The 115,343-nt window shown below is 48.8% G+C and carries 93 protein-coding genes, 5 tRNA genes and 2 pseudogenes; 27 read left to right on the top strand and 73 right to left on the bottom strand.

The features are described from left to right. Window positions 1-147: 147 nt before the first annotated feature. The 5 genes from ACTTHR_RS01480 to ACTTHR_RS01460 all read left to right on the top strand — a co-directional run bounded on the left by ACTTHR_RS01480 (window position 148) and on the right by ACTTHR_RS01460 (window position 4,026). Window positions 148-669, top strand: a complete 522-nt coding sequence (locus tag ACTTHR_RS01480) for a hypothetical protein (RefSeq protein ID WP_442604923.1) — start codon at window positions 148-150, stop codon at window positions 667-669. Between the two features lie 161 nt (window positions 670-830). Beyond that, window positions 831-1,541: a hypothetical protein gene (locus ACTTHR_RS01475; protein ID WP_442604922.1), complete on the top strand. Its 711-nt coding sequence runs from the start codon at window positions 831-833 to the stop codon at window positions 1,539-1,541. A gap of 229 nt (window positions 1,542-1,770) precedes the next feature. After that, window positions 1,771-2,133 carry a single-stranded DNA-binding protein gene (locus ACTTHR_RS01470; RefSeq protein WP_004332039.1) on the top strand — a complete coding sequence of 121 codons (363 nt, stop codon included), beginning with the start codon at window positions 1,771-1,773 and terminating at the stop codon, window positions 2,131-2,133. A 22-nt stretch (window positions 2,134-2,155) separates the two neighbouring features. Further along, window positions 2,156-3,463 carry a gliding motility-associated protein GldE gene (gene gldE / locus ACTTHR_RS01465; RefSeq protein WP_442604921.1) on the top strand — a complete coding sequence of 436 codons (1,308 nt, stop codon included), beginning with the start codon at window positions 2,156-2,158 and terminating at the stop codon, window positions 3,461-3,463. Then, a complete protein-coding gene (locus ACTTHR_RS01460) occupies window positions 3,460-4,026 on the top strand; it encodes a 4'-phosphopantetheinyl transferase family protein (protein WP_442604920.1) in 567 nt (188 codons plus the stop codon). The genes gldE and ACTTHR_RS01460 overlap by 4 nt, the downstream gene beginning before the upstream one ends. 8 nt (window positions 4,027-4,034) lie before the next feature. Here the strand turns inward: ACTTHR_RS01460 and ribD are convergent, their stop codons facing one another. The 42 genes from ribD to ACTTHR_RS01250 form a co-directional block, all read right to left on the bottom strand. Next, window positions 4,035-5,063 (bottom strand): bifunctional diaminohydroxyphosphoribosylaminopyrimidine deaminase/5-amino-6-(5-phosphoribosylamino)uracil reductase RibD, encoded by a 1,029-nt coding sequence (gene ribD / locus ACTTHR_RS01455; RefSeq protein WP_442604919.1) that lies wholly within the window; start codon window positions 5,061-5,063, stop codon window positions 4,035-4,037. Next, window positions 5,060-6,388: a DUF2851 family protein gene (locus ACTTHR_RS01450; protein ID WP_442604918.1), complete on the bottom strand. Its 1,329-nt coding sequence runs from the start codon at window positions 6,386-6,388 to the stop codon at window positions 5,060-5,062. Before ACTTHR_RS01450 ends, ribD begins: the two co-directional genes overlap by 4 nt. 26 nt (window positions 6,389-6,414) lie before the next feature. Next, the gene (locus ACTTHR_RS01445) at window positions 6,415-7,509 is read right to left on the bottom strand and encodes a mannose-1-phosphate guanylyltransferase (protein ID WP_304285610.1); all 1,095 of its coding nucleotides are present in this window, start codon (window positions 7,507-7,509) and stop codon (window positions 6,415-6,417) included. Window positions 7,510-7,648: 139 nt separating this feature from the next. After that, on the bottom strand, window positions 7,649-8,347 hold the full coding sequence (locus tag ACTTHR_RS01440) for a TatD family hydrolase (RefSeq protein ID WP_442604917.1): 699 nt from the start codon (window positions 8,345-8,347) through the stop codon (window positions 7,649-7,651). 18 nt (window positions 8,348-8,365) lie between these two features. Beyond that, the gene (yidD, locus tag ACTTHR_RS01435; RefSeq protein WP_281676441.1) at window positions 8,366-8,617 is read right to left on the bottom strand and encodes a membrane protein insertion efficiency factor YidD; all 252 of its coding nucleotides are present in this window, start codon (window positions 8,615-8,617) and stop codon (window positions 8,366-8,368) included. Continuing rightward, window positions 8,607-9,017 (bottom strand): ribonuclease P protein component, encoded by a 411-nt coding sequence (locus ACTTHR_RS01430; protein ID WP_424777817.1) that lies wholly within the window; start codon window positions 9,015-9,017, stop codon window positions 8,607-8,609. Before ACTTHR_RS01430 ends, yidD begins: the two co-directional genes overlap by 11 nt. After that, complete coding sequence (locus ACTTHR_RS01425; RefSeq protein ID WP_424777816.1) at window positions 9,007-9,762, bottom strand: uroporphyrinogen-III synthase; 756 nt, start codon at window positions 9,760-9,762, stop codon at window positions 9,007-9,009. Before ACTTHR_RS01425 ends, ACTTHR_RS01430 begins: the two co-directional genes overlap by 11 nt. Before the next feature lie 29 nt (window positions 9,763-9,791). Beyond that, complete coding sequence (locus tag ACTTHR_RS01420; protein ID WP_424777815.1) at window positions 9,792-10,457, bottom strand: DUF4271 domain-containing protein; 666 nt, start codon at window positions 10,455-10,457, stop codon at window positions 9,792-9,794. 215 nt (window positions 10,458-10,672) lie between these two features. Beyond that, window positions 10,673-10,745: transfer RNA gene (locus tag ACTTHR_RS01415), tRNA-Phe, on the bottom strand. 187 nt (window positions 10,746-10,932) lie between these two features. After that, window positions 10,933-12,174 carry a GTPase HflX gene (gene hflX, locus ACTTHR_RS01410; protein WP_442604916.1) on the bottom strand — a complete coding sequence of 414 codons (1,242 nt, stop codon included), beginning with the start codon at window positions 12,172-12,174 and terminating at the stop codon, window positions 10,933-10,935. An 11-nt stretch (window positions 12,175-12,185) separates the two neighbouring features. Next, complete coding sequence (locus ACTTHR_RS01405) at window positions 12,186-14,633, bottom strand: TonB-dependent receptor (protein ID WP_442604915.1); 2,448 nt, start codon at window positions 14,631-14,633, stop codon at window positions 12,186-12,188. Window positions 14,634-14,749: 116 nt separating this feature from the next. After that, on the bottom strand, window positions 14,750-16,243 hold the full coding sequence (locus tag ACTTHR_RS01400; protein WP_442604914.1) for a hypothetical protein: 1,494 nt from the start codon (window positions 16,241-16,243) through the stop codon (window positions 14,750-14,752). 530 nt (window positions 16,244-16,773) lie between these two features. After that, on the bottom strand, window positions 16,774-17,493 hold the full coding sequence (locus tag ACTTHR_RS01395; RefSeq protein ID WP_442604913.1) for a tyrosine-protein phosphatase: 720 nt from the start codon (window positions 17,491-17,493) through the stop codon (window positions 16,774-16,776). A 54-nt stretch (window positions 17,494-17,547) separates the two neighbouring features. Then, window positions 17,548-20,052 carry a GumC family protein gene (locus tag ACTTHR_RS01390; protein WP_442604912.1) on the bottom strand — a complete coding sequence of 835 codons (2,505 nt, stop codon included), beginning with the start codon at window positions 20,050-20,052 and terminating at the stop codon, window positions 17,548-17,550. Between the two features lie 32 nt (window positions 20,053-20,084). Further along, window positions 20,085-20,891 carry a polysaccharide biosynthesis/export family protein gene (locus tag ACTTHR_RS01385; RefSeq protein WP_442604911.1) on the bottom strand — a complete coding sequence of 269 codons (807 nt, stop codon included), beginning with the start codon at window positions 20,889-20,891 and terminating at the stop codon, window positions 20,085-20,087. A gap of 294 nt (window positions 20,892-21,185) precedes the next feature. After that, window positions 21,186-22,322: an AI-2E family transporter gene (locus ACTTHR_RS01380; RefSeq protein ID WP_442604910.1), complete on the bottom strand. Its 1,137-nt coding sequence runs from the start codon at window positions 22,320-22,322 to the stop codon at window positions 21,186-21,188. A 15-nt stretch (window positions 22,323-22,337) separates the two neighbouring features. Continuing rightward, window positions 22,338-23,396: a YeiH family protein gene (locus tag ACTTHR_RS01375; protein ID WP_442604909.1), complete on the bottom strand. Its 1,059-nt coding sequence runs from the start codon at window positions 23,394-23,396 to the stop codon at window positions 22,338-22,340. 13 nt (window positions 23,397-23,409) lie between these two features. Further along, on the bottom strand, window positions 23,410-24,045 hold the full coding sequence (locus tag ACTTHR_RS01370) for a LysE family translocator (protein WP_315333567.1): 636 nt from the start codon (window positions 24,043-24,045) through the stop codon (window positions 23,410-23,412). A 130-nt stretch (window positions 24,046-24,175) separates the two neighbouring features. After that, entirely contained in the window at window positions 24,176-25,696 is a 1,521-nt protein-coding gene (locus tag ACTTHR_RS01365) for an AMP-binding protein (RefSeq protein ID WP_442604908.1), read from the bottom strand. 18 nt (window positions 25,697-25,714) lie between these two features. Next, window positions 25,715-26,569: an SDR family NAD(P)-dependent oxidoreductase gene (locus ACTTHR_RS01360; RefSeq protein WP_442604907.1), complete on the bottom strand. Its 855-nt coding sequence runs from the start codon at window positions 26,567-26,569 to the stop codon at window positions 25,715-25,717. Between the two features lie 63 nt (window positions 26,570-26,632). Further along, window positions 26,633-27,880, bottom strand: a complete 1,248-nt coding sequence (locus ACTTHR_RS01355) for a leucine-rich repeat domain-containing protein (protein WP_442604906.1) — start codon at window positions 27,878-27,880, stop codon at window positions 26,633-26,635. Between the two features lie 33 nt (window positions 27,881-27,913). After that, window positions 27,914-29,590: a leucine-rich repeat domain-containing protein gene (locus ACTTHR_RS01350; protein ID WP_442604905.1), complete on the bottom strand. Its 1,677-nt coding sequence runs from the start codon at window positions 29,588-29,590 to the stop codon at window positions 27,914-27,916. Between the two features lie 229 nt (window positions 29,591-29,819). Continuing rightward, window positions 29,820-29,891 (bottom strand) — tRNA-Glu (locus tag ACTTHR_RS01345). Between the two features lie 140 nt (window positions 29,892-30,031). Beyond that, a complete protein-coding gene (gene rpsT, locus ACTTHR_RS01340) occupies window positions 30,032-30,292 on the bottom strand; it encodes a 30S ribosomal protein S20 (protein WP_040579855.1) in 261 nt (86 codons plus the stop codon). Window positions 30,293-30,328: 36 nt separating this feature from the next. Beyond that, a tRNA-Glu gene (locus tag ACTTHR_RS01335) sits at window positions 30,329-30,403 on the bottom strand. A gap of 342 nt (window positions 30,404-30,745) precedes the next feature. Further along, window positions 30,746-31,438 carry a hypothetical protein gene (locus ACTTHR_RS01330; RefSeq protein WP_442604904.1) on the bottom strand — a complete coding sequence of 231 codons (693 nt, stop codon included), beginning with the start codon at window positions 31,436-31,438 and terminating at the stop codon, window positions 30,746-30,748. Window positions 31,439-31,449: 11 nt separating this feature from the next. Continuing rightward, window positions 31,450-32,817 carry a C10 family peptidase gene (locus ACTTHR_RS01325; RefSeq protein ID WP_442604903.1) on the bottom strand — a complete coding sequence of 456 codons (1,368 nt, stop codon included), beginning with the start codon at window positions 32,815-32,817 and terminating at the stop codon, window positions 31,450-31,452. A 342-nt stretch (window positions 32,818-33,159) separates the two neighbouring features. Beyond that, the gene (locus tag ACTTHR_RS01320) at window positions 33,160-34,092 is read right to left on the bottom strand and encodes a DMT family transporter (RefSeq protein WP_442604902.1); all 933 of its coding nucleotides are present in this window, start codon (window positions 34,090-34,092) and stop codon (window positions 33,160-33,162) included. Between the two features lie 24 nt (window positions 34,093-34,116). Next, on the bottom strand, window positions 34,117-35,325 hold the full coding sequence (locus tag ACTTHR_RS01315; RefSeq protein WP_304285648.1) for an endonuclease/exonuclease/phosphatase family protein: 1,209 nt from the start codon (window positions 35,323-35,325) through the stop codon (window positions 34,117-34,119). A 76-nt stretch (window positions 35,326-35,401) separates the two neighbouring features. Then, window positions 35,402-36,370: a rhomboid family intramembrane serine protease gene (locus tag ACTTHR_RS01310; RefSeq protein ID WP_442604901.1), complete on the bottom strand. Its 969-nt coding sequence runs from the start codon at window positions 36,368-36,370 to the stop codon at window positions 35,402-35,404. Beyond that, window positions 36,367-37,065 (bottom strand): rhomboid family intramembrane serine protease, encoded by a 699-nt coding sequence (locus tag ACTTHR_RS01305; protein ID WP_315075683.1) that lies wholly within the window; start codon window positions 37,063-37,065, stop codon window positions 36,367-36,369. The genes ACTTHR_RS01310 and ACTTHR_RS01305 overlap by 4 nt, the downstream gene beginning before the upstream one ends. Before the next feature lie 27 nt (window positions 37,066-37,092). After that, window positions 37,093-40,098 carry a putative LPS assembly protein LptD gene (locus ACTTHR_RS01300; RefSeq protein WP_442604900.1) on the bottom strand — a complete coding sequence of 1,002 codons (3,006 nt, stop codon included), beginning with the start codon at window positions 40,096-40,098 and terminating at the stop codon, window positions 37,093-37,095. Window positions 40,099-40,237: 139 nt separating this feature from the next. Beyond that, entirely contained in the window at window positions 40,238-41,173 is a 936-nt protein-coding gene (locus ACTTHR_RS01295) for a hypothetical protein (protein WP_442604899.1), read from the bottom strand. A gap of 39 nt (window positions 41,174-41,212) precedes the next feature. Next, window positions 41,213-41,857 carry a DUF3256 family protein gene (locus ACTTHR_RS01290; RefSeq protein ID WP_442604898.1) on the bottom strand — a complete coding sequence of 215 codons (645 nt, stop codon included), beginning with the start codon at window positions 41,855-41,857 and terminating at the stop codon, window positions 41,213-41,215. A gap of 259 nt (window positions 41,858-42,116) precedes the next feature. Next, window positions 42,117-43,733, bottom strand: coding sequence for a RagB/SusD family nutrient uptake outer membrane protein (locus tag ACTTHR_RS01285; protein ID WP_442604897.1), 1,617 nt, complete (start codon window positions 43,731-43,733; stop codon window positions 42,117-42,119). A gap of 29 nt (window positions 43,734-43,762) precedes the next feature. Then, window positions 43,763-46,861 carry a SusC/RagA family TonB-linked outer membrane protein gene (locus ACTTHR_RS01280; RefSeq protein WP_442604896.1) on the bottom strand — a complete coding sequence of 1,033 codons (3,099 nt, stop codon included), beginning with the start codon at window positions 46,859-46,861 and terminating at the stop codon, window positions 43,763-43,765. Between the two features lie 526 nt (window positions 46,862-47,387). Further along, the gene (locus ACTTHR_RS01275) at window positions 47,388-48,173 is read right to left on the bottom strand and encodes a UDP-2,3-diacylglucosamine diphosphatase (protein ID WP_442604895.1); all 786 of its coding nucleotides are present in this window, start codon (window positions 48,171-48,173) and stop codon (window positions 47,388-47,390) included. A gap of 152 nt (window positions 48,174-48,325) precedes the next feature. After that, window positions 48,326-48,643, bottom strand: a complete 318-nt coding sequence (locus ACTTHR_RS01270; protein WP_004332156.1) for a metal-sulfur cluster assembly factor — start codon at window positions 48,641-48,643, stop codon at window positions 48,326-48,328. 83 nt (window positions 48,644-48,726) lie between these two features. Continuing rightward, on the bottom strand, window positions 48,727-50,877 hold the full coding sequence (locus ACTTHR_RS01265; RefSeq protein ID WP_442604894.1) for a S46 family peptidase: 2,151 nt from the start codon (window positions 50,875-50,877) through the stop codon (window positions 48,727-48,729). A 13-nt stretch (window positions 50,878-50,890) separates the two neighbouring features. Further along, entirely contained in the window at window positions 50,891-51,400 is a 510-nt protein-coding gene (locus ACTTHR_RS01260) for a CYTH domain-containing protein (protein ID WP_442604893.1), read from the bottom strand. Window positions 51,401-51,421: 21 nt separating this feature from the next. Further along, window positions 51,422-52,567 carry a DUF2027 domain-containing protein gene (locus tag ACTTHR_RS01255; protein WP_442604892.1) on the bottom strand — a complete coding sequence of 382 codons (1,146 nt, stop codon included), beginning with the start codon at window positions 52,565-52,567 and terminating at the stop codon, window positions 51,422-51,424. A 217-nt stretch (window positions 52,568-52,784) separates the two neighbouring features. Further along, window positions 52,785-54,167: a tyrosine phenol-lyase gene (locus tag ACTTHR_RS01250; RefSeq protein WP_442604891.1), complete on the bottom strand. Its 1,383-nt coding sequence runs from the start codon at window positions 54,165-54,167 to the stop codon at window positions 52,785-52,787. 528 nt (window positions 54,168-54,695) lie between these two features. Between ACTTHR_RS01250 and dnaX the strand changes: the two genes are divergently transcribed. The 15 genes from dnaX to cbiB all read left to right on the top strand — a co-directional run bounded on the left by dnaX (window position 54,696) and on the right by cbiB (window position 73,064). Next, the gene (gene dnaX / locus ACTTHR_RS01245; protein WP_442604890.1) at window positions 54,696-56,480 is read left to right on the top strand and encodes a DNA polymerase III subunit gamma/tau; all 1,785 of its coding nucleotides are present in this window, start codon (window positions 54,696-54,698) and stop codon (window positions 56,478-56,480) included. 52 nt (window positions 56,481-56,532) lie between these two features. Then, the gene (locus ACTTHR_RS01240) at window positions 56,533-57,729 is read left to right on the top strand and encodes an aminopeptidase C (protein WP_442604889.1); all 1,197 of its coding nucleotides are present in this window, start codon (window positions 56,533-56,535) and stop codon (window positions 57,727-57,729) included. 97 nt (window positions 57,730-57,826) lie between these two features. Continuing rightward, entirely contained in the window at window positions 57,827-58,648 is an 822-nt protein-coding gene (locus ACTTHR_RS01235; RefSeq protein WP_304285642.1) for a VanW family protein, read from the top strand. A gap of 539 nt (window positions 58,649-59,187) precedes the next feature. Further along, on the top strand, window positions 59,188-60,756 hold the full coding sequence (locus ACTTHR_RS01230) for a DUF4301 family protein (protein WP_442604888.1): 1,569 nt from the start codon (window positions 59,188-59,190) through the stop codon (window positions 60,754-60,756). 30 nt (window positions 60,757-60,786) lie between these two features. Next, window positions 60,787-62,580 (top strand): aminopeptidase P family protein, encoded by a 1,794-nt coding sequence (locus ACTTHR_RS01225; RefSeq protein ID WP_442604887.1) that lies wholly within the window; start codon window positions 60,787-60,789, stop codon window positions 62,578-62,580. A gap of 6 nt (window positions 62,581-62,586) precedes the next feature. Next, window positions 62,587-63,141, top strand: coding sequence for a gamma carbonic anhydrase family protein (locus tag ACTTHR_RS01220; RefSeq protein ID WP_442604886.1), 555 nt, complete (start codon window positions 62,587-62,589; stop codon window positions 63,139-63,141). A gap of 33 nt (window positions 63,142-63,174) precedes the next feature. Next, window positions 63,175-63,840 (top strand): fructose-6-phosphate aldolase, encoded by a 666-nt coding sequence (fsa, locus tag ACTTHR_RS01215; RefSeq protein ID WP_004335239.1) that lies wholly within the window; start codon window positions 63,175-63,177, stop codon window positions 63,838-63,840. After that, window positions 63,837-65,063 (top strand): exo-beta-N-acetylmuramidase NamZ family protein, encoded by a 1,227-nt coding sequence (locus tag ACTTHR_RS01210; protein WP_442604885.1) that lies wholly within the window; start codon window positions 63,837-63,839, stop codon window positions 65,061-65,063. Before fsa ends, ACTTHR_RS01210 begins: the two co-directional genes overlap by 4 nt. Before the next feature lie 15 nt (window positions 65,064-65,078). After that, window positions 65,079-66,485 carry a precorrin-3B C(17)-methyltransferase gene (gene cobJ / locus ACTTHR_RS01205; RefSeq protein ID WP_442604884.1) on the top strand — a complete coding sequence of 469 codons (1,407 nt, stop codon included), beginning with the start codon at window positions 65,079-65,081 and terminating at the stop codon, window positions 66,483-66,485. A gap of 12 nt (window positions 66,486-66,497) precedes the next feature. Next, on the top strand, window positions 66,498-67,685 hold the full coding sequence (cbiE, locus tag ACTTHR_RS01200; protein WP_442604883.1) for a precorrin-6y C5,15-methyltransferase (decarboxylating) subunit CbiE: 1,188 nt from the start codon (window positions 66,498-66,500) through the stop codon (window positions 67,683-67,685). Further along, window positions 67,682-68,986 (top strand): cobyrinate a,c-diamide synthase, encoded by a 1,305-nt coding sequence (locus ACTTHR_RS01195; RefSeq protein WP_442604882.1) that lies wholly within the window; start codon window positions 67,682-67,684, stop codon window positions 68,984-68,986. The genes cbiE and ACTTHR_RS01195 overlap by 4 nt, the downstream gene beginning before the upstream one ends. Continuing rightward, complete coding sequence (locus ACTTHR_RS01190; protein WP_442604881.1) at window positions 68,983-69,570, top strand: cob(I)yrinic acid a,c-diamide adenosyltransferase; 588 nt, start codon at window positions 68,983-68,985, stop codon at window positions 69,568-69,570. The genes ACTTHR_RS01195 and ACTTHR_RS01190 overlap by 4 nt, the downstream gene beginning before the upstream one ends. Continuing rightward, window positions 69,567-71,066: a cobyric acid synthase gene (locus ACTTHR_RS01185; protein ID WP_442604880.1), complete on the top strand. Its 1,500-nt coding sequence runs from the start codon at window positions 69,567-69,569 to the stop codon at window positions 71,064-71,066. The genes ACTTHR_RS01190 and ACTTHR_RS01185 overlap by 4 nt, the downstream gene beginning before the upstream one ends. Continuing rightward, complete coding sequence (locus tag ACTTHR_RS01180; protein WP_442604879.1) at window positions 71,059-72,093, top strand: aminotransferase class I/II-fold pyridoxal phosphate-dependent enzyme; 1,035 nt, start codon at window positions 71,059-71,061, stop codon at window positions 72,091-72,093. Before ACTTHR_RS01185 ends, ACTTHR_RS01180 begins: the two co-directional genes overlap by 8 nt. Window positions 72,094-72,119: 26 nt before the next feature. Next, on the top strand, window positions 72,120-73,064 hold the full coding sequence (gene cbiB / locus ACTTHR_RS01175) for an adenosylcobinamide-phosphate synthase CbiB (RefSeq protein WP_442604878.1): 945 nt from the start codon (window positions 72,120-72,122) through the stop codon (window positions 73,062-73,064). Between the two features lie 202 nt (window positions 73,065-73,266). Here the strand turns inward: cbiB and ACTTHR_RS01170 are convergent, their stop codons facing one another. The 14 genes from ACTTHR_RS01170 to ACTTHR_RS01105 form a co-directional block, all read right to left on the bottom strand. Beyond that, window positions 73,267-73,620, bottom strand: coding sequence for a TM2 domain-containing protein (locus tag ACTTHR_RS01170; protein ID WP_314813031.1), 354 nt, complete (start codon window positions 73,618-73,620; stop codon window positions 73,267-73,269). 231 nt (window positions 73,621-73,851) lie between these two features. After that, window positions 73,852-74,196: a TM2 domain-containing protein gene (locus ACTTHR_RS01165; RefSeq protein ID WP_311140859.1), complete on the bottom strand. Its 345-nt coding sequence runs from the start codon at window positions 74,194-74,196 to the stop codon at window positions 73,852-73,854. Between the two features lie 199 nt (window positions 74,197-74,395). After that, window positions 74,396-74,469: transfer RNA gene (locus ACTTHR_RS01160), tRNA-Asn, on the bottom strand. A 159-nt stretch (window positions 74,470-74,628) separates the two neighbouring features. After that, complete coding sequence (locus ACTTHR_RS01155) at window positions 74,629-76,170, bottom strand: YifB family Mg chelatase-like AAA ATPase (protein ID WP_442604877.1); 1,542 nt, start codon at window positions 76,168-76,170, stop codon at window positions 74,629-74,631. A 14-nt stretch (window positions 76,171-76,184) separates the two neighbouring features. Next, window positions 76,185-77,270: a hypothetical protein gene (locus tag ACTTHR_RS01150; protein ID WP_442604876.1), complete on the bottom strand. Its 1,086-nt coding sequence runs from the start codon at window positions 77,268-77,270 to the stop codon at window positions 76,185-76,187. 106 nt (window positions 77,271-77,376) lie between these two features. Then, window positions 77,377-77,970, bottom strand: coding sequence for a dephospho-CoA kinase (gene coaE, locus ACTTHR_RS01145; RefSeq protein WP_442604875.1), 594 nt, complete (start codon window positions 77,968-77,970; stop codon window positions 77,377-77,379). Next, a complete protein-coding gene (locus ACTTHR_RS01140) occupies window positions 77,967-79,025 on the bottom strand; it encodes a CdaR family protein (RefSeq protein ID WP_442604874.1) in 1,059 nt (352 codons plus the stop codon). The genes coaE and ACTTHR_RS01140 overlap by 4 nt, the downstream gene beginning before the upstream one ends. A gap of 142 nt (window positions 79,026-79,167) precedes the next feature. Then, entirely contained in the window at window positions 79,168-79,500 is a 333-nt protein-coding gene (gene yajC / locus ACTTHR_RS01135) for a preprotein translocase subunit YajC (protein WP_004335329.1), read from the bottom strand. Between the two features lie 150 nt (window positions 79,501-79,650). Further along, complete coding sequence (gene bioB / locus ACTTHR_RS01130; RefSeq protein WP_442604873.1) at window positions 79,651-80,616, bottom strand: biotin synthase BioB; 966 nt, start codon at window positions 80,614-80,616, stop codon at window positions 79,651-79,653. 62 nt (window positions 80,617-80,678) lie between these two features. Next, window positions 80,679-81,233: a DJ-1 family glyoxalase III gene (locus ACTTHR_RS01125; protein WP_311551937.1), complete on the bottom strand. Its 555-nt coding sequence runs from the start codon at window positions 81,231-81,233 to the stop codon at window positions 80,679-80,681. Between the two features lie 28 nt (window positions 81,234-81,261). Beyond that, a complete protein-coding gene (locus ACTTHR_RS01120; RefSeq protein ID WP_276774683.1) occupies window positions 81,262-82,074 on the bottom strand; it encodes an energy transducer TonB family protein in 813 nt (270 codons plus the stop codon). 11 nt (window positions 82,075-82,085) lie between these two features. Beyond that, window positions 82,086-82,523, bottom strand: coding sequence for an ExbD/TolR family protein (locus ACTTHR_RS01115; protein ID WP_442604872.1), 438 nt, complete (start codon window positions 82,521-82,523; stop codon window positions 82,086-82,088). Between the two features lie 18 nt (window positions 82,524-82,541). Further along, a complete protein-coding gene (locus tag ACTTHR_RS01110; protein WP_276774690.1) occupies window positions 82,542-83,270 on the bottom strand; it encodes a MotA/TolQ/ExbB proton channel family protein in 729 nt (242 codons plus the stop codon). 37 nt (window positions 83,271-83,307) lie between these two features. Further along, window positions 83,308-84,027 (bottom strand): pyridoxine 5'-phosphate synthase, encoded by a 720-nt coding sequence (locus ACTTHR_RS01105; protein WP_442604871.1) that lies wholly within the window; start codon window positions 84,025-84,027, stop codon window positions 83,308-83,310. Between the two features lie 308 nt (window positions 84,028-84,335). Between ACTTHR_RS01105 and ACTTHR_RS01100 the strand changes: the two genes are divergently transcribed. Next, the gene (locus ACTTHR_RS01100) at window positions 84,336-85,205 is read left to right on the top strand and encodes an NAD kinase (protein WP_442604870.1); all 870 of its coding nucleotides are present in this window, start codon (window positions 84,336-84,338) and stop codon (window positions 85,203-85,205) included. A 29-nt stretch (window positions 85,206-85,234) separates the two neighbouring features. Beyond that, a complete protein-coding gene (locus ACTTHR_RS01095) occupies window positions 85,235-87,913 on the top strand; it encodes a transglutaminase domain-containing protein (RefSeq protein WP_442604869.1) in 2,679 nt (892 codons plus the stop codon). Between the two features lie 69 nt (window positions 87,914-87,982). Here ACTTHR_RS01095 and ACTTHR_RS01090 read toward each other — a convergent pair whose 3' ends face one another. The 5 genes from ACTTHR_RS01090 to ACTTHR_RS01070 form a co-directional block, all read right to left on the bottom strand. After that, window positions 87,983-89,056 (bottom strand): glycosyltransferase family 2 protein, encoded by a 1,074-nt coding sequence (locus ACTTHR_RS01090; RefSeq protein ID WP_442604868.1) that lies wholly within the window; start codon window positions 89,054-89,056, stop codon window positions 87,983-87,985. Between the two features lie 23 nt (window positions 89,057-89,079). Beyond that, window positions 89,080-90,375, bottom strand: coding sequence for a tyrosine--tRNA ligase (tyrS, locus tag ACTTHR_RS01085; RefSeq protein WP_442604867.1), 1,296 nt, complete (start codon window positions 90,373-90,375; stop codon window positions 89,080-89,082). A 43-nt stretch (window positions 90,376-90,418) separates the two neighbouring features. Then, window positions 90,419-91,240 (bottom strand): class I SAM-dependent methyltransferase, encoded by an 822-nt coding sequence (locus tag ACTTHR_RS01080; RefSeq protein ID WP_442604866.1) that lies wholly within the window; start codon window positions 91,238-91,240, stop codon window positions 90,419-90,421. A 94-nt stretch (window positions 91,241-91,334) separates the two neighbouring features. Continuing rightward, window positions 91,335-93,062 (bottom strand): ABC transporter ATP-binding protein, encoded by a 1,728-nt coding sequence (locus tag ACTTHR_RS01075; protein WP_442604865.1) that lies wholly within the window; start codon window positions 93,060-93,062, stop codon window positions 91,335-91,337. A gap of 22 nt (window positions 93,063-93,084) precedes the next feature. After that, window positions 93,085-94,836 (bottom strand): ABC transporter ATP-binding protein, encoded by a 1,752-nt coding sequence (locus ACTTHR_RS01070; RefSeq protein ID WP_442604864.1) that lies wholly within the window; start codon window positions 94,834-94,836, stop codon window positions 93,085-93,087. A 476-nt stretch (window positions 94,837-95,312) separates the two neighbouring features. On the opposite strand from ACTTHR_RS01070, the gene ACTTHR_RS01065 reads away from it, so the two are divergent. The 5 genes and pseudogenes from ACTTHR_RS01065 to ACTTHR_RS01045 all read left to right on the top strand — a co-directional run. Beyond that, a complete protein-coding gene (locus ACTTHR_RS01065) occupies window positions 95,313-96,113 on the top strand; it encodes an Ig-like domain-containing protein (protein WP_442604863.1) in 801 nt (266 codons plus the stop codon). Between the two features lie 31 nt (window positions 96,114-96,144). After that, window positions 96,145-97,953: an Ig-like domain-containing protein gene (locus ACTTHR_RS01060; RefSeq protein WP_442604862.1), complete on the top strand. Its 1,809-nt coding sequence runs from the start codon at window positions 96,145-96,147 to the stop codon at window positions 97,951-97,953. Between the two features lie 5 nt (window positions 97,954-97,958). Continuing rightward, on the top strand, window positions 97,959-98,534 hold the full coding sequence (locus tag ACTTHR_RS01055; protein WP_442604861.1) for a hypothetical protein: 576 nt from the start codon (window positions 97,959-97,961) through the stop codon (window positions 98,532-98,534). A 277-nt stretch (window positions 98,535-98,811) separates the two neighbouring features. After that, window positions 98,812-99,090, top strand: a pseudogene (locus tag ACTTHR_RS01050) (NADP-dependent malic enzyme); the annotation flags it as partial. Continuing rightward, window positions 99,079-99,363: pseudogene (locus ACTTHR_RS01045) on the top strand (IS4 family transposase); the annotation flags it as partial. The pseudogenes ACTTHR_RS01050 and ACTTHR_RS01045, both read left to right, overlap by 12 nt. A gap of 266 nt (window positions 99,364-99,629) precedes the next feature. Here the strand turns inward: ACTTHR_RS01045 and ACTTHR_RS01040 are convergent. The 12 genes from ACTTHR_RS01040 to tuf form a co-directional block, all read right to left on the bottom strand. Beyond that, window positions 99,630-101,534: an InlB B-repeat-containing protein gene (locus ACTTHR_RS01040; protein ID WP_442604860.1), complete on the bottom strand. Its 1,905-nt coding sequence runs from the start codon at window positions 101,532-101,534 to the stop codon at window positions 99,630-99,632. Window positions 101,535-101,663: 129 nt separating this feature from the next. After that, window positions 101,664-101,948, bottom strand: coding sequence for a hypothetical protein (locus ACTTHR_RS01035; protein ID WP_442604859.1), 285 nt, complete (start codon window positions 101,946-101,948; stop codon window positions 101,664-101,666). An 813-nt stretch (window positions 101,949-102,761) separates the two neighbouring features. Then, on the bottom strand, window positions 102,762-107,213 hold the full coding sequence (gene rpoC / locus ACTTHR_RS01030) for a DNA-directed RNA polymerase subunit beta' (RefSeq protein ID WP_442604858.1): 4,452 nt from the start codon (window positions 107,211-107,213) through the stop codon (window positions 102,762-102,764). A gap of 26 nt (window positions 107,214-107,239) precedes the next feature. After that, window positions 107,240-111,061 carry a DNA-directed RNA polymerase subunit beta gene (gene rpoB / locus ACTTHR_RS01025; protein ID WP_442604857.1) on the bottom strand — a complete coding sequence of 1,274 codons (3,822 nt, stop codon included), beginning with the start codon at window positions 111,059-111,061 and terminating at the stop codon, window positions 107,240-107,242. Between the two features lie 117 nt (window positions 111,062-111,178). Continuing rightward, window positions 111,179-111,556, bottom strand: a complete 378-nt coding sequence (rplL, locus tag ACTTHR_RS01020) for a 50S ribosomal protein L7/L12 (RefSeq protein ID WP_442604856.1) — start codon at window positions 111,554-111,556, stop codon at window positions 111,179-111,181. Window positions 111,557-111,597: 41 nt separating this feature from the next. Next, window positions 111,598-112,122 carry a 50S ribosomal protein L10 gene (rplJ, locus tag ACTTHR_RS01015; protein ID WP_004335325.1) on the bottom strand — a complete coding sequence of 175 codons (525 nt, stop codon included), beginning with the start codon at window positions 112,120-112,122 and terminating at the stop codon, window positions 111,598-111,600. Window positions 112,123-112,137: 15 nt separating this feature from the next. Continuing rightward, window positions 112,138-112,833: a 50S ribosomal protein L1 gene (gene rplA / locus ACTTHR_RS01010; RefSeq protein WP_304284828.1), complete on the bottom strand. Its 696-nt coding sequence runs from the start codon at window positions 112,831-112,833 to the stop codon at window positions 112,138-112,140. A 16-nt stretch (window positions 112,834-112,849) separates the two neighbouring features. Then, entirely contained in the window at window positions 112,850-113,293 is a 444-nt protein-coding gene (gene rplK, locus ACTTHR_RS01005) for a 50S ribosomal protein L11 (protein ID WP_004335256.1), read from the bottom strand. A 115-nt stretch (window positions 113,294-113,408) separates the two neighbouring features. Continuing rightward, window positions 113,409-113,963 carry a transcription termination/antitermination protein NusG gene (gene nusG / locus ACTTHR_RS01000; RefSeq protein WP_442604855.1) on the bottom strand — a complete coding sequence of 185 codons (555 nt, stop codon included), beginning with the start codon at window positions 113,961-113,963 and terminating at the stop codon, window positions 113,409-113,411. Window positions 113,964-114,019: 56 nt separating this feature from the next. Continuing rightward, a complete protein-coding gene (secE, locus tag ACTTHR_RS00995) occupies window positions 114,020-114,223 on the bottom strand; it encodes a preprotein translocase subunit SecE (protein ID WP_004335266.1) in 204 nt (67 codons plus the stop codon). A 15-nt stretch (window positions 114,224-114,238) separates the two neighbouring features. Continuing rightward, a tRNA-Trp gene (locus tag ACTTHR_RS00990) sits at window positions 114,239-114,311 on the bottom strand. A gap of 123 nt (window positions 114,312-114,434) precedes the next feature. After that, a partial coding sequence (gene tuf, locus ACTTHR_RS00985) for an elongation factor Tu (protein ID WP_442604854.1) occupies window positions 114,435-115,343 on the bottom strand: 909 nt, incomplete at its 5' end.

The raw sequence follows: 115,343 nt of genomic DNA, 5'->3' as shown, positions 1-115,343 counted from the left end.
CTAGGGTGCATAGTTACTTTTAGCAGCTGTGACTATCGGCTTAAGTACAATCATTACATCTCCGACTTCGTAGATGCAGATACATGCATATTGACTACAACTCACTCTGATTTGCAGTCTCAGGAGGCTTCTTCGCTTGGATTGAAGATGGAAAGTCCCGGAATTTTTGCTCTCATCTTGCGAGATAGCACAACGCGCTTTACGGACTTCGACGATGGAATAGAGAAAAACCGCATCTTCTTAGCAAAAATAGGAGACGTGAAGTGTCCCATATCGCGAGGAGATACAACCCCTAGAAATGTAGTGGGGCAAATCAATACTCCGGAGGAGATCTCGATTACATGTGATCACGATTTTAATGAGCATTTTAAGGCAGGAGACGAGTTGAATAGGATCTTTATTTTCCAATTCCTCGATAATCTCTCGTTTATCAAAAGTGGCTACAACTGGGATTTTTACCAGAAACGCTCCCTCGCTCGTGCCCATATCCCCGAAGAGATAGCGAGGGCTTTAGCCTCCTATCCCGATTGGGATTTTTATACCACGGATATGCCTTTTCAATCATTGATAGGGCAAGAGGTTACCTTCTCGGTAAGGGTCAAATTCAAAGAAGGGAAGAGCCTCTCCACCTCAAACGCGATCAAAATCCCTCCCTTTCCGGCATCCTAACCGCCCCAAAAGACACTATTCTTCACGACAACAGCAGAAAATCACAAGAAATTGCAACTAAAAAAAATACCATACATTTGCAATTGAATATTCAATGCGAGTTTCTAGTTACCGCAGAACTATCTCGTAAAGAACAATAGGTAAACAAAGATATTATAGTGATGAAGAAGAAAATTATTTCTATTGTAGGGTTGCTTTTGCTTGCAGTGGCACCAACAAAAATGCTTGCTCAAATTGAAGTAGCCCCCATTGTAGACTTTGGAGGGGTTTCGGGTCCCGGGTTCTCTAAAATGGGGCGAACCTTTGGCATCGGAGCCTCTGTGCGGTACACTTTTTTCCAAGATTCTCCTAGTGTAAGTCTACAAGTCCGTCTTGATGCTCAGTACAGCAACTACTATGCCTCTTCAATTGAACGAAATCTTTTTCAAAACCCGGATTTGGCTGGCAAAAGCCCATTCCGATTCAGATGGCAAGACCATGTACTTAATGTTCCTCTTACCCTAGGGGTTCGCTTCAACTCGTTCCTTGATGGCAATCTTTCGGTGCGTGCCGGAGCTTATTGGACACGTGGATTAAAAGGGAGCATACACTACACAGCAACTCCCGATGAAAACATGACGTTTGAGCCTTTTGATGCTTATAATACAGTAGTTATACCGGTTCCCGGAAAAAGCAATAGACTCACAATTGCAGAAAATGAGTCTCGTGTTGGGATTATTGCTGCTGTAGATTATAGAGTTTGGAAGCAATTAGAGCTATCGGCCTCCTACATGAGAGATCTAAATCCTACGTGGGTTCATGGTATTGTTAATGACTCTCAACCTCCCATCAAGCTCAATTTCTTTAAGATTGGAGCTGCTTACTGGTTCTAACTTCGAGACTGAAATAGAAGATTTCATAAACGTAAGCCCTTTGAGAGTTCGGCAGACGGACTCTCAAGGGGCTTGCTATTTTGTGGGGGGCGATTCCCTCTATTTTTGTCTTCTCCCCCACCCTCTAGAAAGGGCAAATGCAATACAAAAGGGAGAGAAAAGCCACCAAAAGAGGGCAGAGGTCAGGATAAACTGCTACCTTTGCCACCTAGAAACACCGATATAGACAATGTCGATAAACAAAGTAATACTCGTTGGTTATGTAGGCAAAGACCCCGAGATTCGCTACCTCAAAGAGCGGTTCTCCGTAGCCAACTTCTCCTTAGCTACTACACACACCGTAGGAAAAACAGCCACCGGAGGCGCACGCGAGGAGCAAACCGAGTGGCATCGCATTGTAGCCTTTGGGGAGCAAGCCGCCTTTGCAGAGCAATGGGTGCGCAAGGGCTCTCTTCTTGCCGTGGAGGGTAGGATCAGTTACCGCAACTATACCGATAAGCAAGGTACCATGCACTCCATCACAGAGATTGTAGCAGAGCGTCTCCACTTTGTGGGGAATCCTCCTCGTGAATATTCCCAAGCCCCCAAGTAGCCCTTTTATTCTCTAGCTCAAGATGGATAGCCTTTTCTCCGGTATTATCGTTTATCCCTTTGGCTGGCAAGCCGCTATCACGTTGGGGATTATCCTACTCCTCATCGTCCTATCGGGGTATATGTCTTCTTCCGAAGTTTCGTTTTTCTCGCTATCGCCGCAAGATATTCACCTCATCCGCGAGTCGAAAGCGCCCCACGACCAAAAACTTCTCGCTCTCCTCGAGAATTCAGAAAAACTACTTGCCACAATCCTAATTGGCAATAATATTATCAACATCGGCATTGTGCTTTCGTCGAACTATCTCGTACACCTTCTCTTCGATTTTGGCATCAACAGCGTACTTAGCTTTGTACTTCAGACCATCGTACTCACCTTTGTACTCCTACTCTTCTGCGAGATTATTCCCAAGGTATATGCCCAGCAGCATCCGCTCACGTTCAGCCGTTTTTCGGCGCACATCATGCAACCCCTGGTGAAGGTGCTCTCCCCATTTACCATACCTCTTGTAAAGACCTCTTCTATACTCGAGCGGAGAGGGAAAAAACACTACGAGCTATCCGTAGACGATCTCTCACGAGCCGTAGAGCTGACCGAGGGGAAAAACGAGACGCAAAGCAAACTCATTGGCGAGATTATTAAGTTCCACGACAAGACGGCGGACGAGATTATGGTGCCGCGTGTAGACATGGTAATGATTGACTACCAATGGGATTTTGCGACCACGCTACGCTTTGTGCTGGATGCCGGCTACTCTCGAATCCCCGTTTTCTTGGGAACGCAAGATGTGATCAAAGGGATCCTTTACATCAAAGACTGCCTACCCTACACCACAGCCGGAGCCGACTTCGATTGGCATACCCTGATACGCCCTGCCAACTTTGTACCCGAAAATAAAAAGATAGACGATCTGCTTGAGGAGTTCCGCTCCGAGCATCGGCATATCTCCATTGTCGTAGACGAATATGGAGGCACCTCAGGATTGATTACTCTTGAGGATATTTTGGAAGAAATTGTAGGAGAGATCACCGACGAGTACGACGAAGACGAGCTACCCTACACTCGCCTGGCCGATGGCTCCTTTTTATTTGAGGGGAAAACTCAGATTAACGACTTCTGTCGCTACTTATCCCTAGAAGACTCTCTTTTCGAGCCCTTAACCCAAGAGATTGATACCCTAGGCGGTATCTTTTTGGAGCTGAAACAGGAGTTGCCCCGTGTGGGAGCCTTTGTCACCTATCGAGGCTATCGCTTTGAAATTACCAAGGTAGAAAAGCATCGAATCATGCAAATGCGTGTGATCCCTCCCGCTACCGCCTCTGCCTCATGATACAACCTCTCGTTGTACATATTAGTAGGCTTCTAGGGCTATCCCCCGTGCCATCACGTTTTAGTCGTGAGCAACAACGCCAAGCGTCTCAACATCTTCTCCAATTACTCTACCCCCATAACAGCCTCACACATTCGGCAGACGGTGCCCCACAGCTCCGAGGAAGTCAGATTCAACTCTCTCTTAGTCACTCGGGGGATTACCTAGCTCTCCTCACAGCTCCCCCTCAATGGCGTGTGGGCGTTGACCTAGAAACTGATTTCTCGCGTCCTCTTCGTCTTGCAGCTCGCTTCTTATCCCAAGAAGAACTCTCGCTGCTCTCCACACTCCCCTCTCATGAGCAATCGCGCTATGCGCTAGCGGCTTGGTGCGCTCGTGAGGCGGTCTACAAAGCCATCCCCAACGCCTCGGTGGACTTTCGCCGGCACTACACCCTCTCTCATTATCCCCATCGCCCCGTCATTTCTTACCATCCATCGGACGAAGAGCCGCTCCAAATACCCCTTCACTTCTACCTGCATCAAGAGTATTTGCTCGCCTATTGCGCTCTATTCAGAGGGTAATTCGAAGTCTAGTCTAGGAGAGAACATTTCGCATCTCCCGAGTAAATGGGAGCCGCCACGCCCTCATGCAGCAAACGAGGGCTGACCTCTCGCTCCACAGCATCATAGAGCCCACTATCAAGGAAAGCTTGTAGTGCTTGGGCTCCCCCCTCCACAAGAAGAGATTGGATTTTGCGGGAGGCGAGCGTCTCCAATAGGCTTGCAATAAAATGCTCATCACGCTCTATCGCAATGCAATTCTCGGGCAGAGGCTGAGGGCGGAACGCTGAGGGAGAGACGATAAACCAGGGCTTGGAGGTGCTATTCTGATTGATTTTATAGGCTTGATGGCACAGCACACCCTCACTATCTAGTACAACGGGCTGGGGAGAGGTACCCCACCAAAAACGATTAGTCAGGGAGGGATTGTCTAGCTCTATAGTACGCCGACCCACCAAAATAGCATCGTGGCAATGGCGCAAATAGTGGACATAACGCTGCCTGATGGGAGAACTAAAAACCTCGGGACGTTGGGAAGCATCCTCCCGTACCCTATCGATAAAGCCATCACGGCTCTGCGCCCATTTGAGCGTGACCCAAGGTCTATTTTTTTCTACAGCTGTGAGGAAAAAGCGATTGAGCCTTCGTGCCTTCTCTTCCAGCACACCCACTTCTACCTCTACGCCATTACTGCGAAGGAGGGCAATGCCCTTTCCTGCCACCTCTGGGAACGGATCTTGCATGGCAACCACTACGCGAGGTACCCTCTTCTGCAAGACGAGTTCGGCGCAAGGGGGTGTTTTCCCATAGTGCGAGCAGGGCTCAAGACTGACGTATAGAGTACTCTGGGCAATCCATTTCTCGTCCTCGGGGCGTACCGATGCAAAGCAATTTACCTCAGCATGAGGCTCTCCGGCTCTGTGGTGATAGCCCTCCCCTATAATCCGATCTTGATGCACAAGAACCGCCCCCACAAGGGGATTGGGAGAGGTGTAACCCGTAGCTAGAGCTGCCAAATCGAGGCAGCGTTGCATATAAAGAGTATCGTTTGTAGTCATAATGTAGTGGAGTGAGAGAATAACTTTCGCCCTAGGGGGCAGAGGTAACAGGAGCGATGCGAACAGAGGCTCTCCCAGAGCTCCAAAGCGGCTTGGCTATGAGCAGCGTGCTCCTGCGGCAGATTGATAGCGGCAATTCTATTGGTAATACTATTTTTCTCGGGCTTTAGTTGTGAGGCTCTCGCCCAAGCCTCTTCGAGGGCTTCGGCAGAGGGCTCGACTCCATGGGCGTAGGCATCAAGAAGAGGAAAGGGAATAAGCACATTGAGAAAGAGGGAGTCTATCGTACTTGCAGATAGAGACGCGAGGGCTTTCTCCGCTTCGGCTCCAAAAGTATAGTGGAGTTGCCAGTAATCCGAGGGGGGAACATCCAAAAGATGCTGCAATTCACGGGTATTAGTAATCCTCATCAATTCGCTCTCTAATAGGGGGTAGCGATGACGAAGTGCCGCCATATAGGCCAATCGCCTATGGGGGAAAGCGGAGGGACGAAGACGGAGCAAACGCACCTCCCCTCGGGGGATGGGGGTTAATTGGTACTTAGTGCGAAGGAAGCGATAACGCTCAGCGAGATCCTCCTGATAACTATCCATGGGAGCCCCCTCTAGCAAGGCAGCTTGACCCAAATAGAGCGCCTCCAACATGGGTAGCCGGTCTGTATGCTTTCGAATAACCCTCAAAGGGAGAGATCGAGCTACCTGCTCAAAGGCCTCATTATTAACGCGGCTCCCCAAGTAGCGCAATAGGAGAAGATGCAACACAGTGCCCAGGTCGCTACCGGACGTTTCGTAGAGGGAAATAAATCGCTGGGCTTTGGCAATGATCCTTTTAGCAAAAAGAGATTGGCTCCAAGAGTGCCACGAGATGGGAGGAGGGTCTAAGGCTCGCTCACTGCAGGGTATAGCCCCCTCGTGTTGCAGATAATCCGTTGCACGCTCTAGGTCTATCGGGCGAAGATCCATCACGCAGGTAAAGAGAGGGGCTCCCGTTAGTCGGCTATAGATAGGCAGGTCATCCTCCACAACAACGTGCAGGATGGTGCTATCGTAGGCGGGGTCTAGATGATGTTTATGCTTGAGCCATTCCGAGGCCTTTCGGTGCACCTCTACATTGCCCGCCCACACAATGGAGCCTATACGCAACCTAGCATTGAAGAAATCGGGGCCACCATCCCAATTGATCTCCCCGGGATAAAGGACCTCTATGGCACGAGAAGAATCAGACTCGCTCGGCTCTATATGATAAAAATGCAACGAGTGGTAAAAACGCCTTAGCCAAGCAGTTTGCAGTACAACCTCGCCACCATCGCCTTTACCACCCGCCATATTCGATAAGAAAAAGAGGGAAAGATTTAGATGTATTCTTTGCCAAATTGCAATTCGGCCTCAGCCATCATGCCCTTTACACGTTGCTCTTCGCTTCGCTTGCATATAAGGAGCACATTGTCATGCTCTGCCACAATGCAATCTGAGACGCTCCGCATCACCACGATGCGAGAGGGGTCGGAGAGACTAACCACATTGCCCGAGGCCTCCTGGAATATGCAGCGTGTACCCAAGGCGGCATTGCCGGCCTCATCCTTCTCGGCATGCTCATAAACGGCCCCCCAAGTCCCTAAGTCGGCCCATCCAAAGTCACTAGGCAAAACGAGCACATTTTGCGCCTTTTCCATTACGGCATAGTCTATTGAGATACTAGGGCAACAAGGGAATGCCTCTCGGATAAAAGCGGACTCTCCACTCGTACCATAGACCTCTGCCCCGGCACCTAGCACCTCTGCCACTTCGCCGGCATGCTCTTCAATTGCCGAGAGGATAGCCGATACATTCCAAGCGAACATACCACTATTCCACAAGAAATCCCCGCTCTTGACAAAGAGTTCTGCCATCTCGCGATCGGGCTTTTCGGTAAAGACCTTCACACGCAAGAAGCCTCCACTTAGGTCGCCACTCTTCTCCGGATCCATCTGGATGTAGCCGTATCCGGTTTCGGGACGAGAGGCCATAATGCCCAACGTCACCAAACTATCATGCTCGGCTACGTACTCCAAGGCCTTTGTTGCAAACTCCGCAAAGCGCGCCTCTTGCAGTATTATATGATCGGAGGGGGTGACAAAAATAGAAGCATCCGGGCATTTCGAGCGGATGTGATAGGCGGCGTAGGCAATACAAGGCGCGGTATTACGCCGTATGGGCTCTGCCAAGATCTGCTCGGGGAGAAGCTCCGGAAGCTGCCTAAGCGTCTCCTCTATATATACTTCGTTTGTGACTATTAGGATATTCTCTTTTGGGACGAATTGACTCATTCGTCGGAAGGTCTGTTGCAAAAGAGACTCGCCTGTTCCAAAAAAATCGAGGAATTGCTTTGGTTTGTTTTCACGGCTAACGGGCCAAAAGCGGCTCCCTACACCGCCGCCCATAATAACGCAATAGAATTTGCTGTTCATCGCAACTTACTTTGTCTATTTATGTAGCACAAAGATAACCCTTATTGCACAACTCAAGTCCGCTTGCACGAAGAATTATTAGGACATTCCCCTCCAAAACTCTGCGATGCACTCTAAATCCGCCCCGAAGACGCGTAACTTAGAAAAGATTTTCGACTCTAAAAAGCTGATGGGCAATACCCGTAAGTCTATCGCGCAGCAAGCTTAGGTCGATCCCCAAATCCTCTGCAACAGCTTGATAAATAGACGCAATGGGGAGAGAAGAATCGTCGGTCTCGAGAAGCAATCGCCCCGCCTTCCAAGCCTCGCATAGGGATTCTCTGTTATAGTAGCGGCCAAAAGAGAGCCAGACGCCCAGCTGAAGCAATCGTTGTGCTAGGGGAGCTTTTCCTCGAAATCCATGTACAATAAGAGGATTTGTAGGGTGTGATCTGCGAATAAAATACTCTAGCTCTTGCCAACGCTTAACCACGTGCAAAATCATGGGTAGCCTATTCTCTTCGGCAATCTGCCACTGAGCCTCTACGAGCTGCTGCTGGTAATCCATCGCGGCTGACGAGTGTGCATCCCATCCAGCCTCTCCCACGGCTACAATTCTGCCCTCTTGGGCTAGCTTATTCAACTGCTCCAATGCCATTTCCACAGTGGGAGAAGAAACTTCCCGAGGCAACGACCAAGGGTGTAGCCCCACAGAGAGGTAGGGACAATCGGCAATAGGAGGCACTTCTTCTCGCAAAAGATCACAGCTACAAAGCGCGAAACGCCCCCTTTGATGGGAGTGAAAATCCCAGAAATCCATCGAAGAATTTGATTGTATTAAGGCTGAAGATAGTTCCATAGTAGTAGAGAATCCCCTTTAAGGTACCGGATCGTACCCACTTCCACCCCACGGATTGCACCTCAAGATGCGCCAGATTGCCAACCACGCGCCCTTAATAGGGCCATGTTTACGGAGTGCCTCCAGGGCATACTGCGAACAAGTGGGAGTAAATCGGCAGGAGGGAGGGAACAAGGGAGAGATCGCCCCTCTATAGAAGTGAATGGGTGCAGAGAGAAGCACTACGAGCCAATGACGCACCCCTTTTCGGAATCTGTTTTTACTGCTCATAACGTGCCACCTCTCTCTCTAAGCGGCGGAATGTCTTCTGCACAGCAGCCGTCACTTGGGAGAACGAAGGAAGTTCTTTATCCAGCATTAGCAAAGCAAAATGTATGGTAAGCCCCTTGGCTTCTACCTCATTGTAGAGTTGAGATTTTTGTACGCGATAAGCCTCTCGGATAAGCCGCTTTACTCTATTACGATCTACAGCATGCTTAAAACGCTTTTTGGCAACGCTTATCAGTACGGAAAGAGCCGGCTTATCTCCATCGCTCTTGGGCGCAATACGATACACAACACGTAGCGGATAAGCGATAAAGGATCCCGAACTTTTCTCAAAAAGACAACGAATATCGTCGCGAAGATAGAGCCGCTCGGGTTTGGTCAAGCCCAACCCCTTACTCGGCATGCTCGCTGAGATACTTCTCTAGAGCAACGACCATACTGGGGCATTCGGGGGTGGGAGCGGTAAAATCAACGCGTATTCCACGCTCCTTTAGAGACTCTGTAGTGAGACTCCCAAAAGAGCCAACCACCCTGTCTCCCTGCTCGAAATCGGGATAAAGCTCCTTGACAGAGCGAATCCCGTAAGGGCTGAAAAAGAGAATAATATCGTGATCTATGGGGAGGGGTTCCTCGAAGTCTCGAGTGACCGTACGATACATTACTGCACTATGGAAGGTTATTTTCTTCTCGGTAAGCTTATCAAAAAGCTCCTGACCATGGTCCTCTGCCACCGGTACAAAGTAGGTCTCTTTGGCATGCTTCCCTATCACCGTAAGCATATCGGCTAGGGAGAAACTATTGGGAGCATAGAATACTTTGCGTTTTCGATACACGATATACTTTTGGAGGTAGAGGGCAACGGCCTCACTCTGGCAAAAGTATTTCATCCCCTCGGGTATGGTGATCCGAAGTTCCTTAGTCAGTGCAAAAAAATTATCTATTGCGCTCTTCGAAGTAAAGATAATCGCGCTATGCCCCAAAATATCCACGCGCTGGCGACGAAACTCTGCCGCCTCCACGGGTACTACCTTGATGAGCTGACGAAACTCCACTTCGTAGCCGTACTTCTCTGCGATTGAAAAATAAGGAGAGTGCCCAGAGACGGGCATAGGTTGCGAAATCAAGATCTTTTTTGTTGGTGCAGCCATCTCGCTTGTGTCTATTCGTATAGTGAATACTATCCTCGAAACAACGCCCAAAATAATAGTACGAAGGGCACTATTTCGTGGGCACAAAGGTACAAAGAAAGTAACATATAGGAAACACCTTGCGCACGTAGAAGTGGTAAAGTACGACGTAATAACAGCAGTCTCCAAAGCAAAAAAGCCCCTAGAGAAAGCCATCCACCGAGCATAAAAGTATCTTCGCGAAGCTCTAGTAGAATGGCGATGTAAAGGGGCAAAGACCAAATCCACTCCAAAAGAGCGTAACCACTAGCCCACTCTTCGTAAACTCGTGGCTGAAGATAGACCCAACCTAGGAAGCGATAGAGAACGCGCCGCCCCCAGAAGAAGAGAAGAAGTGCCCCCAAAATCCCTAAATAACCCACCACCATATAGAAGGGACCCTTCTCAACCCAAAAGCCCTCTCTATCAAGATAGATAAAGGAAGTAAGAGCCAAAAGCATAGCAGAGAGCACACGCCCTACCACACGAAAGAACCAACAAGGGATATTACGATGCACCTGGACGAAGAAAAGTTGCTCGCGTTGGTAAACAATTGCCTCCATCACCAAACGCACCAATCCAGGCACTCTATAGGCAACTATCCCCATAAGAAGAAGACCTAAAGTGAGTACCGAAAAGGCGATATCGCCTACAATCTGCCCGGACCAAAAAAGCATTCCCTGCATACCGGGGGCAAAGGTACAAACAAAAGAGGGCTCAAAGACGTATCCCTCCCCGAGACATCTCTCTCGCAGTTCTCCCCAAAGCCCCTTGAGCAAACGCCCAAGAAGAGGTCGGAGGTATCGTGCATAGTAGGACAGAAGAGTGCGGGTATAAAAAGAAAACCCCTAAACCTTCTACGAAAGTATAGGGGAAATGAAACTTACATGAGTGGTGCCACCAGGAATCGAACCGGGGACACAAGGATTTTCAGTCCTTTGCTCTACCAACTGAGCTATGGCACCATCAGTCTTTTAGGAAGAACCCTTTCTCTCAAAGGACACACCCTCCTTAAAACCGGTCACAAAGGTACGAATAGTTTTGAAATAAACAATACCCTAGGCGAAAAACTTATACAAAATCTTCTTCACCCCCGTCTCCATCCTGTCCCACACGTACATATATAAGACTGAATTCTAGGAGATTATAAAATCAATTATCCACAAGTCCCTCCTCCGAGAAGGCTTCGTTGTAATCTTGAAATAGGAAGTCGTTATAGGGATAACGTTTGATATGGATCTCTCGCACCTTATCATAAAGGAGAGCTCGCAACCCCTCAATTCCATCTCCCGTATGGGCAGAGACGAACAAACAATTTTGTCCCATCTTTGCCATCCAAGAGCGTTCTAGCTCCTCTCGGCTGTAGTTTTCTCGACTTTTTGGGGTAAGATCATCCTCCTCTTTCGGGGTGAACGTAAAGGCATCAATCTTGTTGAAGATCAGAAGGGTTGGCTTATTCTCGTTGCCCAAAATCTCTCGCAAAGTAGCCTCCACAACAGCGATTTGCGACTCAAAGTCAGGATGCGACAAATCCACAACATGGAGCAATAGATCGGCTTCTCGCACCTCGTCCAACGTGCTTTTGAAGCTCTCAATCAGCTCCGTGGGGAGCTTACGGATAAACCCCACCGTGTCGCTCATCAAGAAGGGGAGGTTGTGCAGGATTACCTTTCGTACTGTGGTATCTAGTGTAGCAAAGAGCTTATTCTCGGCAAACACCTCGCTTTTGGAGAGCACATTCATTAGGGTTGACTTCCCCACATTGGTGTAGCCCACCAAAGCCACTCGCACCATTTTTCCTCGATTCTTGCGCTGTACGCTTTTCTGTTTGTCTATACGTACGAGTTCTTCTTTGAGGCGACTTATCTTGTCTAAGATGATCCGCTTGTCGGTCTCCAGCTGTGTCTCCCCGGGACCACGCATCCCAACACCCCCACGCTGCCGCTCAAGGTGCGTCCAAAGACGCGTAAGACGAGGGAGCATATAACGGTATTGAGCAAGTTCCACCTGCGTTTTGGCATGTGCCGTTTGTGCCCTTGTGGCAAAAATATCGAGGATAAGGCTGGTACGATCGAGGATGCGTACTCGTAACACCTCTTCTATACAGCGAAGCTGCTTAGGGCTTAGTTCATCGTCGAAGATGGCCAGTCCTATTTCATTCTCTTGTATGTAGGAGGCAATTTCTTCGAGTTTCCCTTTTCCCACAAAGGTGGCAGAGTTGGGCATATCAAGCCGTTGTACAAAACTTTTGACCGGAGAGATCCCTGCCGTGGTGGAGAGGAATGCAAGCTCATCTAAATAGTCTTGTACCTGACGCTCGGTTACTTTTGGTGTAATAAGCCCCACGAGCACAGCAAGCTCAGAAGAGGTCTCGGTAAGTATAAATTCTTTCATTAAATAGAAGTTCAGAAGTCGATACGGAGGCGAGCATTGAGCTGCCTGCGTGTTAGGTAATTGGGCACGGCAAATTGTTGATGAAAGGCATCCGTAACCCAATAGAACCCACTTACGTTGGTATTATCGAGGAGGTTGAAGCACTCAAGACTAAGGTCTACTGCCGAGAAAAGCTTCCAAAAAGAACTTTTGGCTCGCGCCGTATCGGTTGAGCGATCAAAGAACCTATATATAAGCCCAAGGTCTACACGTTTGTAGGAGGAGCCGATAAAAGCTGGGGGTAGGAACTCCTCCGTGGGGCGGAACTGAGGTAATCCGCCTGAGAGCACCCCACGCAAACTCAAACGAATGCGCTTGTAGCCCGGGAAATAATCTTGGAAAAATAGGGATACGTTGTAGCTTGGGGCATTGGGAAGAGGCATCTCTCCGATACCGGGAATACGCTGCTTACTCGTCAGTAGAGAGGCTGTGAGCCACGAGTCTACATCGGGCACGAATTGTCCAAACAGCTTTAGATCAATCCCTGCTACGTAGCCCGATCCCGTATTGGTACCCAAATAGCGCACCTTTACGTTGTCCACTCGATAGGGATTGAGGTGGTACAGATACTTATAATATAGTTCGGTAGTAAAGCGGAAGTTGCGCCCATCTAATTGGAAGTTGTAGTCTCCTCCCAAGAGCACATGCAGGGAGCCTTGTGATCGGATTTGCTTATTCAGTACGACAATATTATTATTCTCTTGGTCTCGCTGTGAGGTGCGAATCTCTTTATAGAAAGGAGCTTGATAGTACAAACCAGTAGCAAATCGCAGGGTAAGAGCCTTCTGACGAGTCGGGGTAAAGGCAGCAACAAAGCGCGGACTCGCGATAAACTCCTTATTAAATCCCCAATAAGAGGCACGAATCCCGGGATAGAGAGAGAGTTCGCCCTGAGGAAGTTCGAGCGAAAATTGATCGACAAGATAAGCGGATAGGCGGTAACTGCGGAGGCGATTCTGGGAGTAGAGATTGTGCAACATCTCTATTCGATCGCTGTGGTGGGGCACGTTGTATCCGGCGGAGTCGCGTCTCGTCCACTCGCTGATAAAGTCGTTTACATCCTCAAGTCGGGCACTCAAGCCTCCCTTGAGCAAGTGCCCCTGTTTCAGTTGTAGCAGGTTACTATAAGAGAGTGTAGCCAGCGTATAACGCAAGCGATTGCGAGCATGCTCCATATTTGTGCCTGTTGCCAGGGCACTCAAGTTGTCACTTACGTTGGGTTGCTTACTATCTCCCTCCTTAGCATTATCTAAGAAATAGGAGCCATCTATGTCGTAGGTCTCCATTTCCCGGCTATTGTAAAAGTGCACACTCACTACATGACGTTGCTCCGACGAGGGAGTATAAGTGGCACTGAAGGCTCCAAAAAGAGAAACAAAGCGGTCGCGCTCTTGCCCCTCAAAGTAGACCTTTAGTTTTTTTATGTCGGATAGGGTACCAAAGCTCGTCTCTCTAGTCTGAGGCTTAAATTGATAATGTGTGAGGGAAACATTCCCCAAGAAGCTGAGCGACCAGCGATCACTCAGGCGCCCCACAATATAACTTTGAGCATCGAAGTAAAGAGGTTCGTATTCTCCCTTCGTATCAAGAGAACCCAGCAAAGTACGTCCGTCTTTGAATCTTAAGCCTGTAATCTGACTCAACCTCTTCCCGCGCGAACCGATATACACCTGATCACCCTGTAAGCCGACCTCCACTGAGCCTTCAAACTCCTTAGGCGTTTTGTAACGGATATCGAGCACCGAAGACATTTTATCCCCATACTCTGCGGTGTATCCTCCTGCAGAAAAGTTGACCGACTGGGTCATCTCGGGATGAACAAAGCTCAAGCCCTCTTGCTGAGCCGTGCGGACAAGTAAGGGACGCGGGATCTCTATGCCATTTACATAGACCATGTTTTCGTCATAATTTCCCCCACGTACCGAGTATTGCGCACTCAGTTCGTTGTTTTGCGTCACTCCGGCATAAGTACCAACAAGGGACTCTACTCCAGTGGAGGGGCCTACCGCTACACGAATATTTTCCGCAGCTATGGTGCTCATGTTCTGCTGTTTTTTGGAGGGGGCAGCCACCACTACTGTGGTTAGCTCGGTAGAGGCATCGGGCAATGTCACATTGAGCCGAAGGTCTTGAGTAATACCTTTTGGGAAACTCTTGGTTACCGATCGATAACCTATACAACTGAACTCCAGAGCTATAGAGTCCGTTGTAGGAGAGAGCGCAAGCGAATAAGCCCCCTTGAGATTGGTCGCAGTACCTATTGCTTTGCCTGCGACCTTTACAGAAGCTAGCTCTATGGGTTTATCCTCACGGTCTATTACGTATCCATATACCTTGATACGCTGCTGCGACCATGCCCCTCCCGCCGTAAGGCAAAGGAGAAGTAGACCCATCCAGATGCGACACATTAGCTCTTTCATTGCCCACAAAGATAGGTATTTGTAAGGATAAGATAAGGAGTTTAAGGCCTACACACTCTCCCCAACACTCGCTTTTGTTTTCACAAAATCATTATGCGATGATTTTATGCTCTGAGCTATAATGTCATCAAATCATCTAGATTCCCTTTTATTCCTTCCAGTATTTCTATCACTTGTTTCTTCTCTTCTTCTGGCAACTCATTTTCCTCAAAAACATGAATGAACTTATTTATTTGATCATTAATGGCTTTAGTCACTTGAATTTTCTTCTCACATTCTTCTTGAGCAAACACATCTACTAGTATTGTGACAAAATTCAGTATAATCTTGCTTATCTCAAGAAGGGAACAGATTTCTGATAGCTGAATTATTGGATCTATATCTTCAATAGCATCCATAACTTCCAGCACACTAGAACACATTTTTGAATTATCAAATAAGTGTACAAAAGTTGTTCTCAAATCCTTATCATCGGACTGAGATACCATCTTCCTTAATAAATCATCAATATCCCTACTCTGAGAAATAAGTTCATATGATTCATTTGGCACCATATCTCTGATTCTCCTCCAAATAGATTGTTCATATTCTCTAGATGTATATCCATATAGGTGCACCATTGTAGACACCTTTGTTATGCACACCCTTCGAAGATTAAAAGAAGACTCTATATCGGATGATGACCTTAGGAATGCGTTTACGATTGCAGCCATATCGAGCATCATAAACCTCAGTAATAATTGAATATTGTTCAAATCCTGAAGCTTCCCAAATGCAGGGTCATCTACAAATCCTGCATTCTGCATATAAGTTTTAGCTCTCTTAGTTGTATTCCAAGAGTCTGCTATTGGACCTAAAGATCCGACAATATCCTCTGGAATTTCATTGAAAACCCTTGCAATTTTACCATCTTCATTGATAAACTGACATACTCTCTCACGGTAAATATTAATATCAAATGATGTTGAGAACGATGGGAATGGCTTATTGAGACCACTTCTTAAACGACAGTACTTATCTACGTTATCAGTATATAATTCCACATCTTGCAAAAGATCCCAGAAACGAGAGACCTTCTTCACCACATCGTCCTCACTATCAAGAGAAAGAGTTTTATTATACACTTCTATCATCTCATTATCATAGTGAAGAGTAAGATTTCGCAATTCTTGATTAATCTCCGCATCTCCAAATGCCATCAATTTTTCATCTATGGCCATACCTTCTGCTACCAATTCAGGATATCCTTCTTCATGAATTTGTCTCATTAGTTTTTTCCATAGGGATTTTTTTCTCAAGCTTCCGAAATTTAAAAGCGACTTATACCCTTCAGAGATTGATGCTTGAATGTTTTTCATATGGAATCGCTTCTCATACAACTTATTTGCTGAGAAATCCGCTCTACATGAAACCACTACATCTATCAATATAAACTTGATGCTATTCTGCAAGTCTTGAGTCAAGACATACAATAGTGGAGTATCTTCATCCATTAAAGAACGTACTATAAGTCCATCCTTCAACTCCTTATGGAGAACACCTATTGCCGATCCAAAACTTGCGATTAATCTATCAATAGTCTCCTTTGATGCAGGCTTAGATTCTGACATTTTCCTATCGATTTTTTATTTAACGCTAAACGACAGATCATTCTTCCCAAATTTGACAGAAGCAGAAAGAATGATTGTACAATCTATATTCTACGGTGGAGCAGAGCACCTTACACAATTTAAATCAAACCTTTTTGCAAAGATAAGGCTACTCACCGAGAAGAACGAGAGATTCTCCTTCCTCTCATTAGAACGACCATCCCCCATTTTCCTTTCATTATGGCAATCCCTCCTGTAAAAAGAGAATGAAAATATGAAGAAATACTCTCAGCGTGTCCGTATTTTATCTCTACCCTATTTCAAGAAAAATCCTGCCCTAGAGAGATTCTTTCTTTAGGCAAAAAGTAATCGAATTCTGCCCTACAATCAAAAGAAAACCAGCGATACTTCTGGAGACAAACATCAAGACTTTCGGGAAGAGACTCTCCAAGTAAACAAAAAAATACCGAGCAATTTTGAGATTACTCGGCAGTTCATTCTTGGAAGTTATCGGATGGAGACAATATGCTACTAGTGAGAAAGGGTGTAAACTATGCCTTAGAAGCAAGGAGCGACCTGTTATTGTCCATTAAGGTAGCAAGGTAGGATTCAAACCGCCGAGGCAACATGGGCTGCTCAATTACCTTATTGAACTTCTCCTTTCGATGCGTATCCGTCCCCACAAAATCATAAAAACTGGAGAGCAACATCTGCCGAGCACGCTTCTGCACTGCCTCCCCATACATGCCCGTAAGGGAGAATAGATTGAGCTGGAATGAGACACCCAAATCTTTGAGAGCTTCGTACTCCTCAGTAGTAAAATAGAGATAACGCTCCGGATGTGCAAGGAGAGGCTTTGCCCCTGAAGAGCGGATGGAACGAATGGAATTGGGATAATCCATCGGAGCTCCGGCAAAAGAGAACTCAAAAAGGAGGTAACGAGAGTCTCCTAATGTGAGCAAAGGCTCATCAAGATGTGCCTCAAACTGATTGTCTACCATATACTCTGCCGCCAAACGAATCGACACCTGAGGCATGGCAAGTTCTTCTAAAAAAGCATCGAAATGCTCGCGTAAAGAGATGGCGTTATTCTGGGGATATCGACTATAAATGTGCGGAGTAAATATAAAACTCTCAACCCCAACAGCTCCCATCATTTGCAATAGAGCACGAGACTCCTCCATAGAGCGAGCTCCGTCATCGACCCCGGGCAGTAGATGACAATGCACATCAATCATGCCCCTGAGCCAGCCCTCTCGTACAATATTCAACTCTCGTCGCTTCAGAAAAAACATCGTGCCACCCTGCTACAATAGCACAACATCCTAGCTACCATAGGAGCCGTACGAGCCATACCCTCCGTACGATCCATACGATCCGTAGCTACCATAGCTGCTACCTGTAGTACCACTCATGGCCCCTGCATCATTGAGCACAATTGCAGGATTGATCAGTTTCTTAGATCTATATAAGGTCTCTATTTCCAACAATAGGGGTCGTGGTAAGTGACCTTCGCGTACTATTACCATGGTCATATCCGCTACCCGATTGGTAATAAGGGCGTCAGCTACATTAACGAAAGGAACGCTATCGATAAGGATGTAATCATACATTTCGCGCACCTTTTCAATGAGTTCGGCGAATCGATCTCCAAGAAGCAACTCTGTAGGATTGGGAGGAACCACACCTGCAGGGAGGAAGTCGAATGGCGAACTCGCATCTATCCGAACAATCAGATCCGATAGATCGGTACTGCTTCCAAGTAGGTAAGAAGAAAGCCCTCCCTTGCTACGTTGGGTCATATAGCTCGCCAAAGCATCACTAAGGCTCGCCTTACGAATGTCCGCATCAATGAGAAGCACTCTATTCCCCTCTAGGGAAGCAAGGCAAGAAGAGAAGTTGGCCGAAATAAAAGTCTTCCCGGACTCGGGGATAGCACTTGTAGCCATAAGTACCTTACCCTTACTCTTAATTCCATGAAGCATATAGGCAAGATTCGTACGCACTACCATGAAAGATTCACTAATAACCACACGTTCCTTAGCATTAAAGAGAAGTATGTTTTTGTGTCTCTCCTTCTGACGCAAACGTCTTTCGCTCTCCTTCGTACGGAAAATCTTAGGGATAATTCTATTATGCAAAGACTGCGTTTCGTAACGAGGAATCTCCCCCAAGAATGGCAATGAGGTGTACGACTCAATGTCTTTGCGCCCCCTCACCTTATTATTGATGATGAAACGGAGGTAGAGCACCCCTGCCGGGAAAATAAGTCCCAACAAGAAAGCGACCAAAAGAATCATGCCCTTGCGAGGTGCAACAGGGATGGAAGATCCCATCGCTGGCTGTATCAAACGAATCTCAGAGTCGGCTGCTTCTATAGTAAGAGAGTTTTTTTCGCGCGCGTTGAGTAGGAACAGGTAAAGTTCCTCCTTAATTTTTTGGTTTCGATAGATCGAGCCTACCACTTTCTCTTGCATCGGTACAGAGGAGATACGCCCCTCGTTAAGCCCGGCTTGTCTATTAATACTAGCGGCTTGAACCGACAAAGATTTGATCAAATTGTCTACCGACTTAACTACCGCCACGTGCATGGAGGCCAGTTGCTTCTCTAGGCTCTCTACCACGGGGTTTTGCGTTTCGGCATTAGCGATCAATTGGTCACGACGCAAAAGAAGGGAGTTGTATTCTCGGATCAAATTATCCGCAGAGATATCATTAAGCCCTACATTGGCAGGGATAAGTTCGTTCTTCGAACTGGGAGACTTTAAGTAATCCCTTAGGTAGTTGGCCACCGCAAGTTTATTGTTCACTTCGGCCATCTGCCGTGCAATTTCGGCGGTACCCGTAATGTAGCTCCGAGCCTCCTGTTGGATATCGGCAATACGATTATTCTGTTTGAATTGCTCTATTTCTGTATCAACGCTGCCTAGCTCTCCGCCGATAATTGCGAGACGTCCATCGATAAACTGTTCAGTTTTCTGGGCGATCCGCACCTTTTCCAAACGAGAGTTCTCATTATAGATCTGCACGAGGGTATTGAGGAAATCCTCTGCAACTTCAGGGTTTTGATGCTGCATTGTCAAGGTAATAATGCTCCCTTGTTTACTTGCAGCCGAAACGTTGAAGATATGAGAAAAAGAGCGAATGCTTCTCTCACGAGTGTTCTTTTCTACCCCTAGAGAGAAGGAGGCTTCTGATGAAGGGAAATGCTCTGTAGCAGTAACCAAAACTCGCCCCATAGGAGTATCTTGGGGGACCCCGATCTGTACTTGAGTGGTTGTACCCTTAGCTGCTTCGATAGAAGACTCCTCACAAAGAAGGGATACATGGTTAGCATCTACAGAAGAGACCTCCAATTTGCAAGAAAGATTGGCGCAATTTCCTAGGAAACGAACCTGAACCGGAGCATCTTTATAAAGCATCTGTTTGCTTATTCCCTTGCTACGAGAATAGGAAACATCTAGGTTAAGACGTTCTATTACTTGATCGATTAGGAAGTCTGTCCTTAGGATAAAGAGTTCGTTTTCCACGGCACTCTTTCCTCCTAGAGAGGTTAAGGCAGAAGACTCGAAGAGCTCGCTAAGCACATTCGATGCATCCATCTTATCCTTGACCAATATGCTAGCTTCGCGCTTGTATACGTTGGGAGTCCGCAAGAGGTAGATAGAGGTACCTCCGATAGCAAAAAGTAAAGTTATTGCAAACCAATACCAATTGGAACGTAGGATAAGCCCTATATCCGAAAGGGTAATAAATGATGCAGCTTCTGCGAGAGAAGAGCGTTTGAGCTCTTGGTCTATAGATTTTGTTTCGGATTCTCTATACTCCATGGTTCGTTGTGCAGATATGTATGATAGAGATATTACTTAGAAGATTTTGAGTTGCGCACCACGGTCATAACGAGAGTTGAGACGGAAGTAACACTCCCCACAAGGCTAAGCCATACCCCAACGTTATTATTTTGGTTTATCTCACTCATCTGTATTTTGGCATTGTTGGGATTCACAAATACCACATCATTTTGCGCTAGATAAAAACATGGTGAACGGAACACCTCTTTAGACCGCAAGTCGTGCGTATAGATCTCGCGCTTACCATTGGCTTCACGCACTACTATTACGTTGTCTCGCCGTCCATAGATTGTCATATCTCCAGCCATGCCAATAGCATCAAAGATGGTAACTCGCTCATTGTCTATCGTGAAGCTACCAGGACGAGACACTTCGCCAAGAACGGTTATCTTAAAGTTCTGAAAACTAATAGTCACGATAGGCTCTTTGATATAATTTCCGGCGATAAGTTCTCGCGAAATCTTATCAATGAGCTGTTGTTTTGTCAGCCCGGAGGCGTTTATTTTCCCGAGAAGGGGGAAGGTAATAGTACCATCGGTTCCCACCAAATGGCCTTGTAAGTATTGCACTCCTACACCACGTCCTACCGATGATGTATAGCTGACCATCGGTAAATTAAAGGGGGCGGATAACTCCGGATTCTTTGAATTAACGGTAATAGAAAGCAGGTCTCCGGGTTGTATTGTAGGTTCTAGACGAGTATAACCGGCACTCTCAACGCTATCAAGATCTTGCAGGTAGAGTACATTCTTTGCCGAGCGACAAGAGACTGTCAAGAGCAAAACTAGTACAACTGATAGTATATCTAATCTCTTCATTCTTTCATATCCATCAAAACAAGCCGAGTCACAAAAAATAGGGACACGGCACGCAATCTGCTCCCGCAAAGGTAGCCTTTTTCTTAGAGAAAGAAGCGTTTCTACTACTTTAGTGAAAGGATAAACAAAAGAATAGATATAGGATCTAGCACAAGGCGTAACACACCTTTAGTACGCCGAGGAGCAATACAAGATCCTCCCCTACCCTAAAAAATATCCCGCACAGGCTGATTTCCCCAAAAGAATCAGCCTAAAAGAAAAATAAAATCAGCCAGAAAAGAGTGACCAAAGAGGCTACTTCTTTTTCTTCTTTGCCCACTTAGGCATCAACCCTCCCCAATTCTCTCGAGCCGCACGAGGCTGAGCTACAGAACCAGGGACGTAGTCATGACGGAATATATTCAGGAGAAGTATCAGAAGAGAAAGAAGTAAAGGGCCAAAAATCACCCCCCAAAAGCCAAAAATACTTACCCCAAAAATAACGCCAAAGACAGTAACAAGAGGGTGAATATCGGCAAGAGACTTTTGGAGCAGGAAGCGAATTACATTGTCTATTCCCCCTATGACCAAAAATCCATAGATCAAAAGCCCGATACAAGCCCCCCAATTCCCGGCAAAACCTAGGGCCAAAGCAAGGGGCACGTACACTACCATGGTACCCACCATCGGGATAATAGTAGCAAAGGCCGTAAGTACTGCGTAGAACAAAGCTCCCTCTACACCAAAGAAGATGTACCCAAGATAAGCAAATCCCCCTTGAACAATGGCGATTAGCGGTATCCCCACAGCGTTAGCTGCAATGATGCGCTGCGTCTCAGATACCAAGATGCGTTTATTTTCTTCGGTAAAGGGGAGTAGCTCTCGGATAGCCGCCTCGAAATACTCTCGTTCATAGAGCATATAGTAGAGAACAAAGAGTAGCACAACACTATTGACCACAAGAGAATAAACCCCGACAACGATCTTTGTCGTAAAGGTTTGCCCCATCTTAGTAAGGGCGGGTAGAACCTGCTCAACAAAGAATCCATCTCGCTTTACAAAATCTACTCCAATCCAATCTTTAGCCTCATCCACCCATTGCACAGCTTGGTGATACCATTCATTCAGATCAATCTCAGTGTGTGTAAAGAGGTCTATCAGCATAGACGCAATACCGGCAAGCGGGAGCAGGAAAAGGAAAAGCGTCTCGAGAATAAGAATAAAGGCAGCTAATCCACGAGGGAAATGCCACTTCTTAGTGAGGAATCTCATCTGCCCTCTCAAGATAGAGAACAGAGTAATTGCTCCTAAAAATCCACTTAGGTAGGGCAGGGCCTCCCTCCCAAAAATAAGAGCAAGCAGCACGATAGGCAACAGGATTGCCCACATAAAAACGGATCGATTGGCAGAAGGGCTAAGACCCTTAAAGCCTTCGTGAGGACTGTTTTCCATATGATTTTAGGATTACTAGACAATAAGTTTTACCAAAAAATAACCACCCACCGTAAGCCAAATATAGAGTACGGCAGCGAGAGCGAAGGGTTTAAACCCCGCCTCTCGGAAGCGAGCAAATACGGCATCTGCACCAATAGCCGCCATAGCCATGGTGAGCATAAAGTCGTCTACCCCGCGAATAATGCTTCGCACAGAAGCGTAGGTGTCTTCTAAGCCATAAGTAGAAGCTAAAGAGATCAGGAGCGTATTGAGCCCGATGATGATAAGGAACCAAACAGCAAACCAAGGGATAGCAATGCGTTTTGTAGCCCGAGTCTCTCCTTTGTTTCCCTTTTGGAAGAACATCCCCAGCACAATAAGTACAGGAGCGAGGAGTATTACTCGTATCATTTTGGTAATAGTAGCCGTTCCCGCAATGTCAAAGGCACTTGCCACACTAGTTGCCTGCATAGCAGCTCCCGCACCCGCTACATGAGCGACCTCGTGCAGAGTAGACCCGGTATATACCGCAACTTGGGCATCGGTCATATCGTAAACTCCTAATTGATAGAGGACGGGATATAGAAACATCGAGAGCGTTCCAAACAAAACCACCGTAGAAACTGCTACCACCGTTTTGGCAGAATTGGCACCCACAACCGGCTCACTAGCCAGTACAGCTGCAGCCCCACAGACGGCACTCCCTGCAGAGGTTAGCATAGAAGTCTCCCTATCTAGACGGAGCCAACGCCCCACCATTGTCCCTAGCAATAGGGTAGAAGAAACCACGATTGTATCGACTAAGAGCGTAGCCCAGCCTGCTGCCCACACATCCGAGAGCGTAAGTCGGAAGCCATAAAAGACAATCGCAAAGCGTAAGATGCGCTTCCCTACGAATTTTAATCCGGGAGTCATCCCCTCGGGCAAACGGCTCCGTATCGTATTGGCTAGGATAAGACCAAGCACAATACCAATGATCAAAGGAGATAGATGTAGTGTGGTAATAAAGGGGATCTTAGCAAGGCAGACGGCAATTGCAGCTAATGCAATCGTCAGCAAAACCCCGAGGTAATAATGCCAATTACGTTGCATCGTCAGAGAGGAATTAAGTGAACTTAATCAAGCACATAGCTAGCCCAACAAGAGAGATTCCAATAAAGACAAGGGCCAATATCTTATTGAAGATCCTCAGGCCTCCCACCGACACATTCTCTTTGAGGCGCAGTACAAGGTAGGTAATTACAAACCACCAAGAGATCGCCCCTAGGGCTATTGAGAGCATTGCTATCACAAAGTGCCAGCCTAGAGTGGGGGTATCGGGCACAAAATTGTAGCGGCTATAAAAGGCCATATACACGAAGGCAATAAGTGGATTGCCCAAGGCAAAGAAGAAGGCCGAGGTCATCAGCTTCCAGGCACTTTTACTCTTTCCATCATCCACTACATCGTAACTCGGGAGAGAGAAATACATATGAATACCAAAAGCGAGCACCACAAGGCTTCCAAGAATCTGCAAAAAGAACTCGTATCGGTAGATAAAATCGAGTACCATCGTGATCCCTTTGTAAGAGGCGGCGGCGTAAAGCAAGTCGCTAATCATGGCGCCTACGCCCGTGATCAAACCCTCTCTGCGCCCACGATGTAGTGTACGACGTACACAGAGTACCCCCACGGGACCCATAGGTGCAGAGACCAGAACCCCGATCAAGAAACCTAGTACTATCGTCGTTATTATCCACATTATCTTTTTCTCCGAGGGAGAACTCTGTCTTTACAAGCCCTCCGCTATGCTCCACAAAGATAAGCAACTCACACTAAACAATGCCCATCTGCACAACAAAAGAGGAGGATAGACGTGGCAAAACTCACCTCTAAAGAGAAGATCGCTTACCCGTAGAGAGCATGTTTAGAGGAGCCAACTCAATTTTGTGGGGATGCTCTGCCCGAGAGAGCCTGGGTTTGATCCATGCAGAAAGTTCCTCTACCGTAAGCACAGAATCCGTAGAAAGCTCCACACGGGCGGCTAGTACGCTACCGAATTCGGGGTGAGGGATCGTATACACCTGGGCTGCAATTACCTCGGGATGACTCTCAATCACACGCTCCACTACCTCAGGATAAACATTTTCTCCGCCACAGACCGCCATCCTATCGACCCGCCCCCGATGGAAATAAGCCCCCTCCTTACTGCACCACACCCGATCTCCGGTTGCCTGCCAACTGTTGCGTCTAGCCTGCATGGCCCAGCGCGACGAGACCCACAGCTCCCCTACACCATCCGAATCGGAGTTGCGCACACTACATCGCACCCCGCGAATAGGGAATCCCAGGGTTGTCTCTTCGGGATAGGCATCCAGAGCCTGAGGAGTTGCGAGAAGAAAGAATCCGGCTTCTGAGGTGCCATAGAGATTATAAATAATGGGGGCAACCTCCTGATGCACTTGTGCTACAAGTTTGCGATCGAGGCGGTCTCCTCCGGAAACAATGCAGCGCAAACTCTTCATTTTACTCGCAGCCTGAGGCAAAAGCATCATACGAGCAAGCATTACGGGTACTATGGGCAAAACATCCACGCCGTAGCGCTCAATCCCCTCCAAAGCCTCCTCGGCACGAAAACGGCGGGTAAGCCAAACACGTTTTCCCATCACCCAAGCCACGAACAATGTTGCCAAACCAAAGCCATGAAATAGGGGTAAGGCGAGGTAGGTTGTACTCCCCCGATGAATCCCAATAGAACGAATCAAGGCAAGCAAAGGCGGTAAGAAATTGATCGCAGAGGGGCGACGATCGGCAGATTTGTAACTACCACTTGATCCGCCCGTAAGCACGGAGAGTTCGGCCCCTCGGACAATACGTGGCAAAAAGCGGCGAGACCTTCCGTTATCTTCCGAGCGCACTCTACCCAATTCTTCCGTGGTAAGGAGGGGTGTGGGCGGTTCTTTGTCGGAGAAATAACGCTGACGAAACTCCTCATCTAGGATCAGAAGATCATACTTCCGCCCCACTAGGAAGCGCACCAACTGCTCTTCACTCATGTCGGTATTGAGCAGATAGGCTCCTATCCCCAAGCGAGAGAGAGCCGGCAGAAGGAGGGCCAACTCAAGGTGATTACGGCAGAGCAGAGCTACTCGCCCCCCACGCTTGCAATACCCCTTCTCTTGAAAACAACGAGCCAGACGCAGAGCCTCTTGGTAGAGTTGCCTATAGGTCAGAGACTCCCCCTCGTAGAGGAGCGCTTCTCGCTGAGGATAAATGGAAGCAGCATAGCCCAAGAGCGTCATAAGGGAGACCCCATCTCGCCAAAAAGCCCGCACCCATGCAATAATCCCCCGAGGGGTAATAAAATGCAATTGACGGAGGGCTGCCGAGAGGGAATAGGTTGGTTGGTGCATATCGGGATAGAAGAGATATCAGTGAGACATGCGTCGGTAGGCATAGGTTACGATCCCTCGAAAGAGGGAAGACAAAGGAGAAGAGAGTCGAGCCCACCAAGGAGCATAAGAAGATCTCCGTCCAACGGCCAAGTGGATAAGCCGAGTAGCCGCCTCCTCCACGGTGTAGCCGGGGAGATGGACATAGCGAGGATTAACGTCGGCCATGGAGGTATGCACAAGGGGCATATAGGCAATACGAACTCGCACTCCACGCAAAGCCCACTCCTCACGAGCTGTACGCAACCAAATATCCGCAGCCCCCTTTGAGGCATGATAGGCTGCCCAATGGGGAGCAGGAGGGTATAACAAACTTACCGAAGAGGTATAAACAAGTACTCCCCGAGCCGCTGCAAGGGCTGGATAGAGAGCCTGCGCTAGGTAGACCATGGCACGGTAGTTGAGATCGATCGTGCGATCAAAATCGTGCAAACGCTCTTGAGAGTCTTCCAAAGAGCGGCAAATCGACTTTCCGGCATTGGCGAAGAAATAATCCACTCGAGGGTAACGCTCCGCAAGAATCCGACAAAGATCACGAAGTGCCTCCCGCTCTCGAAGATCCACCGCGTAGCACTCCGCTGATGCTCCCAAAGCCTCAACCTCTTGGGCAAGTTGCTGCAATTCGGCCTCCGAGCGAGCCACTAAAACGAAATGCACCCGATAGGATTGCAGCAGACGAACTAGGGCCGCTCCGATCCCTCTCGAAGCCCCTGTTACCACTACAACGCGCTGAACAAACCTCCTTTGCAACAAGGAAGTGGACAGCCCCCATGAGGGATACAACAATCTTTTAATCCATCCGGACATACGCTCCATCAAGGCACACAAAAGCATAGGCCGCTTCGCTCCTTTTGAGAAGCATGAGCTACCTATGCTATGGATCCTAAGCCAAATGTATTACAAAGTCACCTTTATGGTCACGGGCTCTTTGCCTTCAGCCTCTACAACCACGAGGTAATTACCCGAGGCAAGCGCAGCCGAGAGAGAAGCCGTACCACAGGGTACAGATTGAGTGGCTAAGCGCTTTCCCTCAAGAGTATACAGAGTTGCAGCATAACCACTAGCGGGGGTAACAACCCATATCTTCCCCTCATAGGCAAAAGCATATGGAGCGCTAGACGTCGGGAGCTCACCCAAAGCCTTCTCACATCCACTGCCATCTCCCTTTTGGTCTATTACCCAATTATTTTCCTCTGCGAGACTACTTTTGGCAGTCTTGGCACCGGGGTTGTTCTTTACAAGCAGGTCTTTTCCAACGGTGATTTTCTGCGCCTTTTTGGGAAGGGCTCGGTAGAGATCGTCGAGAGCACACGCATCCATTTTATTGTTTGTGAGGTCTACAATGGACAACGATGAGTTGTCCTTTGCTTTTACTTCGAGCAATTCATTCCCATCAACCTCTAGTTTAACGAGGGAAGAAAGACCCGAAATATTAATGTTGGTCAGCTGGTTTCCCTTTGCCTTTATAGTCTTGAGTTTTTTGCAAACAGAGAAATCAATGCTCCCCGTAAGATTATTTTTGCTGCACTCTATGCTTTCCAAATCTTCGAGTATGGAGAGATCCAGCTCCGTAAATTCGTTGTCTCTAATACTAAAATTGCGGAGATTAGGACAGTGTTGTAGTTTAAAGGATTTCAGTCCACAGCCATCCAGACGAAGATCTTCCAAATTCTTGAAGTACGTTCCAAACATCTCTTCAAACTTATTACGAGAGAGATTTAGGTAGGTCAAATTGGGACATTGCTCAAGCGCAATCCACGTGAGCTTGTTGTCGGGAGCAGAGAATTCGGAAATGTCACTTATACCAGAGAAGTCTACGCGTGTAAGTGACATACCTGCAACCGAAAGCGAGGTGATGGCATCTTTGTCGAAATAATAAATCACGATGCGACCCGTGGAGGTGGTACCCGATAGCTCACCTCCGGCTTCGGCCACTTGCTCTGGGGTGTAGTCTTTTTCTACTTCGCCCCATTTGATCTTAATGGGCTTTACAGTTTGTATCGTCAAGGTTAGCTCGTCGGTTTTATTCTCTGTGGAGAGACCGATAGCCAAAGGGGCCTTGGGATGTTGTGCCCAACTTTTTGAGATACATCCAAGGGCAAATAGCCCGAAGATAAGTGATAAGAGTACTTGCTTTTTCATCATGAAAAATGTTTTATAAAGGATGACTATTTGTGTCTATTGCTGGATATTCCAACCCTTGTCTCTAGCAATATGGAGAGAACTCTTGGCAGCATTGGAGATCTCTCGCAGATTGAGTACACACTTCCAAGGCTTCTCATCATCTGCGATGGGGATACCCCTTACATCGGGCAATGCAGTATATATGGCGTTCAACTCTTCGGTCGTTAGCCCTAGCCGAGCGAGCTGTAGCGTAAGAAGATGGGAGAGAGATGGCAAAGTCCCCAAGGTCTTTAGTTGTGTATCAGAGAGAGTCAACTCTTCTAAAAGAGAATGTTTACTCACGTCTATACTACGCAACGGATTTGTAGACACGGCCAAGTTGCGAAGGGCGAGGTTGGCTGACAAATCCACCTCTTCCAATTGATTTTTTTGCGCATAGAGGAGATTGAGCCGAGTGCACGACGATAAGTTTAGATGGGAAATCTCGTTTTTATAGCAGTGCAATTCCTCCAAAAGGGGATTATGACGGAGGTCTAGAGACTTCAATTTATTATTGCCAATGGAGAGGAAACGTAGAGCGGGACACCTGCTCAAGTCTAGCTGTTGCAGATTGCTCCCAATAAGACGAAGTTCTTCGAGTTTGGAGGCATCGCCTATAGCAATGGCATCTAATTTCGCACCAAACACGCCAAAAGAGGTTGCCTTGGGAGCCACTACACGCAGAGTTGTACCGAGGATAGAACCTTTAATCATCTTCTCGAGTTCGTAGTTCCCTGCAGGGTAGTCTTTGTTTGTTCCATCGCCCCAATCTATCGTAAAAGTATCTGGAGACTCGATCATGATGAAGAGAGAAGATGCACCTCCGGAGGTTGGAGTCAAAAGAAAAGTCGCCTCCCCGGGTTCATCAGGCTCTACAGAGGGCTCGTCACTTTCGAAGAAATCGAACATCATAAAGGTCTTCCCAGCCTTGATTCTAGGGCCATAATAGCACATCAAGCGGAGAGCAGCACTCCACCCCACGGCGGTAGGATATACATTCTCGTTGTTGTAGCCATAAAAGCGGAAGCCCCATTGAGAGACGAGATCTTGGGCTTTAGGGGTGGGCTTCCCCCCTTCGTCAAGCGTCCAGTACTCCTCGTAATCATCTACATATACACGGCTCTCAGCCAAGGCTCCTCTCTCGAAGAAGTACTCCCTAAAAGGATAACTATTTTCGTTAATCCGGAAGGTTATATAAGTTTCATCCTCGCTATCAGATACCTTCCCAGTAAGGAAAACTTCGCCTCCATGCTTCCCTTCCCAAACTTTCACTTCTTCCTCTGTCGCCCCCATTTTGAGCCAAGGGAGCATTGGGAAATGCTCCTGATCAAACGCAGGAGCAACCACCGAAACATGTACTACTTGGCGAGAGCCTTTGTATTTAAGAAGAATCTCTGTACTCCCCTCTGCTAGAGCCTTAATGCACAACTTCGGATCAATGGAAACGATCTTGGAGTCTTTTACTTCACTTTCGACCTCCCCGATAGGCACATTTGTTTTGAGTGTGAATTCACTCCCAACCTCCATCTGCACAAGCGTATCGGAGAGCGAAAAAAGGGGCAAAGGCTCGGAGCCACTCCCCGAGGGACTACAACTAGAAATAAAGAACACCAACAACCCTAATAGAAGTAAGGGGAAAGAGCGTCTAGTGGACGGAAGGAATGCGGATAAAGCTACTCTATTTGTATTCATACAACTCACACAATAAGTGAATGCTACATACTTTCATCTCCTTTAAAACGGAGAGAGGAAAAGAAGTAAAGCCTCTCTGAGAGAAAACAAAAAGGCTTCTTCTATACTCAAATGAAAAGAAAGAACTACAAACTTATAGATCTGCTCCACAAATATACAAAAAACTACAAGAGAAGACAAAAAAAATGCCCCTCAACACAATGTTGAGAGGCACCTTTACCCTCTTTTGTAGCCCCTAGGGGAATCGAACCCCTCTTTCAAGGATGAAAACCTTGCGTCCTAACCGATAGACGAAAGGGCCATCAAAGCCACGACTGCTTATTACAAAGGAGCGTGCACCTACTCAGTGCGACTAGCCCCTTCTTCCTTTTTATATAACCTCCTCTCGAGCGAGATCTCTACTTCCCCTCTTCGAGCGAGTGCTATACTCCTTAAGGGCTATTAAGCAGCCATCATGCGATTAACCTGACGAGCGAGCTTGCTCTTGAGGTTAGCCGCCTTATTCTTATGAATAATGCGCTCACGAGCGAGCTTGTCAATCATAGAGCTCACCTTAGGAAGCAACGCCTTAGCTTCATCCTTGTCTGTAAGCATGCGGAAACGCTTAATCTGATTACGGGTCGTACGACCGTAGTAACGATTGTGCAGACGACGAGAGCTAGTTTGACGGATTCTCTTCAGTGATGACTTATGGTTTGCCATTTCTCTTTATTCTTCTTACTTTGCTATTTAATTATTTGGTAGCCCCTAGGGGAATCGAACCCCTCTTTCAAGGATGAAAACCTTGCGTCCTAACCGATAGACGAAAGGGCCATAACCCTAAGCAATTGAGTAGAGCGTCATCCATAAGGTTCTAGACCCCTATTCCAAATTGCGGTGACAAAGGTACAAATACTTTTTGATTCTGCAATAGTCTTGGCTATTTTTCCAAAGATGTGCAGCTTCCAGTATCAAGTGCAACGGCATGGCGAAAGTAGTGCTAGAACTTCATTCGGTTGTACTTTCCAGTTGTAAGTACGACGCTTAGATAAACAAAAACCACCATGGGGCTGGGCGTACGACCTCCTTTATCTCTCTCTTGCTCTCTGCAATAGAAATACAGAGAAAATAAAAAGAGAGAAGCCCTTTTACTCTCATATGGGCTCTTGTATAAACCTATTTGCTCGGAGTTGGGAACTTCACATCAATGCTATCGGTAATGGATTTGTCTCCCTTATCCGTGGGGAGTACCATGGTGACTGTAAAGCGGACAGTCTCGCCATTCCACGCTTCAGGAATCGTATTCAACTGGAGTCTCCATAGAGGCTTTGACGCCAATAGCCGCTTGAGGTTTTCCTGGTTGCCAAGGTTTATCTGAGCTCTATAATTGTCATTTTTGTAGCCACTTTGTATGAATCCTAGATAATCGCTGAATGAAATAAAAGCCACTTCATTCAGTAGCATCCCGGCTTTGAGTGCTTCGTTATAGTCGTGGTCGCACGTGACAGCAATACTTTTAGGGAACGTTATCACACCTGTTTTGCGATTTCCAAGACGCCCCTCCCTACCCCTGCTAGGGTAATGAGTATCCCCGATGAGAGTGAGAAAACTTTTAATTTTTGGGTCGCTTCCGTCATAGCCAAAGTGTGAGACCTTTTTTTGATTTTTGTTGGACAGGATAATCGTACAGACTGTCGTTTGGTACCAAGGACTTTCAAGTCTTATATCCACGAGCTGAAATGTATCCGGCTCCACAAAGCCCGTGAGATAGTGGGGGTAGTACTTGGGTTTCTCGAAGCAGCCCGAAATCCCTAGGAGAAAGAGGAGCAATACACTCCCCAATGCCAGTGTGTTCTTATATCTATTCATATTTTACTGCTCTATTTTATAGTCCAATACTCTGCCAGTTCCTTAGGATAGGTTAGAAACAGTTTGCCATGGCGAGCATAATTCTCTTCACTGTCCGGTAGATCGGTTCTTAGTTCTGTAGTTGGAGAAACGATACCATAGCGGTAAAATGGTCTCAGTAAATGGCTGCGAAAGTATCCATTGTTATCACCACTCCATCCCCAATTGCAATGGTAGAAACGAGAGATTACATTCTTCTTGATAACCTTGTCTTTTACCCAAGGGCCTCCCTCGTAATCTTGCCGTACAGAAATGAGATCGCACCGATTCTCCATATATCCATCAAAAACCCAGTAGTGCCAAGAATCGAATGTGTTATCCCCTTCTCCATAAGCTAGTACAGGTCGCTTATATTTTTGGAGATAAGCCAAAAGGGTCTTTTCATCGTAATCAACTACATCCGGATTGAAATTGTGTTTTTTCAAAAAACGTTTTACTCTCCAGTTTTCTACTGCAGTGCCAGAGCTACCTGACCAAATATGCCCAGTTTTGTAATAGATGTACATGCACATGAGAGCTATCTGGTCTGATAAAATGGGATCGTCTTCCAAGAAGCTTTTCCAATAGAATTTTTTTCCTGTTGCCTTTTTAAGGTTGTAAACCTCTCTATTTGAGTCCCACAGGTTTTGCCAGTCCATTTTTGTGGTCTTGTTGTTGCATACTATTGCTTTGGGAAGTTTATAGAATGAAAAGAAGGCGGCAAGAGCTGTATTGGCGCAGCCCAACAAGTCGTGTTTGGTCTCTTTGTTCTTAGGTAGGTAGTTGAAAAATGGAGCATATTGTCCAAACTCTAGGGTTGAGGGTTTCATGGGCTTTTTGCTCTCAAAATTTTCTGTGTCTAAAGTGTATCTAGGGAACCCAAAATATTCTCGAATCCATGGAAGGGGAGGCCTTGAGGGATCCCCGTGATTGCTTTCTTCTAGATCTTTGTGTATCTTCGGAGCTCCTTCTTCCCCGAGTATTGCTGCCTGATTTAGAATATTCCGAAGCATCGGTTGATGGATAGTGTCCTGAGTGGAAAGAGATCCTCCCTCTGAGATGCCAAGCAGTATCACTTCACCCAATGAATCCACATTGTAAAGCATAAATCCTCCTTTGGCGAAATTGGTAATATAAGTTTCTCCACTACCTACTTTCTCATTGGAGGCGGCACGAAGTCCTCCCTGAGGAAGCTCATTGAAGATAGATTGGTACAAATTGGCAATTTGTTGCTCTACGAGGGTTGGTGAATTATGAGTTTGAGGAGAAAGATCTCCTTTAGGCTGGGAGTTGCAGCCAGTGAGTACAACAGTTCCTAATGTCACAACACTCCAAGAGAGGATAGTAATTTTTGCTTTCATTATGTGTTGTTTTTGCTTTATAAACTAGCACAAAGGTATGATAATTCTAAAATATAAACAAGTTTTCTTGCAGATTCCCTCGCAACCTCCTCTATTCCACATAAGAAGAGGTGTAAAAACGGAGAGAAATCAGAGTGAAAAAATTTCTGTTCCCGCCCAGAAAGCCTCTCCACTTTCACCTAAGAAATAAAAAAGTTTTGGGCAGTGTGGAGGTCGCATTCTACCCAAGAAAAAATCGACTCCAACGTGGACAAAAAAAACTGCCCTGCACTTTTACAAGAACAGGACAAGCACATTATCTCTCTATATTGGGACCTATCACTTCTAAACCAAGCAGAAGGGCTAACGATGCCTCTTGCGCAGATGCCAAACTTTGAAGAAGTAGGCAATACGCCCCGAGAGGGCAATGAGGAGCACCGATAGTATGATAAGAAAAACCCCCACAAGGCGCAAAGGGGTTAGCACCTCGTCGAAGACCAGGAATCCAATCACCACAGCAGTTAGAGGCTCCAAGGCTCCCAATATGGCACTCATGGTAGAGCCAATCAGTTTGACCCCCTCCACCAGTGTTATATTGGCAACTACGGTAGGGATAAGCGCAAGGGCGATAGTTAACCCCCAGGCCTCAAGCGAAGGAATCCCTTGCAGACCTCCCCAAAAGAGGGCAATCACTAGGAATCCACTCCCGCAAGCCAACAGGGCATAAAAGCTAAGCTTGATATTATTCATCGTACGCACCACACTCTTATTGACAATAACCATATAAGAGGCATACGCCAACCCCGTAGGAGCGACAATGAGCATCCCTATCAAAAATCGCCGATCCACCTTCTCCAATCCCAAGCCCGAGAGGCAAAGCACCCCAAAAAAAGCAAAGAGAATGGCGAGAACCATAACTCTCGTAGGTCTTTGCTTGTAGAAGATCAACATGAGTAGGATAACGTAAACCGGATAGGTAAAATGGACCACCGTAGCCACCCCACTGGGCATGTAGTGATACCCCAATTGCAGCCCCATAGCCGAGGCAATGTAGACGAGCCCCAAAGAGATCAAAACCCCTATTTCTCGCCCTGTGATCCTAAGATCTATCTTTCTGTACAGCAAAAGAGGGAACATCGCAAGGGCTGCAAACAAGAAACGATAGGTAAGGATAGAGGGTGTACGTAGCCCAATTGCCATCAAGGGCAATGTAAATAGGGGAATAAAGCCGAAGGCTACCGAAGAGGTACCGGCAATCAGCAAGCCGCGTAACTTATGTTGAGGAGTAGTCTCCATAGCTGAGGGAAAAGAGAATTAAAATTACTCGAGGGAGATAAAACAGGATAAGGGCTTATGGTCGCTTATCGTTGCAGATTTATCCACCTTACAATTGTAGGACTTAACCCTGCGACTATGCAAGATATGATCGATACGGAAGCCCAACCGCTTAAAGGTAAAGCTATAACCAGCCCCACAACCCGTAGAAGCATAAGCATCTATGAGGCCGGAAGCAATGCGCTGGTGGGCATACGAAATAGGCGTATCATTGAAATCGCCACAGACAAGTACGTAGGGCGTCTTCTCATGGATAATCTCTACATGCACGCGGTCGGCTTGCTTAGCGCGCTTAAGAAAGGCAGGACCCAGTTTTTGTTCCATCTGCTCTTTGAGGGCAATAGCCTCTATCTCTCGAGCGAGACGGGCGTAGCGTGTTCCATCTTCTGTGGTGAGACGGAAAGACTCCAGGTGCAAATTGAAAACCGTAAGCTCTCGACCAGCCACATCCAACGTATAGGCAATGCCTCCATTGAAAGTGGACTCTAGGGGCAACATACGCGTATTGCGCACGGGGAATTTAGAGAGAAGCATCAAACTAGTACCTCGGTCTCCTTGGGCATAGCGCGTAACTACATAGGGATACTCGGGGAGATACTCCGAAATCTTTTTAGCAGAGACGTAGGGAGAATCATCACGCATTATGGCCGCCTCCTGCAGGCAAACAATATCGGCATGACTATCCTTAATGTACCGGAGAGTGGGGTTGGGGTTATCCGCAGTATGCTTCTCGTAAGCAAAAGCCTGACAGTTAAGAGACAAGACCTTAACGGCATGAGGTGGAATTACCGAAGGTGTAGGATGTAAGGGAATATATGACCGGATGCTCCACCACGAGAGAGCCAGTAGAAGGAAATTAAAGATGAAGCCGCGCCACTGCCTCCGCACAAGGCGAAAAAGCAAGAAAAGCACAACCATTGAAAGTAAAAAAGGGAAAGCCAAGCCCAAATAGGCCGGGAAAAGGAAAAATCGGGGCGAGAGGTACTGCCCCAAAAGAGCCAAGAGGTAGGGCAATGCCACCAAAAAGAGATTGATGAGCCACGAGACCGAATGAAAGAGATTGTAGCAAAAACTGCGACAGCGAGAAGCTCGAGACGAAGATACTTTTTGAGTTGTATTCCTAGGTCTCGAAAGCCGTTTAAGGGTGTGGCGAGCCGTCTGCTCTTGGGGTGTAATATCGGATCTTTGCGTCATGTAGCCTTGTGCTTTACAACTTAGTAAAGCCCTCCTCCGGAGTTTATCCGAAGGTAGTACAAAGCTAGCAAAATAATTAGACTTTTGAGGAGTCTTGCCGAGAAGGTCTATCGAAAAGCAGGCTTCTCTCTTCGTCGGAGAGAGCACTGTAGCCCGAGCGTTTCACTTTGTCAAGCACCTCCTCTAGGGTGGGACCGTCCGAAGCCTTGGGGGAAGGATCGACCGACGAAGAGTGAGCGGAAGTGCTATCTCCCCCGTCAAAAGAGGATTGAGCCGAAGATGCTTTTTCTCGACGTTGTTGACGAGAGCCTCCTCCCCGAGAGGTCGTTTTTCGTCCCTTTAGAAGCGAAGCTACCCGATCACACAAGAGGGCTATCGGGCGAGTAATATCTACTCCACCCCTTAGGGAACGAGCAAAAATCAACCCCCACACAGCTCCCCCAATATGAGCAATAGAGCCCCCAACATTCCTATTCAGATTGAATAACAACGACGTTACAACAAAAATAAGAGCTACAACGTACAAGGAGAGGGATCCAACCCAAAGGAATCTGATTTTTTCTTTTGGGCAGTAGCCTCCAATTGCTACAATCAACGAAAGAATGGCTGCCGAGGAGCCGTAAAGGGGCAGATGGATATAAAAGAGCCCCACAGCATCGAGAATCGAAAAAAGCAAGGGATAAAGGAAGCCTCCTAAAACCCCTCCCAAGATGTAGACAATATAGAATTGTCGGGAGGTGAGATGGGCTAGAAAAAGGCGTCCAAAGATGTACAGAAGCAGCATATTTACCACGAGATGACCGAGGTCGTTGTGGTACCACATATAGGTAAAGAGCGTCCAAGGTCTGTGCCCTAGGGTGTAAAGGCTCCCAGGGAGAGCGAGCTGGACGTCGATCCACGAAGAGGGAGCGGACAATAGTTGAAGTACAATTTTGAGAATCCAAAGGAGGAGCGTCCATCCTACCGTTATGCCAATCAGGCGGGATGCCGGAGAGGATTGCTGCCAAAATGCACGTAAAGATGTGATATGCCTCGGGCGGTTCATCGTACAACTCCTTTCTTTCTCCAAATGAGCAAGAGCACCAAGCCGCCTAACATTCCCCCCAGATGGGCATAATGCGCAACGCCATCGCCATAGCTAGAGATTCCCAAGAAAAGCTCCAGAAGCCCGTAACCAATCACCATATACTTCGCCTTGATGGGAATAGGAATAAAGAAAAGATACATAGGGACATTCGGGAAAAGCATCCCAAAAGCAAGGAGCAAACCAAACACAGCACCCGAAGCTCCGATGGTTACAAAGAGGTTTAAGAAACTACGTAGGGGGAGCGTCTGTACTCCATTAAGGTTAATCATCTCAGCTCCTGAGGAGACAACATCGTGCAACTCCGTAAACCAAAAGATCTCCTGGCAGACTCCTGCAACAAGCAAACAGACTACATAGAAGAACAGGTATCGCCACGACCCCATCCGCTGCTCCACCGCCCCTCCAAACATGAAGAGCGAAAACATATTGAAGATGATATGAGCCAAACTACTCGTATCGTGCAAAAAAGCATAAGTAAAAAGCTGAAAGGGGTAGAACGAATCCGCCGCGTAGTACTTGAGCCCCAGCACCTGCGAGAGGTCGAAACCAAGGCGAAGAAAAACAATCTGTGCCAACCAAATCAGTAAATTGATAAGGATAAGATTGAGAGTTACAGGGGGGATTCTCTGCTTGAGATGTTCGTAAACGTTCATAGTGTAGCGGATAAAATAAAAAGGGAATCAATACCAAGAGACATTATTGCTCGTTGTGAGATTGCTCTGCTGATACTTGAGATCTTTGAGGAGCTGCGACTTAACGCCAATAGTAATCGTATAGCTCTTATAGGGACCAATGGGGATAACACTCGCCGAGAGCTGCCAGCAGTGCAAATCGCGCGAGATAGAAAGGGTCATATTGGTAATGCGTTTGAGATCGAAGTTATAGTTGGCATCAAACATAAACGACCAGTTCTTTGTGGGCTTAAAATCCCCACGGAAACTTAGGTTATGGGTCAACTTATAACGGAACTCTTTGCGCTCCATGTCAAAATTTGCACGGTCATACCCTAGGTTCATACTGTAGTTGAAAGAGAAATTCCAAGGGAAATTCCACAATACATACCCATCAGCATCATGCTCTCCCAGGATCTCCTCCGACGTCCTTTGACGAGACACAACCCCCTCCCCGGCTAGGTTGATAGGGCCGGTCTGCGAAGGAGAAGCGTCGTCTCTAGGTGCCGAAGTATCGCCCAAAGGCGGCTCCTCGGGTGCGTCACTACCCTTCTTCTTAAATACTTTGTGGTACAACTCTACTAGCTTGCCCCAGCTCTGATTGTTAAATTGATAGCTAAAACCGGTGCCGGTGCCAATCAGTCGGCCAAAGCCTTTCCCATGGAGCAAACGAAGTTTATCAACGCGGAAGGGAATGGGCTTCCCATTTGAATCAAGGCGGTAATCGTAGAGATACGTATCAAACTCCCCGCTCAAGCGCAGCGCAAAACGGGACGAAAAGCGGAAGGAAATAGAAGCGGAGATATTGCTCCAACGCAACGAGTCTGCCATCATGTTATAGCTTGCTCGCCAGTCGAATTGGTCAATCAAACTAATCTTTTTGAAGGCCTCTTCGCTATCCGTAGAGTCACTTTTGAGGGTACGGATTTTCATCTCCAAGTTGTTGGAGAAACTGAACGAAAGTGCGCCGGACTTGCCTCGACCGGGAGCCCCAAAGATACCATTACGATAGAGATTGTAGGGTTCCTCGCGCCACTCTCCTTCGGGCGTTGTATACTGCACCGTGCGGTAATATCCCCAAAAAGGATCACTAAAATCGGGGGTATATCCCAACGAAACAGAGGGCGTAATGCGGTGCCGTATCATCTGCACCTTGTCTCCAAAGATTTTCCACGGCTTATAGAATCCGTACAGCGTAGTGGAGGCAGAGAGGGAGACACTGAAGTCATTGATGTGATAGAAACCAAAAGTGGTATCAGCATCCACCAGGCGTTTCTTTTCGTCGTCGTAGCGCATAGTGCTGCGGCTCGTGTACCACTTGGCGTTGTAGCTTACCGAGGGGGTAATGCGAATATAGTCGAAGAGGTCGAAGGAGGCGGAGATGGGGATACTATGCTGCATCCCATTACGCCAGTCCCGCACTAGGCTACTCTGCAATATAAGATTCTCTTTGGTCGTAATGCTATTACGGAAAGAGCCCGAATAACTCATCGAGATTTTCTCATACCAACGCTCCTTACCCACACGTTTTTTCCTCTTAAACGGGTAAATCGTACTGAGCGAAACAGAAAGATTGGGTAGCGAAACCGACAGGGTGGAGTCTCGCGACCGCTGGTCGATATTAAGCGCGGCCGTAAGAGAGAGCGGGATGCTGGTAAAGCGGCGAGAATAGCTCACGCTGGATCCTTTTGTATTCTCGGCACGACGATCGGGGTCATACATCCTATCTATCGAATTGTGATTGTAGCTACTCGTAGAGAAATTGACACTTGCCGAGAACGTGCGCAAGGGGTCCACTTTTGGATCTTGCGTATGCGACCAATTGACGGTAAAATCCTTACTTCTGGAGTAGTCTCCCGGGATCTGTTTATCCCCCCGAGACGTAGAGACATAGCCTGCACTAAAATGCCCCGAATACATATAACGCCGTCGATAGTTAGACTCAAGCGAAAGCCCCCAAGAACCTTTGGTATAAAGATCGGCACGGGCCGTTAGATCCACATAGTCGTTGATAGCGTAGTACAACCCCAGGCCTCGCAAATAGAATCCTCGATCTGCTTCCTCTCCATAGGAGGGCATGATAAGCCCCGAGGTACGCTGCTCATTGAAGGGGAAAAAGCCAAAAGGCAACCCAATAAGATAGAGAGGAACTCCCCCCATTACCATATAAGCAGGGCCTGCCACTATGTTTTTGTCGGGTACGACTTTGGCTCTTGTGAGCTGGAGATAGAAGTGAGGGTTGAGGTGATTGTCGCACGTGGTATAACGTCCGCCCTGTATATACATGGTATTGTCAGGCATACGCTTTGCCTCATCACTCATCAAAAAGCCCTCCCCCTGCTGGGTTAGGATACCCGTGATATAGCCCTTTTCCGTCCGAAAATTATAGCGCATCGTCTCGCTCTCAAACTTCTGTTTGCCGTCCGTAAAGGTGGGGTAAGCAATAGGATGCCCCTCGTTGTCTAAAACATACTGAGCATACACCTCCGAACTATCGGTATTGATATGCATGAAGTTGGACTGTATGTTCATCGACTGATAGTCCACTTTGCCCTTGCCAAAGAAGTAAACACGATTTTGCCCCAGCATCACAATCGAATCTTCTGCGGCGAATTCGATCACACTCTCCAGCACAATAGGTTTTTCTTGCCCCTCGGGAGGAGTGGAGAGAGAATCCGGTTCTTCCACTTTTTCTGACAAGCTATCCGGAAGTATCGTAGCAGGTAAGGAATCGGGCAATGCAGCCGGTCTCCCCAAAGAATCAGGGGGGAGAGAATCTAGCCCGAGGGGAGCTTCTTTGCCTAGCGCAGTAGCAACCTCCGGTAAGGTGGGGGCAGAAGAGAAAGAAGAATCAGAAGCTAAAGTAAGAGTGTCTCTCGGGGTTTCATGGGGTAAGACAGCGGGCGAAGAAGAAACCGAAGGACGACGCATCGTACACCCTCCTCCCAAGATTAGGAAGAAGAGTAGCAAAAAGGCAGTTATCCTATTACTCCACACAAAGTGCTCTGTACTCATACTGCGTTGGCGTGCACTGCTGTCTTAACGTACAAAAGTACCTCTTTTTTTGCTGAGAGGGTATAGGATAAATCAAGATGTATGGGTTGCTCCAAAGAGAGCGTTCGGTAGACAGGCTCTCTCGCCTCACGCCTAAAGACTAATCGCGAAGAGTAAAAGAGGTGCGCCCGACCAGCGACCCATCGGCAAACAACTCCACGCGATAAGTACCCACAAGCAGGGTCTCTGCCACATTCCAATAGAGCACAAAGGGAAGGTCTTCCCCACCATATTCTATCTCTTTAGAAGCCGAAGAATGCAACGTGCTCCCCTCATAACTGAAGGCGGCACCATCCCCGGCGAGGGGTTGGTCGTTAGGATTAAGGATGCGTAAATAGAGGATACGTCGCCCGGGTTGTGCCGTAACGTTACGTGCAATAGTCCCCTCTATCTTTATTGATTGTATCTTCTCAATCCGCTGAGTGGCACGCCCTCGTTTGTCGAGAGTTGCAGTCCGTAGACCTTGAGCCTCGAGACGTGCAGCACGAGCTACTTGGGCGGTAAGAGAACTTTTCTCCCCGGCCAGTTTACGCGTCTCTGCCTCGGTCGCTTCTATATGATCGCTCATTTTCTGGTTTTCCTCCCGCAACTCCGTATTGATCCTCTGAAGCGAATCGATCTGCTCCACGTAGGAGCGTAAAACTTTGCGAAGCGATGTAATCTCCTGAGATAGCTCATTAATGCGCTTAGCATCCGTGTCTTTTACCGCGCGTAGCTCCTCCGTAAGCCTATTTATCTTAGCTTGAGCCTCCCCCAATTGATCGAGAAGCGAATCGGAAACGATGTGCAAGCGATTCTCTCCATAGCCGGAAGCTCCGCGAATCTTCTGTGCTTGAATGCCGAACTCCTCCTCAAGCATGGAAAGCTCCTCCTGCATTTTGGCGCGCTCCATCTCCACAAGTTCTTTTTTCTCCTTGTCCAAATGACGACGCTCCCTAGAGAGAAGAGAAAAGAATAACCACCCCAAGAGAAAAACAACAACGACAAAAGCTACTACAATAAGGAGTTTTTTTTGCTTAGAAGTAAGGGCTTGCATATAAAACTAAAGAGCTATCTCTCCAAACGGATTCGAGGGTTATTGAAGTTGAAAAGCCTTACGCTTCCACTTTAGACGAAGGGGTTCCGGACGTAGTAGGGTGCGCCAATGCTCTTTTTCCTCCTCCGTAGGAGCACTCTCCGGCACGAGTGAGACATTCAAAATTTCTTCGCTAGAAGAGAAAGAAATAGAGCGCGAAAGCCCAAAAACGTTTGCCCTATCTTGATCAGTCGCTTCAGGCAAAAGCAAATTGGCTATGGGGCAGTGCGGCAGCAGACTCTCGGGCGAAAGCGTCTCGCCGCGTTTATTGAAAAAGGAAATACTTGAGTAGACAAACGGCTCCTTTATCGTGGTAATGCAACAAAGTATATCCCCTCCACCATGAGGTAAAGCAACCATCTCGAAAGAGAGTGCCCCCGTCCCGAAAGAGAGGAAACGCTTGGTTCGCTCCTCTACCTTGAGCACGAGAAGAGACCCCAAGGCCTGCACCTCCACCTCCTGCATAGGCTTGGCTTTTACCAAAGACTCGCGAGCCTCAACATCCAAAAAGGGGATTGTTCCCTCAGGTAAAGCTGCAATAAGCTCCTCCAAAGACTGCGCCCGAAGGGACGAATGGGGTAGAGCTATCCAAACAAAGGCGAGCAATCCCACAAACAAAGGGTGTACGAAGTTTCTCTTCTGCATAACTCAGGCAAAGATACAACAAAAAAACATCCCCTCCCCTCCTGTGTTTACTCTGCTCTTTCCCCTTGTTTTCTCTCCTTTTTTCTCCTCTATCCCAACGGAGCTCTCGCAAGCGAATCTATTCCCCTTAGCCCGGGAAAAGAAAAAAACTCCCCCTCTCTACGAAAGAGAGGGAGAGCTTTTGCTGAATATTGGAGAGGAGGCGAATCCCGTTCCCTAGCAGGATGTCGGGATATTCTTCAGCTCCTCGGAGAGTATCTTAACGCCAGTTGCGGAAGTTCTGGAGATTCTCATTGTTCTCGCGGTCGCGGAGAGGGAATTCCCAAATGAACATCTTATCGCTAGCTTCTTTTTCGAGGTTCTTACCAACTTCTTGTACAGCACTAGATGTACCGAAGAGCTGTCCGGCGCTAGCAAGACCTCCAGATTGAGGTTCGCTACGCTTGAAGCCCATTCTCCAACGAACAAGGTCGTTGGTACGGAAACCTTCACCTACAAGTTCGCGTACACGCTCGTTGCGGATTTCTTTCAGTACCTCATCCTTCGTACCAAAGTCTACAGGATCAGGATATCCCGAGGAGAGACGAGACTTCTCAATCTTAACGATAGTCTCGGCTGCGTCTGCAGTTCTACCAAGTTCAGCAAGAGCTTCTGCCTTGATAAGATATGCTTCAGCTACATTGAAGAGGTGAACACCAAACTTAAACTGGAAGACCTTTGCATCGGTATTAAGAGACGGATTACCGGAATACTTTGTGAGAGTATTGAAGTTTAGACCGAAATCATCACGATAGAATCCCTTTGTATCAATGTACACTTTCTTACGAATATCGTTAGCAGAATAGAGGTCTACCACCCACTTTTCCAATACGAGAGAGGGGAGGTAATAAACGAACCAAGCTCTGGTCTTATCCTTGTAGTCATTAGGGTTCTTGTAGCCCTCCATATGACGACCGGAAAGGAGATAGCTGGTAACAGCACCTTCTTGAGCCGTAGCACGGAGACGGACAAGGATTTCAGGACTATCTTCTGTTGTCCAGATAGAAGCAAGAGACTTCGTCTTGGCAACAGCATCTCCGGCAGTATTGATAGGATACTTATCTATGAAAGCATCACATGCATCTACAGCACCCTGCCAATCATGCTTTGTAAGACATACACGAGCCTTTACAGCATAAGCATAGTCACGAGTGAGATAGATAGCCGGCTTTACATCCTTATTGGCATCGTTAGCAATATTAGCAATAGCATAGTCAAGGTCTTCAATCATAGATTGATATACTTCGGCACGCGTTGCCTTCTTAGACTTAGCACCCTTGAGAGGATCGTACTGAGTCATCAAGATAATACCCGATTGCTCGTCGTTATCTGTTGTACCATCCCAAGGCTTAGAGAAACGTTGGATCAAACGCCAGTGTGCAAGAGCACGCATGATCTTGATTTCTCCGATGTACTGCTTAAGAAGAGTCTTCTCTTCGTCTGTAGTCTTATACTCAGCACTAGCAAGAAGTTCTTCCGCACGCATGATGAAGTAGTTAGCCTGCATCAGGGTTTGGTAGTAAGCAGCGTAGTAAGAATTGATATTGTCATGATCGAGAACAGACTGCTCCTGCCAGGTATAAAGACCCTTTAGAGAGTTGTTATCGAGATACGTAAGGTGGAAAAGGTCTGTCTGTATATCTGCAGAATTCAGATTGTTGGGAGCCTCCACCCCAATAAGCAACGCATAGACGGCATCTCGGTTCTGCTTTGCCATCTTTACATCCTGGAAAGGCTCCTGCAAAGGAGTACCTTCAGGCAAGCGCGTTACGTCGCACGATGTAAAGATCGTAGCAAACGCGAGGATAGCGCTGAGGAAAAATGCTATTTTTTTCATCTGTCTAATTACGAATTATAGGTCTTTTATTAGAACATTAGTTGGATACCACCAACGAATTGGCGTGTATTGGGGAATTTGTTCATCGTAAGGCCACCGGCACTTGTTTCAGGGTCGAAGCCGTTATATTCCTTAGACGTAACGGTCAAGAGGTTACGAGCCGAAACATAAACCTTAGCTCCGGTGATTACCTTTTGTGTACCAAATACACTCTTGGGGAAAGTGTAAGCCAATTGAATGTTTTTGAGACGGAGGAAAGAAGAGTTTTCCAAGAGACGGTCATCAATTACCATGTCTTCGTCGAACTTAGGAGCCGTTACCTTAGCCTTTTCTTCATCAGTTAGATCATTTCTCCACTCGTTCATAAGCTTCTTAGAGCGGTTAAGCATCATAAATCCACCACTCATGTTGTTTTCGAGGAAGTAACGGTCGTTGTTCATAGAATAAACGCCTGTGAGGAAGGTCCAGTCCATTGTAAGAGAAAGTTGCTTCTTCCATGTTACACCCATCTGAACACCACCAGAGAAAGGAGCAGTAAGCACAGCCTTTTCGATACGGTGCTTCAAGGCATCACTATACTCAGTTGTTGTTTCTTTGGTTACATTCCCATTTGCATCAAGTTTGTACCACATTTGCTTACCGGTAGCGGGGTCAACACCTGCATAAGAAGCTTGATAGAATACCATAGACTTACCTACTGCATAGTGAATTTCACCTACGTGGTAACCATCTTTATTGGTCTTTTCGCTAAAGAGGTTATCGATGCGCTCCTTGTTGTAGTTGAGGGTTGCAGAAACGAAAGCATCCCAATCTTTTGTACGAAGGAAGTTGTAGTTCACTGTGAGGTCAACCCCGCGGTTGGTCATTGCGCCCACGTTTTCCCAACGAGATGAATAACCTGTAGAGTAAGGAAGAGGTACATTCATCAACATGTCGGTAGTCTTTCTGTTATAGAATGCGAGGTCTACAGTAAGAGCATCATTCCACATACCATAGTCAACGCCAACGCTCAACATACCCTGACGTTCCCAAGCGAGATCGTCGTTACCGATAGAGGTAACACCGAATGCGAGTTCGTCTGTATAGTTGATTGTACCGGTACGAGCATAGGATGCGTAGAGAGGAATTGAAGAGTTACCCTGTGTACCATAGTTGGCCTTAAGACGGAGAGAGCTCACAACGCCCTTATCAGAAACTAGACCCGAACGGATGAAGTCATACATACCACCAACAGAGAAGAAGGTAGCAGCTTGGTGCTTAGAACCGAAACGAGAAGAGCGGTCGTTACGGAGTGTGAAGTCGAGTGCCATGTAATCCTTGAAGAGGTAGTTTACACGACCGAAGAGAGAGAAGTAAGCGTAAGCTGTACGGTATTGGCTGGGGAGACTTAGATAGTTACCCTTCATACCATGGCTCAACATCATAAACTTCTCATTCGTTAGACCTCTAGCACGTGCTGAGAAGCCTTCGCTCTTGCTATCTACGAATTCCTGACCGAGGAGGAAAGTGAAGTTGTTGTTATCGTCCATCTTCCACTTGTACTCACCCGTGTTGGTCCATGTAATAGCATAAGAACCATCATAAGACTGTCTATTGATACCATAACCACTCACTTCGGGGTGCTTGGGATATAGAAGCAATTCGTCACGGCTGAACACCATATCTATACCGGCTTGGCTCTTAAGGATAAGGCCATCAACGGGGCGGAGTTGTGCGTATGCAGAAGTACCAAAACGATAGCTATTAGAACCCTCCTTTACAAACTTAGCCTTGTATTCGGGGTTGTAGAGGATAGCATCCGTGATCGCAGGATAGAGACGGTGGAAAGTAAGGTAGTCTGCTTTTGTATTGGTAGAATTACCATTAGCATCACGAGTATAAGGGCTGTAGTAACGAGGAATGGTGAGTGCACCAAATGTACCACCGTCCACATAAGCACTATTGAAAGCATCAGCAGAAATTTGCTGTACAAGACCTCCAGAAATATTAACACCAACACGGAGCCAAGATTTCACACGAGCATCAATGTTGCTACGGAGGTTAACCTTATTGTATCTCGAGATTGAGTTGGAGATACCTTCTTGAGAGAAGTAACCCCCGGAGATGTAGTACGAAACGTTGTCAGTACCACCGGAGATAGACATGTCAGCTTGGAACGTAGGAGCCTTCTTCCCGAGGAAGAAAGAGAGCCAGTCATAGTCACGTCCAATAGTAGCGACATAGTCACCATTCTCATCTTGTGACACAGTTCCATCGAAAGCTGTTCCTTGGAATCCATCCAAGAATTTCTTGCGAGCAGCCTTACCATCGGTATGACGGAGTTGGTATTCGATAAGCTCTTGCCCAGTCATCATCTGACGCATAGGACGATCGCTAATAAGGGAAGAGATACCATACATGGCATTGAGAGAGATGCGGCCATCTTCGTTGAGCTTACCACGCTTGGTAGTAATTACGATAACCCCATTGGCAGCACGAGCACCATAGATTGAGGTAGAAGAAGCATCCTTAAGTACGGTAATAGACTCAAAGTCGCTGGGGTTCATGGCCATAACCACGCTAGCAGATGTCTGTACACCATCTATGATATAAAGAGGTGCACCCCCTGCTCCAAGAGAGGCATTACCGTGGATTTGTACCGAAGCAGCAGCGTTAGGGTCCCCACTGGTGGTCTGTACCTGCATACCTGCAACCTGACCTTGGAGACCGTCCATTACGTTAGCAACGGGTTTGTTCTCTAGTTTTTCACTAGATACACGAGCTACAGAACCCGATACGGTGCTAAGCTTCTGGCCGGAACCATAACCTACAACCACAACGGTTTCCATCACTTCTGTGTCCGAAGCGAGTACCACATTCATCACGTTCTTCACATCCAAAACTTGTGTCTTCATCCCCACAAATGAGAACTGAAGCTGCTTTGCATTGCTTGGAACGGAAATCTGGAACTTCCCTTCTAAGTTGGTCGTAGTACCAATGTTGGTATGCCCTACGACTACAATGTTTGCGCCAGGGATAGGTTCGTTGTCTTCTGCCGAAGTAACGGTACCTGTCACTGTTCTATTCTGGGCTACAGCCCAACCCAACCCCATCATCAGGGTAAGGAAGAATAGTGCCAATCTTTTCATAGACATTTCTTTTTCCTTGTTACTAATTTGATTATCTGTTCTTTTTTTATTCTCTAAAGCCATAAGGGAGAGGGAAGACTTGGAGGATGATTATCGCCCTGTAACCCAAAGAAAGAACGAGTAGCACTCACGAGAAAAAGGGCGACCGCGACACAATGTGGGGCGATTGTCCTATCATCTTTGTCGCGCTCTAGCACGCTCTACCTTTTCTTCTCTCTTCTACTCTCTCCTAAATAGTATCTTATTTCATATCTTTCTCTGTGGCTAGGAGCGTAATCCCTACATAGTATGGGAGTCCTCTTAAGGCACCGGAACTCACCTCAAGGAGGAGAAAGGGAGACCCCTCTCTCTAAAGACGGCACTCGGTGCTAACCTTTTCATAATCGGCATATTGGCAAGAAACACCTGCACTCTCCGCGAGAAATGCACAACGCTCCTGCGTTTTATACTGGGGACAAATATAGTAATTTATCACTATATAGCAACTGATTTCGAGCAAATCTCCACCCCAAAACATCAAAAGGGTTCATCCATTCATTGGGAGGTCGGATGGCTCAAACGTTCCAAGAGAAAGCTCCCGACCGTTCCACACTGCATAGCTATTGTAATGAAGCCAATCTCCCAAGATAAGGAGCCGCTGCCCCTCTCCCAGCATCAGATCTACCAGCAAGTGACGATGTCCAAAGAGGAAGTATTGTACATGGGAGAATTGCTCACAGCGAGCTTTAACCCAACGCACCAACCATTCATCCTCGAGGTGAAAATAGGGATTATCGCCCCCATAAGTGGCAGACTGCTTCTGCAGCCCCTTTCGCCTACTCCGCTCGCTAAGCCCGAGAGCCAGCCCTACCGTCCAGCGCGGATGCACGGCTGCGTAAAGCCGTTGTGCCCACCTTGCACGGAAAAGCCTGTACATCGCATCATTAATCCAACGCTCCTTTCGATACTCCTCATCCCCGTGTGAAAGACGAAAAGTAGCTCCGCCCAACTGCACCTCCATGGCATGATCTACAACGTGTGCGCCCAACTCCTTTTCGAAGTAATCGCGCATCCACACATCATGATTTCCTTGGAAGAAATAAATCTCTACCCCTTTGTCTGCCAACTCGGCCACCTTACCCAGGAAACGCACATAGCCCTTGGGTACCACATGACGATACTCAAACCAATAATCGAACATATCTCCCAAAAAGTAGATGGCCTCGGCATCGGGTGCAATTGCATCCAGCCAAGCCACCAACCTACGCTCCACAGCCGAAGCATCAGGGTGATAGTGCGAACCTAAGTGTGCGTCGCTTGTAAAGTAAATCACAGAGTATCGAATCTATTTTTATGAGAAGGGTAGAACTTCTAAAAACACAGGGTGGAAAATAAAAAAGTCTAGGGCAAGATTTCTGTAAAAATCAGGCAGAAATGAAAAATTTCTTGGGCAAAAAGGGAGACAACTTTTGGGCGAGAATTTGCTTAGAGGAAGCCGAGTTCCAATTTTGCCTCTTCGCTCATCATCTCCCGATTCCACTCAGGCTCGAAAGTCAATTCGATGTCGCAGCGAGAGACTCCTTTCACGCTCTCAGCCTTTAGGCGCACATCTTCCAAAATGAAATCTGCCGCAGGGCAATTGGGAGCCGTGAGGGTCATCGTAATGGTTACTAGCCCATCCTCCTTTATATCCACATTGTATATAAGCCCCAAGTCGTAAACATTTACGGGGATCTCGGGATCGTAGACCGTGCGAAGCATACGCACAATGTCTTCCTCTAATTTCAGAAATTCATTCTCCATAACTTACGAAAAAGAGATGGTAGCCCAAGCTCTACAGCAAAGGGAATACCATCTCTTCTATTTTGATTTAAAACAATATTGGGTTAGAACTGCGGTTGGATCTCATCAATCAGACGCTGGCAACCTGCAAACTTATCTATAATAAAGAGCAGGTAACGGATGTCCAAGATGATACTCCTTTGGTAGTTGGGGAGATATTCTATGTCACCACCTACACCCTCCCAGTTGCGGTCGAAATTGAGTCCGATAAGCTCGCCACGGGCATTCATCACGGGGCTACCTGAGTTACCACCCGTTGTGTGGGTTGTTGCACAGAAATTGACCGGCATCGAGCCATCCGAATTGGCATAACGTCCATAATTCTTGGCTTCGTAGAGAGCCTTTAGCTTGGGATCCACGACATACTCCCAGTTATTGGGATCCTCTTTTTCCATTACTCCCTCTAGGGTACTCTTGGCTCCATAGGTCACCACATCACGCGGTTGATACCCCTTGATCTCACCATAGGTAAAGCGGAGTGTTAGGTTGGCATCGGGAGCAAGATTGGGTTGCCCCTTCATGTCAAGCACGGAGGCAACATAGGAGCGTTGCGCCGCAGCGAGCGGAGCGTCAAAGGCAGCCACCTCTTTTGCCAGCTTTTGGTGCTCATAGGCGACAGATGCTGCAAAACGGCTCATAGGGTCGCGCAAGAGAAGGTCTCGATCGGGATTTTTCATAAACTCCTCGAAACGCTCACGGGAGGCATAGATAGATTTCTCAAAAATCATCTCTACATACGCTTTGGCAGATCCGTACTCGGCAATACCCTCACGTATAGAGATGGGTTGCTTCTCAGCGGGGATGCGCTCGGCATAGCGAGTCAGAAGAGCGATGGCCAAAGCCTTTTCCACTTCGGGGCTATAGTCCTTATTAAAGAAGGCTTCGAACTGCTTGCGAATCGATTGCAAGCCGGCTTCTCGTCTCGCGGGATCATTCCAATGCTCAGCAATATCACTATCGGCGGCAGGAGCATTGCTCATCTCAATACCCATTAGAATCCCCTCTAGGAGATAACGCTGACGCATCCGAAGATCCTGACGCCCCTCTATCGCTTTGCTGATAGCCCGAACAGCCTCTTCGGTTGTGGCAATACCCTTTTGCTTTGCCCACGCCAGTACCTCTTGTTGCTGAGCCAACTTAATCTCACGAAGAGAGCGGCGGCGAATAGCCCAGTTGGCTCCTTGTGCTCTCTTGTAGCCATTCTGACTAGAGGCATATTTAGCGGCATACATGATATTAATCTTGGGATCGGCAAGCATCTCACGCAACATCACATCTTGGAGAATTCCTCGCATCTCTATGCGAATGTTATTGTCAATTTCGCTCCACTCAGTCACCTCATCAGCCGTAAAGAACTTATAAGTAGTACCGGGGTAGCCCATGATGAGAGCAAAATCTCCCTCCTTTACGCCTTGAGCATTGACCTTGACCCAACGCTTCGGGCGGTAGGGGACGTTATCTTTTGAGTACTCAGCCGGATTGCCATTCTTATCGGCATAAAGACGGAAAATAGAGAAGTCTCCCGTATGGCGTGGCCAAGCCCAGTTGTCGGTATCGCTACCAAACTTACCAATAGAGCTAGGAGGAGCAGCTACCAAACGCACATCGCGGAATACCTTTTTGGTAAACATATAGTAGCGATTACCCCCATAGAAAGCCTTAATCTCGTAGCGATACCCAGGGCGCGAAGCAGCCTTCTTACCCACGATCTCGGGGGCAAGAGAGGAGAGGTATCTTGGCGAGAGGAACTCCAGCCCCGAGGGCTTTTTGATGCGTTCCAGCTCCTTCTTTACCGCGGCGGTTACATCTGTTATCTCGTCTACAATCTCCACTTCCAAACCTGGATTTACAAGCTCTTCTGCCAAAGAATAGCTCCAGAAACCATCTTTGAGGTAGTTGTGTTGTACACTACTGTGCTTCTGTATCTGGTCGTAGCCACAGTGATGGTTGGTAAGAAGCAGGCCTTGATTCGAAACCAATACACCCGTACATCCCCCATCAAACATCACCACCGCATCCTTGAGCGACGAGCCGTTGGGATTGTAAATATCGGTAGCTTCGAGTTGCATCCCGAGGGATTTCATCCGTGCTACCTGTCCGTTGATTTGCTGCATTAGCCACATTCCCCCATCGGCGTAGGCGAGTGTGGAGCAGACAAATGCTAACAAAAGAGTAAGAAAAAATCGTTTGTTCATAAGTTTATGCTACTTAAGTATTGGACGGTTGTTTGCTCTGGCCGGTCGTGGGGAAAGGGTACTGCCCCACTCGCGCCAGCGCACTATTGTAATAACGAACATCTCCGGTAACTTCTTCTCCCACCCAAGAGGGGAGCGAAGGCTGAGCCTCTAAACTCGGGAGCTCTACCTCGGCAATGATAAGCCCCTCAAGCTCCTCATGAAAGACATCTACCTCCCACAAAAAAGAGGCATAGGGGATATAGTAGCGGGTTTTGCACACCTTGCCCTCATGCCCCTGTGCGAGGAGCGTTTGCCCCTCTGCCGGAGAGATCTCACGCTCCACCTCCTCTCGCACTAAACCATCGGGAGACGAGGGACCTTTGATCGTGAGATATACTTTATCATCTAGGAAGCGAACACGACGCACGCCCCCGGATTCATCTTGGTGTAGATAGTACTGACATATAGAGACATGCCTCTCCGCTGCCTCTAAAAAGGCCTTATCCTTGACGAGAAACTTGCGTTCGATCTCTAGAGCCATACCCTACAGTATAATAGAATACTAGTGAATTGTCACCTTGGTGGCTCCAAAACCATATTCTTGGAATGAAGCATCTTGAGCCGAAGCCTTTGGGTAACGCTTACGCAAATCATCAAGAACTGCTTTGCGCAGGATACCCTCACCCTTACCATGAATAAAGATGATTTCCATTCCCTTATTCTTAAGGTGCTTATCCATTATTTCCCTAAAAACCGACAACTGATGCTGCAAGATGTCGTGGTGAGACATACCCTGCAACGTTGGGAGCAATTCCGCTGCGTGCAAATCCACTACCAGCGGCTCTTTATGCGCTTTTCGCTTCTCCTCGCGCTGGGGGCGAGCAGGCTCTTTTTGAGCTCTGGGCGTCTTAATGGATTCTGCCAAGGCTTCAAGGTCTGCAGGAGCTACTGTTGCGTGACGCGATTTGTCCTGCTCCACAAGAGGGAGCACAAGGGCATCTTCGTCAAAAAACGGGTTATCTACGTAACAATGACGCTTAAAGAACTTGACCCCATCGGGCTTGAAATCGATTGAGACCGGCTCCTTATGCTTATAGGCTTTGTGGGGCTTATAGGGAAGGAAAGAGAGGTGTAAACACTCCCGATCATTCAGCTCTGCAAGGGGAATGGTATCGACCAACAGTTTAGTATCGCGCTCTATTATCCCCGTAGAGACAAGGCGGTAATAGCCATTGCTCTGCTGGGCAGACAACGTGTAATATCCGTGGTAATTGCTATCATTGATCAGGTAACACTCGAGCGGAGAATTACCAAATGTAACAAAATCCTCCGGCAGCCAAGCAATATAAATAGAGAGCTGTTCGCCCTCGGGACGCTCCGGGAGGAATGTCTGAGGAGGTGGGAGTTCCTCTTTTTTATGTTGGAATACGGTATGAGAAGGGGTCGGCACTACCTTTTGGGATGCCTGCGAAGACCCGGCGCGACGCTCTCGCTTTGCCTCTTTTTCCTCCTGAATCTCTCGCGGAGTACGATAGGCCGGTACAAAGGTATCACGCTCATTAACCACGACACACTCATGCAAAGGGGTGGGCAACTCAAAGCCATCGTCCCCTTCTACCCAAGCTACCTTTCCTTCAATACGGCGCACGATGCCTCCTCCTTGGGCATTCAAAAAACGCACTCGATCTCCTACAGATACTTTTGCCATTACTTCTAATACGCTCTAGTGGTACAGAGAAAAAGAGAATCCTACTTTCCCTCTCTCGGAGGTGGAAGTTAGGACATAAGACTCCGCCTTTCTCCTCGGCGAAGTTACGGCTTTCCAAGATAATAAACGACACACCCCCGCCCTTATTGGGATTTTACTCCACAACAAAAGGCAAGGGCACGTATCGAATCCTGAAGAAGAAACTTAAAGCAAAGAATTAGATCTCTTCGAAGCGAGCGGTAAAGAAGCGGAGCTGCTTAGGCTCATACACAAAGCGTAATCCTCGAATGGTTTCTTTGTGTTTGAAGAGACGAATCACCCCGTCTGCCACTACATCCATATGCTTATAGGTGTAGACACGGCGAGGGATGGTGAGACGTACCGTCTCTAGTTTGGGAGTATGATTCTCACCCGTCTTATTATCACGACCTGCCGATACAATACCACGCTCCATACTGCGCACGCCACTCTCTACATAGAGGTTTGCGGCCAAGCTCTGGGCTGGGAATTGCTCTTGTGTGAGGTGCGGACAGAAACGGCGAGCATCGAGGAAGACGGCATGCCCCCCTACCGGCTCAATAATGGGCACCCCTGCCTCCTTGAGCAAATCGCCCAAATAGCGTACTTGTAATACTCGGTGACGGATATACTCGTACTGCATCGACTCTTCCAAACCAATGGCCATTGCTTCCATATCGCGGCCTGCCATACCTCCATACGAAGGCATACCTTCATAGACAACCACCATCTCTTTGGCATCTTGGAATAGGTGCTCATCGTTCATACAAAGGAAGCCGCCAATGTTTACCAAACAGTCTTTCTTACCGCTCATCGTGCATCCATCGGCATAGCTAAACATCTCAAGAACAATTTCGGTAATGCTCTTATCGGCAAACCCTTCTTCCTGTTCTTTGATGAAGTAGGCGTTCTCTACACAGCGAGTTGCATCGTAGAAAACCTTAATGCCATACTTGTTAGTCAGCTCACGCACTGCCCTCATGTTGTCCATGGAAACGGGCTGCCCACCGGCTAGGTTCACCGTAACGGCAAGGCAGACGTAGGCAATGTTTTCTGCCCCCTTCTCGTCGATAAGACGTTGCAACTTATTGAGGTCGATATTCCCTTTGAAGGGGATGTCGAGCGTGGCATCGTGGGCTTCGTCGCGGATTATATCCACAAAGATTCCTCCATTACGCTCTTGGTGATAGCGAGTGGTGGTAAAGTACATATTACCGGGCACGTACTGCCCTGGCTTGATGGCAATCTGACTCAAGATATTTTCTGCCCCACGCCCTTGATGGGTAGGCACAATATATTTGAACCCGAAGAGGCGACGCACCGTGTCTTGTAGGCGATGGAAATTGCGACTACCGGCATACGCCTCATCGCCCACCATCATACCACCCCACTGGCGGTCGCTCATTGCGTTCGTACCACTATCGGTAAGAAGGTCGATATATACGTCTTTGGAGTTGATTAGGAAGGTGTTGTAACCGGCTTCCTTTACTACTCTCAATCTCTCTTCACGGTCGATCATGGCAACCGGTTCTACGCTCTTGATGCGAAACGGCTCTGCGGGATACTTGCTAAAATCAATCATATGTCTTTATCAATTAAGGGTTATTACTTCACGCTACATCGGGGGAAATCCACTACGAAATCACCCACGACGCAAATATAAGCGATTTATTTCCCACGCGTGCAATTAGGCAAAATATACACTAATCAAGCAACAAAATGACATAAAAACAACCCGTAAATGAATAAATCATCCGTAAAAAAGAATATAATACAGCCTAATTCTTTTTCCTGTCTGCTCCGTACTCAAAAATTCGCCGCCCAAGAAATTATCATTCCTAGAGCAAGCTCTTCGGGGAAGCAGTCCGAGGATAGAAGTGATTATGGGCGGCTCTCTCTTATACGATCACCAACGAATGTGCGAGACAATACGCCCCTTATAATATAATAGGTGTACCGCTACAGGCTTGCCATGCTCGGCAAGGGACTTCGGCTTTCCCCTGCCGCTTCCCTCCCTCCTCGGGCGGAAGTCAGTTGGGTATTCTCGCAACAATACGTACATTTGTAGCAAGATAGACTTTAGAGGTCTACCTAGTGCGTTGCAATCATTATGAGTGAAAAGTTTGTAGTATCAGCCCGGAAATTTCGTCCGGACTCCTTTGAGAGCTTGCTCGGTCAAGAGGCTGTAAGCGAAACTCTCCGGAGGGCTATTTTACAGCAAAAGACGGCGCACGCCTATCTTTTTTGTGGACCAAGAGGGGTCGGAAAGACCTCCGCAGCCCGCATTTTTGCTAGAGCCATCAACTGCGCGTCGCCCCTTGCGAGTGGCGAGGCGTGTGGCGAGTGTGATAGTTGCCGTGCCTTTGCCGAGCAGCGTTCTTTCAACGTTTTTGAGATGGACGCAGCCTCCAACAACTCGGCCAACGACATACGACAGCTCATCGAGGAGGTAAACATTCCTCCCCAAGTAGGGCGTTACAAAATCTATATCATCGACGAGGTGCACATGCTCTCAACGGCGGCGTTCAACGCCTTCCTCAAAACCTTGGAGGAGCCACCCGAGTATGTCGTCTTCATCATGGCTACCACCGAGAAGCAAAAGATACTTCCCACCATTCTCTCTCGCTGCCAAGTATTCGACTTCAAGCCCATCCCTAGTGATGTTATCATAGGGCAGTTGCGGCATATTGCCCAGCTAGAAGAGATCCAAGTAGAGGAGAAGGCTCTAGAGCTCATTGCCCGAAAAGCCGATGGAGGGATGCGCGATGCCCTCTCAGTATTCGACCGAATAGCGAGCTATACCGATGGCGAAGTATCCTATAGTCGTACTCTAGAGAGCCTCAACATCCTAGACGACGATTACTACTTCCGTTTCGTAGAGCATCTCGTACACAACGACTATGCTTCTACCCTCCTTCTCCTAGACGAACTCATCATGCGAGGCTTCGACCCTAGGACGATTGTCTTGGGGCTGACCGACTTCCTGCGTAACCTTCTCCTAGCTTTCGACCCTCAGACCCTGCCTCTTTTGCACTTAACCAAAGAGACAGAGGCCTCATATAATCAATTGGCTCAGGCTTCCGGACGTGGATTTTTGTACCAAGCGATCGCCAAACTGATGGAGTGTCTCAAAGAGTATCGCAATAGCAATGCTAAGCGACTTTTGGTAGAAATGACCCTCCTCTCCCTCACCTCGCTCGCTCAAGAAGGGAGCTCGGCAAGCCACACCCCCAATCAACGCCCCACACCGGCGGCAGCTCCGCCCTCTGCGCCAAGTCCTGTAGCCGCTCCCAGACCGCAACCCATTGCGGCTCCGGCTCCGGCACGCCCCAGTGCGCCGCCCGCCCCTCGCCCCACCGAAGCTTCCACAGAGGCTCCGCAACCCATTGACCTCCCCAAACCGACCAAACCGGCTACCATGGCAGCACCTCGCCCCGTAGCTCCGGCTCCTCGCCCTGCGGCAGCCCCGGCACCCACCGCGACCCCTGCAACGGCCCCCAAGGCACCCTCTCAGGAGAAACAGGCCTTTACAGAGACCGAAATGCAGATTGCATGGAATGCCTATGCAGAGGAATATTTGCAAAAGAACCTCTTTCTCAAGAATGCCTTCAATGAGGTACTACCGAGGCTTAACAACGGCACAGAGATAGAGGCCATCATGTTTAATATGCTACAAGTAAACGCTGTAGAGCGCATCAAGGGTTCCCTCTTGGGCTACCTCCGAAGTGCGCTACACAATAGCGACATTACGCTACAAGTGCGGCAGATCGAGACTATAGAAGAGGAGCGCAGCCAACGAAGCATCACACCTCTAGAGGTCTTCCGAGCCCTGGCTGCCGAGCCACAAACGCCTCTTCATCAGTTTATCCAAGCGCTCAAGTTACGTCCTCTCTAGACCCAAAAAATATTCACAATAGAAATTATATAAGTACAAAACAAAAAGAATCATGCGAAAGATTTCGATTGCACTCTTAGCCGGACTTTTGTCGTTGGGATGCCTCAACGCACAAGACGCTAAGGTAGAAACCAACCAATTCACGGTCGTAAAAGAGCTTCCCATCACCTCCATCAAGGATCAGGGGAACTCAGGAACGTGCTGGTCTTACTCTACAATTGGCTTCCTCGAAGCCGAACTCCTCCGTATGGGCAAGCCCGAATACGACCTCTCGGACATGTTCGTGGTAAGCCACAGCTACCGTGATAAAGCCGATAAGTACGTGCGTCTCCACGGCAAACTCAACTTCGGTCAGGGTGGCTCATTCTACGATGTACTCTACGTATTCAAGCACTATGGTGCTGTACCCGAAGAGGTAATGACAGGGCTTAACTACGGCACAAAGCGCAATGCGCACAACGAAATGGCAGATGCAGCTAAGGGCTACCTCGATGCTATCGTTAAGAACTCAAACGAAAAGCTCTCTCCCGTATGGCGTAAGGCTTTCGATGCCATGATTGATGGTTACTTGGGCGAACTTCCCCAGAACTTCACCTACAAAGGCAAGAGCTACACGCCTATAACCTTTGCTAAGAGCCTCGGTATCAATGCAGATGACTACGTATCTCTTACGAGCTATACGCACCACCCCTTCTACACAAAGTTCGGTCTCGAAATTGAAGACAACTGGCGCTGGAGCGATAGCTACAACCTCCCCATCGACGAACTTATGCAGGTAATGCGTAATGCTATCCAGACGGGTTATCCCATCGCTTGGGGTGCCGACGTGAGCGAAGTTGGCTTCAATCGCGACGGAATCGGTGTACTTGCCGACGTAGAGGCTATCGAAACCGCAGGTTCGGATCAAGCTCGCTGGATTGGTCTAAGCACCGCTGCTCGCCGTGCAGAGATCCTAAAGCAGATCAACACTCCCGACTGCCCCGAGATCAATCCGACTCAAGAATATCGCCAAAAGTGCTTCGACAACTATACCCTAACCGATGACCACGGGATGGTTATCTACGGTATGGCTAAGAACCAAGCTGGTCGCCCCTTCTTCATGATCAAGAACTCTTGGGGTGAAGCCGGTGCCTACAAGGGTATTTGGTACGTTAGCGAAAACTATGCAGCCGGTCGCACGATGAATATCGTAGTACACAAGAATGCGCTTCCTAAGGCAATTGCCCAAAAATTGGGTATCAAGCTCTAAGCAATGATTGCCACACGCTAAACCAAAGAATAGCAGGGGGGAATACTAGACGAGTTCGCTCAGGGAAGTATCCCCCCTTTTTTTAGTACCAATCCCCATGATACCCCAAGAAGTCGAAAGCCCCATCAAGCGAGGGAAATTGCGGCACTACCTAGGCCGAGAGTTTTATATCCTCAAAAGAAAACTTCGCTGGCTCTTCGGCTCCGAGCATTACGCACGCGTCCGCCACGGGGTAGAGACCTCGCACCTCCTCTTTGAGCATCAGTCTACCCTGCTCCGTAGGCTCAAAGATGTGGATATGGAGCTACAATACAACAAAATAACCAACCTACGCCTTGCCGTTGCCAAACTAGATGGCGTGGTAATCCGCCCCGGAGAGACCTTTTCCATTTGGCGCTTGGTGGGTCGCCCCTCTGCCCGCAAAGGGTACCTAGAAGGCATGGTACTACACAATGGCAAAGTACAACGAGGGGTCGGCGGAGGGCTATGTCAGCTGGGCAATCTACTCTATTGGATAACACTCCACAGCCCCCTCTCCGTACAAGAACGGTGGCGGCACAGCTTCGACGTTTTCCCCGACGTGCAACGCACCATCCCCTTTGCCTGTGGGGCAACCCTCTCCTATAATTATATAGACCTCGTGGTACGCAACAATACGGAGCACACCTTCTCCCTAGACCTTTGGCTTGACGAGGAATTCCTGCATGGCACCCTCTCGTGCGATGTTCCCCTCCCTTGGGAGTACGAGGTGTTTGAGACAGACCCCAGTATACGCCAACAGTGGTGGGGAGGCTATACACGCCACAATAAGATTTGGCGTAAGGTACGACACAAAGCGACTAAAGAGGAAATAACCGAACTTATTGCCGAGAACCACGCCATCATGATGTACAACCCCTATCTCGAGCAAGGGAAATAAAACACCTCTTTCGCCCCTCTCCCCCCGTCCCGTTTCCGAATAACCCCTCCATTAAAAGGCACCTACTTTTCCAGCCAAGCGGAGAGGCAACAAAAATCCTCCCTAGAATCCTACTTTTTCTCAGGCAAAACCTTGCCCCCTTTCTGCCCAAAACTTTTTTATTTTCCACCCAAAAATGGGAGAACATTTTGGGCAGGAACAAAAAATATTTCACTCTGTACTCTCCAGCCCTCCTCCTTAAAGAGAAAATCCACCTAGAGCGAGCCGGGAAAAGGCAGCTCGGAAAGAGCTCTCCGCCTTCCCCTCTCCTCTTGAGACGTCCATCCCCAATAATCACCCCTTGATACCCCCTGCCGATAGCAACAGATCCCCTATCTTTGTGGAAAAGAATCAGCTAAAATCCAACGGCTCATTTGTCCCAATCCCTCCTTGCGCCATCATTGCAGAGGGAGGGAACGAGTAAGCCACAAAGAATCCGTAACTTTGGGCAAGTATAGGGATCTTTCCCCCCTCACTTGAGACAAACAAGGTAAAACAGAATGGACGAAACGGGATCAATCTTCACGGTTAAGGACCTAGAGCAGCTCGCCGAGCACGGAATCTCCCAAGAGGAAGCCTCCTCCCAAATTGCTTATTTGCGAGACGGCAGGAGCTATCTCCAGCTAGAGGGCAGCGGCAGCATAGAGTATGGCATCATGCGTATCAAGCAAGACGAGATGCCCTATTACCTCGATCTCTGGGATCGCTATCGCTATGATCCCCAACACCGAATCACCAAATTCGTACCGGCTTCGGGTGCCGCTACGCGCATGTTTCAGCACCTCTACGAGTTGCTCGACGCAGGAGCAAAGACCAAAGAAGAGCTAAGCGAAGAGCAACGTTACTTCTTCGAGCACATTGAGGAGTTTGCTTTCTTTGGCGAACTTAGCGAGAGCTGTCTACGCAACGAGTGGAGCACCGTGGCTAAGCTACTGGAGGGAGGGCGTTACGACCTCGTGGCAAAGTCGCTCCTCACAGAGCGAGGATTGAATTACGGACACCTACCCAAAGGACTTGTTCCCTTCCACAAATACCCCGAAAAATACATTCGCACGGCCGCTACCGAGCACCTAGCCGAGGGAGCTCTCTACACCAAAAACAGCAACGGCGTAGTGCGCATACATTACACGGTATCGCCCGAGCATATCGACTTCTTCCGCCAACACATTGAGCGCGCCAGTTCGCGTATTGAGGGCGACTACGGCGTCATCATCGAGAGTTCGTTCAGCACCCAAAACAGCAGTAGCGACACACTTGCCCTAGACGAGGAGGGCATGCCCTTCCGTACAGAGGAGGGCGATTTACTATTCCGCCCCGGAGGACACGGAGCCCTCATCGACAATCTAGCAGACTTGGAGAGCGATGTCATCTTTATTAAGAACATAGACAACGTCACCATGGAGCATCTCAAGAGTAATACGATACTCTACAAAAAGCTCTTAGGAGGGGTTCTTTTGGCCGTGCAAGAGCGCATCTTCGGGTATCTTCGCCAGCTAGAGAGGGGCAAGTGCAACCACTCCCAACTAGAGGAGATGGTAGACTTTCTGCACAAAGTGCTCTGCATCCAGCTCCCCCAAATAGACCTATTAGGCGACAAAGAACTGGCAGAACGCATCCAACAAAAGCTCAACCGACCGATACGTGTGTGCGGCATGGTACGCAACGACGGCGAGCCGGGGGGAGGCCCCTACATAGTGCGCGAGGCGGATGGCAGTACTTCGCTACAAATCGTAGAGGCATCCCAAATCGACAAAAGCAGTGAGCGAGACGCCTCTATCCTTGCCTCCAGCGGCTACTTCAATCCTGTGGATATTGTTTGCTCCCCCTACGACTTCAAGGGACAACACTTCCACCTACAAGACTACGTGAATAAGCGCACAGCCTTTGTTGCCACAAAGAGCCAAAACGGCAAGCAACTACAGGCTCTAGAGCGACCGGGGCTGTGGAACGGAGCCATGCACCACTGGAACACTATTTTTGTGGAGGTGCCCAGCGACACATTTACCCCCGTCAAGACGGTAACCGACCTCCTGCGCCAAGAGCACAGAGGGGTGGACGACTTAGATTGAATCTCAAACTCTTTAAACACGATAAACGCTATGAGCAGTAACATTCCCTCACGCCTCGAAGCACTACGGAGTGCCATGCGTGCAAAGAATATCCAAGCCTATCTTGTTGTTAGCAACGACGGGCATCTTGGTGAATACACCCCTCAGCACTGGAAAAGCCGCGCCTGGATCTCGGGCTTTAATGGCTCGGCAGGAAGCGTAGTAGTAACGCTCGACAAGGCCGGCTTATGGACGGACTCGCGCTACTTCCTTCAGGCTGGTGATCAGCTAGAGGGCAGTACCATTGAGCTATACAAAGAGGGTGTATCCGGTGTACCTACCATCGAAGAATTCCTAACTTCGGAGCTACCCGAGGGTGCGGTAGTAGGGTGTGACGGCACCTGCGTAAGCCAAGCCGAAGTAGAGAGAATGGAGCGCGCGCTATCCGCTTTTGGCCTCACGATAAACAGCGACTACGACCTTATCGACGGCATTTGGGCCGACCGCCCCGCCATCCCCAAGAACGAGTTCCGCCCTCAGCCCGTAGAGTACTCGGGCGAAGAGACCAAGGCACGCACACAACGCATCCTAGAGCACCTCAAGAAGAAAGGCGCAAATGCCACCGTCTTGACTACCCTAGACGAACTTGCCTGGGCATTCAACATCCGCAACTGCGACGTAGAGTGCAACCCCGTAGGCGTAGGCTTCGGCTTTATTGGGGAGAAAGAATCGGTACTCTTCACCTTTGCAGAAAAAGTAAATGCCGCCCTCCAGAGCGAACTACAAGCTCAAGGGGTGCGCGTCATGGGCTATCAAGAGATTTTTGGCTACCTATCCGCCCTCCCCTCTAGCGTTACGGTGTATGTAGACAAGAGTCGTATCTCCAGCGCCGTCTACAACGCTCTCGCTCCCCACTGCCGCCAAATAGAGGGAGTATCGGTGGTAACCATGCTCAAATCCTATAAGAATGAGGCTGAGCTGGCAGGCGTCCACCGCTCCATGCACCGCGACGGAGTTGCCCTTACCCGCTTCTTTATGTGGCTAGAGGCTGCCCTCAAACGTGGCGAAACTCCTACGGAAGTAGAGATCGATCGCATCCTTGCCGAGCATCGCGCCCAGAGTGATATGTACATTGGCGATAGCTTCGACACCATCTGCGGGTACCAAGATCACGGTGCCATTGTACACTACCGAGCTACTCCCGAGAGTGCCTATACCCTCCGCAACGAAGGCGTATTGCTCCTCGATAGCGGAGCTCAATACAAAGACGGAACGACTGACATTACCCGTACCATTGCCCTTGGCGAGGCAGAACCTCAGGCCGATCTCAAAGTAGACTACACGCTTGTACTCAAAGGTCATATCGCCATTGCTACGGCACAATTCCCTGAGGGGACTCGTGGCAATCAGCTTGATATTTTGGCACGCAAAGCCCTTTGGGATAGAGCGCTCTCTTACGGGCACGGCACAGGCCACGGCGTAGGGATCGCCCTCAACGTACACGAAGGGCCTCAGAATATCCGCACAGACAACAACCCCACCCCCATGGCCGTGGGCACGTTTACAAGCAACGAACCGGGACTTTACCGCGCTGGCAAATGGGGTATCCGTATTGAGAACCTAATCGTCACCAAAGAGAATTGCCGCAGCGAGTTCGGGACTTTCCTCGGCTTTGAGACTGTTACCCTCTGCTATCTCGACAATCGTCTTGTAGAGAAGAGCCTACTCACCGCAGAAGAGATCGCTTGGTACAATGCCTATCAAGAGAAGGTATACCAAGAGATTAGCCCTCTACTTACCCCGGAAGAGGCGGCTTGGCTTCGCGAGAAGACCCAAAAGCTCTAACCCACGATGGCAGCGCATATCATCCCTGTACGTGGGATTACCCCCGAGATTGGCGAGGAGTGTTTCCTTGCCGAGGGGGCCTGCATCATTGGCGACGTTGTAATGGGGCACCATTGTAGCGTGTGGTTCAATGCTGTACTGCGTGGCGACGTTAATAGTATCCGCATTGGCAACCATGTCAATATCCAAGATGGATCGGTACTGCATACCCTATATGGGCTCTCCACCATAGAGATGGGAGACTACGTTTCCATCGGGCACAACGTGACCATCCATGGAGCTACGATACACAACTACGCTCTTATCGGTATGGGTTCGGTACTGCTTGACCACGTGGAAGTGGGCGAAGGAGCTATCGTAGCGGCAGGTTCAGTCGTGCTCAAGGGCACCAAGATTGAGCCCCATACCCTCTGGGGTGGTTGTCCGGCTCGCTTCATAAAAGAAGTGGATCCGACCCAAAGTGCCGAGATGAACCAACGCATCGCCCACAACTATTCTATGTATGCATCGTGGTTTATGTACCCCGAGCAAGAAGAATCTCTCAGCAAAGAAGAAAAATAATCTACCACCCAAATAAACAGTGAGGAAGTAACAATGAAATTTTTTATCGACACAGCCAATCTGGCAAGCATCCGAGAAGCAAACGACTTAGGCGTACTAGATGGCGTTACAACCAACCCCTCCTTGATGGCCAAAGAGGGTATCAGCGGCGAAGCAGACTGCAAGGCGCACTACCTCAAAATCTGCGAGATAGTAGATGGCGATGTAAGTGCCGAAGTGATGAGCACCGACCTCGAGGGGATGCTCCGCGAAGGGCGCGAACTAGCAGCTCTCCACCCCAACATCGTGGTAAAGGTACCTGCTACCGAAGAGGGTATCAAGGCGGTTCGCCAGTTCTCTCGTGAGGGGATTCGTACCAATTGTACGCTCATCTTCAATCTAGGTCAAGCACTCCTTGCAGCCAAAGCCGGGGCTACCTATGTATCGCCTTTTGTAGGTCGTATCGACGATATTTCGGGCGATGGCGTAGGGCTTATTCGTCAGATTGTGGAAGTCTTCCGCTACTATGGCTTTGAAACGGAGGTCTTAGCAGCAAGTATCCGCCACACACGCCACGTTATCGAATGCCTAGAAGTGGGTGCAGATGTAGCTACTTGCCCCTTGGGTGCCATCAAGGGATTGCTCAAGCACCCCCTTACGGACAATGGATTGGCCGCCTTCATTGCCGACCAGAAGCGTGTAGCCGATGCAAAAAAATGAGCAACCTCGCCCATAAGTTTTTACTCAGGGTTATAACCTTTGTCTTAGGAGTCCTCTTTGTGGGGGCTCCTAAGCTCTTTGCTGCCCCTACGCCCCCCCCCTCCTCTATACAAGTGGGAGCGGAACGGATGGATCAACTACTCCCCCTACTCCGTGGCAAGCGAGTAGGGCTTGTGAGTAACCATACAGGCGTTATCGGATCGGACCAACGCCCCCTTGTCGATAGCCTTCTTGCCCTCAATATAGAGGTTTGTCGCCTTTTCTCTCCCGAGCACGGATTCCGAGGAACTGCCAATGCAGGCGCCTCCGTGGCAAGCGGGAAAGATGCCCTCACCGGCTTACCCATTATTTCTCTCTACGGCAATAACAAAAAGCCCAAGCGCAATCAAATTGCCGATTTAGACCTTATTCTCTTCGACCTCCAAGACGTTGGCACTCGCTTCTACACCTACATCAGCACCATGCACTATGTAATGGAAGCCGCTGCCGAAGCCCATATCACAGTAGTTATACTTGACCGCCCCAACCCCAACGACTACATAGATGGCCCCCTCCTCGTCCCCTCGTGCCAATCTTTTATCGGGATGCACCCCATCCCCGTACTGCACGGACTTACCGTAGGCGAGCTAGCTCTTATGATCAACGGAGAGCGTTGGCTGGCAGGGGGCATCCAGTGCGACCTCCGTGTAGTACCCATCAAGGGATGGCAGCACGGCGATAGTTACACGCTCCCCGTAGCCCCAAGCCCCAATCTCAAGACGCCCGAAGCCATTCGCCTTTACCCCTCTTTGTGCTTTTTCGAAGCCACCATCCTAAGCGTAGGCAGGGGCACCCCCAATCCTTTTACAGCACTGGGGTATCCTAATAAAGAGTTGGGACAATATCTCTTCACCCCAAAATCTATGCAGGGAGCCACCGACGCAAAGTACAAGGGGCAACGCTGCTATGGAACGAATTACACGGATTCTCTCCCCCAAGGGGGGCTAAGCATTGCCCCGCTCATCGACTGGAAGAAGCGAACCCAAAAGGTAGGTAAGCGACTCATTGACCGCGAGCACACTTTCGACCTTCTCGCAGGCTCTCCCTCACTCCGCAAGCAACTCCGAGAGGGATGGAGCGAGGAGGCAATACGCAAAAGCTGGCAAGAAGACCTCCGCAAATACCGAGCGTTGCGCCAGCAATACCTCATATACAAAGACAATAGACCCGAGACAAAACCCTAACCCCTCCCCTTAATTATGAACAAAGGCAGTATCATAGTCGCAGGCATAGGCCCCGGCAGCCCTCAAGATATCACCCCGGCGGTGTGTGAAGCCATTGCCCAAAGCGACGTAGTAATAGGCTATAAATACTATTTCCAATTCATTGAACCCTGGCTCTCCTCCACGGCTCGTTGTATCGACACCGGGATGAAAAAAGAGCGAGAGCGTGCCGCTATTGCCTTCGAAGAGGCGGAGAAAGGGCAGCGCGTTACGGTCATCAGTTCGGGCGATGCCGGCATCTACGGCATGGCTCCCCTCATCTACGAGATGAAAAAAGATCGGGATAGTGCGATAGAGATCCAGGTACTCCCCGGGATCAGTGCCTTCCAAAAAGCGGCTTCGCTCTTGGGTGCTCCCATTGGGCACGACCTCTGCATCATCTCCCTCTCCGACCTCATGACCCCTTGGGAGAAGATAGAGAAACGCATCATAGCAGCTGCCGAGGCGGACTTCGTTACCGCAGTCTACAACCCCAAAAGCGAAGGGCGGTATTGGCAGCTCCATCGGCTCAAAGCGCTCTTTTTGGAGCGGCGCGCTTCCACTACACCCGTAGGCTATGTACGAGAGGCAGGTCGCCCGGGCGAACATGTTGTACGCACTACATTGGCACAATTCGACCCCGAAGAGATCGATATGTTTACCGTGGTACTTATCGGCAACTCTCAGTCTTACCAAACTCAAGATGCCATCATCACGCCTCGAGGTTACTACCGAGAGCGCATCGAAGGAGCAGAGGGCAAGGGGCAGCAAATCATGATGGAATCGTTCCGCACGATAGAGCGTGAGATGCGCCACCCCGAGGTGCCTATCGATCGGCGATGGGCTCTCTTCCATGCCATCCACACCACGGCAGACTTCTCCATGGAGGATATTCTCTACACAGATCCCAACGCGGTGTCTCAAATGCACGAAGCCATCAAAAGGGGCGAAATCAGGACTATTGTAACCGATGTATCTATGGTGGCAGCAGGCATCCGCAAGGGAGCTGTGGAGCGACTTGGGCTCTCGGTCAAATGCTATATCACCGATCCTCGTGTGGTGGAACTCTCCAAGACGCGAGGCACTACAAGGGCAGAAGAAGCCATCCGCCTAGCTGTGGAAGAAGACCCCAACGCTCTCTTTGCCTTTGGTAATGCTCCTACGGCCCTTATCGAGCTATGCCGACAAATACGGCTGGGTAAGGCCACTCCTTCGGGCATCATAGCCGCTCCCGTAGGCTTTGTACACGTTTGTGAGTCGAAGCATAGGGTACATACTTTCCCCCATATCCCTAAGATCATCGTAGAGGGCAGACGAGGAGGTAGCAACCTAGCCGCCACCCTTATCAATGCCATTCTCTGCTACGACGATGCCGCAGCCCTCTATCCCGGGCGAGACGTATAGCCCCACAAAAGCATGGCACGCAAGTACTACATCATTGGCATTACCGACGACTCCGAATTAGAACCCACCTCGGCAGTCCTCAAAATAATAGCCGAGAACAAGGTGTTCTCCGGAGGACTTCGTCATCACCAATTGGTGGAAAAGTTCCTCCCCCCGGGGGCTACTTGGATTGATATAACGGTACCTCTGGATGGCGTCTTCGATGCCTACAAAGAGCATCAAGAGATCGTTGTTTTTGCTTCGGGCGACCCCCTATTTTTCGGGTTTGCCGGCACGGTACAAAGGCGCGACCCGGAGGCTATTATTGAGGTATTTCCCACCTTCAATTCGCTACAACTACTCGCCCATCGCAGCCTACTCCCCTACGAAGGGATGCGGACTCTCTCGCTCACGGGGCGACCTTGGAAACGCTTCGAACAAGCCCTAATAGAAGGGGAACCCCTCATGGGCGTGCTGACCGATAGGAACAAAACTCCCAATGCCATTGCCCAACGAATGCTGGACTATGGCTACAACAACTATCGTATGATTGTGGGAGAAAACCTAGGGAATGCCCTAGAGAGAGTGGCGGAGTACTCCATAGAGGAGGTAGCCCAACGCTCGTTCTCTATGCCCAACTGTCTTATACTCAAACAGACGCACCCCCGACACCGATCCCTAGGTATCCCCGAGAGCGACTTCGCCCTCCTCGACGGCAGAGCCAAGATGATTACCAAAATGCCCATTCGGCTACTCTCCCTTGCCGCTCTAGACCTGCGTTCGCATCAAACGCTCTGGGATGTCGGGTTCTGCACCGGCTCCGTCTCCATCGAAGCCAAACTGCAATTTCCCCATTTAGAGATTGTCTCTTTTGAGCAACGAGAGGCAGGACGCGCCCTCATGGAGACCAACACTCGGCGCTTTGGTACCCCCGGCATCACCGCCGTGATTGGCGATTTTATGGAAATGGATTTAGCAGAATATCCTCGCCCTGATGCCGTTTTTATCGGAGGGCATGGAGGGCAGCTCGTCTCCATGATTCAGCGTATAGATCGCTATCTCACCGAAGGAGGTGTTGTTGTCTTCAACAGCGTAAGCCCCGAGAGCCGAGAGGCATTCTACGAAGGCGCCGAGAGCTGCAAGTGGAAGATCGTCTCCTCGCAGCACATCGCTCTAGACGAGCACAACCCCATTACCATACTCAAAGCCGTAAAGCCATGATAGCCCAATTCCTAATCGGAGGCACCTCTTCGGGGGGAGGGAAAACCACCCTCACCACCGGGCTTTTACGCCTTCTTCGCAACAGAGGTTACAGGGTACAACCCTTCAAATGCGGCCCCGACTACATCGATCCTCAATACCACAAAATGGCTTCGGGGCGAGTCTCTATCAACCTGGATAATTGGCTCGCAAGCGGAGAGCATCTGCATAATCTCTACACACGCCACTCGCAAGAAGCCGATATCTCCGTGACCGAAGGGGTAATGGGATTGTTCGATGGTTATAAGGGAATGGAAGGGAGCAGTGCCCGAATTGCTGAGCTATTAGATCTCCCCATCCTCCTGGTAGTTAATGCACAAAGCACCGCCTATTCGGTGGCTGCCACGCTGTTTGGCTTCTCTCAGTTTTACCCCAAAATCCGTCTCATTGGCGTTATCTTTAACAAGGTAGCCAGCCCCCGACACTACGCCTTTTTGCAAGAAGCCGCCTCGGCTGCCCAGGTACCCTACCTCGGCTATATCCCCCGTATGGAGGAGCTATCGGTACCCTCTCGTCACCTAGGGCTTACCCTAGATGCCCAACTTGACTTCGATGCGTATGCCGATCGCATTGCCGAGACGCTCGAAAAATACGTAGAGGTAGATCGCCTACTGGAGCTGTTTGCCACTAACGCCCCTGCCCCTGCACTCCCCCCCAACACACCTAAGGGGACACTCCGCATCAGCGTAGCTAAGGACGAAGCTTTCAACTTCACCTATCAAGCCAACCTAGACCAACTGCAACAGCTCGGTAGCGTCTCCTACTTTAGTCCTCTCACCGATAGCTCCCTCCCTCCTAGCGACCTCATCTATATCCCCGGGGGCTACCCTGAGTTCTTTTTGCCTCAGCTAGCACAAAACAGACAGCTCCAAGAGGAGATCCGAGACTACGTAGCCAGTGGAGGGAAACTACTTGCCGAGTGTGGAGGAATGATGTACCTCTGCCGCTCTATTACGGACGAAAAAGGGGTGAGCTACCCCATGGTGGACATCTTGCCCCAAGAGGCTACAATGCAAAACATGCGCCTACACCTAGGCTACCGCACCCTCACAATCCAAGGGCAGGAGCCGTGGCAGGGACACGAATTTCACTATAGTAGCATTGTCACGCCCCACGAACCGATTTTCAACTATGCCTCCAGCGTAAAAGATGCTCGGGGCAACGACGTAGAGACTCCTCTCTACCGAATAAAAAACTGTATCGCCGGATACACGCACCTCTACTGGGGTGAACGCAATATCCTTGACCTCTGGAAAGCATGAGTAAAGTATACACACGAACCGGAGACCTAGGCACAACTGCCATACACGGAGGCGCACGAGTGGCGAAAGACGACCCACGCATCGAAGCCAACGGCACCCTAGACGAACTAAACTGCGCCCTTGGTCTTGTACGCTCTTTCCTCGAAACTGAGCATCCTTGGCAAGAGGATCTCCGAGAAATACAACTCGAACTGATGGCCGTAATGAGCCTCGTTGCCACCCCCTCTACCCTTAGAGATCGTAACCCCAACAGCCTCTCTCCCACTCTCGTTGGGCACCTAGAGGAGTGTATGGATCGCATGAATGCCGAAATCAATGAGCGAGAGGGCTACTTTATCCTCCCCGGGGGGACTCCCCTTGCTGCCCACCTACACCAAGCAAGAGTAGTGGCTCGCCGAGCCGAGAGAAGGCTTGTCACCCTACACCATATAGACCCCGTGCCCGCACAAATCCTCGTCTTGATCAACAGACTCTCCGACCTCCTTTTTGTTATGGCACGCTACGAAGTTTGGCAAAAACAGCTCCAAGAAGATCGCTGGCGAGCCTTTGCCTACAAACGAAAACTGAAAGGGAAAGAAGTATGAAACACCCTCAGCCTCTCCGCCCTATTATGCTAGCCGGTACGGGTAGTGATGTAGGGAAAAGCGTTTTGGCAACGGCTCTCTGTCGTATTTTTAAGCAAGACGGCTACCACCCTGCCCCTTTCAAAGCTCAGAATATGGCGCTCAACTCCTACGCTACCCCAGAAGGGTTTGAGATAGGCCGAGCACAAGCCGTACAAGCCGAAGCAGCCGGCATCCCCTGCCACACCGATATGAATCCGTTGCTCCTAAAGCCGAGTAGCGACCAAACTTCCCAGGTTGTACTCCACGGCAAACCGATTGGCAATACCCATGCTTACGACTACTTCCGACGTGAGGGGCGCGAGGAGCTACGAGCCGAAGTACACGGAGCTTTCGACCGACTTAGCAGCCGATTCAATCCCATCGTAATGGAGGGTGCTGGGAGCATATCGGAACTGAACCTAAAGGATAGCGACCTTGTGAATATGCCCATGGCTCGCCACGCCCATGCTGCCGTATTGCTCGTGGCGGATATCGATCGTGGCGGTGTATTTGCCAGTGTATACGGCTCCATCATGCTACAATCGCCCGAAGATAGACGGCTCATCAAGGGCGTTATCATCAATAAATTTCGTGGAGATCTTGCCCTTTTCACCGAAGGGCGTAAACTGCTCGAAGAGCTAACAGGCGTACCCGTTTTGGGTGTCGTCCCCTACTTCCAAGACATCACAATAGAAGAAGAAGACTCGGTAGCTCTGGCCAATAAGAACCGAACATCGCAAGTAGGGAAGGTCAATATAGCCGTTGTACGGACGGGGCATATCTCCAACTTCACAGACTTTTCCACACTTGAGCAGGACCCTCGAATCCATCTCTACTACACCAATAATCTAAAAGAACTAGAGAAGGCCGACATTATCATTCTGCCCGGGAGTAAAAACACCCTTGGCGACCTGGCCGAACTAAGAAACAACGGCGTGGCGCAGTGTTTGGTACGAGCTCACCGCAAGGGCACCACCCTTGTGGGCATATGCGGAGGGTATCAAATGATGGGGCAAGTGCTGCACGACCCCGACAACCTAGAGGGAAGCGGCTATCAACACCTACCGGGACTTGGATTGCTCCCCACAGAAACCACCATAACTCAAGAGAAAGTCACCCGTCAAGTTGAGTTCACACACCTTGGCGATCCCACTCTCTGCCGAGGGTACGAAATACACATGGGGCAAACAACGTTACTTGAGGGGGCCAGTTGCTCGCCTACCAATCAGTTCTCAGACGGCACCGCAGAAGGTACCCGACTCTCCGAGCGATGCTGGGGTACTTACATCCATGGCATCCTCGACAATCCGGCAGTAGTAGATCGATTACTCGCCCCATTCAGCCACAAACTAACACAAGAGAAAGCACTGGACTACGCTAGCTACAAAGAAGAGCAGTACGACAAACTAGCCGATCACGTACGGCAATACGTCAATATAGAGCGCATCTACCAAATCATGCAAGACTATGATTGAAGGGCACGGAGACGATCTTCATCACTACCAGGGGGTAGCCATCCGCTACAACTTCAGCAGTAATGTTCCCACTATCATCGACCACACGGCATTGTATCGGTACCTATCGGAGCAGTTGCCCCTCATTACGTCTTACCCCGAGCCCTCCCCTCGCAGCCTAGAGGTTAGCCTTGCAGAGCAACTCGGCATAACAGCGGAGGAAGTAATGGTAACCAACGGAGCTACGGAGGCGATCTACCTCGTTGCCCACAGCTTAGAGGGCAAGCATTCTGCCATCTTCTCGCCCTCTTTTAGCGAATACGCAGATGCCGCACAGCTCTACAACCATACTCTATCCACCTTTTGCCAATGGCCGGATACTCCCCAAGGCGCCCAAGCGATCTGGTCTGGAAACCCCAATAACCCCACAGGACAAGTAATCCCCAAAAAGGAACTGGTAGAGTACATCCAAAAACACCCCGAGCAGGTATTTGTCTTTGATCAATCCTACGCTTCATTCTCCCCCCAAGAGGTGCTAAGAGCACGCGAAGCACTCAGTTTGGGCAACGTAATACTCGTGCAGTCTCTCACCAAAAGTTTTGCCATACCGGGGCTGCGGCTCGGGTATCTTGTCTCAAACGCTACAACTCTCGGGCGGATTCGTGCGCTCAGCCATCCGTGGTCTGTAAATACATTAGCCATAGAAGCAGGGAAATGGCTACTCCAAAACAAAGCCCTATACGAGGGCATTGAGGCGCAACTCCTCGAGAGTAGCCGCACGCTAAGAGCCAAACTATCCGCTTTCCCATGGTTATCCATCGTACCCACAGATACTCATTTCTTTATTTTTCATTTCGAGGTATCGGGGATAACCAGTGCCGATCTCAAAGAGTGGCTAGCCCGAGAGCGGGGCATCCTGGTACGTGATGCCACCAACATGGGAGCCCTAGGCATTGCCTGCATTCGGGTAGCGAGCCAAGGCGAAGAGGCCGATCAAGCCCTCGTAGATGCACTCAGTGATTGGTATCAACAGCAGAGTTCTAAATAGCCTTATCACTCCTCAGACTCCCCAAAATGACCTACCTCTCCACCCTACTCCTCATTGCCTCGAGTCTAATTCCTGCGTGGCTACTCGATCGTCTACTAGGCGATCCTCCACAGCTCCCTCACCCTATTGTATTTTTTGGGAAAGCAATCAGTTGGGGCGAGAAGCGTCTCAATCGAGGCAACCACCGACTTGCCAAAGGTGCTTTGCTAGCTCTCGGGCTCATCAGTGCAACCGCTCTCGCGACCTGGAGTATAGAGAGGGGGCTATCCCATTTTTCCCCTTGGGCGATTGTCCCTCTAGACCTTATTTTCCTATTCTACTCGCTTGCCGGTACAACGCTTTGCCGTGAAGTGCGAATGGTATTTGATGCGGTAGAGAGATCAGAAGAAGAGGGCAGAAAACAGGTAGCTCGCATCGTGGGGCGGGATACATCTACCCTCTCCGCACAAGAAATTCGCACCGCTGCTCTTGAGACGCTGGCCGAAAACCTCAGCGACGGCGTGGTAGCACCCCTCTTCTACTACCTGCTTTTTGGCTTGCCGGGCATCCTAACCTATAAGATGATTAACACCCTCGACTCCATGATTGGGTACCACTCTGCCCGTTATGTCCTCTTTGGACGCTGGGCAGCACGCATCGACGACGTAGCCAACTACATACCGGCTCGGCTTACAGCCCTGCTTATGCTCTTGGTTAGCGGTAGGCTAGACTTATTAGGCTTTGTCTGGAAAGAGGGAAAAAACCACGCCAGCCCCAATTCCGGTTATCCGGAAGCTGCCTTAGCCGGCATACTGCAATGCCAATTTGGAGGGCCGCACTACTACTTTGGCGAACTATTTGACAAACCCTACATTGGTAACTACCCACGTGAACTAACACTGCAGGACGCCAAAAAGGGGATTCGCATCAATCAATCTGTGGAGCTGGCTATTATTTTTCTAGTTCTTGCCCTAAGACCTCTCCTACTTTAGGCTGATTTCTCTAGAAAAATCAGCCTGAAAAGATTTACTTCTCAGGCAAAAAATCGCCTCTATATTGGGTAAAAAAGGAAACGGCACTGCCAAGAAGAGAATAGAGACTGAGCCACCCCCTAAAAAAGACTCTTCCCATCACTACTGCCACTAGGGGAAGCAATGATGGGAGGGATAGCAATACTATCGTGCAATGTTACTCTTAGTACATTGGATAGCCGGAAAGTGCAGAACGAAGTTTATTGAAGTTGTATTCTTTCGTTTTCTGCTGAATATTCACAGCGTCTATAATCCAAAGAATACCACACACTCCCCCTGTAAAGAGTTTGAGTAGCCCCATACCAACATCACCTAACATAAAGCGGTCAATCCCATAGGTACCCAACAATATAGAGATAATTAGGAGGGTCGTAGGATCTTTGAACTCAATAGCGAAAATACTTTGAGCCATGCTTTCATCGGCATTCTGCAAGAGAAGTTTGATCTCGGGCATCATGCTCATATCAAAATACTTCGAATTAATAAGGAGGAAGTTGTTAATAGTTTGCTCTGTCATAGTTTTTATTTGTTTTTACCCAACCTTAAACACCCTCTTGACCTCTCTATTTCTTGACAGAGAGAACAGGCATTTCCTGGCACAAATGTACTACTTCTTCAAAAATAATAGGATATAAAAAGAGATCTGCCCTCCCTATCCTCTTCCGTTATTATCGGGGGATGAGAAAGACAAATCTCCGTTTTGAAAATCCTTACGATATGGGGGGAAAGCCCCTGTCTATGTCAAAAATTAGTTTTGACCGAGAGCTTGCTTAAGGAGATTGAGGTTAAAATCTTTTGTACGTTGTTGTACAGAGAAGATATCGACAATAGTCCAAATACCACATCCACCACAGGTAAGAAGTTTTGCAACCCCAAGGCCTACTTGGCCAAGCATAAAGCGGTCGATCCCGAGAGATCCGGCAACGATCGCAAGGATCATCATTGTCATAGGATCCTTAAAAGAGATAGCTTGGATAGTAGCGAGCTTGCTTTCGTCTACGTTTTCAAGAAGTTGCTTAATCTGAGCCTGGCTAGCAGGGTCGAAGAACTTTGCGTTCTGCATCAAAAAAGAATTGATAGTGTTTTCGTTCATGATCAATTTCTATTTAGTGAATTTATAACCAACAAAAGGAGAAGCAATAACCTTTTTAACTCATCCTCTCGCGATGCAAATGTACAGAAATATCCCTAAAGAACAACTCTCCAACACTTTATATTCAAAAATATTTAGGGTGAATGGACAAAAAAAGTCCCCGAACCGAATAGGTATCGAGGACTATCTTTAAGAAACGCGCTCCCTCTTGGGCTTGAACCAAGGACCCCCTGATTAACAGTCAGATGCTCTAACCAACTGAGCTAAGGAAGCTCTCTTTTCCGACTGCAAAGGTAGTATAAAATCCCAAACTAACAACACTTTGCCCTAAATAATTTGCCCACATCTCGCGAAGGGCTCAACGGGTTTTCGCTATCGAACTGAGAAAGAAGAGTTTAATCAAAGCTAAAGAGAAAAAGGGAAGTAGGCTTTTCACACCGCTCCCCACGAAGCACGGTCGAGATTGCGATAGAGGATTGCCTCTCGAATATGCTCCGCAGCAATGGTTTCACTTCCTGCCAAGTCGGCAATCGTACGCGCCACCTTAAGAATACGATCATAGGCACGTGCCGAGAGACCAAAACGCTCCATTGCCTTTTTGAGGAGCCGCATTCCCTCCTCGTCAGGGCGGGCAAAACGCTGCGTCAAGGGGGCGGTCATCTGAGCATTGCAGTGCACATGGGGGAAGTCAGCAAAGCGAGCCGTCTGTCTCGCACGAGCGGCTATTACCCGCGAACGGATCGCGGAAGAAGACTCTGCCAGGGAGGACTTGGAAATTTCTTCAAAAGGAACAGGGGCAATTTCTATCTGAATATCAATACGATCCATCAGGGGACCCGATACCTTCGACAAGTATTTTTGCACCGACCCCGGGGGACAAACACACTCTCTTGTAGGATGATTATAATAGCCACAAGGGCAGGGATTCATTGCTGCAACCAGCATAAAAGAGGCGGGATAATCCACCGTGGCCTTAGCTCTGGAGACCGTGATAGTTCGCTCCTCCATGGGCTGCCTCATGAGCTCTAAAACACTCCGATTAAACTCGGCCAGCTCATCTAGAAATAAAACGCCATTATGCGCCAAACTAATCTCTCCGGGGCGAGGCGAAGTGCCGCCTCCCACAAGAGCAGGCATCGAAATACTGTGGTGAGGAGCTCGGAAAGGACGAGCCGTCATAAGCGTTGTATTGTGAGCCAACTTGCCTGCCACCGAATAAATCTTGGTGGTCTCGAGTGACTCTCCCAACGTAAATGGAGGCAAAATGCCAGGAACTCGCTTGGCCATCATAGACTTCCCCGAGCCGGGCGCCCCCACCATCAGGATGTTATGCCCTCCGGCAGCCGCCACCTCCATGGCTCGTTTTACGTTCTCTTGCCCTTTTACATCGGCAAAGTCGTGTACATAATACTCTCGATGCGCCTCAAACTCTGCCCTCGTATCCACCTGCACGAGATCCAATTCACCCGTCCCCTCAAGGAAGTGTACCACCTCCACAAGGGTATCGGCGGCAAAGACTTTCAGTTTATTCACCACGGCTGCTTCGCGTGCATTCTCCCGCGGAACAATAAGGCCTTCAAACCCCAATTCTCGTGCTTTTATGGCAATGGGTAGAGCCCCTTTTACAGGACGGATGGTGCCATCGAGAGACAATTCACCCACCATCACGTAGCGATCGAGACATGTACTCTTGAAGTATTGGCACGCCCCAATCAATCCTATCGCAATGGGGAGGTCATAGGCAGTACCCTCTTTCTTAAGATCGCCTGGGCTCAGATTAATTACACTTCGGAAGCCATGCAGACGGTAGCCCGAGTACTCGGCAGCCGTCTCAATGCGCTGGCAACTCTCCTTTACAGAGGTATCGGGCAGTCCTACAAGGGTAACAGCTGCCCCCGGCTCTACATTCACCTCCACCGTTACGAGGTGGGCATCTACACTAACAAGGGCTGCGGTATAGGTTTTGACAAGCATGGCAATCTCTTATCTCAAGGCAAAGAACTCAGAGTTTTCAGCAAAACAGAAAAATCCTCTCCCCAAGCTACGACGATATTATGGTCATCCGCCACTAGATAGTAGGGGAAGGCGGTAATCCCCATTTGATCCGAAAAATAGAGAATACTCCCTGCGGAAGATTTAATGGCATGGTAATTGGGCAAATTGCCCTGCCTAGAAGAGGGGAAAGCACCTTGTACCTTGGGGGCAAGGCTATAGCTCAGGAAAATAAATTGATTCGCCTTTTTCTTCTGTACCTCTCTGATCTCTTTTGCGTAGGGAGATGGCTCGGCATTCGACAAAAGCTCCACAACAGCATAGCGGAATGCAGAGTCCGGACGAGAGGAGATACGAATCCGAAGAGAGTCCGGCATGGGCAAAAGAGACCAATCAATCCACCTTCCTTTCTCTCCTATGGCAGACCATCGCTCTCTTTCATTATGGTAGTAACGGAACTGCTCAGGCAGCGACTCCGTGGGGTATTGCTGCTGAAAAAAGAGCATTCCCTCTCGCCCGGGGAGGAACTCCATCATGAGGAGATCGGCTCCGGGCTTCTCTTTGTTATCTACAATATACTCCGCAAGGCGATGACGCACAAGAGACCAAAGGCTGTCTGCCTCTGTCATATTAGCTTGCGCCAAAGCCTCGTCGTAACGGCGGAGCAACTTGCGTTCTCCACGAATAAATTTGCTGCGAACATCAGCTTCGGGGTAGCCCGATACTCTCAAAAGATGGGGATGCTCCCAATCAATATCCACCGTCACTTTCGTTGCCCTAGGCATCTCAAAAGCCAACTCCCAAGAGGGTTTTTCGGAACGGATTGTGAGGTGAGAATAAGTAGTATCCACGTATATATCCAACTCTTGCTTCCCCTTCCTCTCGGTTATCTCTACCGTATCTACCACACTCCCTCCTAGGGTATCGTTGTGGACTAAATAGAGACGAGGAGAAAGGGAATCTGTAGCGGCACCCTCCCAACGCAGCACAATACGGCAATGATCGTCAGGGATCTTGCTACAAGCCACAGTACCCAATGCAAAAAGCACAAGGCCTAAGAATGCGATATATCGCCTAAACATATATTCCTAATCTTTGATAAGACTCCCACAAAAGTAACGATAAAAAAGGAGTCTCCAAGCCCCTCCTCCACAACACCAAGGGGAAAGAGGGAGAAAATGGTAGTAGCTAAGGAAGAAGCCCCTGTACCAGAGCGCGAACAGCCGGTAGGAGGGCCTGATCTGCACTATTATCGATCCGATAAACACGACTTCCCTCAGGAGGGGTGTTGTTGCGCTGAGCTTCGATACGACGCATTGCCTCCTCTCGGATTGCTCCGTCACGTTGTACAATGCGTTGTAAACGCTCCTCTTCCGGAGCATCGACCCATAGAATATCGGAACAAAACTTATCGAATCCACTCGAGAAAAGGATGGCGCTCTCCAAAGCAACCAGCGGACGTCCCTGCTGCTCTTTCCACAATTCGAAACGCCTTAATACGGCGGGGTGTACCATCTGCTCCACCTCTCTTCTAGCGAGAGGATCCTCAAAAATAATCTGAGCTAAAGCGCGAGAAGCAAATTGCCCCTCGGGATATAGTCCTTCGCCAAAGCGCACGAGGAGTTGTTTTTTGAGTTGCGTATCGCTGTCGTACAGGGCTTTTGCCTCCCTGTCGCAATCGAAAACGGGTATTCCCAAAAGGCGCAAAAGGCGCGAAACGACACTCTTGCCACTCCCGATACCTCCGCTAATTCCCAGTACCCTTATGTCTGCACAACTCACTCGGCTACACCCTCCCTGATGAATTGAATGCGAGCCGGGGTAATGCTGTAGTTGATGAGCCACTCCGGCGGAGTTACTAAATATACCGTAAAGAGCTGACCCTGAGAGCCACCCGAAACAGAGGTACTATCGGCACCACTGGGAGCAAAGATTTCCCGATAATCAATCATAAGAGTAAAATCTTCGGGCCGCACGGTATTGTACATCGACATGGGGATGGCTACCCTCAGTTGTGCACGAGAGGGAAGCAATGTAAGAGAGACCCCCCCAGGCTTATGCTCCACCTCGATAGGGATCTCCAAGACTTTCTCCGTAAACTTAACGAACTCGGCACGCACCTGCACCTTGGGGATACTCAGACGCACCCCTTCATGCTTCAGGAGCGGCACCATCTTTGTTTGCACAAGAGACTCGCCCTCTTGATGCAAAAGCATGCTATCGGTATAGACAGCCTTTATCTTCCGCAACTGATCTCTACTGCCATAAATGGTAATATGATCGGGCTCTATAATAAGATTTTTAAGAAGATGCCCATCATTAGGCTCCGCGGACACATGGCTCTCCACAGGCACCACTTTCGACTCCAACCGAGAGAGTTTGAAGTCAATCTCCCCGGGTGTAATTGATACAATGCGCGTAGAACTCGACTCCAACCGAGCCTGCACACTTTGGTTCAGCAAGGCGGAAGAGATCAGCAACCGCCTATCACTCCGTGCGCGAGCCATATCCACGTCCAACCTTATTGGGCTGTAAGTACGAAAGGTATAATTGAAAAGAAGCGAAAAGCCTGTATCCTCGATCTTTACTTTTAACTCTTTGGGCAACTCTCCGTCGGGAGCGAACTCTAGCAAGTCCGGATACTCTACGGGTATAACAATGGAGGTTTGATAACGCTCTTGTAGGCTCGTTATCAACCACCACCCCAAAGAAAGGAGCAAGAAAACAAGGAAAGAAAAAAACTTACGCCCCCGTAGCGTTTGTGCACTCAAAGGGGCAGAGCGAGGAACTTTTTCTCCTACCGAAAGTATACGTTTAGTAAAGAGCTGAAGATCCATGCAGCAAGCTTTTTCTTTGAGAAAAGGGAAGGATGTTTTTTTCTTCTCTAGTGGAGAGAAACACTTGCAAGTACACGGTTTAGATACACCCGCGGCGCAAGTGTTTTACCCTCTTCTAGAGAATGCACCCCATATGGGGCTATTACTTCTGAGCTGCGACGTCTTCGCCGGCAGCGTAAACAGAAGATTTGTCTACACGGATCTGTACATCTTTGGCAATCTCTATCACGAACTCCTTGTCAAGTACTTTAGAGATTTTGCCATGTATCCCTCCGGCAGTAATTACCTTATCTCCCTCTGTCATTGCTTCGCGCTTGCGTTGCAATTCTTTTTGACGCTTCGACTGAGGGCGAATAAAGAAGAGCCAGAAAATCAGGATCAGTACCACCATCATAATGATAGTACCCCAGCTACCTCCCATTAGACCGCCCTTTGCAGCTTCGGGAGCAGCCGCTTGTAATAAGAATAGATTCATCGTTGTTTTATTAGTCGTTTATCTCTTGCAATTTCTGTCTACAAACTTACAAATAAATCGTCAGAGAGGGAGCAGTATCAATCCTCCTATAGACGCATCACAATGCAAAAACCATCGTCTAATGGGCAAACCATCCATAGCAATACGAAACTATCTCTCCCAATCGGTAGGAAGATCGGTAGTGTACCCCATCTCTCGAATCAGAGCCATGTCCTCCTCGGCACGCGCTCCCACAGTGGTGAGCAGATCCCCCGTTATGGCTGCATTGACGCCGATGTACATAGCCTTGCGCACCACCGGGAGAGGGAGCTGTATACGCCCTCCGCTAAATCGCAGATAGGCTCTAGGGTTTATAAGACGGAAGAGGGCTACCGTGGTGAGGTACTCCTCCTCGCTAAGGGGGGCTTGGCTATCAAGAGGTGTACCGGGGATGGGTTGCAATAGGTTTATAGGTATCGATTGCACCTCCAAATCACGGAGAAAGAGAGCAAAGTCTATACGATCTTCCAAAGTCTCACCCATGCCAATAATCCCCCCGGAGCAGACGCGCATACCCACCTTGCGTGCGGCGCGGATCGTGGCAATCTTTTCCTCTTGAGTATGGGTTGTACAGAGCGAAGAGAAAAGGTTGGGGGCTGTCTCCATATTGCAATGGTACGTAGAGACGCCTGCATCGTAGAGTATCTGTAATCGTTCCTCATCGAGCAAACCGAGAGAGGCACAGCAATCTATACCGGTCTCTGAACGGATCTCCTGATAGATCTCTGCCAATTGGCGCGTCTCACGCAGGGAGACGGATCGCCCTCCTGCCACGAGAGAAAAGCGACGAATCCCTTGCCGGCGATTGTAGCAAGCCTGGCGAGTACATTCGTACGACGAGAGCAAAGGGTAAACCCCGGCTCCCGTTGTATAATGGCGGCTTTGGGCACACCACTTGCAGTCTTCGGGGCAGTTGCCGCTCTTTACGTTGATAATAGAGCAGGTATCGAAGGCAGGACCTAAGGCAACCGTTGTGCGGTGCGCCAATTCGTACAACGCCTCCCGGTCTACCTCAAAGGCAAGATAGAGAGCCTCCTCTCGACTGAGAGGACGATTCGGATCATATGAGAAGTCCAAAACTAAAAGTCAGCAACGCTCCGCAAAGAGAGGAATGTAAAAGAGGTCTCTTTGCCGCAAAATCACTTATATAGGATGCCTTCGGCCACTTCTTTGGCAGCCGCAGCTCCGGCAAGTTTCTCTACAATGGCAAGCCCAAAGGGGATAGAGGCTGCAGGACCTTTACCGGTGATGATATTGCCATCCACCTCTACCAACTCCGTAGACACGGTAGCACCCTTCATTTTGGGCTCACAACCCGGGTAGCAAGTGGCTTTTTTCCCCTGCAATAACCCCTCTTCTCCCAAGATAAAGGCAGGAGAGGCACAAATAGCTGCCACCACCTTAGAGGTCTCTAGCTGGCGACGAATCATAGAAAGCAAAGCGGGGGTATCATGCAGGTTCTGTGCTCCGGGTAGACCGCCCGGCAATACAATAGCAAGGGGAGATTGCCCCTCCACATCGGCAAGAACTCGGTCTGCCGTATAGGGCACTCCATGCGCCCCTGTCACGAGGCGATCTGCCGTTACAGAGACGGTCTCCACATTAAGACCGGCACGACGCAATAGGTCAATAGGGGTCACTGCCTCTATTTCTTCAAAACCTTCTGCAAGGAAGACATAAACTTTTTGTTCCATACGATGATAGCTATTTAGGACTGAAAATCTACTGAATATCAAAGTGGTAGGTAATAGTACCCTCTTGATCGGCAGCTCCGGGCTGAGCATTAAAACGTGTTGCCAAGGCAGCTCGGATGGCGGCTTGCACCGTGCGACTATCCGTTACATTGGTACCTCTTAATCGCTGGGTAGCCTCTATTACCTTGCCATCTGCATTCACCACGATGCGCACAACCACGGTACCACGCGTGGGTGAGAAGCCCGTAGGACGAGCAGGACGCCCTCCATTACCCACCACATTACGGCCGGCAAGAGATGCACCACCCCCTACACTACTACCCGTGGCAGAGCCTTCGCCTTGCCCTTGAGCCCCCCCGGTACCAGTAGACTCTTTGCCTTGGGTACCCTGAGAGGCACTCTTACCAAAAGCATTAGAGACCTTGTTACTAATGGCACGCTGCCTCTCTCTCTCTGCCTCTTGCGCGCGACGAGCCTCCTCTTGGGCGCGACGCTCTGCCGCAAGAGCCGCTTCATTGGTCTTGGGCGTGGGCTTTGTCTTTGGAGGAGCCACTGCGGGCTGGTCGGGAGTCTTTTGGGTAAGAAGAGACTCCTTATGAGGAGAGGGAGCCGTAGGAGGAGCTGTAGGCATAGAAGGTGTATAGCTAGAGGGAGCAGGAGCAGCCTCACTGCCGGCACCCCCACGTGCCAACTCTTCGCCCAACACGCCTACGGGGACTAACGTAATCTCCTTAGGATGCGAACGCGCCATAGTGGTGAGTTGCAGCAAAAAGAGGAGTGCTACAATAAGCCCATGAAAGGCAATGGTGATCCCAAGAGCGATAAGTCTGTCTCGTGTCATTGCTTAGCCCTTTATTCTAGGGTGTTTTGGGGTGCGGAGGGCAACGCCTTGGTGGCAAGTACCAGCCTAATATCCAGCTGAGCCGTTGCGTTGAGCACCTTTATAATCTCGCGGTAGGGCACCTCTTCGTCGGCATAGAGAGCCACGTACATATCGGGGGATACATCGTGTGCCGTTGCCAGTTGCTCCAACAGTTGAGTCTCGTCTACGACGAAGGGGGCTTCACCCTCTAGGGCAAAATAACAAGTCCCTTCGGCTGTAATCGTTACTCTCGCCATAGGCATATCGCTCGGAGCTGTAGACTGGGAGGAGGGAAGGTTGACCTTGATGGCATTGGGCACCACTAGAGTACTCACGACCATAAAGAAGATCAAGAGGAGGAAAATTATGTCGGTCATCGACGCCATGCTAAAAGCCTCGGAGACCTTAAGTTTTCGCTTGAGTGCCATGGCTACTATCCCCTCTGATTATAGATTGCCTTCCTCATGGCTACCACTAAGTTCGTTAAGGGCATCCATAAACTCTATGCTGCGCGCCTCTAATACATTGAGGGCTTTGTCGATACGAGCGACCAAATAGTTGTAAGCAAAAAGGGTAATAATACCCACAATAAGCCCCCCTACCGTAGTAACAAGAGCCTCATATATCCCCCCGGAGAGGAGCGAAATATCTACAGAAGAGCCTGCATTGGCCATATCGAAGAAGGCACGTACCATACCCGTAACCGTACCCAAGAAACCGATCATGGGCGCAGCCGCTGCAATGGTTGCCATCAGAGGCATGGAGGTTTGCAACTTACCGGCTTCTACGTTACCCGCATTCTCTATCGCCACCGAGATGTCGCTCATGGGGCGACCTAGGCGCATAAGGCCTTTGTCGATCATGCGAGACTCCGGTGTATTGACAGAGATGCAGAGGTTGTGTGCAGCGTCGATCCTCTGTGTATTGATGTAGTCTTTAATGCGATCCATAAAGGAGGAGTCGGACTTGTGCGCCGCCTTCACCTGCAAGAGTTTCTTGACAAAAATATAGATCCCCAAGAGGGAGAGCAAAAGGAGTACAAGCATAATCCACCCCCCTTTGAGGGCGAGATCCCATACAGAAAGGGTAGCAACAGGGGTAGCCGTACCAGCCTCAATGAGGGTGGCGGTTGTATCTGCCACAGCGGCATTTACTTGCATCAAGGGTATGTACATATCACTATTATTAATGTTTTCTTTTTAGGATAAAATGCTAGAGAATAAGCTCGTGCCGATAGCGGCGGATCGTCTCTTCGAGCCCCAAATAGAGAGCATCGGAGATAAGAGCATGACCAATGGACACCTCGGCAAGGGGCTGAACCCGACGAGCAAAAAAGTTGAGATTATCAAGATTGAGGTCATGCCCTGCATTTACTTCCAGCCCACAAGCGGCAGCATGCTCCGCAGCTCGGGCAAATCGCTCTATCACCGGCTCCACTTCTCCCTCGAGAAAAGCGGTGGCATACGGCTCTGTGTAGAGCTCCACTCTACGGCATCCTGTATCGGCAGCCCGGGCAATATTGTCTAGGTCTGTGCCAACAAATATTGATGTGCGAATACCCTCAGCCTCAAAGCGACGAATGGTATCTCGTAAGAAGTCGAAGTGCTGAGCCACCTCCCATCCGGCATCGGACGTAAGGGCATCGGGAGCGTCTGGCACGAGGGTTACTTGGGCAGGGACTACCTCTAAGACAAGGTCTACAAACGAAGGAATCGGGTTCCCTTCTATATTAAACTCGGTAGAGAGCACTTGCTTGAGTGCTCGTACGTCCGCATAGCGTATATGCCGCTCATCGGGGCGAGGATGCACAGTAATTCCCTGCGCTCCAAACCGTTCGCAATCCAAAGCTACTTGCAGTACATTGGGGATATTACCGCCGCGTGCATTGCGTATCGTAGCCACTTTATTGATATTTACACTTAGCTTAGTCATCGGTAAATACTATCTTTGTCGGTAGCAAATTTAGTACAACTTGCGGAGATGGCAGAGAAAGAGGTTCGACGAATAGGCAAAACAGACTCCCAAGCTAGCCTCACTATGCTGGGGAACATCAGTTCAGGAGCTATTTTTTCTTGGCTGGTTTTGGTCTCCTCTTCTGGGCAGAAAAGTTTTATTTTTCAGGCAAAACCATCACTACTTTTAGGGCTAAAACTTTTTGAGAATAGGGCAGAAAAAGAAATGGAATTACCCTGCAAAAATACCGTTCTCGCTCTCCCCGCCTCGTTTTTTTCGCATAGACTATGAACACAGTAGCAGTATTTGGCTCCGGACACGTAGTAGAGGCAGTATCAGATGTAGCTGCATTCCTCTCCGCCTTAGCTCAAAAAGGTGAACAGATACTCATTGAGGAGACTTTCTTTTCGGAGCTAACGCAGCATCCGGGAGCAAGTACTACCCTAGAGAAAATAGAGAGATTTGCAGGTAACGCGCCGAGGAAGATAGATTATATTATCTGTTTTGGAGGGGATGGTACATTCCTACGCACTCTGCACCGCATTGCTAGCCCTACGACCCCTATTCTCGCGATTAACAGTGGGCATCTAGGCTTCCTTACCGACCTTGATGTACACGATGCTGCCCAGTACATAGACCGCCTTATCTCGGGCGAATACCTTATAGAGGAACGTAGATTGCTCTCGGTGGAAGTAGAGGGATACCAAGCCTATGCCCTCAACGAAATAGCCATACAAAAAAGAGAAACGGGGTCGATCATCAATGTTGAGACCCATATCAATGAGTATTTCTTGGCAGACTATGCCGCCGATGGACTGATTGTTGCAACCCCCACAGGCTCCACCGCCTATTCGCTTAGCCTGAATGGGCCTCTCGTCTCACCGGATTGCCCTGTATTGCTTATTACCCCCATCGCGCCCCACAGCCTGAGTATGCGCCCGATTGTACTACCCGATACCGTGACATTGCAACTCAAAGTTTTTTCTCGCAGCAGTACTTTTATGCTTGTAACAGATGGTAATGTGGCTGTATTCCCAACAGGGACCCCTCTAACGATTGCCCGAGCGAAGCACCCTGTACGCCTTATTCGTCTGAGCAATCACACCTTTGCAGACACCTTGAGAGAGAAGCTCCATTGGGGGCAAAACCTACGATAAGGAAAACAATAACAACACTATTATATGATATGAAACCTCACAAACTACATTCCCTATTCCTAGCAGCTTTTTTTGCTATCACGAGCTTGCTGCTCCCCTCCTGCAGCGATGGGCATCTAATAAAAGACTCTGCCATGCGCCGACGGGTACAAGAAGACTTCGACTCGGCACGTGCCCAAAATGGGGGTGATCTCTACGAGGCCATTCTTCGAGACGATCTGACGACAGAAGAGCGCGAAGGTCTGCAATTTCTCTATGCCTACATGCCTTTTTCGGATGTGGCAGACTACTCTGTAGACTTCCACTTAGCGAATGTACGCACAGCTCTCCAAGCGCGCAAAGAGATGCCTTGGGGCAAACGCATACCCGATCGTGAGTTCCTTCACTTTGTACTTCCCCCGAGAGTCAACAACGAACCTCTTGATAGTAGTAGAGCGATTTTCTACAACGAGCTACGCGATCGCATAGTGGGGCTTTCGATGCACGATGCCGTACTCGAGATTAACCACTGGTGTAGACAAAAAGTAACTTATGCTCCGAGTGATGGCCGTACACACTCGCCGCTGGAGACCGTCTACAACGCATTGGGGCGTTGCGGTGAGCAATCGACCTTTGCCGTAGCAGCCCTGCGCGCTATGGGGATTCCTGCTCGACAAGTGTACACCCCGCGCTGGGCACATACCGACGACAACCATGCTTGGGTAGAGGTATGGGTGGATGGCGAATGGCACTTCTTGGGAGGGTCTGAACCGGCCGCCAACCTAGATATTGCGTGGTTTAACGGTGCAGCCTCTCGTGCGATGTTTGTTCACGCCAAAGTATTTGGTCGCTATGAAGGGAATGAGGAGATCATTTCTACCGAGCGGAACACCACAACCATCAATTGCACAGCGCACTACACTCCTACACACAAGGCCGAAGTAGTGGTAAAAAATGCCGATGGCTCGCCTAGCGAAGGCGCCTTGGTACACTTCTGTGTCTACAACTATGCCGAGTTTTACCCCGTAGCTACCCTTCGTACCAATGGCAGTGGTTATGCCGGGATTTCCACAGGGCACGGAGATCTTTTCGTATGGGCAGAAGACGAAAAACGCCAAGAACAAGCCTTCGATATCCTACCGGCAGATCTATCCAAGCCTGCCATCCTGCGCCTTACTCCCGAGGGGAACCTCCCAGATAGTTTGGAGTTTAAGCTAACCCCTCCTCACGAAAACGCAATCCCCGTACGGGCAACAGAAGAGGAGATGGCAAGCTGCGACAAACGTATCGCCATGGACGATTCTATCCGTCACGCCTACGAAGCTACTTTCGCTCCCCCCGTATCCGCCAACGAAGCGGCCAAGAAATGGGGACTTACCTCCACTGCCGTAAGTCATCTATTCACCACCGCCCGTGCCAATGCTCGAAACCTCTATAAATTCCTTGACGCACAACCTAGCGAACGTAGAAAGCTCGCCTTCGACTTCCTACACGTACTTAGCGAAAAGGATTGGACAGATATTCCTCTTCCCCTACTCGAAAAGCTCTTTTCGCAAGTACCCACCGGAGCTACACAGGAGGAGCTACTCTACCAATACTCTCCACGCGTTGCCTATGAACCCTTACGTGATTGGCGCACTGTGGCAGAGGAACAACCCTTTGTAGGTGCCTTGGTAGAGGATGAATTGTGGCTTGCCAATACACTACAAATACTTGCCGACTGCCAAAGAGACGAGGCTTATCCCTCTCCCCTCTCCCTGGGCTCTCTCCTAAAATACAGCCGAGGAGATAAGCGAAGCATGGAGATTGCTCTCGTACAACTTGCCCGCACCCGAGGACTTTTCTCTCGATATAATGCGATCCTAAGAGTGGTAGAAATATCTTTTGATAGGGGCAAAACTTGGCAAGCATACCCTCTGGATACTCCGCCGGCAGAGCAACCTAAGGGAGAAGTTGCCTTCTTGTCTCAGACCGACAAAGCCAATTCCATTGTACCCAAATACTATAGTCATTTCTCCCTTGCCCACCTCAAAGGAACCGCTCTCCCCCAAACCCTCTACTTCGATGAGGATGGCCCCCTAGAGGTCTCCGCCCTATTTGCCAAGCCCATGCCCCTTGCCATAGGACGCTATTACCTCATTGCAGGCACGCGTATGGCCTCAGGAGCTGTAAAAGTGCGGATGCAACGATTCCAAATAGAGAGGGACTCCACAACCACGCTTAGCCTAACCCTCCCCCAAGATGCAGACGAACTCTCGGTACTAGGCTCTATCAACGTAGAGCAACCCTACTGTACCCTACAAGGCGAACCGACCAAAGAGGAGAAGACAGCTACCCAAAGCCTAATCAGCACTACGGGGCGCGGATTTTTTGTTTTGGCACTGCTCGAACCGGGTACGGAGCCAACCAACCATGTACTCAAAGACCTTGAGCGAGTAGAAGAGAAACTCAACATTTGGGGACGCCCCTTCGTCTTCCTCTTCCCTTCGTCGGCTGCGGCAAAGAGCTTCAAGGCTTCGGAGTTTCCCCGCCTACCCAAGGCAAGCCACTACGGCGTAGACCAAGACGGCACTATTCGTCAGATGATTTATAAGGCAACTAATAGAGAACGTGGGAGTTTGCCCCTAGTGGTCATCGCAGATTCGTTTGGTCGAGTTGTGTTTATCCACGAGGGCTATACAATTGGCATTGGAGACCAAATTGTAGCTACACTCCCTAAGCTAGAGTAGACGCTCTGTAAGCCGAGTTGCGACTTTCTATATGCGAATCCCCCTTTCCTCAGGAAGAAAAGGGGGATTTTATTCCGGTACTATACCACCAGGGCCCAAGGTTACTTTGCGTTTTGGGTCGTGCAAAAGAAAGGTAATGCCACGCCCCTCGGCTCCACACATGGTTTGCAACAAAAGGTCGTAGGAGATAAGGCTCAAATCCACCACTACGGCACTCCCCGAGGGGACACCCTCTAGGGCATTGGATTGCCTAAGATCCACCGCGATGGGTCGGTTTGTAAGAGGGAGCGTCTTCTTACGGCTGCGCTTGTCTAGCAACTTCTTTAGGCGAATAGCCCCGTGCATCAGCCGGCGGAGCCATGCCTGCCCCGTATGATACTTATCGTAAAATAGCTCCATAGCGCCGTAAAAGGCATCCAAATAACGCCCCTCACCTTGGGCTGCACTCTCGCTCTCGCCCTTGTAGTGGAGCATAGGAGTAGGCAGATAATAATTGCGGTAGCCAGCCTGTAAGATACTATACGATAGGTCTATATCCTCTCCATACATAAAGTATCGCTCGTCAAGGTATCCCACCTTTTGGAGAGCTTCACTACGTGCAAAAAAGAACGCTCCCGATAGGATGGGAGCCTCCTGCACCTCCTCTTTGGAGAGATGCCCTAGGTAGTATCGATTAAAAACGGCACTTTTCGGGAATAGCCGCCCTAGCTGCGCAATCTTACAAAATGCCACAAAGGGAGTGACAAGACCTCGCTTACTCTCGGCAAGGAACTCACCCTGAGCATTCATCATGCGCACGCCCAAAGCCCCGGCCTCAGGGTGCTGCTGCATAAAGCGGAGGCACGCCTCCAACGTTGATTCACCTATAAGTGTATCGGGATTGAGCAACAAAGAATACTCGGCATCCACCTGCCTGAGGGCTTGATTATTAGCCCGTGCAAAGCCTACATTCTCGCTATTGGCAATGAAGTGAACGCTCGGATATTGCGGAGAGAGCATCTCCAGAGAGCCATCTCCCGAGGCATTGTCTACGACCCATACCTCAGCATCTATATTGCGTGTGGCTTGTAAAACAGAGTCGAGACACTGAGCCACGAAATGCGGTACCTTGTAATTGACAATTACAATGGCCAACTGCTTCATCACAAGTACCTATTGGCGATTCTTTACTCAGCCGTTACGAGATAATATTGCTTCTTGCCTCGCTGTACTAATAGATAGCGACCGGCAATTAAATCACTGGCACTGACCGTAGCTTCTGTATCTGTAAGCTTCGTCTTATTCAGGCTCACGCCTCCTGATTTGATGAGCTTGCGAAGTTCTCCCTTTGAGGGGAAAATAGCAGCCCCCTCGGTAAAGAGATCTACCGCTTTGGGCTGAGTAGCCAGTGTATCGCGGGCAATTGTAAAGTGAGGTACCCCCTCCATCACAGAGAGAAGCATCTCCTCATCCAACGAGCGGAGCGCATCGGCCGTACCATTACCAAAGAGAATCTCGCTGGCGGATACTGCGGCATCGTAATCTTCGCGGCTGTGTACGAGTACCGTAAGTTCCTCGGCAAGACGACGCTGCAAGGGGCGGAGGTGTGCAGCCGCAGCCTGCTGTGCTACGAGATCTTCGATCTCTTCTTTTCCCAAGAAGGTGAAAATCTTGATGTAACGAGCAGCATCTTCGTCACTCACATTCAACCAGAATTGATAGAAAGCGTAAGGCGAAGTGTAACGACGGTCGAGCCAAACATTCCCCTTCTCGGTCTTGCCAAACTTACCTCCGTCTGCCTTGGTAATGAGGGGGCATGTAAGGGCGTAAGCCTCGCCTCCTTCGATACGGCGGATTAGCTCTGTACCTGTGGTGATATTCCCCCACTGATCGGAACCTCCCATCTGTAGGCGGCAATTCTCATGGCGGTAGAGGTATAAATAGTCGTAGCCCTGGAGCAACTGATACGAAAACTCTGTAAACGAAAGCCCCGAGCCTGCCGTCCCTTCGAGACGCTTCTTCACGGAGTCTTTGGCCATCATATAGTTAACGGTGATGTGCTTACCCACCTCGCGGATAAAGTCCAGGAAGCGCCATTCGCTCATCCAGTCGTAGTTATTGACCAACTTTGCGGCGTTGGGCTGCTCGCTGTCGAAGTCGAGGAATTTGGCAAGTTGCTTACCAATCGCCTCTTGATTGTGGCGCAAGGTCTCTAGAGAGAGAAGGTTGCGTTCGGCACTTTTCATCGAGGGGTCCCCAATCATCCCCGTAGCTCCACCTAAGAGAGCTATGGGGCGGTGCCCAAACCTCTGAAAGTGACGAAGCATCATCACTCCCACAAGGTGCCCTATGTGTAGCGAGTCTGCTGTCGGGTCAATCCCCACGTAGGCCGTAGAGAGTTCTTTAGAGAGTTGCTCCTCTGTCCCGGGCATGATATTGTGGAGCATCCCGCGCCACCTAAGTTCTTCTACAAAGTCGTTCATCGTCTATCAGGTTACTAAATACCGACTGCAAAGGTACGACTTCTCAGGCGACTCTCAACTGCTCTTCTCCCAATGTTAGGTGTACAATCTTCATCACACGGCGAGCCACAGTCTGGTAAAAGAGAGCTACATACCAAGGCATTTTCTTGAGGTGGATATTGTAGAAGTACTCTTGCTCAAAGCGAAGTTTTATGCCCCAATTGAGCAAGTCTCGCCCCGACTTGATACCCCATTTGAACTGCGCCTCGTACCCTTTCATATCACTATGTTGCTCGGTATGACGTGCCATGCGGGGAGACATGGCTTCAAAAATAAATTCCGACCGGGGGCAATGCTCTACTAAGGTAGCTAGGAGAGAGTGCACCTCTTCCTCTGTAAAATACATCAAAAGTCCCTCAGCAATAAAGAGTTTTGGGGCATCTTTGGGGAGGAGATCGAGCCAAGAGGGGTCGAGTATTGAGGCGGCTACAAAATGGAATCGCTCACTCTCTTCAAAGAAGTTTCTGCGCAAGTCTATACCCTCGGGCAGATCCAAATCAAACCAAGTAACCTTGCCATTATCCAAGCGGTGAAAGCGAGTATCCAATCCACAACCGAGGTTAACCACGAATCCATTGGGGTGCTTTTCTAGGAATTGCAGGGTGAGGCGATCCAGAATATCCGTACGCACAGCCACTCCCATTTGCGAGAGAATCGAGACCTCTCGCCTACCCTCAAAAAAGGGTTCAATACGATCTAATATCTCCACCGACTTAGGATCTCGAATAATCCCATGGGGTCGCTTGGTTTCGTTGTAGCGAGCACGAAGCGGTATAAGCATCGTCTCGGGTACCTTGGTTAGGTTGTTTTGTATCGCACTATTCATATACTTTATTTGTATCTCGTTCGGTCTGAGCTTAACCTCTTGCTCACCGGCCGGCAAGAGGCTCCCAGTATCTTTTTAGTTCTAGGGTTAGAAATCAGGCATTCTGAGCAGCTACCATACGCGTGAACTCTCCACCCTGTGCCAGGAGCTCCTCCGGAGCCCCCATCTCCACTACCTGCCCCTCCTTTATTACCACTATCTTATGAGCATGAGCCACCGTGCGCATACGATGGGCAATAATCAGCACTGTTTTATCTTTGATGAGGGCAGAGATCGCCGTCTGTATCTTCGATTCGTTCTCTACGTCGAGACTAGCGGTTGCCTCGTCCAGTAGTACGATGGGAGCATCTTTCAGCAAAGCACGTGCAATAGAGATGCGCTGACGCTCTCCACCCGAGAGGGTCTCTCCATTTTCTCCTATCTGCGTATCGTAGCCTTGGGGCATACGCTGTATAAACTCCTCACACTGCGCCAATCGCGCTACGCGGCGTACCTCTTCGTCGGAGGCATCTTTACGCCCTACGCGAATATTATCGGCAATAGAGGCATTGAATAGAAGCACATCTTGGAACACCACAGAGTAGTATTGCAACAGAGTCTCAGGGTCTATTTTGCTAATGTCTTCTCCGCCTAGGGTAATGCGTCCTTGGTCTACATCCCAAAAGCGAGCAGCCAACTTGGCCGTGGTGCTCTTACCGCCACCCGAGGGGCCAACAAGAGCCGTAACCTCACCTTGGCGAGCCACAAAAGAGACACCCCGAAGCACCTGTTTGCCGGTTTCGTAGGAAAATTCGACCCCATCAAAGGCTATATCAAACCCCTTGGGGTGGCACTCTTGCACTCCCGTCTGGATAGGCATTTGATCCATTTCGCGGAAACGATTGATACGCACATCCAAGTAAAGAAGGACGACAAAGTTATTCATCACCTCCATAATAGGGTTGTAGATAGAGGCAGAAACAATCAAGAAGATAAGATAGGTAAGCATAGGAATTGCACCATCTGCCAGTAGATAAGCCCCAACCAAGATAACGGATGCAATGCCCAATTTGAGGAGTATATGGGATAGATTGAGAGTACTCCCGGGCAAAGTTTCGCCTCGCATCAACTGTCGTTCGTAGGTTGTAATTGTCTCATCGAAGGTCTTGAGGTACTCCTCCTCGCCGTTATACGCTTTAATCTCCTGCACACTCTCCAACCCCTCTTGTATCTGCTGCGCGATCGAGAGGTTCGTACAATGTACCCTTTTGAGCTCACGCTCCATAGCTCGCTTAGAGAGGATCAGTACAAGCAGAGCCAGAGGCACGACCCAAAAGAGAGCCAAAGAGAGTTGCCAATTGTAGAAAAACAATCCTATGGTAATGAGGAGGATACTCCCAGCAGCAGCGAAGAGCTGAGGTACAGCGTGCGAGAAAACGTGCTCTATCTCGGAGCAATCTGCCATAATGGTAGAGGTGAGATCCGAGAGATTACGCTCGCCAAAGAACGCCAAAGGTAGCTTGCGAAGTTTCTCGGCAAGAGCGATACGACGCTCGGCACTCTCGGTATAAATCTTCGTATAGGTAGAAGCATACTGCCTAAAAGCAATAACAAAGATTACAAGAAAGCAAAGCAGGCCTATGAGGATATAGTAGCCCAAGCCATGGGAGGGAGTAGAGCCGGGGTGTATTAACGGATCAAGGTAATCCGTAAGGTAGAGAAAGAGATAAATTGCAGGGAGCATGAAGGCTAGGTTGAGCAACAACGACCACACAACAGCCTTAACAAAGGAGATAGCTCCATCACGGGTGAGGGCAAAACGATTTTGTATGAGGTGGATCATAATGATTTTGAGGATTAAAAGGTTAGATGGTCCAGTTGATAGAGCGGTTATATTCTTCCCACATTGAGCGGTACAACCCCTCCTGTTCCACGAGAGCTTGGTGCGTACCCTGCTGCACAAGGCGCCCCTCGTCAACCACTAAAATAGCATCAGCATCCACCACATTGGTTAGGCGATGGGCTATGAGAAGTACAGTCTTCCCCTTTGTTAGCTCAGCCAGAGCACGGCGAATCAATTGCTCGTTTTCGGGGTCGGCAAAAGCGGTGGCTTCATCCAAAACCACGATGGGAGCATCTTTGAGAAGGGCACGAGCAAGGATAATACGTTGTTGCTCTCCCCCGGAGAGATAAGTCCCCTCTACACCAATCCGAGTATCCAACCCCTGGGGGAGACGCTCTATAATCTCCCTACACTGGGCAAGATCGAGGGCGCGCCAGATCTGTTCTTCGGTAGCATTAGGGGTACCATACGTCACATTGTGGCGCAACGAAGAGTGAAAGAGTTTCCCATTTTGGAAAACAAAAGATACGGCATTCATAAGGTCGTGCGTAGCCACTTTGCGTACATCCACGCCCCCAATAGAAATACTCCCCTGCGCCACATCATAGAAGCGAGGGATAAGGCGGGCAATCGTACTCTTACCTCCTCCCGAGGGTCCTACCAAAGCATACGTTTTCCCCTCAGGTAGGGTAAAAGAGAGCTCCTGCACGGCAGGGGTATTAGCTCCGGAATAGGAGAAGGTAACGCCCTCGAAGGCAATACTATAAGAGGTTATCGGTTGTGGGTGCTCAGCTTCGGGGAGAGGGGCATCCTCCGTAAGAGCCTCCATGCGGCTGATCGCCTCCCCTGCCAAAAACATGCCATTCTGCAGAAACATTATCTTCATGATATTGCCGGAAATAACCGGCGTAATAAGGAGGAATAGGATCATATCGGCTATCACACCCCCATAGTTGCCCGTATTGTGAATCAAGATTATCGCCATCGGGATTAAGAAGAAGGCAATCGTATTAATCACCGCAGTATAAAACGACATGGGGTACTGCCAACGAAGGGTACACTTGGTCACAAGATCGCGATAGCAAATAATACTATCATAGAAGCGTTTGAAGGAGAAAACAGTCTGCTGAAAAACCTTGACAACAGGTATGCCCCGCACGTACTCCACCGCTTCGGTACTCATCCGCTCTTGAGCATCAAGATACTCCCTTTGGAAGTTCTGTTGCTTTGGATTCATCATGACTCCGAGGGTAGCAAAAGCCATTAAAATAGGGATCATACACGCCAAACCCAAGTGCCAATCCACAACAAAGAGCAAAACAAGCACCCCAACGGGCGAGAGGATACTCCCCACCAAGTCGGGCAAAAGATGGGCAATAAAGGTGTGCGTTTGAGACGAGTCTTCGTCGATAATTTTGCGTATACGCCCCGTGGTATGGGTATCGAAATAGCCCAAAGGCATCCGCATCAACCGCGCCAAAGCAGAGCGCCTCATGGAGCACTCTACCCGAAATGCCGCAACGTGCGAGAAGATGAGCGAGAGAAAACTAAGCAAAATAGCCAATGCGGCAGAGCCAAAAGCCCACCATGCAAGAGAGAAAACGCTATCCGGCTCTACCCCCTCGGGCACGACGAGCAACTGATGCACGATAAGCCAAACGAAGATAAAGGGAAGAAGGGAGACGAGCCCCGTCAGGCCCGACAGCACCAAGCTGATGGGAAGCAGGGGTCTACGGTTGCCCATATAGGCACCCAATCGCTGTAACACATTCATCTGTTTATGGTTATTATAGAATTTACTTGCATCTCAATTCGCGAGCAAAGGTAGAGCAGATGAACAGCGTTCACAATCCCCACTATTGGGGATTTTTTACTACGAACTCCCTACTTAAAAGTATTTCATGGCACAATATTGCTCCTCGTTCTCCTCGTTTGAGAGAGGAAAAGAGGCAATTAGTAGCCCTCTTCCTATTATTGCTGTCCGATAAAAGTTTTCCAGTGGGAGAAGATCCTCTTTAAGATAGTATGCAATGGCTATGGAGGAGCTCTCAAAGAAAAGCACATTGAGTGGAACCTTTCAGATGTTTTATAACGCGATTGATATGTTGTTTTTTTTTCCTAGATTTGCCTGCGGATGAGGGTTAAGCACGAGACAAGCTTTACCTTGTCTAGACTCAGGCAGTATTGTATGGTATAGATACTCTAGCTACAGGCATCTTTATGAAATATTAAATCAACTTTAATACGTAAATGAAAAGACAAACGCACTTATTCATGCTCCTACTGGCAATGCTATCCATTGTCGGGTGTCATAAGGAGCCAAGCTCTTCTCCCACAGTCACTCTTGCGGAAAGTGTCATACTAGATGATGCTCAGCTAGAACTCATCGAGGGAGAGCTATACAAGCTCTCGGTGACTATTCTTCCTAGCAATGCTACGGTACAGTACAGTAGCAGTGATGAGTCAGTAGCATATGTGGATAGGGGTACTATCTTTGCTATCAAGCCAGGCAAAGCTGTTATCACGATTGCCTCTGGGGCTATCAAAAAAGAGTGTCAAGTCTCTGTCGTCATAGCAGATCAGAGTAAGACATTCGCAAGGTTGCCGATACCTGAGTTTACCCTCCTAGGTGATCCCGACAAGGCTAACGTCTTCGCCTGGGAGGAAGCACACGGAGGGACGCATGAGCCACGCCTTAGCAAGACGGACGAGGCTACGGGACTGGAAACTATAGCTTTCAACGTAAATGACGAGACTATACGGCTACGTATATATACTATATCCTCACCTTCAGAAAAGAAACCTCCTGTAGTCAGTGAGATAGCTCTCTATGCTTCACCTATAGACTATGCCTTTGAGATAAAAGGCTCAGGAGCACGCCTAAATCGGGCACTTCGCAAGTTGATGACTCGAGAGGGGTACATCCTCAGCCATGTCACCTCGCTGGGAGCTTCGTATGTCAATCCTACTATATCAATGGGGGTAATCATTTCTCCAGCAAAGCATCCTGAGATAGGAGGGCTAGCTCTATTTAACTATAAGAGACTCTAACTAATTCACTCACCATAAAACATGTGTCATTATGAAAGACCTTAAGGTATACTTAGCAGTACTATGCGCTACGCTACTCCTTTTTACCAGTTGTGGTAAGGAGCAAGAGGCTCCACAGAGCTACTCTATCGACTTCGTCCAGAAGAAAGTCTCACTCACTAGGGGGCAAGAGGTACTCTTAGCTGTCAAAACAGAGCCCGAGCAGATCTCTCAAAAATTGCTCTGGAAGAGCCAAGACCCAACCATTGTGACCGTATCTGAAAACGGTATGGCAAAAGGACTCCAAGCGGGCAATACGATCGTAACTGTGCAAATCGAGGGTACAGACGCTAAAGCCTCTTGCCTTGTGTCTGTATCTAGCTCATCTTCAGGACAAGACCCAACGGTAACGATTACGCCTTCTAGTGCTCTACTCGCTCCAGGAGAGCAGATCCAGCTTGCAGCTACCATCGATCCAGCCTCCGAGGAGCATACTATAGAGTGGCTTGCCGAGAAGCCTGATATAGCTACTGTTGATGAGCACGGTTTGGTCACTGCAAAAGCTCCAGGCGAGACAATCGTACTCGCACGCCTCAAAGGCTCTAGCGTGACCGCAAGCTGTCTTATAGAGGTACGCCAGAAAGCGCAAGTGCAGCTGACGGCTGAGATAGCTCATAAACTCAAGATGGGCTATAGCCTGACACTTTCTGCCGCAATTGCTTCGGGCGAATCACTGCTCGTTGATGATGGCAGTGGGGAGAGAAAGGAGTATGCAGTGTCAAGAAATGCGTCCAATCCAACGATGCTAGATATACCCGTGAGAGGAGCTACCGTCAAGCTCTATGGAGCTCCGCTCTCATATCTATCTCTCGCGAGCAATAAGGCGATAGAGCGTATCTCTATCCCTCAGCCTGACATGCTCAAGGTGCTAAACCTACAGGACAATCAGCTCAAGGCTTTAGATTTCTCTGCTTTTCCAGCTCTGGAAGGGCTATCAATAGGCGGTAATTCATTTGAGGGTAAACTGAGCATAAACCTTCCGAAGCTTAAGATGTTACGTCTAGATCACAATAAGTTGACATCTCTAGAGCTACACACGCCAGCACTAGAGTCTCTCTATGCTGATCACCTAGCTCTAACGGCTCTAGAGCTACCAGCTACGATGTCCCATCTGAAGCTCCTAGAGGTACATCATAACAAGCTCTCTAAGGAGGCGACAACAGCTCTTGTGGCTAGTCTGCCTAAGCTTACTGGGCAGCGAGGCAAGTGTGTCATCCTAAATACTGAGTTACCTACACCCGAGGGTAATCGATTGGATAAGAATAGTGTCATACCTCTAGCTCGAAGTAAAGGATGGGCTCTCTATGACGGTAAGGTAGAGATCAAAGAAGAGGCGATCCAGAAGGATCCCCAGGGACTGAACATTAAGGACGTAGCTTACTTGGACTGGAGCAATGGATCTAAGGAGACTATCACTACTTGGGAGATGGCTCAAGGTGCTACCTACGATACAGGGGCTAGTGACACCGAGGACCCTGACTACCTACAGCTAGCTTTCAAGGGGAAGGCTGGTGGCGATGTCTTCAAGCGAGTCTATATTATAGAGGAGGGCAAACTAGTGCAGATTGAAGTCTTTGTCAAGCCTTTGGATCGCGTCTTAGTCCAGGAGAGTGGTGCCAAGCAGAGACTGAATAAAAACTTCTTAGACTCTCTAAAGGCCAACGGCTACACCACTCCTCAAGAGCGTAGCGCTAATCAATTTGTTTCGGACAATGCTACGCTACATAGCAAAGTGCTAATATATGAAGAGATGGAACAAGGCACTCAGGCCGCTAAGCTAACCTATTCACAGAAAAGATAATAGCCATGAAGCAGTACGTCAATCTATTTTGCAGAGCTCTATGCTTGAGCTTTCTGCTAGTCGCTTGTCAGGGTACTACCCCTCCGACAGATCCTGTGGATCCTATCCAGCCTCACAACTCTTATCCTGATAGTGAAGTCTTCGTCTCTCTCATTCCATACCCCTGCAATGAGTGGAGCGCTAGTAAAGAGGACGTTGAGGCTTGGGAGTACGCCCACGGAGGTACACTTAATCAGAAGAAGAGTGAGGAGTACTCAACTAGTCAAGACCTATTCCTATGGTACGATGTAGACTCTAAAGCTAACCCTGTCAGAGGGTATTACGTCAATCGTGCCAAGGGAGCTATGGATCAGGCTATCGGCTACTATGCGCCTTGCTCCCTCGTGGTTAGTGATGACGGAACTAAAGTTAACCCTGTCGTAGATAACCTCTTGACACAAAACGGCTATGAGTACACTGGACTAGCTGCTGAGGGATTCTTTCAATATACGAGTCCCAAAGTGGGTAAAGTCCTCCGTATAGCTCGTGTAGAGCTTGATGGGGAACAGTTAGCCTATGTAACTTACCACCGCAAGCCCTAACACTACATAGTAGGACGATAAAGGCAACAGCTCGACTGAAGGCTATTGAATAAAAGCGCCACCTTAGACTGAGTACGCTAGATGAGTTGCTTGACTATCTAAAATGTGGCTTGAGGCTGTTGCCGAAAAATCCACAGTACGTTCTTTTGATCCCTCTAGAAAAATCTAGAGGGATCTTTTTTTGTGTGGTGCAAAAGTCGGAGCTTTGCACACGTTCTGCGCTAGGTGAGGGTACTCCTTGCTACGAGGAACTATGTATCATATATAAGATAGCATAATGGACAAGAAACTAGAAGCGGCTGCGAGAGCTGATCATGCGCTCCCTCAGCCTGGTAAGATAGAGGTGCGACCCACTAAGTCGCACAATACACAGCAGGACCTGACGCTTGCCTACAGGCCTGGAGTGGCGGTGCCATGCAAGGATATAGAGGCCAATCCAGAGCTCGCCTACGACTACACGGCCAAGGGCAATCTCGTCGCCGTCATCTCCAACGGTACCGCTGTCCTAGGACTGGGCAATATCGGTGCTATGGAGGGCAAGGGGCTCCTCTTCAAGCAGATCAAGTAGAACTTCCCCTTAAAGTACTCCTATGGAGAGAGTGCTAATGCTATCAAGTTGCAGATTTGGATCACCTTGATAGCAAACCTCTTACTGATGATCCTGAAAAGAGGTCTGACGCGCTCATGGAGCTTCTCAGGCCTAGCGACTATGGTGCGGATTGTACTGATGTATTACGTAGATTTCTACAGCCTCTTCAATCACCCCGAAAAAGACTGGAAAATGTTGCTCAATCAATCTTCCAAATCGCCTCCAATAGCCTCTTTATTTGACCAGGGGGAGCTTGGAAAGCAAAATAGAAAGCTCAACCGATTCAATTCTACGGTTGAGTCCCCCTTGGTATGCCCTTTCTGACTTTTACCGGACAGCAATAATTTCCTATAAAGGGAAACAATGGGGAGAATGAAACGGACAAACGAAATCGGGGCTGCAGGCGAACCCACAACCCCGACTACTCTTAGGGAGGAAAGAGCGACGAAGGGAGCTTCCCAACGGGGAATTACAGTCCTCGTCCTCTTTCTATTGTCAATAGCTTCTTACTTCGTAACGAGTAAAACCATTGTTGCCTTACCACTCTTCACGAGGTACTTACCGGCTGCCACACCGGCGAGGTCGAGACGAGCTACGCCTGCCTCATTAGCCACGGTGCGAAGTACTTCTACGCCATCAAGCGAGAGGACCTGTACCATAGCCCCGGGCTCTACACCCGAGAGGGTAGTAGCTTCTGCTGCAGGATTCGGGTAGAGGAGTACCTCCGTAGCAGCAACCTCTTCGATAGCAGTATCCTTCGTAAAGGTAGCTGCTACCGTGGTGGCTGCCTGCACCACGAACTTCTTCGTGGCCGTGATATCCACACCGTTAGCCGTGAGCTTTGCCAATTTGTAGCCACCATCTGGTTTTACTGTTACCGTAACCATTGTACCATACGCTACAGAACCATTCTGTGAGAGTGTGACCTTACCATTCTTCATATTTGGATCAATCGTGATTTGGTAAGCAGGAGCAGCACCCTTCTTGATCTCGCACGTAGTATCCGCAAGAGACTTTCCGTCAAGGCTGATAGTACCCCCATCCACAACAGCACCAAGGGGAGAGTAGATATAGGCATTCTCAAGCCCCAACGTATTAAAGCCCTGAATCAACAGATAGCCGGGCTTAATATTAGTAAGCGTAGCATTAAGAAAATCCAATGATATCTCTTTATTCTGCATGCCCGTATAGATACAGGGACCATCACTTTGTATCTTGAGATTAATATCACTAATAATTAGCTGATCATCTTCTTTTTCGGATTGATCCCAAATACCGGAATACTCAGCTCCTGTACCGGGATATAACGCAAGAGAGGGATTATCTCTTTCCCCTACAAAAACAGGGCTTTCTGCGTCTCTCGTTAGGAAACAATCCGCAGCTTCGGTAGTAATCTTATTTGCTCCTATACACACTACTCTGAGGTAGGTAGAGGGGTGATTAGACAAAATCCCAATATTTTCCCCAGCGAAAGCAATGGTAGCATCCTTGAGGGTTAGGGTGTGCTGCTTGGCATTATATTCAACTTCCCCGGAACTAACAAAGGAGGAATTCTCAGATTTCAAAACATTCTTATACTTGCGTAACCTGTTACCTCCAATCGTGATGGGGTAGTAAGGAGTGACCAAAACCCAATGTTCCTTTACAAGAGTACCGGCATCAGCTCCGGAAGCATACACAATATCTCCATTCTCATACTTCACGTCCCGATCAGGGAAAGCAGCTGTGAGAGCATGCGTTGTAGTTTTATTGACATCAATTTCCTTATGATCTGCTCCCTCTTCTACAGAGAAGTACTGTCCGATATCGGCAATAGAGCCACTCTTGCCCCAAGCCTCCAGGGCTCCTCCATTAGAGATGATTATACCTGTGTTGTTTTCATCATAATTGCCTGCAACTCCATAATACTCATCGGATCTAACATCTACCAAGCAATTGTTTATGTAGAGATCTCGATTTTTATCTATCAGAATGCCGACACTACCATCTTTACTGGTACGAACTATTAGTTCAGCACCTTGCCCTACTCCCGTAATGGTCATGTTAGATTCTAGACCTTCTATTACAGGCTTATCCTCCTCAGAGGATAAGAGGAAACACTCCCCTACTACTTCTATCGTAAGGTTAAAAATCCCCTCCACATAGATGCCCCGTACATCCATATTACTTTTAAGATTTGTGAGGCGAAGGGTTTTGGTTGTATGATTCCAAGACCAAGAGCCATTCCAATTTTTCTCATTGTCGAGATCGTGTCCGGATTGATTCCCCGAAGCATCCTCATCCACAGGAATACTCTTGCCCAACACTGTAAGCTTTTGCGCCAATGACGTGTAGGAGGTCCCTACCAGCCCTAGTAACGCTAAAGCGATGGAGACTATATATAGCCCCCCTTTGTGTACCATTTTTTTCATATCTTTCTTCGTTTTGTGTCTTGCCCTCTTTTTCTCCTTTTGTCACGTGCTCTCACTCAAAGAGAAGAGCGGACAAGACGGGTTTATTTTCTTTTCTCTACTGCTATACTATCGTTTTATTACTACTTCCTATTCTATGACTCTTTTGTCTCTATCCCCTTTCCTCTGAAAGAGCGCCCTAAATCGTTGCAAAAGACAACCACTGCAAAGAGGAGGCTTGGGAGCAAGCTCCGAATGCCTTGGAGCGGATGGCGCTCTCGGCTGTAGCTTACTCCCCCATTGCCCCTCTTCACGTCGGACGAACTCCGCTTCGATCATCTCGTGTATAGTACCGAGAAGATCCATGCGGTCTTCATGGATTCTAAGGTTTTGCTCCCGACGCTCTCCGGAACGATTTGTGCTTTTCGTTATCATAAATTGCCTCCTTACTCTCTCTCTTGAAAAATGGAAGACTTATTTTCTTCTACACTAAACTTTCTATCCTGAGCCCCTCATGGGCTCTATTTTCTACGGGCAAAAGTACCCACATCTCGCGAGAAAAATCTTGCAAAATCGGTCAAAAACATTGCAAAATCTTGCATTCTTCATATTGACCCATATTGCAAAATCGGTCATAACAACCTCGCAATTCACTGTACTATAAGAATTTAGCAGTGACAGGTTTAAAAGAAATTTCAGACTCCGGCGAAAGCTCCTCCCCAAGAGAGAAGAACACCCCCTCGCGGAATGAAAAAGAGTTTGCTCGGTGAAAAATTTTTTGTTTCCACCCAAAATGCGCACCCATTTTTGCCTGAAAAATAAAAAAGTTTCAGGTAAAGAGAAGACTACTTTCTAGCCCAAAAAAAGAGTGAACATAGGCAAGCATTTTCTAGATTCCCCTTTTCAGCGAAAAGAATGTGGACTAAGAGCGTGTGGAGAATGGCATCCCCTATTGAGCCGTGGAAGAAAAGGCGGAGACCCCATCAAGAGGCAGTGGAAGAAAAAATCAGGACCATAGGTGAACCCACAACCCCGACTTTTTAGAGGAGGAAAAAGAGGAAATACGTCTCCACCTCCTCGCCTCAAGTGATAGCTAAAAGAGCAGAAACAGAAGAGGGGCACGGCCTACCCTCCTTCGTATGGAGTGTATAACCATGCCCCTCTTTTTACTGGGGAAATATATCTTCTTCTCCCGTAGGCCCCTCTCGCTTACGAGAGAAGGTCTAGCAAAAAGAAGTGATAAGCGGATTACTCAGCCGTCTCAGTAGCAGCCTCAGCAGCTACCTCTTCTACGAACTCGGGGTCATGCCCGGTTTCTTCTCGGGCAGCCTTAGCGCGTTCATAGTCTTCACGACGCATTACCACCATGCCATTAAACGCCCGTAAGCCCGTACCTGCAGGGATAAGATGACCACAGATTACGTTTTCTTTGAGACCGAGCAAATCGTCTACCTTAGCGTTAATAGCAGCCTCGTTGAGCACCTTTGTTGTCTCCTGGAACGAAGCAGCGGACATAAAGCTCTTCGTCTGCAAGGCAGCACGCGTGATACCTTGGAGTACTTGGCGACTGGTCGCAGGCACAGCTTCGCGTACGCGCATCGGCGTCAAATCGCGGCGTTGGAGCGAACTATTTTCGTCTCGAACGGCAGAGGCAGGAATAAGAGCTCCTGCACGATATTTTTCTGAATCGCCGGCATCTTCTACCACATTCATACCCCAGAGGCGGTCGTTCTCTTCTTGGACGTCCTGCTTGTCGACCATCTGCTTCTCAAGGAAGAGAGAGTCTCCCGGCTCCATGATTTCGACCTTACGCATCATCTGGCGCACAATTACTTCGAAGTGCTTATCGTTAATACCTACGTTCTGCTTACGATATACGCCTTGGATCTCATTTACAATATACTCTTGGAGAGCCGTCGGACCCTTGATCGCGAGAATGTCACTCGGTGTTACCGCCCCATCGGAGAGAGGAGTACCGGCACGCACTACATCGCCATTCTGTACCAAGATATGCTTTGCTGTAGGGATAAGATATTTACGGACTTCTCCCAAACGGCTTGTAACTGAGACTTCGCGGTTGTTACGCTTGATCTTACCAATCTCTACCACACCATCAATTTCGGAGAGGATAGCAGGATTAGACGGATTACGAGCCTCAAATAGCTCCGTTACTCGGGGAAGACCTCCCGTGATGTCGCCGGCACTTGCCAGCACACGAGGTATCTTGTAGAGCTCATCACCCGGATTCACCTGCATCTTACCCTTAGTCTTAGGATTGAAGGTAAGACGACAGCCGGCAGGGAGAGAGTAAAGTTTCTCTGTACCTGTGGCAGGATCGATGATCTTTAACTCGGGGAGTTTGCTCTTTTCCTTGGACTCAATAACCATCACGTCGTGGTAACCCGAAGTAGCATCGACCGTATCCTTGTAGTTAACACCCTCTTCGAGGTTTACATACTCAAGGGTACCGGCAGTTTCTGCCACTACTACGGAGTTGAAAGGATCCCACTCAGCAAGGGTTTGCCCCTTTACTACCTTATCGCCAGTCTTGCAATGAAGCTTCGAACCATACTGGAGGTCGTAGGTCTTCAAAAGGTTGTGCGACTCGGGATGATAGAGGAAGATTTCTGACTCTCGGCTGGCAATCACACGATAGTCTTGACCGGGGATTACAATAGCACGGAGGTCCGGGCTCAATTCTACGATAGCCTCTTCTTCCTTAACCACAATCGAACGGTTTGTATTTTCGCTACCGGCAACCCCACCCGCATGGAATGTACGGAGAGTCAGCTGTGTACCGGGTTCACCGATGGACTGAGCTGCAATTACCCCCACTACTTCCCCAATCTGAACGGGACGGTGCGTAGCGAGGTTGCGGCCGTAGCACTTGGCACAAACGCCATAGCGCGAGTCGCACGTCAATACCGAGCGAATCTCTACACTCTTGATGTTGGCAGCCTTAATTTGCTCAGCCTCTTGTTCGCGGATCTCTTCGCCGGCAGCCACAATAAGCTTGCGGTTGGGGTCTGTATAATCGTTCGTATTATAGATATCTTGTACAGAGGTACGCCCAATGATGCGAGACTCGAGAGAAGCCACTTCGTTGTCGCTTTCGTCTACCACGGCAGAGACTTCGATACCACGGAGGGTACCACAATCTTCTTCGTTAATGATCACATCATGAGAAACATCCACCAAACGACGAGTAAGGTAACCGGCATCGGCAGTCTTAAGAGCCGTATCCGCAAGACCCTTACGAGCACCGTGGGTAGAGATAAAGTACTCTTGTACAGAAAGTCCTTCGAGGAAGTTCGAAGTAATAGGGTTCTCAATAACAGCCCCACCTTCACTACCACTCTTCTGAGGCTTAGCCATAAGACCACGAAGCCCAGCCAACTGACGGATCTGCTCCTTAGAACCACGGGCTCCGGAGTCGAGCATCATATAGATACTATTGAAGCCGTCGTTGTCTTTTTTGAAGCCCTCCATCACCAAATTGGAGAGGAGATCGGTAGCTTCATTCCAGATAGCCACAACTTTGTTGTAGCGCGTCTGATTATCGATTTCCCCCATACGGTTCTGTTCGATAATACTATCTGCCTCAGCCGTAGCCTCTGTGATAATTCTCTTCTTCTCGGCAGGGATAAGCACATCCTGGAGGTTAAAGGAAAGACCGCCAAGGAACGCCATACGATAACCGAGGTTCTTTATGTCGTCAAGGAACTGAGCTGTGCGAGCAACTCCGCAGACCTTGAGCACATCTTTAATGATCCTCTTGAGAGACTTCTTCCCGAGGAGTTCGTTGATATAACCAACCTCATTGGGGACAAGGTCGTTGAACATAAGTCGCCCAACCGAGGTCTCTACAACATCACGTTGAGGCTCTCCATCCACAATTCTTGCATTGGGCACCATTACCTTAATGGGCTTATGGATATCTATACGCCCATTGTCGTAAGCGATATAGGCCTCTTGTGCACTATAGAAAATGGAGGGGATACGTTTCTTGTCAATAACCTGCTGCTCAAGCTCTTGCTCTTGAGGAGTCAAGCTGCGGAACTTAGAAATGTAGTAAAGCCCGAGCACCATATCTTGCGAAGGCACGGTAATAGGCTCACCACTAGCAGGATTGAGGATATTGTGAGAAGCCAACATTAGAAGTTGAGCTTCGGCAATAGCTTCATTACCCAAGGGGAGGTGAACAGCCATTTGGTCGCCGTCAAAGTCGGCATTAAAGGCGGCACACGAGAGAGGAGGTAGCTGAATAGCCTTACCCTCGATCAACTTGGGTTGGAAAGCTTGGATACCAAGACGGTGAAGCGTCGGGGCACGGTTGAGAAGTACAGGATGCCCTTTGATTACGTTTTCGACAATCTCCCAAATAACAGGATCACGACGATCGACAATCTTTTTCGCACTTTTCTCTGTCTTTACAATCCCGCGCTCGATAAGCTTGCGCATCACAAACGGCTTGTAAAGCTCAGCTGCCATATCCTTGGGCAGACCGCATTCGTTCATCTTCAACTCAGGGCCTACGACAATAACCGAACGCGCAGAATAGTCTACACGCTTACCGAGAAGGTTTTGACGGAAACGCCCTTGCTTACCCTTAAGGCTATCTGAGAGAGACTTGAGAGCACGTCCCTGATCACTCTTGAGAGCGCTGGTTTTGCGCGAATTATCGAACAAAGCATCCACAGCCTCCTGCAACATACGCTTTTCGTTACGCATGATCACTTCGGGCGCATTTGCCTCAATCATACGTCCCAAACGGTTGTTTCGCGTGATGACACGGATGTAAAGGTCGTTGAGATCCGAGGTGGCAAAACGCCCTCCATCCAAAGGCATAAGAGGACGAAGATCGGGAGGAATTACAGGGATTACCTTAAGCACCATCCACTCCGGACGATTGATTCCTGCCGAAGCGCGGAAGGCTTCCACCACGGGAAGACGCTTGAGAGCCTCGGCTTTCTTCTGCTGAGAAGTAGCTGTTTGTGCTATGTTGCGCAAGTCGTCTGCGAGAGCATCAAGGTCGATATTGGCTAGCAAATCGTAGATAGCCTCGGCACCCGACTTTGCGATAAACTTATTCGGATCCGAGTTCTCCAAGCTGTCATTGCCAGGGAAGTCCTCGTAGATACGATCGCAGAACTGCTCGTAATGCTCATTCTTTAGAAGCTGCTTTGCTTCTAGATACTTGGGGCATTCTTGCGAATTAACGGGGTGGGACTCGGGAGCCTCTCCTTCGGGAACTGCAAAGACACCGGGCTGTATTACCACGTAACGATCGTAGTAAATGATAGACTCAAGCTCCTTGGAAGAGAACCCTAGTAGATATGCAATTTTATTGGGGATGGAGCGAGAGTACCAAACATGTACCACGGGCACCTTGAGAGCAATGTGCCCCATACGCTCGCGGCGAACCATCTTTTGGGTCACCTCAACACCGCATCGGTCGCACGTAATTCCACGATACTTATTGCCTTTGTACTTACCACAATGGCATTCGTAATCTTTTACCGGACCAAAGATACGCTCACAGTAAAGCCCATCACGCTCGGGCTTGAGCGTGCGGTAACTTACCGTTTCGTGCTTTGTGACTTCCCCATAAGAGTTCTCCAGAATCTGCTCAGGAGATGCCAATGACACTCTGATCTTGGAGAAGTTTGTCTTTAACTTATTATCCTTTCTAAAAGCCATATATATAGAAACGTTGAGCGTTTAGATTAATCCAGAGAAAGGCTCAAACCGAGGCCTTTTAGCTCGTTCATCAACACATTGAGAGACTCGGGGATACCGGGAGTAGGCATAGGAGTTCCCTTTACGATTGCCTCATAGGCACGTGAGCGACCGATTGTATCATCACTCTTAATCGTGAGAATTTCTTGTAGGATGTGGGCCGCACCAAAGGCTTCGAGGGCCCAAACTTCCATTTCTCCGAAACGCTGTCCCCCGAATTGGGCCTTACCCCCAAGAGGTTGTTGTGTAACCAAAGAGTAGGGACCAATAGAGCGAGCGTGCATCTTGTCGTCGACCATGTGGCCTAACTTCAAGAAGTAAGTTACCCCTACCGTAGCACGTTGCTTGAAGGGCTCTCCCGTACCACCATCGTAGAGCTGCGTCTTAGCACCGGGATCAATCCCAGCCTCCTTAATGTACTCTTCAATGTCTTCGGGTGAAGCCCCATCAAATACAGGAGAAGCAAAGCGCTTGCCCAACTTGCGTCCGGCACGAGCCAACACAGCTTCGAAGAGCTGACCAAGGTTCATACGAGAGGGCACCCCTAGAGGGTTAAGACAGATATCCACCGGAGTACCATCTTCGAGGAAAGGCATGTCTTCTTGACGTACAATCTTAGATACAATACCCTTATTACCATGGCGCCCTGCCATCTTGTCTCCCACTTGGATCTTACGCTTCTTGGCGATATAAACCTTTGCAGTCTGTACGATGCCGCTAGCAAGTTCGTCTCCGATTGTTTCGTCTTGAATACGACGACGGAACTCTGCTTCCAACTCCTTATCCTTACGGATGTAATTGGCGATAAGGATGGTGATAAGTTCGTTTGTATGGGCGTCTTCCGTCCAGTTGCTGCTCTTAATGTTGCTATACTCGTCAATACTTTCGAGCATGGTGCGGTTAAACTTCTTACCGGCAGCAATGATCTCAAGAGAAGCAAAGTCCTCTACAAGATTGGATGTATGCCCGTCGGTAAGCTTGAGCAACTTATCGATAAAGACTTTACGAAGCTGTTCTTTCTTTTTGCTGTACTCGCCTTCGATACGCTCTGTGATCTCTTTGATGTCCTTGCGCTTCTTATCCAAATTCTTGGAGAAGAGCTTGGTATCAATAACGACCCCGCGCAATGAGGGAGAAGCTTTGAGGGAAGCATCCTTTACATCGCTCGCCTTATCGCCAAAGATGGCACGGAGAAGACGCTCTTCCGGAGTGGGATCCGATTCGCCCTTGGGGGTTATCTTACCCACGAGAATGTCCCCGGGAACGATATGCGCACCAATACGCACAATCCCGTTTTCTGCCAAATCCTTTGTGGCATCTTCGCTCACGTTGGGGATGTCGCTCGTAAGCTCTTCAAGACCTCGTTTGGTCTCACGCACTTCGAGTTGTTGCTCTTCTACGTGTACCGAGGTGAAGAAGTCTTCGCGCACGATTCGCTCGTTAAGCACGATAGCATCCTCGTAGTTGTATCCCTTCCAAGGCATGTAAGCAACAAGGATATTACGCCCAAGAGCCAATTCTCCATTCTGAGTTGCATAGCCCTCGGTGAGGATATCGCCCTTTTCCACACGATCGCCCTTACGACAGATAGGCTTGAGGTCAATCGTTGTACTTTGGTTCGTCTTGCGGTATTTGGGGAGAGGATAGGTAACAACAGGTTCTTCAAAGCTTACGAAAAGCTCCTCATCGGTCTTGTCGTAACGAACCTTGATTTGATCTGCATCCACGTAGATAACCTCGCCGGCTCCTTCTGCCATAACTTGCGTACGAGAGTCGCGAACCAATTTGCCTTCCACCCCGGTACCTACGATAGGAGCCTCGGGTTGGATGAGGGGCACTGCCTGGCGCATCATGTTAGATCCCATGAGTGCACGGTTGGCGTCGTCGTGCTCCAAGAAAGGAATCAACGAAGCAGCAATAGAGGCGATCTGCGAAGGAGAAACGTCCATCAGGTGCACCTGATTAGGAGCAACGATGGGGAAGTCCGCAGCGTAGCGTGACTTTACTTTGTCGCGAACGAAGGTTCCATCAAGATTAAGCGGTGCATTACCCTGAGCAACGTTCATTTCTTCTTCTTCCTCTGCCGTGTAGTACTTAAGCCCTTCGTCCGAGAAATCAACTTTTCCATCCTTAACGGCACGATAGGGCGTCTCTATGAATCCAAGACTATTAACCTTGGCATAAACACAAAGAGAGGAGATAAGACCGATGTTCGGACCTTCCGGAGTCTCAATAGGACACAAACGGCCATAGTGAGTATAGTGAACGTCTCGAACGGCGAAGCCTGCGCGCTCTCGAGTAAGACCGCCAGGTCCAAGAGCTGAGAGACGACGCTTATGAGTAATCTCGGCAAGCGGGTTCGTTTGATCCATGAACTGAGAGAGCTGATTGGTACCAAAGAAGGAACTCACTACCGAGCTAATAGTCTTGGCATTAACAAGGTCTGTAGGACCGAACACTTCGTTATCTCGTACATTCATACGCTCACGAACGGTACGAGCCATACGAGCTAGTCCCACTCCGAATTGGGCGGCAAGCTGCTCACCCACCGTACGAACACGACGATTAGAAAGGTGGTCAATATCATCAACGTTAGCACCCGTTGTTGCTAATAACAAAAGGTGGTTAACAATGGAAACAATATCCTCTTTGGTAAGCACACGAACATCGGGATCAACATCCAAATTGAGCTTGGAATTGATGCGGTAACGCCCTACATCCCCAAGATCGTAACGCTTATCAGAGAAGAATAGATTATTGAAGGATTCCTTAGCCGTAAGGTCATCCGGAGCGATTACACTGCGCTGGATGAGGTAGAACTGTCTCCAAGCTTCAACTTCGGAGATCGTACTATCCTTACTCAAAGTCTGCACAAGCAGATTGATAACATTGCTATTATCAGACTCCTTAAAGAGCAATACGTCGGGAATTGTGAGTCGCTCTTCTTGCAACTTCTGGATTTCTTCCACGACCTCTTCGGTAAGGAGCGTGTCTCTTTCCACACGAAGTTCGTAACGCATCTGCGCTGTCACTTCTCCGGCAGCGGCGTCCAGAGACTCTTCTTCTAAATTGCGGACTCCGATGCGTTCTGCCACACGTCGTCCGATATAGTTCTTAAGTTTCGATGTCTCTACAACCTCTCCAATCCCAAAGGCACTCCAGATATCACGGTCGGAGCTATAGCCAATAGCACGCAAAAGAGTAGCTACGGGCACCTTCTTCTTACGATCTATATAAGCATAGAGAACGTTGTTGGGGTCGGTTGCAATTTCGATCCAAGTTCCGCGGAAGGGGATGATACGAGCCGAGAAGGTACGCACACCCGAAGGGAGGATATTGGAGCTAAAGAAAACACCGGGAGAGCGATGAAGCTGAGATACCACTACACGCTCTGCACCATTGATCACAAAGGTGCCACTCGGTGTCATATAGGGGATAGGCCCGAGATACACGTCCTTGACTTGTGTTTCGAAGTCTACGTGCTCAGGGTCATTACAAGAGAGCTTGAGTTTTGCTTTAAGGGGAACACTGTAAGTGAGCCCTCGGCTAATACACTCCTCGATAGAATACTTAGGAGGGTCTACACAATAGTCTATAAACTCGAGAGTAAAGCTATTGCGTGTGTCTTTTATAGGAAAGTTTTCGGCAAATACCTTGTACAACCCTTCTTGTTTTCTGCATTCTGTAGCAGTCTGCAGCTGGAAGAAGTCTTGAAACGACTTAAGCTGCACTTCCAAGAAATCGGGATAGGGCAATGTATTCTGTATCTTGGAAAAATTCTCTCTGATAGTATCAGTAGTATTAGCCATCTGTTGCTAGATTATTGATTCTCTACGAGTAGGTGGAAAAAGACAAGAAAAGGTCGAGAACTCCTGCAAGCAGGGTTCTCAACCATTGATTACCTGATAATCAGGCAGTAAGGGGAATTACTTCAATTCTACTTCTGCACCAGCTTCTTCGAGAGCAGCCTTCATTGCATCAGCAGTAGCCTTGTCTACACCTTCTTTGAGGGTAGCAGGAGCAGCATCTACGATATCTTTAGCTTCCTTGAGGCCAAGACCGCAGTGTTCCTTTACAGCCTTAACAACTTGGAGCTTAGCAGAACCGAAGCTCTTAAGAACCACGTCGAACGAGGTCTTTTCTTCAGCTTCAGCAGCACCAGTAGCACCGGGAGCAGCAGCTACAGCTACAGCAGCGGCAGCGGGTTCGATACCGTATTCTTCCTTAAGAACGTTAGCCAATTCACTTACTTCTTTTACAGTAAGGTTAACGAGGGTTTCAGCAATTGCTTTAATATCTGCCATTGTAGTATGAATGGATTATTCGTTGATTTCTTTGTTATTACTTATCTTTCTTCCAAGGTCTTAAGAACACCATGGATCGTCTGACCAGCGCCCTGGAGGGCTGAGATCAGGTTCTTAGCAGGCGACTGCAAGAGGGCAACCACTTCTGCCACGAGCTCTTCTTTGCTCTTGATAGAAACAAGAGCTTCGAGGTTCTCTGGGCCAAGGTAGATGCTTTCTTGTGCATAAGCAGCCTTGAGAGCGGGCTTACCGAGTTCTTTGTTAGCCTTAGCAAACTCCTTGATAATGCGAGCAGGTGCATTAGCATTCTGCGTAAACATTACACAAGTATTGCCCTTGAGCGCACCATATAGCTCTGCAAAGTCAGTCTCGCTTTCGGCGAGAGCCTTGCGCATAAGGGTATTCTTAACTACGACAAGCTTAACGTTTTCTTTATTACATACAGCGCGAAGCTCAGCAGTTTTCACTGCATCGAGAGCTTCGATGTCTGCAAGATAAAAGTGGGGATATTGAGCCAAATAGTCTGAGAGCTTCTCAACTACGGTACCTTTTACTTCCTTTCTCATCTTTAGAATCTCTTATTAAAGGTCTACTGATTTAGGATCGATCTTGATACCAGCACTCATCGTGCTAGAGATATGAATGCTCTTGAGATAGGTACCCTTAGCGGAGGATGGCTTGAGACGAATGATCGTATTGATAAACTCGCGTGCATTATCCTTAATCTGTTCGGGGGTGAAAGACACCTTACCTACAGAGGTATGAATGATACCACTCTTGTCTACCTTAAAATCGATCTTCCCTGCCTTCACTTCGCGTACAGCATTACCAATCTCGTTCGTTACTGTACCACTCTTAGGGTTTGGCATCAAACCGCGGGGACCAAGCACACGACCGAGAGCACCAATCTTACCCATTACAGAGGGCATTGTGATGATCACGTCGATGTCTGTCCAGCCACCCTTGATCTTATCAATATATTCATCGAGTCCAACATAGTCGGCACCAGCAGCTTGTGCTTCGGCTTCCTTGTCGGGTGTACACAACGCTAGAACGCGTACTTCTTTACCGGTACCATGAGGGAGGGTTACCACCCCACGTACCATTTGATTAGCCTTACGAGGATCTACACCAAGACGAATATCAATGTCTACAGAGGCATTGAACTTCGTGAAAGTGATCTCCTTAACCAATGATGATGCCTCATCAAGGGTATAGAGCTTCCCGGGTTCAATCTTCTCGGCAGCCAACTTTTGCTTTTTGCTTAGTTTACTCATGTCTTACAATTGAATCTTATAGTTGTTCGGGAAAATCACCTTTGATAGCAATACCCATACTGCGAGCTGTACCGGCAACCATACGCATGGCAGCCTCAATAGAGAAGCAGTTTAGGTCTGTCATCTTGTCTTGGGCTATCGTCTTAACCTGCTCCCAAGTGATCTCAGCCACCTTGTTTCGGTTAGGCTCTGCACTACCCGTCTTAGCCTTGGAGACTTCGAGGAGCTGTACAGCCACAGGAGGAGTCTTAACGATAAAGTCGAAAGACTTGTCGGCATAGTAAGTAATTACTACAGGGAGTACCTTACCGGCCTTGTCTTGCGTTCTGGCATTGAATTGCTTACAAAACTCCATGATGTTAATCCCCTTGGCACCAAGTGCTGGGCCAACAGGAGGTGAAGGATTTGCAGCCCCACCTTTAATTTGCAATTTGATTTGTCCTGCAATTTCTTTTGCCATTGTCTTAATGTCTTATCTATGAATAAAACAGTTTTGCACACGTTGCTAGTAGATTCTATCTCCTTGTTGGAAGCTCAAGGGCAATAGACTCTAGAGAGCAAATACTCGTAACAGGTTACTCCTTTTCAACTTGTGCGTAGCCAAGCTCTAGTGGAGTCTTTCTACCGAAAATCTTCACCATCACCTTGAGCTTTTTCTTTTCTGATAATATCTCTTCTATCGTAGCAGAGAAGCCCACGAAGGCTCCATCTATGATCTTCACGCTCTCTCCGAGCACGAACTGCATATCCACAACATCGGGACCTTCGTTCGTCGTATCTACCTCGTGGAGGAGTTTCTCCACTTCGGCCAAGCTGAGAGGGCTAGGATTGTCATTACCAAGGAAGCCAATAACGTCGGGCAAGTCGCGAAGGGCATTGATAAGCAACTGACTCATCATGCACTCAATAAGCACATAACCCGAAAGATAAGGACGCTCTATAATAACCTTTTTGGTCTTACGCTGCGTCATCACCTTCTCGGTTGGCACTACAACCCGAAACACTCTCTGAGAAATGGTAGAGGGGTCAGGAAGAGACATCTCACGCTCGATCGTCTCTTTTACCTTCTTCTCTTTCCCAGATATAGCACGAAGCACATAAAAGCGCTTCTCGTTACTTTCTTCAATCATACAACAATAAACTTACACAGCACGAATGCTCTGCTTATCGCTTTAGTCTACTCTGATTAGATAATCAACTTGTAGATCTGTTCCATCCCGAAGTTGAATACCGTATCAACAGCAAAGATACAGACAGCAATAATCACGGAGGCAATCATAACCACCACCGCACTGTTTGTCAGTTCACTTCTGGTAGGCCAAGACACCTTGTGCGCCAATTCATTGTAAGAATCTTTGAAGGCCTTTCCGATCTTGCTAAAAAACTTCATATACTACGATATTAGCACGGGTTGAGAGGCTCGAACTCCCGACACCTGGTTTTGGAGACCAGTGCTCTACCAACTGAGCTAAACCCGTATCCTTAAAAGAAGAGCACCCTCCTCCATCGAGAGTCTTAAGAGATCACTCAAAAGGATAAGTGCCCTTCTTATTATGTACACCTCTACACTCTTCTAAAGAGAGCCAAAAGAGGAGGAAGAATTAGTCTTCGATAAGTTCTGTAATCTGACCTGCACCTACCGTACGACCACCTTCACGGATAGCGAAGCGGAGACCTACGCTACATGCTACAGGAGCGATAAGCTTAACGTCGATCGTTACGTTGTCACCAGGCATTACCATATCAACGCCTTCGGGAAGGTTGATTTCACCCGTAACGTCAAGGGTACGGATGTAGAACTGAGGACGATAGTGGCGCATGAAAGGAGTGTGGCGACCACCTTCTTCTTTCTTCAAGATATAAACCTCAGCCTTGAAGTGATCGTGAGGCTTAACCTGTCCGGGGTGAGCGAGCACCATACCACGCTTGATTTCATCCTTATCCACACCACGGAGGAGGAGACCTACGTTGTCACCAGCTTCACCTTGATCAAGGAGCTTGCGGAACATTTCCACACCTGTAACAACAGTCTTCTTACCTTCAGCACCGAGACCGATCATCTGAACTTCGTCATTCACGTGAATAACACCGGTTTCGATACGACCCGTAGCTACAGTACCACGACCTGTGATAGAGAACACGTCTTCTACAGGCATAAGGAATGGCTTATCCACATCACGAGGAGGCAGAGGAATCCAAGTATCTACAGCTTCCATTAGTTCCATAATCTTGGCAACCCATTTAGGATCTCCGTTGAGAGCACCAAGAGCAGAGCCACGGATGATAGGAGTATTATCGCCATCGTAGTCATAGAAACTGAGAAGCTCACGCATGTCCATTTCTACGAGTTCAAGCATTTCTTCGTCTTCAACGAGGTCACACTTGTTCAAGAACACAACGATACGAGGAACGTTTACCTGACGAGCGAGAAGCACGTGCTCACGAGTCTGGGGCATAGGACCATCAGTAGCAGCAACTACGATGATAGCACCGTCCATCTGAGCAGCACC

The sequence above is a fragment of the Porphyromonas endodontalis genome, from assembly GCF_052173515.1.
Lineage (GTDB): Bacteria > Bacteroidota > Bacteroidia > Bacteroidales > Porphyromonadaceae > Porphyromonas > Porphyromonas endodontalis_A.
Note: the sequence above shows the minus strand (reverse complement) of the source record. Positions and strands in the feature narration are given on the sequence as shown.

Bases quoted from the DNA above. Each gene is read 5' to 3' on its own strand.
- ACTTHR_RS01480 (WP_442604923.1), top strand. From the start codon at position 148: ATGGAAAGTCCCGGAATTTTTGCTCTCATCTTGCGAGATAGCACAACG.
- ACTTHR_RS01475 (WP_442604922.1), top strand. From the start codon at position 831: ATGAAGAAGAAAATTATTTCTATTGTAGGGTTGCTTTTGCTTGCAGTG.
- ACTTHR_RS01470 (WP_004332039.1), top strand. From the start codon at position 1,771: ATGTCGATAAACAAAGTAATACTCGTTGGTTATGTAGGCAAAGACCCC.
- gldE (WP_442604921.1), top strand. From the start codon at position 2,156: ATGGATAGCCTTTTCTCCGGTATTATCGTTTATCCCTTTGGCTGGCAA.
- ACTTHR_RS01460 (WP_442604920.1), top strand. From the start codon at position 3,460: ATGATACAACCTCTCGTTGTACATATTAGTAGGCTTCTAGGGCTATCC.
- ribD (WP_442604919.1), bottom strand. From the start codon at position 5,063: ATGACTACAAACGATACTCTTTATATGCAACGCTGCCTCGATTTGGCA.
- ACTTHR_RS01450 (WP_442604918.1), bottom strand. From the start codon at position 6,388: ATGGCGGGTGGTAAAGGCGATGGTGGCGAGGTTGTACTGCAAACTGCT.
- ACTTHR_RS01445 (WP_304285610.1), bottom strand. From the start codon at position 7,509: ATGAACAGCAAATTCTATTGCGTTATTATGGGCGGCGGTGTAGGGAGC.
- ACTTHR_RS01440 (WP_442604917.1), bottom strand. From the start codon at position 8,347: ATGGAACTATCTTCAGCCTTAATACAATCAAATTCTTCGATGGATTTC.
- yidD (WP_281676441.1), bottom strand. From the start codon at position 8,617: ATGAGCAGTAAAAACAGATTCCGAAAAGGGGTGCGTCATTGGCTCGTA.
- ACTTHR_RS01430 (WP_424777817.1), bottom strand. From the start codon at position 9,017: ATGCCGAGTAAGGGGTTGGGCTTGACCAAACCCGAGCGGCTCTATCTT.
- ACTTHR_RS01425 (WP_424777816.1), bottom strand. From the start codon at position 9,762: ATGGCTGCACCAACAAAAAAGATCTTGATTTCGCAACCTATGCCCGTC.
- ACTTHR_RS01420 (WP_424777815.1), bottom strand. From the start codon at position 10,457: ATGCTTTTTTGGTCCGGGCAGATTGTAGGCGATATCGCCTTTTCGGTA.
- hflX (WP_442604916.1), bottom strand. From the start codon at position 12,174: ATGAAAGAATTTATACTTACCGAGACCTCTTCTGAGCTTGCTGTGCTC.
- ACTTHR_RS01405 (WP_442604915.1), bottom strand. From the start codon at position 14,633: ATGAAAGAGCTAATGTGTCGCATCTGGATGGGTCTACTTCTCCTTTGC.
- ACTTHR_RS01400 (WP_442604914.1), bottom strand. From the start codon at position 16,243: ATGTCAGAATCTAAGCCTGCATCAAAGGAGACTATTGATAGATTAATC.
- ACTTHR_RS01390 (WP_442604912.1), bottom strand. From the start codon at position 20,052: ATGGAGTATAGAGAATCCGAAACAAAATCTATAGACCAAGAGCTCAAA.
- ACTTHR_RS01385 (WP_442604911.1), bottom strand. From the start codon at position 20,891: ATGAAGAGATTAGATATACTATCAGTTGTACTAGTTTTGCTCTTGACA.
- ACTTHR_RS01380 (WP_442604910.1), bottom strand. From the start codon at position 22,322: ATGGAAAACAGTCCTCACGAAGGCTTTAAGGGTCTTAGCCCTTCTGCC.
- ACTTHR_RS01375 (WP_442604909.1), bottom strand. From the start codon at position 23,396: ATGCAACGTAATTGGCATTATTACCTCGGGGTTTTGCTGACGATTGCA.
- ACTTHR_RS01370 (WP_315333567.1), bottom strand. From the start codon at position 24,045: ATGTGGATAATAACGACGATAGTACTAGGTTTCTTGATCGGGGTTCTG.
- ACTTHR_RS01365 (WP_442604908.1), bottom strand. From the start codon at position 25,696: ATGCACCAACCAACCTATTCCCTCTCGGCAGCCCTCCGTCAATTGCAT.
- ACTTHR_RS01360 (WP_442604907.1), bottom strand. From the start codon at position 26,569: ATGCTTTTGTGTGCCTTGATGGAGCGTATGTCCGGATGGATTAAAAGA.
- ACTTHR_RS01355 (WP_442604906.1), bottom strand. From the start codon at position 27,880: ATGATGAAAAAGCAAGTACTCTTATCACTTATCTTCGGGCTATTTGCC.
- ACTTHR_RS01350 (WP_442604905.1), bottom strand. From the start codon at position 29,590: ATGAATACAAATAGAGTAGCTTTATCCGCATTCCTTCCGTCCACTAGA.
- rpsT (WP_040579855.1), bottom strand. From the start codon at position 30,292: ATGGCAAACCATAAGTCATCACTGAAGAGAATCCGTCAAACTAGCTCT.
- ACTTHR_RS01330 (WP_442604904.1), bottom strand. From the start codon at position 31,438: ATGAATAGATATAAGAACACACTGGCATTGGGGAGTGTATTGCTCCTC.
- ACTTHR_RS01325 (WP_442604903.1), bottom strand. From the start codon at position 32,817: ATGAAAGCAAAAATTACTATCCTCTCTTGGAGTGTTGTGACATTAGGA.
- ACTTHR_RS01320 (WP_442604902.1), bottom strand. From the start codon at position 34,092: ATGGAGACTACTCCTCAACATAAGTTACGCGGCTTGCTGATTGCCGGT.
- ACTTHR_RS01315 (WP_304285648.1), bottom strand. From the start codon at position 35,325: ATGACGCAAAGATCCGATATTACACCCCAAGAGCAGACGGCTCGCCAC.
- ACTTHR_RS01310 (WP_442604901.1), bottom strand. From the start codon at position 36,370: ATGAACCGCCCGAGGCATATCACATCTTTACGTGCATTTTGGCAGCAA.
- ACTTHR_RS01305 (WP_315075683.1), bottom strand. From the start codon at position 37,065: ATGAACGTTTACGAACATCTCAAGCAGAGAATCCCCCCTGTAACTCTC.
- ACTTHR_RS01300 (WP_442604900.1), bottom strand. From the start codon at position 40,098: ATGAGTACAGAGCACTTTGTGTGGAGTAATAGGATAACTGCCTTTTTG.
- ACTTHR_RS01295 (WP_442604899.1), bottom strand. From the start codon at position 41,173: ATGCAAGCCCTTACTTCTAAGCAAAAAAAACTCCTTATTGTAGTAGCT.
- ACTTHR_RS01290 (WP_442604898.1), bottom strand. From the start codon at position 41,857: ATGCAGAAGAGAAACTTCGTACACCCTTTGTTTGTGGGATTGCTCGCC.
- ACTTHR_RS01285 (WP_442604897.1), bottom strand. From the start codon at position 43,733: ATGAAAAAAATAGCATTTTTCCTCAGCGCTATCCTCGCGTTTGCTACG.
- ACTTHR_RS01280 (WP_442604896.1), bottom strand. From the start codon at position 46,861: ATGAAAAGATTGGCACTATTCTTCCTTACCCTGATGATGGGGTTGGGT.
- ACTTHR_RS01270 (WP_004332156.1), bottom strand. From the start codon at position 48,643: ATGGAGAATGAATTTCTGAAATTAGAGGAAGACATTGTGCGTATGCTT.
- ACTTHR_RS01265 (WP_442604894.1), bottom strand. From the start codon at position 50,877: ATGAACAAACGATTTTTTCTTACTCTTTTGTTAGCATTTGTCTGCTCC.
- ACTTHR_RS01260 (WP_442604893.1), bottom strand. From the start codon at position 51,400: ATGGCTCTAGAGATCGAACGCAAGTTTCTCGTCAAGGATAAGGCCTTT.
- ACTTHR_RS01255 (WP_442604892.1), bottom strand. From the start codon at position 52,567: ATGGCAAAAGTATCTGTAGGAGATCGAGTGCGTTTTTTGAATGCCCAA.
- ACTTHR_RS01250 (WP_442604891.1), bottom strand. From the start codon at position 54,167: ATGATTGATTTTAGCAAGTATCCCGCAGAGCCGTTTCGCATCAAGAGC.
- dnaX (WP_442604890.1), top strand. From the start codon at position 54,696: ATGAGTGAAAAGTTTGTAGTATCAGCCCGGAAATTTCGTCCGGACTCC.
- ACTTHR_RS01240 (WP_442604889.1), top strand. From the start codon at position 56,533: ATGCGAAAGATTTCGATTGCACTCTTAGCCGGACTTTTGTCGTTGGGA.
- ACTTHR_RS01235 (WP_304285642.1), top strand. From the start codon at position 57,827: ATGATACCCCAAGAAGTCGAAAGCCCCATCAAGCGAGGGAAATTGCGG.
- ACTTHR_RS01230 (WP_442604888.1), top strand. From the start codon at position 59,188: ATGGACGAAACGGGATCAATCTTCACGGTTAAGGACCTAGAGCAGCTC.
- ACTTHR_RS01225 (WP_442604887.1), top strand. From the start codon at position 60,787: ATGAGCAGTAACATTCCCTCACGCCTCGAAGCACTACGGAGTGCCATG.
- ACTTHR_RS01220 (WP_442604886.1), top strand. From the start codon at position 62,587: ATGGCAGCGCATATCATCCCTGTACGTGGGATTACCCCCGAGATTGGC.
- fsa (WP_004335239.1), top strand. From the start codon at position 63,175: ATGAAATTTTTTATCGACACAGCCAATCTGGCAAGCATCCGAGAAGCA.
- ACTTHR_RS01210 (WP_442604885.1), top strand. From the start codon at position 63,837: ATGAGCAACCTCGCCCATAAGTTTTTACTCAGGGTTATAACCTTTGTC.
- cobJ (WP_442604884.1), top strand. From the start codon at position 65,079: ATGAACAAAGGCAGTATCATAGTCGCAGGCATAGGCCCCGGCAGCCCT.
- cbiE (WP_442604883.1), top strand. From the start codon at position 66,498: ATGGCACGCAAGTACTACATCATTGGCATTACCGACGACTCCGAATTA.
- ACTTHR_RS01195 (WP_442604882.1), top strand. From the start codon at position 67,682: ATGATAGCCCAATTCCTAATCGGAGGCACCTCTTCGGGGGGAGGGAAA.
- ACTTHR_RS01190 (WP_442604881.1), top strand. From the start codon at position 68,983: ATGAGTAAAGTATACACACGAACCGGAGACCTAGGCACAACTGCCATA.
- ACTTHR_RS01185 (WP_442604880.1), top strand. From the start codon at position 69,567: ATGAAACACCCTCAGCCTCTCCGCCCTATTATGCTAGCCGGTACGGGT.
- ACTTHR_RS01180 (WP_442604879.1), top strand. From the start codon at position 71,059: ATGATTGAAGGGCACGGAGACGATCTTCATCACTACCAGGGGGTAGCC.
- cbiB (WP_442604878.1), top strand. From the start codon at position 72,120: ATGACCTACCTCTCCACCCTACTCCTCATTGCCTCGAGTCTAATTCCT.
- ACTTHR_RS01170 (WP_314813031.1), bottom strand. From the start codon at position 73,620: ATGACAGAGCAAACTATTAACAACTTCCTCCTTATTAATTCGAAGTAT.
- ACTTHR_RS01165 (WP_311140859.1), bottom strand. From the start codon at position 74,196: ATGAACGAAAACACTATCAATTCTTTTTTGATGCAGAACGCAAAGTTC.
- ACTTHR_RS01155 (WP_442604877.1), bottom strand. From the start codon at position 76,170: ATGCTTGTCAAAACCTATACCGCAGCCCTTGTTAGTGTAGATGCCCAC.
- ACTTHR_RS01150 (WP_442604876.1), bottom strand. From the start codon at position 77,270: ATGTTTAGGCGATATATCGCATTCTTAGGCCTTGTGCTTTTTGCATTG.
- ACTTHR_RS01140 (WP_442604874.1), bottom strand. From the start codon at position 79,025: ATGGATCTTCAGCTCTTTACTAAACGTATACTTTCGGTAGGAGAAAAA.
- yajC (WP_004335329.1), bottom strand. From the start codon at position 79,500: ATGAATCTATTCTTATTACAAGCGGCTGCTCCCGAAGCTGCAAAGGGC.
- ACTTHR_RS01125 (WP_311551937.1), bottom strand. From the start codon at position 81,233: ATGGAACAAAAAGTTTATGTCTTCCTTGCAGAAGGTTTTGAAGAAATA.
- ACTTHR_RS01120 (WP_276774683.1), bottom strand. From the start codon at position 82,074: ATGACACGAGACAGACTTATCGCTCTTGGGATCACCATTGCCTTTCAT.
- ACTTHR_RS01115 (WP_442604872.1), bottom strand. From the start codon at position 82,523: ATGGCACTCAAGCGAAAACTTAAGGTCTCCGAGGCTTTTAGCATGGCG.
- ACTTHR_RS01110 (WP_276774690.1), bottom strand. From the start codon at position 83,270: ATGTACATACCCTTGATGCAAGTAAATGCCGCTGTGGCAGATACAACC.
- ACTTHR_RS01105 (WP_442604871.1), bottom strand. From the start codon at position 84,027: ATGACTAAGCTAAGTGTAAATATCAATAAAGTGGCTACGATACGCAAT.
- ACTTHR_RS01100 (WP_442604870.1), top strand. From the start codon at position 84,336: ATGAACACAGTAGCAGTATTTGGCTCCGGACACGTAGTAGAGGCAGTA.
- ACTTHR_RS01095 (WP_442604869.1), top strand. From the start codon at position 85,235: ATGAAACCTCACAAACTACATTCCCTATTCCTAGCAGCTTTTTTTGCT.
- ACTTHR_RS01090 (WP_442604868.1), bottom strand. From the start codon at position 89,056: ATGAAGCAGTTGGCCATTGTAATTGTCAATTACAAGGTACCGCATTTC.
- tyrS (WP_442604867.1), bottom strand. From the start codon at position 90,375: ATGAACGACTTTGTAGAAGAACTTAGGTGGCGCGGGATGCTCCACAAT.
- ACTTHR_RS01080 (WP_442604866.1), bottom strand. From the start codon at position 91,240: ATGAATAGTGCGATACAAAACAACCTAACCAAGGTACCCGAGACGATG.
- ACTTHR_RS01075 (WP_442604865.1), bottom strand. From the start codon at position 93,062: ATGATCCACCTCATACAAAATCGTTTTGCCCTCACCCGTGATGGAGCT.
- ACTTHR_RS01070 (WP_442604864.1), bottom strand. From the start codon at position 94,836: ATGAATGTGTTACAGCGATTGGGTGCCTATATGGGCAACCGTAGACCC.
- ACTTHR_RS01065 (WP_442604863.1), top strand. From the start codon at position 95,313: ATGAAAAGACAAACGCACTTATTCATGCTCCTACTGGCAATGCTATCC.
- ACTTHR_RS01060 (WP_442604862.1), top strand. From the start codon at position 96,145: ATGAAAGACCTTAAGGTATACTTAGCAGTACTATGCGCTACGCTACTC.
- ACTTHR_RS01055 (WP_442604861.1), top strand. From the start codon at position 97,959: ATGAAGCAGTACGTCAATCTATTTTGCAGAGCTCTATGCTTGAGCTTT.
- ACTTHR_RS01040 (WP_442604860.1), bottom strand. From the start codon at position 101,534: ATGAAAAAAATGGTACACAAAGGGGGGCTATATATAGTCTCCATCGCT.
- ACTTHR_RS01035 (WP_442604859.1), bottom strand. From the start codon at position 101,948: ATGATAACGAAAAGCACAAATCGTTCCGGAGAGCGTCGGGAGCAAAAC.
- rpoC (WP_442604858.1), bottom strand. From the start codon at position 107,213: ATGGCTTTTAGAAAGGATAATAAGTTAAAGACAAACTTCTCCAAGATC.
- rpoB (WP_442604857.1), bottom strand. From the start codon at position 111,061: ATGGCTAATACTACTGATACTATCAGAGAGAATTTTTCCAAGATACAG.
- rplL (WP_442604856.1), bottom strand. From the start codon at position 111,556: ATGGCAGATATTAAAGCAATTGCTGAAACCCTCGTTAACCTTACTGTA.
- rplJ (WP_004335325.1), bottom strand. From the start codon at position 112,122: ATGAGAAAGGAAGTAAAAGGTACCGTAGTTGAGAAGCTCTCAGACTAT.
- rplA (WP_304284828.1), bottom strand. From the start codon at position 112,833: ATGAGTAAACTAAGCAAAAAGCAAAAGTTGGCTGCCGAGAAGATTGAA.
- rplK (WP_004335256.1), bottom strand. From the start codon at position 113,293: ATGGCAAAAGAAATTGCAGGACAAATCAAATTGCAAATTAAAGGTGGG.
- nusG (WP_442604855.1), bottom strand. From the start codon at position 113,963: ATGATTGAAGAAAGTAACGAGAAGCGCTTTTATGTGCTTCGTGCTATA.
- secE (WP_004335266.1), bottom strand. From the start codon at position 114,223: ATGAAGTTTTTTAGCAAGATCGGAAAGGCCTTCAAAGATTCTTACAAT.